Raw genomic sequence first — 112,831 nt, forward strand, 5'->3', positions numbered from 1 at the left:
CCGCTGCGCGCTCCACGGCGGCGGGGTCGCCCGCCAGCGCTCCGACGCTTCCGAGGACGGAATGCGCGTCGAGGAGGACGGCCTCGCCCGCGCCGGACTCCTCGGCCGCCGCGAGCGCGGCCTCGGCCTCTGCGCGCGCCTCGGCGAGGTGTCCCGCCGCCAGCAGGAGCCGGGCGTGCGTGGCCAACCAGAGGGTGAGGCCCTCGGCGCGGCCGGGCCGGCGCGCCGCCGCGACGCCCTCCGCCGCCTCGCGCAGCCCGTCCTCGACCCTGCCGGTGATGCCCCGCAGCGATGCCCGCCAGACGCCCGGCGCGAACAGCGCGGAGTCCGGCGCCGCGGCGACGGCCTCGACGGCCTCCGTGGCGAGGCGGTCGGCCGCGGTGAAGTCCAGTTTGAGGGCCCGGAGCAGGGAGTCGGTGGTGCGGAGCAGCGCCAGGGCCGCGTCGCTTCCGGCCCGCGAGGCGGTCTCCGCCGAGGGCGCGAGCAGCCGCTCGGCGGCCGGGACGTCGCCGGTCAGCCCTGCGGTGAGGCACCGCAGGGCCGACAGCGGAGCGCGCAGGGCGTCCGGCACGCCGTCCAGGTCCGTTCCCGTCCGGCTGTGCCGCAGCGCCTCGGCGTACGACCCCTGCATCGCCGCCATCGCCGCGCCCAGCCGGACCCGCGCCTCGACGGCCGGGGGCAGCGGCCCGTTCAGGACCGTCTCGGCGAGGCGCCGTCCCTCGCCGCCCCGGCCGATGCGCGCGAGCAGCGGGAGCGCGTCCGCGACGGCGACGGCACGTTCCGCCGAGCCCGCCGGAGCGAGCGCGACGGCCTGCCGGGCGACCGGCACGGCCGCGTCGGGTGCGGCCGGAGCCAGTTCGGCCAGGGCCCGGCGCAGCAGCGCGGCGGCGTCGCGGTCGCCGGGCTCGGCGGTCTCGGCCATGGCGAGGGCGACCTGGCCGATGGGCGCGCCCCAGGCCAGGCTCAGCTCGGCGGCCCGCGCCCGCAGTTCCCGGCGCCGCGGCGCGGGGACCGACATCCGGATGGTCTCGCGGACGAGGTCGTGCCGGAAGGCGAGGGGGTCCGTCGGGCGGACGAGGTCGGCGTCGACGGCCTCCTGGAGCGCCGCGACGACCTCGGCGATGGTGTGTCCGCCGAGGTCGGCGAGCCGGCCGGCCTCCAGGTCGCGGCCGAGCACGGACGCGACCCGGAGCACCTCCCGCGCGAGCGGCGACAGATGCCCCAGGAGGTGCTGCGCGGAGCCGTAGGAGTGGACGGGCGAGTGCCGCCCCGTCAGGCGCGCGACGGCGCCCGTCCGGGTGATGGCGCCCTCGTCGCGGAGCCCCCGGACGATCCCGGTCACCAGGTCGGGCCGGCCCCCGGCCTGCCGGAGCAGACCGAGGAGGTCCTCGTCCGGTTCGGCGCCGAGCAGGTCGCGGGCGATCCCGGCGACGGCGTCGTCCGGCAGCGGGCCGAGGCGCATCGTGCGGGCACCGGCGTCGGCCAGCCCGGCGAGGGCGGCCCGCACGTCGGGATCGGGCGACCCCGTGCGGACGGCGACCAGCCAGAGGATCGCGTCGGAGGACAGCCGGGTGGAGAGGGTGCGCAGTGCCGAGAGCGTCCCGGCGTCGCACCACTGGAGATCGTCGAGGGTGATGAGCAGGGGTCTGTCGCGCGCCTCCCGCCTCAACCGGTCCTGCACCGTCTGGAACAGCCAGAACCGCTGGTCGGCGGATTCGGGCAGCGTCCGGAGGAGATCCGCGTCGACGACGGGCCGCCCGCCGGAGGCCGGCGTCCGCCCCAGCGCGCCGAACGGGACGCTCTGCCGGCCGCGCTCGCCCGTCCCGCCGAGAACGCGGATCGGGGAGGTCTTCGCGACGGTTCGCGCCTCCTCCAGGAGGCGGCTCTTGCCGGCTCCCGGGGGCCCTTCGACGAGGAGGATCCCGCCGCGTCCCTCGCGCAGCCGCGAGATCCGGCCGGTGAGGAGGGTGACCTCGGCGTCACGCCCGTGCAGCGATCCGCGCAGCGATCCCGCCTCGGCCGCGCGGCCGGGGAGCGGGCGGTCGCCGATCCTCCCGGGCGGCGGTGCCGGAACGCTCTTCGCGTCCCCGCACCGCCTCCTCACCTTCTCCTCGACCGCCATGACCCCTCCGTTCGCGCTGCCTGCGGACGGTTTCCGTCGACATGGCACACTCTCGCCGGGCAGGGGCCGGGGTCGCATCAGGGAGATGCCCGGGCAGGTCCCCGGGCGCCCCTGGGCACCCGGCCTAGGGTGCTCGAAGGCCCGGGTCAGCCGGTCTCGTGCGCCAGCATCCGGCGGGCCAGCTCCACCCGGGAGTTGATGCCCCACTTGGTGAAGACGTTCCGCAGGTGCGTGTTGACCGTGTGGCGGGACAGGAACAGCTGCTCGGCGACCTGTCTGTTGGTGGCGCCCTGCGCCACCAGGCGGGCCACCTTGACCTCCGCCGCCGTCAGCCCCCAGCGCCCCTCTTCCGCGCCGTCGCGGGACGGGCGCGCCGGACGCACGCCGAGCACGCGCAGCCGCCTGCGCGCCCGGGCCGCCTCGCGAGCGGCGCCCGACTCCTCGTACAGGTCGAGCGCGGTGTTCAGGAGATCCCGCGCGGCGGGGTCGCCGTACCGGCCGAGGGCGCGGCCCGCGTCCTCGGCCGCCGAAGCCCGGACCAGCGGCCGTTCCGCGTCCTCGAACAGCTTCACCGCGTGCAGGAGCAGGTCGGGGTCGTCGTCGACGAGCCCGCGCGCCTGGACGGCGATGCCCCGCAGGAGGGGGGACCCGGGATCGAGATCCGCGGCGCGGTCAGCGGCGGTGGCCGCGGCACCGGTCAGTTCGGCGCGCAGCGCCAGGCGCACGAGCACGACGTGGTCGGCGGGGTCGGGCGGAGCGCCGGGCGCCGGGCCCGAGGCGTCCGCCCCTCCCCAGGCGGCCTCGACCAGCCCGGCGAGGCGAGCGGTCTCGCCCAGGGCGTCGGCCGCCAGCGCGGCCAGCCAGGCGCCGGTGCGCCGCACCACCGGCGCGTCGGCGCCCATCATCCGCGCACCGTCGGCGGCGCAGCGGGCGATGCCCTCCCGGTCGCCCAGCCGCACCGCCGCCCGGCCGTGCGCGTACCGGGCCGTGGTGTCGGCGAAGTCGCCCGAGGCGAGATCGCCGGCGGCGGCCAGGGCTGCGCCGGCCTCGGCGCGGGCGTCGGCGGGACGTCCCGCGTCGAGCAGGATCCGCGCGCTCGCCATCGACCACAGGACCGCCGCGGCCGCGTCCCCGGTCCGCCGGGCCGCGCGGACGCGCTCCCCGGCCTCCCGCAGCGCCGCCCCGGTCCGTCCCGACGCGGTGAGGAGGAACGCACGCCCGAAGGACTCCGGCGCCCAGGCGGGACGCGGCGTCCCCGCGCGGACGGCGGCGGAGTCGGCCCGGTCCTGGAGCGCGGAGGCGAGGCCCAGGTCCAGCCGGGACAACGCGTCCCTGGACCGCGCGGCGAGCAGCATGGCCTCGGCCGCGTCGTCGTCGGCGGACGGCCCGGCCGCGGCGATGGCGTGCGCGGCGTCCCCCATCTGGGAGAGGTGCAGCGCCTCGGCCGCCGACAGCCGGGCGCGCAGCCCGTCCGGCAGGCCCGGCACCGCCAGGCCGGTCCGGCAGTGGCGGACCGCCTCGGCGGCGGAGGAGTGGCTCACGAGGCGCGCCGCCCGCAACCGCAGCCGGGCCTCGGCCTCCGGTGCGAGGCAGCCCGCGAGCGCGGTGCCGGCCAGGGCCCCGGCCTCGGCGAACCGGCCGTTCCCGGCGAGCAGCTCGGCCGTCTCGCCGACGATCTCGGGGGTGTCCGGTCCGGACGGCCCGGCGAGCTCCAGCGCCCTGCGGCTCAACGCCACCGCCTCCGAGGGCGCGGTGCCGGCCAGCCCCGCCGCGGCCTCCCGCAGCAGGTTCACGGCCCGGCGGTCGCCGGGCGACGCGCTCTCGGCGAGCACGGCGGCGACGTCCTCCGCACTCCCGCCCCCGGCCAGGCGGACGTCGACCGCCCGGCGCCGCAGGCAGCGGCGCAACGCGGCGGGGAGGGTCTCGGAGATCGCCTGCCGGATCAGGTCGTGCCGGAAGCCGAGGAGGCCGCCCGTCTCGTCGAGCATCCCCGCCCGGACCGCCTCGGCCGCCATCGCCGCGGCCTCTCCGGCGGGAGCCCCGGCGAGCGCGGCCAGCTCCGCGACGGTGAAGGGCTCGTCGAGCACCGAGGCGACGCGCAAGTCCTGCCGCGAGCGCGGCGGCAACCGGTCGAGCCGGCGCCGGACCAGGGCGTGGAACCGGCGCGGGATCGCCTCTCCGGCCGTCGAGGCGACGCCGCCCCGAACCGTGACGCGCCCGTCCTCCCGCAGCCCCTGGAGCAGCTCGACGATCAGCTGCGGCATGCCCTGCGCACGCCGCGCCGCCGCCATCACGGTGCCGTCGGGCTCGCCCCCCAGCAGGTCGGCGGCCAGCGCGGTGACCGCGCGGTCGGCCAGCGGGCCGAGGACGATCCGATGCCCGCCGCTCTCCTGTATCCGCTCCAGCGACGGGTCCGTCCCGTCCCCGGAGCGCGGCCCCACCGCCAGCACCCACAGGACCAGGGATCCCGCTCGGCCGTCCAGAAGCTCTGCCAGCGCATGGAGCGTCACCGGATCGCACCACTGGACGTCGTCGAGGCAGACGACCAGCGGCCCCCGCGCCGCCCTGCGCGCCAGGCCGTCCGTGACCTCCCGCAGCGTCCGGGACCGCAGGCCGTCCGCGTGCACGGCTGCGGCGTCCGGCAGCGATGCCGGGCCCGTGCCCAGCGCGTCCAGCAGCGGCCCGAGGGGGACCGGGAGTCCACCCGGCACGCCCGCGCCGTGCCGGCAGGGCAGGCCCGCGGCGAGTGCCCGCGTCCGGGCCACCGCGAGCAGCCGTGTCCTCCCCGAGCCCGGCGGGCCCTCGACCACCAGCACGCCGCCTTCTCCCGCGGCCAGCGCGGCGAACCGCTCCAGCAGCAGCGCCACCTCGGGCTCGCGGCCGCGCAGCGGAAGACCGCCGGCCGCGACGGCCGGCGGTGCGGCCGCGCGCCTCGCGCCGCCGCACCGCCTCCGTGCCATCTCCTCGACCGCCATGACCCCTCCGTTCGGCCCGCCGCCACTTCGGCACACTCTCGCCGGGGAGGGGTTGCGGTCGCCTCAGGGAGTCCCCCAGTCGGGTTCCCTAGGCGGGGCCGGTCGGCCCCCTGGGGGCCGCGTCGTCCGCCCCGGCCGCGCCGGGGCGGACGACCGTCATGGCCGGGGCACTCGCAGGTGGCGCCGTTCGGCCAGTTCCTCCTCGCCGACGAGCGTCAGGATGGGCGTGCCGGGCGGCGCGAACATGGTCACCACGAGCTGCGACCGAGCGTCCGCGAGGTTGTTGGCGCCCTGGATGTGGATCACGTCGCCGCCCGGTTCGAACAGGGCGTCACCGGCCTTGAGCACCCGGGGCGGCTCCCCCTCCAGCTCGAAGAGGATCTCGCCCTCGGTCACGTAGCCGAAGATCGGCCCCGGGTGCCGGTGGGGCGGCGCGCCCGGGGAGCCGGGCGGCAGCGTGACCCGGATGGTCCTCGCCTCGGCGCCGTCCGGGATCCGGTCCGCAGCCCCGGCCAGCGTCGTGATCACCTCGACGCCGGGCGGCAGGTTCGCGTTCTCACCGCTCATTCATTCCTCCTCACAGAGACTCTCTGCAGGGAGACCGAGCGGCCACCTCGTCTGTGACGCCCCGGGAACGACTTTTTCCGGGGCATCGGGCTACACGTCCGGGCTGACGAGGCCCGTCCGGTAGGCGATGACGACGAGCTGCGCGCGGTCGCGCGCGCCGAGCTTCGTCATCGCGCGGCTGACATGGGTACGGGCGGTGGCCGGGCTCATGAACAGCTCGGCGGCGATCTCGGTGTTGCTCAGGCCCCGTCCCACCAGGGCCACCACCTCCCGCTCGCGTGCGGTGAGCACCGAGAGCCGGCCGTCCGCGGCCGCGGCCGCGGTCCGCCGCGCGGTGAACTGGCCGATCAGGCGCCTGGTGATGCGGGGTGCGAGCAGGGCCTCGCCCGCGGCGATGACCCGGACGGCGTGCAGGAGCTCGGCCGGTCCGGCGTCCTTGAGCATGAAGCCGCTGGCCCCGGCCTGCAGCGCGTCGAAGACGTGGTCGTCGGTGTCGTAGGTGGTGAGGATGAGGATCCGGACGTTCTCCAGCCCCCGCGTGGCGGTGATCCGGGTGGTGGCCTGGATGCCGTCCAGCCCGGGCATGCGGATGTCCATCAGGACGACGTCGGGGCGGGTGGCGCGGGCCCGCTCGACGGCGTCGTCGCCGCTGGTCGCCTCGCCGACCACGGTGATGTCGTCCTCGAGGTCGAGCAGCACCTTGAACCCCGACCGGACGAGTCCCTCGTCGTCGGCGATCAGCACCTTGATCGGCGCCGTGTCCGGCGGCGACGCGGACGCGGCGTTCACGCGCGGGACCCGGACGGTGCGAACGGCAGCCGGGCCGTGACCTCGAACCCCCCGGCGGGGGTGGGCCTGGCGTCGAGGTCTCCGCCGAGCAGCCGGCAGCGTTCGCGCATGCCCGCGATGCCCCGGCCCGGGCCGGACGGGGATCCGCGGCCGTCGCGGGACGGCCCGTCCGCCCCGGGGCCTCCGGACGCGGCGCGGCGGCCCTCGTCGGTCACGCGGATCTCCAGGAGGTCGATGCCCGAGCTCAGCGCGACCGTCACCCGGGTCGGGCCGGCGTGCCGGATCACGTTGGTGATCGCCTCCTGCAGGATCCGGTAGGCGGCGCCGCCCACCGCGCTCGGCAGCGGGGCCGCGGGCGGAGCGGCGTCGAGCGTGACCTCCAGCCCGGCCTCGCGCGCCTTGGCGGTGAGCTCGCCGATCTGGTCCAGGCCGGCGGGCGGGACGCGCCCGTCGCCGTCGTCGCGCAGGACGCCGAGGATGGCGCGCATCTCCCGCAGCGCGCGGGAACTGGTCTGCTCGATGGCCTGCAGCGCCTGGCGCGCCTGCTCGGGCCGCTTGTCCAGGACGTGCGCGGTGACCCCGGACTGCACGTTGATGATCGCGATGGCGTGCGCGACGGTGTCGTGGACCTCGCGCGCGATCCGGAGCCGTTCGGCGTCGACCCGCGCGCGTGCCTCCTCCTCGCGGGTCCGTTCGGCCAGTTCCGCGCGTGCCTGGGCCTCGGCGGCGATGACGCGCCGGGACCGGACGGACTCGCCCAGGGCCGCGCTCATCACCGAGGCGCCGATGCGGAAGAACACCCAGCCGATGGCGGCGTGCGGCTTGATGTCGGCGGCCGCGGGGAGCCAGCCGGCGGCCAGGACCGCGGTGCCCGCTCCGGCGATCATCAGGGAGCGGCGCCCGTCGCCGTAGGCGGTCAGCGAGTACAGGGAGACGAACAGCGCGAGCCATCCGGGGCCGTCCGGGAGGTCCAGGCCGTAGTAGACCAGGCTGGTCAGTGCGGTGACGGCGAACACGGCGGCCGGCCACCGGCGGCGCCCGGCGACGGCCAGGCCGCTGACCACCAGCAGCGCGAGGCCGAGGCCGGTGAGCTCGGTGAGCGGACGCGCCGCGCCGTCGGCGGCGACGCGGGCGAGCGTGCCCTGCACCTGCATCACGGTGACGAAGAGCGCGAGCAGCACGTCCTGCGCCACCACACGCAGCGGGAACGACCCGGCGCGCTGGTTCATGCCGCGATCCTATAGTTCGCGTGCGCGGACAAACCTCCGTCCAGAGGCCCATCTCGCTACGTCGACGGACGTAGCGGACCACTCCCGCCTTACAGCCGATCGAGCAACGGCCGCCGCCACCGGCGGAAGCCGCGGCGGACGCCTCGATCCGGGCCCGGGCCGCATCGCGCCTCCCCTCGAACGTTGACACGGCGCCATCTCATACATCTAAAGTACTAGGGGACTAGATGTTTGGAGGAAGTGTGATCGACTTCTACCTGGACTCCGGTTCGGGTCTACCGCCCTACCAGCAGCTCGTCCGGCAGGTGCGGCACGCACTCCGGCTCGGCCTGCTGAAGGAGGGCGACCGCCTTCCCACGGTCAAGGAGGTGGTGGCGCAGCTGGCGATCAACCCCAACACGGTGCTGAAGGCCTACCGGGAACTGGAGCACGAGGAACTGGTGGCCGCCCGTCCCGGCGTGGGCACGTTCGTGACGGCGACGCTCGCGAACACAACGCTGGCGGCGCACGGTCCGCTGCGCACGGAGCTGCGGCGCTGGCTGGCCAAGGCCCGCCGCGCCGGCCTGGACGACGAGAGCATCGAGGCCCTGTTCGCCACCACCTTCCGGGCCACCGGACATGAGGAGATCGCGTGACCACCGCGCTGCGCGCCCGCGCGCTCGGCAGGAGCTACGGCCGCCGCTGGGCGCTGAGGGACTGCACTCTGGACATCCCCGCCGGGCACGTCGTCGGGCTCGTCGGTCCCAACGGCGCAGGCAAGAGCACGTTGCTGAACCTGGCCGCCGGAACGCTCGCCCCGACCGCGGGCACGATCGAGGTGTGCGGCGGCCGGCCCGGTGACGGTCCCGGACAGCTCGCCAAGGTCGGCTTCGTCGCCCAGGACACCCCCGTCTACGCGGGGCTGAGCGTCGAGGAACACCTGCGGCTGGGGGCCCGCCTCAACCCGGCATGGGACGGCGCTCTGGCCCGGGAACGGATCGCGCGGCTCGGCCTGGACGGCGCCCAACGGGCCGGGCGGATGTCGGGCGGCCAGCGCGCCCAGCTCGCACTCACCCTCGGCATCGCCAAACGACCCGAACTGCTGATCCTGGACGAACCGGTCGCCGCGCTCGACCCGCTCGCCCGCCGCGACTTCCTGCAGAGCCTCATGGAAGCGGTCGCCGAACACGACCTCGGCGTCGTGCTGTCCTCCCACCTGGTGTCCGACCTGGAGCGGTCCTGCGACTACCTGATCGTGCTGGTCGACTCCCGGGTCCAGGTGGCGGGCGAGGTGGACGAACTCCTGGCCGCCCACCATCGGCTCACCGGGCCCCGCCGCGACCCCGCCCGGCTGCCGGCCGGCCAGCACGTCGTCTCCGCCCGCCACACCGACCGCCAGACGACCCTCATCGTCCGCACCGAAGACCCGATCCACGACCCCGCCTGGAGCGTCAGCGGGCTCGACCTGGAAGACCTCGTCCTGGCCTACATGGATCCCCAAGGGGAGACGGGCCCCCGGCCGACTCTGGAGGTTCGGCGATGATCTGGCTCACCCTGCGCCAGTTCCGTACCCAGGCCGCGACGGGCTTCGCCGCCATCGCCGTCCTGGCGGCCGTCCTGGCCGCCACCGGGCCCGGCCTTTCCGGCGACTACGCCTCCGGAAAGGCCGCCTGCTCGGCCACCGGCGACTGCTCGACGTTCACCGGCCGGTTCTTCGACGACCACCAGGCGGTCTTCCTCGCGCTCATCGCCCTCGTGCTGATCCTCCCCGCCCTGATCGGACTGTTCTGGGGAGCACCGCTGATCGGCCGCGAACTGGAGAACGGCACGCACCGGCTGGTGTGGAACCAGACCATCACCCGCACACGCTGGCTCGCCGTCAAACTCGCGCTCATCGGCCTGGCCACGACGGCGGCGGCCGGCCTCGGCAGCCTGGCGGTCACCTGGTGGTCGGGGCCCATCGACGAGAGCGCGGCCGACGAACTGCCGCGGCTGTCGCCGCTGGTGTTCGGTGCCCGCGGCGTCGTTCCCGTCGGCTATGCCGCCTTCGCCTTCGTCCTCGGCGTGGTCGTCGGCATGCTCGTGCGGCGCAGCGTTCCCGCGATGGCCGCCACGCTCGCGATCTTCGCCGCCGTGCAGATCGCCGTGCCGCTCCTGATCCGGCCGCATCTGCTGCCGCCCACCCGCGTCACCACCCCCATCACCGGCGCGAACCTGAAATCCCTCATGGCCGACGGCGCGGGCGGTCCGATCCAGCTCCGGCTCAAGGCCCCCGAGGCGGGTGCGTGGATCCTGTCCCAGCACACCATCGACGCCTCCGGCCGCATCACCGACGACATCAAGGTGTCACTGGCCTCCGGCCCCTGCGCACCGGCCCAGGGCGCACCGACGAAACAGGCGTGCATGGCCGAGATCAACCGGCTCGGCTACCGGCAGCGGATGTCCTACCAGCCACCGGGCCGCTTCTGGCCCCTCCAGTGGAGCGAGGCAGGACTCTACGTCCTCCTCACCCTCGGCCTCACCGGCCTCTGCCTGCACCGGATCCGCCGCCTCTCCTGACCTGAGCCGGATGGTCGCCCGTACGAGGCCGGCCGTGCGCGGCCGTCCGGCCGTGCACGGCCGTGAGCACCCTCACACCGCCCGCCCTCACCAATTGACCCTGGTGAGCGGGTTGAGGTCGCGGCAATCTCGACAATCCGTACTTCCGCATTGAGGTGTTGTGACAGCCTAGACACGGGCTGTGCCCATGCGAGAGTACGCATTCATCAATGTCGTGATCTGCCGTCGACGCACCGAGGATGCCGATGCCCGATTTCCCTCAATCCACCGCCGGTGCCGAGCGCCGTGACGTCCGGCGATCCGGCAGGTCAGCGGTCCATGGTATGCACCGGCAGAGCAGAATGCGCGCCCTTCACCTGTCCATTTCCATGCTCCCCGCGGTGGTGATGGGGTTTCTCGGGCTCGCCGCTGTGGCGGTCCTCTACGACGGCGCCGTCATGAGCCAGGGGAAGCGGCTGGAGCTGGTCGCGGCGGCCGTGGGGGCCGTGATCACCCTCGCGGCCGCCTTCGTGGTGGCGGACGCGGTGACCCGCCAGATGCAGCGGCAGCGCGCCGAGTCGGCCCTCCGCGATCAGGAGTACATGCAGCGGCGGCTCGGCGAGCTCGGCTTCCTCGTCGCCCAGGGGCGGCAGGACCTGCAGCGGCTGGCCGAGCGGCTCCGCGCCGGTGGGACGGCTTCCCTGAGCGGCGAGGACTTCCCGCCGCCCGCCGGCGCCGACCCCTACCTGCAGCTCGTGCACGAGGTGCGGAAGGCGCAGAGCGCGGCCTGGAACGCCGTCGTCGGCGCCGCGAGCCACGAAGCCGCGAACGGAAGCCATCAGCGGGTCGCGGTCTTCGTCAACCTGGCACGGCGGCTGCAGTCGCTGTCGCATCGGGCCATCCAGGGCCTCGACGAGCTGGAGAACCAGGTGGAGGATCCCGACCTCCTCAAGGGGCTGTTCAGAGTCGACCACCTCAGCACCCGCATGCGCCGCCAGGCCGAGAGCCTCGCGGTGATCGGCGGTGCCGCGTCGCGGCGCCGGTGGACCAAGCCGGTCACGGTGTACGAGGTGCTGCGCTCGGCCATCGCCGAGGTGGAGCACTACAACCGGGTCAAGGTGGTGCCGCCGGTCGAGGGAAGCCTGAACGGCGGCGCGGTCGCGGACGTCATCCATCTGCTGGCGGAGCTCGTCGAGAACGCCACCAAGTTCTCCCCGCCGCAGACGCAGGTGCTCATCCGCTTCGAGAGGGTCGCCGCCGGCATGGCCATCGAGGTGGAGGACCGCGGCCTGGGCATCCCGCAGGAAGACCAGCGGCGGCTGAACGAGCTGCTCGCCGACCCCGAGCGGGCCGACACCGAGGAACTTCTGAAGGACGGGCGGATCGGGCTCCTGGTGGTCGCCGCGCTCGCTCACCGTCACAAGGTCCGCGTCCAGCTCCGGGGCAATGTCTACGGTGGTACGCAGGCCATCGTCGTGGTTCCGAACGAACTGGACGGCGGGGAGGCGGAGGAGTCCGAGGCAGGGCGCCAGGCGGAACCGGTGGCCGCCGCCGCCGCACCAGCGGCCGCGAGCCTCTCGAACCCGCTACCGGCGCGTGCTTCCGGCTCCGGCCAGGGCGTCCAGTCCCAGTCGGGCCCGCCGCTGGATGGGCGCGATGCTCTCGGCGCCCCCATGCCGCCCCAGCCGCCCTCCGCGGCCGAGGGTTCCCGGCACCGGCCCCCGTCCCAGCCTGCGTCCGCCCCGCCGGCGGCCGCGCAGGACCCCCGAACCACGCAGGACCCGCGAACCACGCAGGACCTGCGAACCACGCAGGACCCCCGAACCACGCAGGACCCCCTGACCGCGCAGGACCCCCTGACCACGCAGGACCCCCTGACCACGCACGACCCCCTGACCGCAGCGGCCTTTCCGGGCGGTGCCGGTGAGCGGCCGCCATTGCCGCAGCGCCAGGCCCAGGCCAGCCTGGCACCCGAACTGCTCAATGCGCCCGCACCCCAGCAGGATGATCAAGAAGTCGAATACAATACCGGTTTCATGGCGGCATTCAAGAAGGGCATGCGCAGTGCCGAGGAGAACGACGGTCCTGCCGAAGATCCCGACCGTGCGAACTGACGAGAATCACCCATGACAAGGAGTATCCGTTGAGTGGCGTCTCCCCGAACCAGGTTCAAGATCTCGCTTGGCTGTTGCGAGGGCTGGGCGAGGAGGTTCCGGTGATTCGCGGCAGCGTGCTGCTGTCGTCCGACGGCATGATGAAGGCCGCCGACGGCTTCGACCGCGCCAGCGCCGAACAGCTTGCCGCGCTCGCGTCCGGGCTTTTCTCCATAGCGCGCAGCGCCGGAACGAAGTTCGACGACAGCAATGAGGTGCGGCAGGTCGTCGCGGAACTCAAATCCAGCCAGTTGTACATTTCCTGGGCAGGTTACAATTCAGTGCTCGCGGTACTGGCGGAGGAGACGGCCGACCCGGCCGTCGTCGGTTTCGAGATGGCCCGGCTGATCAAGGCCGTCCGGCCGTTCCTGCACACCGCGGCACGGCCGGCGGCCGTGCCGAGCGACCGGAACCGCGCGTTTTGACAGCCGGAGAGGACGAGGTCTGGGTCGACGACGACGCAGGGCTGCTGGTGCGGCCGTACGCGGTGACCTCCGGCCGCACCCATCCGACCGTCGACCTGGAGCTGCTGTCCTTGGTGGTGGCGGTCGGCAGGCATCCGGGCGCGATGGACCCGGAGCACGCCAAAGCGCTCGAGCTGTGCCGCACGCCGACCTCGGTCGCCGAGGTCGCCGCGCATCTGCGGCTTCCCGTGGTGGTCACCAAGGTCCTCATCTCCGATCTGGTGGACAGCCGCGCGATGATCGCGCACGCGCCGCGAACCGCGGCCGATCCCACCGACCGAGCCCTTTTGGAGAAGCTGCTCGATGGCCTACAACGAATCTGAGGTGCTCCCCACCCAGGTCAAGATCCTCATAGCCGGCGGTTTCGGCGTGGGGAAGACGACGTTCGTCGGTGCGGTGAGCGAGATCGAGCCGCTGAGCACCGAGGAACTCATCACCTCGGCCAGCGTCGGCATCGACGACCTCGACGGGGTGGAGCACAAGACCACCACCACCGTGGCGCTCGACTTCGGCCGCATCACCATCGGGCGGCACGGGATCGTCCTCTACCTGTTCGGGACGCCCGGGCAGCGGCGGTTCTGGTTCATGTGGGACGAACTGTGCGCCGGCGCGCTGGGCGCCGTGGTGCTCGCCGACACCCGCCGCCTGGAGGACTGCTTCGAGGCCGTCGACTTCTTCGAGAGCCGGGGAGTCCGGTTCCTCGTCGCGATCAACGAGTTCGACAACGCGTTCCGCTACGGATCCGACGAAGTACGTGCCGCTCTCAAACTCGACCCCCGCGTGCCGATCGTGCCGTGCGACGCGCGGGACCGCGACTCCGCCGTCTCGGCGCTGCGGGCCCTGATCCAGCATCTTCTCACGGCCGCCCCTTCCGTCTTCATTTAACAGAACCGCAGTACAAGAAGAACGCCCGAGTCCGCACCGCAATCGCCTTGTCTTTTCGGATCCGGATCCAGTGAATCCTCGCCTTATCTTCGCACTCGGCCATATGGAGGTCCCGTGACGTACCCGCCCAATGACCAGGCACACGAACTTTCGGCCCGACCCTTGATGCCGCCCGATCACGAAGCGTCCCGGCGAGCGGCGCGCCTGCGAGAACTCGGCTTGGGGCAGTCACGGGAGCGCGAATTCGATGAGTTCGCCCGCAGGGTCGCGCTGGACGCACAGGAGCTCGTAGGACTTCCCGTCACACCGGTGGCCTTCGTGAACCTCGTCGGCGACGATCAGTTCATCTGCGGCGTTCACACGTCACCGGCCGACGCCGAGATCGTGGGCGGCGTCCTCGATGCGAGAGTGCCCCTCGACGCGGGCTACTGCCCGCATGTCGTCGTCCGGCGCAAGGCCCTGATCCTGGACGACGTCCTCGACTACCCGCGTTTCGCCGGCAACCCGATCGTCGACAAGCTCATGGTCCGCAGCTACGCCGGAGCTCCGCTGACCGACCGCACGGGCACGGTTCTCGGCACGATCTGCGTCGTGGACAGCGAACCGCGCCCGTGGGGCAAGGCCGGACTGGATCTCATGAAGCGCCGGGCGGCCGACCTCGTCGACCTGATCCACCGCCGCGAGGGCCTGTCGCGTTAGCCGACGGGTCCAGTGGGAGGCCCGGGGAAACGGACCGTGGCCCATTCCGGCACCGCGCTCCGGGCCTCCTCGGCGACGGGCCCGGTCAAGGGCTCAGGCCCACCAAGGAAGGCTCCTGGACGCGCCGGGGGCGGCACCGGCGGGTGAGCGGCGGCGACCGCAGGGGCCGGATCCCGCGACCCGGGCTCGTCCGCGCCCCCGGGTCGCGAGCCCCGATGCCCGCCTGCCGTGCCGTAGGTGTCGAGTATCCCGGTGGCCAGCAGGCGGAATTCCGCGGCGACACCGGCGATGTCGCTCCTGAGGAACTCGATGGCGGGCTCGACCCTCCCCGGATCGGCGCCGGTCTCGGCGGCCCACTTCAGGACCTGGGTGGTCGCGAACAGGTAGCCGATGGCGCGGCCGGCGAGGACCTGCTGCGCCTGGCCCAGGCGCTGGTCGAGGAAGCTCAGGTCCATCTTGAGCGTCGCGACCGCGGGCGCTGTCAGCGGCCACTCGGCCAGGAGTTCACTCAGGGACCGGCCGGACCGCCGGGTCAGGCAGTACGCGGTGAGCTGCTGGCTGAGCATGTCGTTGTTGCCGTCGAAGATGTTGAAGACCCGCGTGTCCAGGAAAGCCTGACCGGCGATGTTGGTGGGCGATCCGCAGCGATATCCCTCGGCGCCGGTCAGCTGCTGGTAATGCTGGGCCGAGCTGATCATCCGCTCGGTGGCGACGGTCTTGAGAGCCTGCACCGCCGGAAACGCCGGAGTCATGTCGGCCTTGACGTCCAGCATCGTCTGCAGGTAATGGCTGAGCGCCTCGCAGATGGTGGCGGAGGTGTCGATGGCCGCGAGCCTGTAGTTGACGAACCCGATCTTGGACTGCGGCTTCCGCCCGATCTGGCGACCGTCCACGTACGTGTGCGCCTCGCGGCTGATACGGCGCAGGAACCCCGCCCCCGCCGCCGCCAGCAGCGCCCGCGACGCCAGGAAGACGTCCACCGAGTCGAGGCCCGCCTCCTCGGCGTCGATCCGCCGGTGCCGGGGAACGATCACATCGATGTCGTTGACGCCGTAGTCCAGCAGCTTCAGCCCGAGCGCCTCGTACAGCTCGACGGTGCGGAAGCCCTCGCTGCGCTCGACGACGAAGTAGCCGTACTCGCGACGCTGTGCGTTCTTGGCAAGGACCAGCCACCAGTGTGCGGAGGAGCTGAGAGCCTGCCAGTGCTTGCGGCCACGGATCCGGTAGCCCCCCTCGACCTCCTCGAAGGTGGTCGTCATGGCCGACAGGGCGGAGCCGGCGCCCGGCTCGGTCGCCGCGAGCCCGGCCATCACCGGGGCGTCGCCGGCGAACAGCGGCAGCATCTCCCGCTTGACCCCTTCACCGGCCCACTTCACGACCGGGAGGAGCGCCAGCGCCGTGTTGACGATCACATAGACGCCCAGCGCCAGGTTCCACTCGGAGGCCGTCTCGACGATCCGGCACATCTCGACGCTGCTGTCGCGGCCTCCGTACTGCCTGGGCAGAGTCGGAAGCCGGACCCCGGCCCTCACCAGGAGCGCCCAACACTCAGGGGGAAGTTTCTGCTGCGGGAAGGTCGCGGAGTCGAACTTGGATGCGACCGCGTCGAAGCCGGCGATGAAATCGTCTGTCGACAGGGACAGCAAATGATTCGTCGGTGATAGATCATCCGTCATGGTGTCCGCTCTCACGGGTCGGCCTGCCAGGGGCAAGGGGGGAAGCTGCCAGGTTCCGGCGATCAAGGGCACGCTGATGTTCGTTTCATCCGCAACAGCAGGCTATGGACCACCTTCCGAATCATCCGGGTCTTGGGCATATGTCATGGTTATTCGGCCGATCAACGAGTGCAAGGAACATAATTCTTACCGCAGTGGACGTGTCAATCACTCGCCCCCCGCGTGACCTGCACGAACTCGCGGATCGGCAGGGCCTGTCCTCCTCCGGCTGCGACCATGACCACAACGCGATCGAAAGGTGCGCGTCCGGCCCGGATGTGGAGGGACGCCCGCGCAGGAATGCCAAGGCATCTCACCATCGACGGATCACGCACGCGAACCGACCGCGATGCTGATCAAGGTTACACGGGTTCGCCCGGCTCGCCGGATGGCACCCTGATTCCCTTCGAGAATGAGCGAATTCCGACCTGAGTTCGCTGGTCACAGGCCGTTTGCGTCCCGTGCGGCGTGAGCGTCTGCGTACCATGCCAAGGTCCGCGGCCCTTCTCTTCCGCGGACTCGGGAGCGCCATTGGTCCATGAGCCGGGCGCCTTTTACGCCGCCTACGCATGCCGCGAGATGCTCCAGGTCGGTGGCCAGGAAGTCGACCACCCCTTTTCCGTACCTCGTCGGCCTGGTCATCGCGTTCGATCGCGCGGCGTCCGGGGACCTGCACCGGCCGGCCGTTGCGGCGCAGCAGCGGCGCCCCCCGGCCGGGTGTGGCCGATTCCGAACAGACGGCGGATCACCTCAGCGACCCGCTCAAGCGTCCACCGCCGATCCTCGGCCCAGCCGTGGGCGGCCGGACCACGCGCCGATACCGGAACTCGTTTTACGCGCCGGCTCGCCAGCAGCCAAACGGCGAGCGTGCCGCCACCCCGGCACGCATAGCCGCAGCTCACCTAACCGAATGCGCTGCCGTACTAGAGATCGGCGGAATCGCCCACCGGAATACGGGCGTAGTCGGTCTCCTCCTCGAGCCACTCGTCGAAGTACTCGAGGCCGATCGTGCTGAGCTGGATGTCGTGGATCGGGAACGCCCGTGCCGGCCGGACGCCGCGGACGAAGGTGATGGCATCGCCGATCTTCACCCAAGGGCCGGATGCCGGGACCAGTAGGGTGTCGACCTCGTCGGTGGGGACGAAGAAGGAGTCTCCCGGGTGGTAGAGGCCGTCCACGATGAACCCGAGGTTCGGGCAGCCGGGCAGTCCGTCGATGACCTCGGCGTGAACGCCGCCCACGGCCTTCACGGTGAAGCCGGCGGCGGTGAAGGTCTCGCCGGCGGCGACCGGGACCGCCCCCGGGCCGAGCTCGGCGGCCAGCGCCGCATGGGTGTGGACGGTCAGTGCCGGGTTGCTCGCCTGAGCGGCCTTGAGCGTTTCGACGTCGATGTGGTCGGGGTGCTCGTGGGAGACGAGCACGTCCGTGGCTTCGGACAGCGCCGCCTCCGCGTCGGAGAAGGTACCCGGGTCGATCACCAGCACCCGGTCGCCGTCCTGGACGCGCACACAAGCGTGCCCGAAATTCGTCAATTTCACCGGATCACCATATCGGCCGACCCGAAAAGCACCGCTTGCTCGGAGGGAAAGCGGTCTCCCGGTCCAGGCCGTCGCCGCGAACTCCCGTCCCGGATCCGTGGCCTGCGCGGAGCGGGCTGGGCGAGCGGATCTTCAGACGGCCAGGGACGGCCAGGGACGGCCAGGGACGCCGCGGTGCCCTAGATAGCCGGGCGGGCAATGGATCGGAAGGCATGCTGGGCGTCAGTCATCCTGCCCGTGTCGAGGGGTGTCTCAGCACGACAGCGGCCGCCAGGCGGACGGTTGCGGATGGCCGCCGGGCACGCCGCCTGCTGCATGCCCGAAGGGTATGAGCAGAACCAGATACTCCAGGAGATCGCCGTCGCCTCAGCCACGGCAGATATATGAGTCGCCCGAACGCTGGGCGGCGTCGCCGGGGGCGAGCGCCCAGGCTGTGTGTACCCCCTACCGGATTCGAACCGGCGCTACCGCCTTGAAAGGGCGGCGTCCTAGGCCGCTAGACGAAGGGGGCCCGGTGGTGGCAGAGATGGTTGCCACTCGACCCGGTCAAGTGTAGAGGACGGGGCGGGGCGGCGCGCAAACGGTTAGCCGCGTTCGCGGGTGGGGGACGGCGACGACGTGGGCGACGAGGTGGGGGACGGGCTGCGGGACGGCCAGTCGGACGGGAACCTCGACGGGAACGGGGAGGTCGGGGACGCGGGCGGGGCGGTGGCCGGGGGCTGCGGCCTGATGGCGCGGTTCGGGTCGGGTTCGAGGTGGCGCTCGATCTTGGCGGAGGTGAGGCCGAGGCCGCCGAGCTGCAGGTCGTCCCAGCCCTGGAGGCGGTGCGAGGCGCGGTTGAAGTAGAGGACGGACAGCTCGATGGGGGTCGGCTGCTCGTGTTCGAGGCCGCGCAGCCCGGCGCCGCCGGTGGAGCCCTGGACGAACAGGCGGGTGCCGGTGGGGAGCAGCTTCGTCTCGCGGGCGTGCAGGTGGCCGGAGAGGATCAGGGGGGTGAGGCCCGAGAACGCCTCGCCTTCGGCGGGGTCGTGGGTGAGGACGACGTCCGGCGTGGTGCCGGACCTGCGGAGCCGGTCGGCGAGGACCTGACCCTCGGCGCGGACCTGGTCGGCGCCGACGAAGTCGTCGCGGGTGCTCTTGTCCGGGGTGAAGCGGGGGTCGCCGACGCCGTAGAGGCGCAGGCCGCCGACCTCGCGGGTCTGGTCGTCGAGGACGATCGCGTTCTTCTGCCTGGCGACGGCCCGCTGGCTGCCCTTGGAGTCGTGGTTGCCGCGGATGTAGACGTACGGGATCTTCAGGTCGGAGATCGAGTCGGCGAACTTGTCCTCGGGCTTGCTGCCGTGGTCCATGAGGTCGCCGGTGTCGATGATGAAGGTGGCGTGGAACTGGGTGCTGACGGACTTGACGACGTTCCACGCGGTGGGGTTCAGGTGGATGTCGGAGACGTCCACGACGCGGATGGTGGACGGGTCCGGCTCGTAGGTCGGGAGCGTCGAGGTCGCGGCGTAGAGCTTGGAGGCGTTGCCGACGAGGCGGGCGAGGTTGGCGCGGTAGGTGGAGAAGCGGGTGAAGACGCTCTGGGCGTCGCCGACGACCTGCGGGGCGTTGGCGAGCAGGCCGGTGTAGCGGGGCTCGGCGATGGAGTCGGGGTTGAACGTCGTCCAGGCGAGCAGGGCGACGGCGACCACGCCAGCGGCGGACGCGCCGAGGGCGGCGACGGCGCGCCGCCAGGACCGGAACAGGATCAGCGCGGCGAGGAACGCGAAGACCAGGGCGAGCACGACCGCGCGGATCAGCAGGACGGTCACGCCGTGCCGGATCTGGTCGGCGATCTGGTCGGTGACGCGGTCGAGCTGCGAGTCGTCCTCGATGAGCTTCTGCGCCTGGTCGGGCCGGACGTCGGTGAGGTGGGCCTCGACGGAGACGGGGCCGGCGTGGGTGTCGAGGTGGACGGCGCCGAGCGGCGGCAGTTCGAGGGTGGTGCCGCCGTGCAGGGAGGGGTGCAGGACGAGCTGGACGTTCGCGGGGCCGACGGGCGTGACGGTGCGGCCGCCGACGAGGAGCCCGACGTAGCCGCCGGCCAGGCCGATGGCGATGGTGAGGGCGACGCGGGCCCAGCGGCTGCGGGCGGCGCGGGGCAGGCGGGCGGCGAGGGCGGCGATCCGGGCGGCGAGGTCGGTGATCCGGGCGGCGAGGGCGGTCCGGAACGGCAACGATCCTCCTTCTGTCGAGCAGAATGGCACTGTGATCGAGATGTCGCGGGAGGCGTTCGAGGACCTGGTCGGCGAGGCCCTCGACACCATCCCGGCCGAGCTGGCGGCCCAGATGCGCAACGTCGTCGTCGTGGTCGAGGATGACGCACCCGAGCGCGGCCTGCTGGGCCTTTACCAAGGCGTACCCCTCACGGAGCGCGGCGACTGGTACGGGGCCGTCCTGCCCGATCACATCTCCATCTACCGCCGGGAGATCCTGCGGATCTGCGACTCCGAGGAGGACGTCGTGGAAGAGGTGCGGATCACGGTGATTCACGAGATCGCGCATCATTTCGGGATCGATGACCGTCGGCTCCACGACCTGGGGTACTGACGTTCGGCGGCGACAGGTTTCAATATTTGGGCACGGTAGGTCACATAACTGCCACGCAGCGTGAGTTAATAGGAGGGTCGTCCACCCCTGGACGAGCCAACTGGAGCGTGCGTGGCGGGAAGGCAGACGGGCCGGCATCGGCGCCCGGCGGAGGAGCAGGCCACCTACCGCGAGGTGTTCGCGGTAGGTGAGTTCCGTGCCCTCTGGCTGGCGCAGGCGCTGTCGTTCGTCGGGGACCAGCTGGCGCAGGTCGCGCTGGCCGTGCTGGTGTACCACCGCACGGACTCGGCGCTGCTGACGGCCGTCACCTACGCGCTGACGTACCTGCCGCCGATCGTGGGCGGTCCCGTGCTGTCGGGGCTGGCCGACCTGTTCCCGCGCCGCACCGTGATGATCGTCTGCGATGTGCTGCGGGCGTGCCTGATGGCGCTGATGGCGCTGGTCGAGACGCCGTTCGCGGGGCTGTGCCTGCTGGTGTTCGCGACCGTGCTGCTGGGCGCCCCGTTCACCGCCGCGCGCGCGGCGGTGCTGCCGGACGTGCTGGAGGGCGACCGGTACGTGGCGGGGTCCGCGATCAACAACATGACCCATCAGGCCACGCAGATGCTCGGGTCCCTGGCCGGAGGCGCGATCGTGCTGGCGGTCGGGTCCCGGGAGGCGCTCGCCATCGACGCGCTGACGTTCGGCCTGTCCGCGGTGATCCTGGTGGGCGGGCTGCGGCCGCGCGCCGCGCCGAAGGAGCGGGAGCGGGAGTCGCTCGGCCTGCTGCGCGGGACGCGGGACGGGGCGCGGCTCGTGTTCGGCGACCCGGTGCTGCGGTCGCTGGTGCTGTTCGCGTGGCTGTGCGCGTTCTACATCGTCCCGGAGGGGCTGGCGGCGCCGTACGCGGCGACGTTCGGCGGCAGCGCGGTGACGGTGGGGCTGCTGATGTCGGCGATGCCGACCGGAATGGTGTTGGGGGCGTTCCTGTTCAGCCGGTTCGTCCGCCCGACGAACCGGCTGCGGCTCATGGGATGGATGTCGATGGCCGCGTGCCTGCCGCTGGTCGGCGCCGGCGTCCACCCGCCGCTGTGGGGCGTCGTGGCGCTGTGGGCGCTGTCCGGGATGGGCAGCGCGTACCAGCTAGCGGCGAACGCGGCGTTCGTCGCGGCGGTGCCGCCGTCCGGCCGCGGCCAGGCGTTCGGCCTCGCCCAGTCCGGCATCCTCGCCGGGCAGGGCCTCGGCATCCTCGCCGCCGGTGCCGTGACGCAGGTCCTCGGCCCGCAGACGGTGGTGGCGCTCGCGGGCGTCCTCGGGCTGTCGGTCGCCGCGATGCTGTCGCTGTCCTGGAACCAGATCCGCGGCGGCGTGATCTCCGGCATGTCCGAGCCGGCCGACTCCGTGGAGGTGGCCGCGTCCCACGACGAGGACCTCCCCGGCATCCGCCGCTCCGCACCCGCCCCCTGACGCTCAGGCGGCCCCTGAGGCCCGGTCGCCCCTGGTGCTCAGGCGTGCGTGCGGTTCTTGTTGACGGCGTCCTTGGTGCGCTGGACGGCGTCCTGGACGTTCGGGTTGTCCTGCGCCTTCTTGAACAGGTCCTCGGCGATGGACGTCGTGGCGCCCTCGTCGGGGATCAGCAGCCAGGCGATCACGTAGAGGGCCACGCCCGCGCCGCCGAAGACGGTGAAGACGGCGAGGACGAGCCGGACGATGTTGGCGTCGACGCCGAGGAACTCGGCGGCGCCCGAGCAGACGCCCGCGAGCATGCGCCCGTCGCGGGTGCGGCGGAGCCGCCGTTCGGTGGTGCCCTTGTTCATGTCCATGCTTCGATGATGCCCATCCTGGCGGCGACGCGACATCCGGAACCGCCCTGATTCGTCCCTGAGTCCACCCCTGGCGTCCCGGATGCCGTCGCGCTCACGCGAGGGTGCTCCGGTGCCCCGCCGCATCCTCCCGGTCGCCGGCCGTCGAGGCGAGGAGAGTCAGGGTGTGCAGCGCGAGTTGATCGCGAATGCGGTCGATCGAGTTCTGCCAGTGCTGCTGGAACCTGACCTTCTTGTCGAGATCCGTCCATAGCGGCATGAGCGAGTGATCCGCCCGGACGCCCGGCATCCACAGGTGCAGGAGGTGGTCGACCGCCGGCCGGATCCGGTCGATCACCTGGGAGTGCGGTCCCTCGCCGAGACGGCCGCGCGAGATCATCTCGGTCACCGTGGTCAGCGGCCAGTCGTGCAGCGCCACGTCCTCGCACCATCCGGCGACCGCGGCCCGGTCGGGGGACCGCAGCGTGAGCCGGACCAGCCGGTCCGTCCCGTCACCGACGGTGAACTCGACGCGTTCGCCGCCGCCGGCCGCCGCCGGTTCCAGCACCCAGCGCAGGGTCGTGCGGGCGGCGCGGAACGGCGGCCGGCGGTCGAACCGGCCGGACCGCTGCACCGTGTCCAGGAGCTGGTCGCAGACGGACCCGAGGTCGATCCCCCGGGGGGCCGCGGCCGGGGCGAGGAAGCCCGCGGCCGCGTCGGCCCAGTCGGCCTTCCCGATCGTCTCGACCGAACCGGGCCGCGAGAGGTAGTGCGACCACGGCTGCCGGTGCTCGCCCGAGCCGCCGGCGGCGTGGGTGAACGCCGCCCCCTGGAGCACCCGGCCGCCGGTGATCGACGCCCGCGCCAGCACCGTGCCGACGGCCCGCACCCCGCGCCCGGACCGGGTCGCCAGCTCGCAGTCGACGCCGGTCACGACGTCGGTGAGACCGCGTGCGGGACGGGGCGCTCGAAGGTGCGCACCCGCTCACCGGGGAGGATCGCCAGCGCCGCGCGGACATCGGCACGGGTCGCCGCGGCGGAGTTGAGCAGCAGCCCGGTGCGGACCACGCCCATCACGATCCCGCCCGGGGCGGGGGCGGCGCGCATCTCGATGGATTCGGCGGAGCCGCGGTCGGTGATCTGCCGCAGCACCTCCTCGTCGATGGCCACCTGCCCGAGGATGGTGCGGACCGCCTCCTCGACCGGCAGGAAGCGGGGATCGAGCACGGACATGGTCCGGTAGGCGCTGAACGGCCGGGCGGCCGGGTTCGGCTGGAGGATCGGCGGCATCTCATCCCAGTCGGCGGGCAGGTCTCCCTCCCAGGTCACCGGGGTGGCGACCGCCGCGCCGTCGTACCGGAGAAGGCCCAGCCGGAGCAGCTGCCAGACCGCGGCCAGGAACGCGCACGACCAGAGCCTGCGGCCGCCGGGCCGCTCGCTCCAGAGCTCCACGTCCACGAAGATCGAGTGCTGCCGGGCGGTGTTCTCGCGCGGCGGCCGCCACGGCGCGGGCCTGCGCATGGCCTCGTCGGCGGAGGCGGCCGCCGAGCGCTCGCCGTTGCACAACCAGCCCACCTCCTGCAGCGGCGGACGGGAGCCGTCGGTGCCCGGCAGCGGGTCCGGCACGAGCCGCCGTTCGACGATCTCGGCCGGCGGCACCTCTCCGGCGACGGCGCACCCGGACTCGCGCGCCAGGTAGTCGATGCGCAGGGCGCAGCCGGCGGCGGCGGCCGTCAGCTCACCGATCACCTCCGCGGGGTCACCGAAGCGGGTGAAGTAGTCGTCGATGAGGAAGCAGGTGCTGATCCGGGGGCGGCGGCCGGGGTGGCGCCGCTCGTACGCCGACCGCAGCGCATCGGCCCAGGGCCGTACCCGCTCGAACTGGTCGCGGAGGTAGGCCGGACCGCGCTCGAAGTCCTCGGCGTAGAGGTGCCCGAGCTCGATCGACACGTGCGACAGCGGCACCCCGGCGAGCCGTCGCTCCGCGTCGAGCTCGGTGAACGTCGTGGTCAGCCCCTCGGGCTCCGCGCCGGCCGAGGGCGCGGCCGCCCCTGCGGCCGCCCCTGCGAGCGTCATGCGGGGCGCCGTCACGGCCGCTCCCACGCGGTCGGGTCCACCAGCTTCTGCGCGAGCCGATCGAACGCCTCGGTCGTCTCGGCGTTGGCGATCCGCCCGGCCCGGACGTCCTGGTCGGAGATCAGCTGCTCGCGCATCTGCAGCGCCGGTTCGAGCGGAACGCTGGCCAGGACGGTCGTGCGGTCGAGCCGGTTGCGGCGCGCCAGCTCCTCCAGGGCGCGGTGGTGGTCGTGCAGCCACGCCGCGTGCGCCGGCGGGAACCCGGCCGGTTCCGCGGATTCGGGGTCGACCATCCCGGTCCGGACGAACCGGATCGACCCGGCGAGCTCGTCCTCCCGGTGGCCGCGCTCGACTCCTCCCCGGATCAGGCCGCGGTCGCCGTAGACGAGGCCGGCCGCCGCCAGGATGTTCTGCCGGGTCCAGCGGTGGAAGACCAGCCAGCGCGTCTCGAGCGGGCGGAGTTCGGGCTGGGCGGTCGCCGTGAGGACCATCTCCGCGGCGTGCGAACGCCCCGCGGACAGGTCGATCAGGCACAGGTCGAACTCCTCCTGCAACCGGATGAGGAGCTTGGTGCACCGCTCCAGGGCATCGCGGGTCAGAGCGAACTCGCCGCCGCCGCGGTCACCGGGGAGCAGCACCAGCCGGCCCGCGCCCGGCGGACGCGCCCCAGGCCCTCCTGGTCGGAGTCGCGCCAGACGTCGATGCGGTCCGGCTCGGCGATCCTGCCCTGGAGGAAGGAGTGCAGGCTGCCGCCGTCGATGCCGCGGGCGGCCCGCTCGACGCCGAAGACCGCGCCCGCCGTGGGCGATCCGAAGTCGAAGTCGAGATAGCAGACGTCGCTGCCGCGCAGGGACCGGCGGTAGGCGACGTTGCCGCCGGTCACCGAGCGCCCCGTGCCCCCCTTGTCGGAGGTCGCGATGACGAGCACGTCAGGCCGCCCTCCCGGCATCGCGGCGAGCCGGCGAGAGCGGGCCCCGCTCGACGGTGGCACGGCCCGCCGCGCACGGGACCCGCGGCGGTCGCCGCCGAGGCTCGATCTTCATCGGTGCCCTTCCCCCCTTGCCGTCGTGCCCCGGACGAGGAGCATGCCGCTGTAGCCCTCGCGGAGCGGCTTCCCGTCTATGTCGATCCGGTCGATGTCGATCTCCTCGATCAGGCCGGCCTACTACTTCGCCGCCTGGCGCGACGACGGCACCGACCAGACCCTCCACGACCTGCTGCGCCGCCAGGTCCGCGAGGCCGTCGGCCGTGCCGAGGACCCCACCGCCACCAGCATGGACACCCGGACCGTGCACTCCGCCGCCGGCGTCCCCGCCGCCACCACCGGACTGGACGCCGGCAGGAGCTCCCGCGGCCGCAAGCGCGGGATCGCCTCCGACGCGCTCGGGCTGGTGATCGCGGTGACGGTGACCGCCGCGAGCGTGCACGACAACGCCATCGGCATCGATCTGCTGGACAAGGTCGCCATCGACAACCCCTCGGTCACCACCGCGTGGGTGGACGCCGGGTTCAAGAACGCCGTCGCCGACCACGGCACCGCGCTGGGCATCGAGGTGCAGACCGTGCACCGCGACCCCGACGTCCGGGGGTTCGCGCCGATCCCCAAGCGGTGGATCGCCGAGCAGGTCTTCGGCACCCTGATGTGGCACCGGCGCCTGGTCCGCGACTACGAACGCTCGCCGGCCACCGCCGAGTCCCGCGTCTACCGGGCGATGACGGCCAACATGACCCGCCGCCTCACCCGCACCGCCACACCCACCTGGCGGCCCGCGGCCGCCGCCCCGGCGGCGTGATGAGCCCGGTCCGGCCGCCCCCGCGTCCCGAGCGAACTGCCGGCCTACCTGGAGCAATGCGAGCACGACGCGCGGGCCGAAATCGACCGGCTACAGGCGGCCATCACCGAGATGACCGAGCAACTCGACCACGCCCGGCAACACGGGGACCGGCTCGCCCTCACCCGCCGGACCCTGCAGGAGATCACCGGAACCGAACCCGACGACACCACCGGGCACATCGACACGCTCCCGCCCGCCTACCGCGACATCCTGGCCGTCTTCATCCGCACCACCGGCGCGCTACGGGCCGAAGACCTGCGCCAGGCCCTGCACACCGGCACCGAACCCCGGCACGTCGAAGCCATGCGCGCCGAACTCAAGCGCCTGGTCGGACGCGACATCCTCACCGAACCCGAACCCGGCTCATTCGCCATCAATCCAGACAAGCCCTAACGAAGCTCCCTCTCAGGTGGTGTTGCCACCAAACGCTCGCGCCGGACAGTCCTAGTAGGTTCCTGAACGTACAGGACCAGAAAGCCGTTGTGTGCCCCGTGCCAGATGCCCCTGTGTCCCGACAAAGGCAGCGGAAAATATGGCTTAGGACGTCCGGTTTCGTGGCTGTGAATTTGCTGGAAGTAACACAATGCAACGAGAAAGGCACCACGTGACCACAGATATCGAAATGCAGGCCGACGCCCTTCTGACTAGCGGCCGAACCGCGGTTCGCAACGGAACCCATGGCGAGTACTCTAAAGAGCACTTGGCGATGCTCGCGCACTCCCTGACCTTTCGACCGCAGGTGAAATATTCGCCGCTGAATCGGGTGCGTTCTGAGAAGAGCGATCATATACTCCGCGAACGCTGTGAAGGTGTACTCGAACGGCTTGAATCCTACGCCGCAGAATATAGGAATCGCCTGGAACTCCAATCGATGGTGGTCCGGCATGTTCTTCATGCCCTGGGGGAAGACGACTACGAGGAACTCGCCAAGCTGGGAATCGACATTTCCTATGCCTGGTTGGATGACATTCTCAGGACGGCGACCAGTGGGGCATCCGTCATCGGTATCGAAACTGTTGGACCTTACGCCGCCAATCATCTTACCGCCGACGGGTTGGACATCCGGGCAGAGCGGCTTCCCGCGGATGAACAGATCGGGCTACTACTCGCTGGAATCTTTCGTGACGTCTTCGCGGATTGCGAAAATGTCCGCTGCGTCGCCCTCATTGACGATCTGACAAGTTATATCCCTGGCCGGGAACTTACCCAGGAGGAGCGCGATCGCTACGTGGTCGCGATAGCTGACATCTTCCGAGATTTCGGTGCGATCAAACCGGATGATCGTCCGGGTAAGAACTACATCTTCATCCGGGAAAGCGAGCTGCCGCCTGCGGTAGACGAGTTGGTGCAGCGGCTGAGGCAGAGTCGTGCGGGAGACGTCGATACGTTGCCCAATGGCGATGTGATCTTCTATCCATCTGAGAGTTTCATCGAAAGACTTGCACTTCTCTCTAACAACCGGAGACGAGAATTCCGCCGTCGAGGCGTCCTGGTCAAGCGACAGGGACGGCCCACCTGTCACGCCATGGAGGCCGCCAGCCACTTCCACCCGGCCAGCCGGGAGATGCAACACGTTATGATGCTGGACCGGTATTTCCAAAGCCAGCAGGATAAGACATACGCACTGGTGCGGGCGATGGAGATCGTTACTCAAGACCGATATCACAATCTGTTCTACGACAGTGAGCGACTCTCGCCCGAAGTTATCGTGTATGTCATCTGTGAATTGTTGGCCGAGCAGGCACGCCGACTCTTGGTATCTCACGACCGGGAGAGCAGTTGGGAACAGTTCGATTCGGATGAATACGTCACCCGCAATTATGGAACTCGTATTCTTCCAGAAGATCGCACTATCATCAATATCGTCACGGACCAGCTGGCCCAGCTGAATATTCCGTTCAAGGATGCGAAGCTGGTGGCAGATATCGGATCAGGCCCAAATCTGTATCCGGCGATGATCCTCGCACCTTACCTGACTGACGACGGGGCGATTGACCTGATCGAGTACAGCTCGTCGAATCGCTCGTATGTGCAGGCCACGATCGCGCAAACTCCAGAGGAGAGGAGTGGGGGGATATGGAATAAGTTCGAGGAGTTGATGATCGGTACCGCGGGTGACCAATATTTGGGCTGCCTTGAGCGAGTATGTGAACTTGGGAACTCCATGCTCGGCTCTGTGTTCGCCCTGCCCAAGAGTCGCTATGATATCGTGAGCTCATATTTTGTCACGGAATCCATAACCAGTTCCCGGCAAGAATTCTGGCTAGCGACCCGAAACTTGGCCACAACTGTCCGGCCGGGCGGGATAATCATCGCCGCTCACATGGTGGGTTCGCGAGGATACCAAGCTGGCGAGGGGACTCATTATCCCGCTGTAGAACTCTCCGTGGAGGAGATTGTTCAGGCGTACCGGGACGCCGGCCTGACATTCAGCCTCTCTGTCGTCGAACAGACGATGCTCAAAGCTCGAGACGGGTACCAGAAGATGATGGTGGTCATAGCCCAGCACGGAAACAACAAGTAATCCGTGAGCCTCAGTTATCGGTGGGGTGGCCCGCAAAGTGCTTGCAATGTCGCGGCGACCAGCTGCCGGCAATTGGAGCGGTCTCGTGGCGTGGTCGAGGGCCGCGAGCAGATGGATCTTGCGGCCTGCCGCCTTGGCCGCGCCGCCGGGTAGCCCCGGCACGTTGCCGTGCCGGGCCCCTCAGAACCGTGCGTGCCACTTGTCACGGCACACGGCTCAAGCAAGCCCCGATGGGCGGGTGGAACGTTTTCCTTGCGTGCGGAGTGTGGGCGCTGGGTCAGCGGTGTTCGGCGGAAGGTGTCGGTGCCGTCTCAGTGCCCAGTAGGTGGTGAGGTCGGGGTCGTCGGGTGACGCTGCCCCATCCACCATCTGGTGCCTCTTGATCGGCGTCCAGGCCAGCTTGGTCATGTAGGCGCCGGTTTCCCGGTCTCCGAAGACCCAGCGGTCGTTCCTGGCCGGATGGAACTTGCCGAGGTAGCGTTCGGTGATCCATGCCGGCGACTTGTTCTTGTGCCGATGCTTGGCCCACCTCGTCAACGTCCACCACAGGGTGTGGTCGATGGAGGCGAACGTCTGCTTGGACCCCGCTGTCCGGTGGTAGGCCGCCCAGCCGCGCAGGACCGGGTTGAGTTTCCCGATCACCGCAGGCGCGTTCGCTCCGTAAAGTCGGCATCCACGATCCAGGCCCGCTTGGGTCGCTTGCCCTTGCAGACCCCGAAGATCGCTTCGGTCGCATCATGGCACCCGCGGCCGGGCCGGAAGCCGTAGCCGCGCGGCTCGGGCTCCAGCGCGTTGAGGACCACCGCCTGGCAGGCGCGGTCCCACCCGAACAAGAAGGTCATCGGTGTCAGTTTCGCATGCCCGCGCGGTCCCGTCTCTGCTGGATGGCCTGGAGGGCCTGACCGATCCGCGCAGGACCCGGGGATGCTGGAAGCGTGAGAACTCCCATGATCCCGAACAGAAGGTCATCTTCGTTCCGGCGCGTGCTCGGTGAAATCGACGTTTCGTGTTCGCCGTGTCGCTCACGATCACGGGCGGCGGGCGGCGCCGTGGTGATCGGTACGGGCCGCCGCTCTCGCTTGAACTCGCGCATCGATGTCCCTTCGTTTCTCCCGGGATCCGCGAGGATCACGACCGGGGTTCGGAAATGCTTTCCGGGCGGCACGGCTCGGGAGCCACCAGAGGACTGTCCGTCGCGACCGCCCGTCGGCAAGGCGAAGTCGTCGCGCGTGCCGGCGAGTTCCATGGAACGAGGTGGTGGCCGCCCCCGCCCTTCTGCGGACAATTCGGAACATCAAGAGATGTCGCCCACAGGTGAGCGGCCGTTCGAGGTCTCCCTGCCGGAGAAGTGAGGAGCCACCATGGTGCCGGTCGCCTTGCTGGTCGTGATCGCCGCTTTCGTGTCGGCGGCCGGCTATTTCGTGGTACGGCTGCTCCTGAACGCGCGCCGTCGCCGGACCTTCCGGCGATTGCGGCTCGGCTTCGCGTCCGGCTGGGAGGTCCGCAGGCTGCTGAGCGCGCGGACCGTTCAGAGTAAGGCGGGCCTTGTCCGCCCGTCTTTCGCGAACCGGCCCAGGCGCGAGGTGAGGCCCGAGGACGTCGGCTTCTGCATCGGACGGGACATCAGGTCCCGCCGGAAGCTGTACGCGTCCGCCGACGAGTCGGTCGTCGTCGTCGCCGCCCCGCGGCAGGGCAAGGACGTGCACTTCGTCACGCCGTTCACCATCGACGCCCCGGGCCCGGTCATCGTCACGTCCACCCGGCGGGAGACGTTCGTCAACACCGCCATGGTGCGGGCGCAGCACGGCCGGGTGTACGTGTTCGACCCCTACGACTGGACGGGGTGGCCGCACCGGGTGCGCTGGCACTACCTGGAGGGATGCGAGGACGCGAACGTGGTCGGGATCAGATCCGGCGCGCTCGTCTGGGCCTGCGGCTTCAGGATGGAGAAGGAGGGGGGCCGGGTGGTCGCCGGAGTGACCACCATCGTCCGCTGCCTGCTGCACGCGGGCGCGGTCGGCGGTCTCACCATCCGGGAGGTGGTGCGCTGGGCCTACGAGGCCAACGCCGACGAGGCGGTGGACATCCTGCGCGAGGCCGAAAGCGAAGGCAGGGGCGCACCGGGTTATGCGGCGCAGCTGGAGTTCAACAGGCGGGACGAGCGTCTCTGGTCCGGCGTGATGCAGGTCATGAGCTGCTTCTCGATCCCGCGGGTCCTCGACGATCTCTCGCCGCCTCCCGGTGAGAGGTTGGACTTCAACGAGTTCCTCAAGGGCCGCAACACCATGTACTTCATCACCAAGCAGCACAACGAGCACGGGAGCATCGCGCCGGTCGTCGCCGACATGGTCGAGGAGTTCTTCGCGCTGGCCCGGCGTGCGGCGAGGATCCAGTCGACCGGCCGCCTCGACCCGCCCCTGACCTTCGAGCTGAACCAGGTGACGGACATCTGCCCGCTGCCCGAGCTGCCCACGTACGTGGGGGACTCCGGCGGCTACGGCATCGGCGTGCACACCTACCTGACCTCGATGGCGGACGCGCGCGCCGAATGGGGACCGCGGGCCGCCGAGCTGTGGGACAACTCCACGTTCCGTGTCATCGCCGGTGGTGGCGGCAGCGCCGCGGATCTCGCCGAGCTCTCCGAGCTGGTGGGCGGGCAAGGAGGGAGGCCGGCACTGCACCCCGAGGAGATCCGGACCCTGTCCTTCGGGCGAGCCGCCCTCGTCGCGGGCACGGCCCGTCCCGTCGAGATGTGGCTCACCCCGTGGTGGAAGCGGGCGGACCGGGACGACATCCTCGCGGGCAGGCACGCGGTCGAGGAGATGATCCGGAGACGCGCCGCGGACCGGTGGCCGGCCGCCCGCACCGCTCCCATCGCGATCACGCCGGACGAGGAGGACCCGACGCCCGTCTGGTGACCCGGCGGCGCCGGCGGGCGCGGCGCCCCGACCGGGTGCCTGCGTTCACTTCTCGGTTGAGCGCCGCTTAAAGTCGGTGTGAAGGGTTAATGACTGGACGTCCCCGGCCGGGCCTCGGCAGACTCGTCGCCCCAGGTAGCGGGACGTAACGGCAGGACGAGCAGAGGGAGCGGCATGAGGATCGGGATCGTCGGGGCCACCGGCCAGGTCGGGGGCGTGATGCGCCGCATGCTGGCGGAACGCGGATTCCCCGTGGACGAGCTGCGGCTGTTCGCCTCGGCCCGTTCGGCCGGGCGGAAGCTGCCCTGGGGCGACACCGAGATCACCGTCGAGGACGCGGCGGCCGCCGACTACGCGGGCCTCGACATCGTGCTGTTCTCCGCGGGGAAGGGCTCGTCGAAGGAGCTGGCGCCGAAGGTCGCCGCGGCGGGCGCGGTCGTGATCGACAACTCGTCCGCCTGGCGGATGGACCCGGACGTCCCGCTGGTGGTGGCCGAGGTCAACCCGCACGCGGCGACGGACCGCCCGAAGGGGATCATCGCGAACCCGAACTGCACGACGATGGCGGCGATGCCGGTGCTGCGGCCGCTGCACGCCGAGGCGGGGCTGGCCGCGCTGGTCGTCTCGACCTACCAGGCGGTGTCGGGCAGCGGCCTCGCGGGCGTGTCGGAGCTGCACGAGCAGGCGCGCAAGGTCGTCGAGAACGCCGACCGGCTCACCCACGACGGCTCGGCGGTGGAGTTCCCCGACCCGCAGGTGTACGTGCGGCCGATCGCGTTCAACGTGCTGCCGATGGCCGGCTCGATCGTGGACGACGGGCTCGCCGAGACCGACGAGGAGCAGAAGCTCCGCAACGAGAGCCGCAAGATCCTGGAGATCCCGGACCTGAAGGTGTCGGGGACCTGCGTGCGGGTGCCGGTGTTCACCGGGCACTCGCTGCAGATCAACGCGCGGTTCGAGCGTCCGATCGGGCCGGAGCGGGCCAGCGAGCTGCTGTCCGGCGCGCCCGGCGTGGTGCTGGCGGACGTGCCGACGCCGCTGCAGGCCGCCGGGCAGGACCCGACCTACGTCGGCCGGATCCGCCGCGACGAGACCGTGGAGAACGGGCTGGCGCTGTTCTGCTCAGGCGACAACCTGCGCAAGGGCGCCGCGCTGAACGCCGTCCAGATCGCGGAGCTGGTCGCCGCAGAGTAGCCACAAATCCCGCATTCCGGGCAAACTGAACCGATCACGTGGCGGCCCCGTCTGATGGGCCGGCACGTGATCGGTTCTTGGGGGAGTCCGGATGAGGCGTTCGGCGATCGTGACGGCGGGAACGGCGGCGGGGGCGCTGCTGCTGGCCGGCTGCGGGGGCGGCGGTGGCGGCGGGGACGTCAAGGGCGCCGGGACGGCCGAGGTGTCGGCGCCCGCGATCGGCGCGACCAGCACCCCGAACCTCGGCGGTGGCGGCGGCCGGCCGCCCGCGCCGCGCAGGCCCGGCGCGCAGAACCGGCCGGCGACCCTCGGCCCCCTCGGCTACGGGCCGCTCCGGCTCGGGATGACGGCCCGGCAGCTGCGCGGCAGCGGCCTGCTCATCGGGAAGGTGCGCGCGGGCGCGACCGGCTGCTCCGGGTACGACCTGCGGACGCACCGCACGCCGAAGGGCTCGGCCGGCGTCTACTACTCCCCGCGCCTCGGCATCGCGACGATCTTCGCGGTCGGGGGCATGCGTACCCCGCAGGGCATCGGCGTCGGCTCCACGCTGGCGCAGGTCCAGCACGCCTACCCGAGGGTGGCGCGCGGCGTGAACGGCTCGTCCGCCCCCGTCCCCGGCAACCCGAAGGCCGTCTACAGCCTGCTGCTGTCGGGCGGCCGCGTCACGTCCCTCGCGCTGGACCTCGCCGGCCAGGACTGCCACAACTGACCGGCGTCCCCGGCCGCGCGGGACGGGCGGCTAGCCCGCGCGGCGGCCCCTGACCTCCAGGGAGTCGAGGAGCGCCGCGGTGGAGCGGGCGATCTCCTCCACGGCGCGGTCGAACGCCTCGGCGTTGTGGGCCGCGGGGGCGCGGAACCCGGAGATCTTGCGGACGTACTGGAGCGCGGCCGCCCGGACGTCCTCGTCGGTCACGTCCTCGCTGAACGGCGGGCGGAGCGTCTTGATACTGCGGCACATGCGTCCATTGTGACCCGCGCCACCGACAGAACCGCACCCCTGACGGCACGGGACGGCGCCCGGCGGCCCGGGGGGCTTTCGGGGCCCCGGCGCCCAGCAGAGGTGGGGCGCCGGGGCCCGGCGGGGGGCGGGTCCGCGGGGCGGCGGCGCGCGGGACGGGCCGAGATCCCGTCCCGCGCGCCCGCCGGCGGCCGGCCCGGCGCGGCCGGGCGGCCACCGGATGCGGCGGCGCGGATACGGCCGGGCGGGGACGGCCGCATCCGCGAGCGTCCGTCGTCGAAGGCGTCGCGCGGGGGTGTGCGGACGTTCTCGGTGGACTGCCCAAAGGTTCGCCGGACGGGTGGCCGGTGTCAACGAATCCATGGGCCACTGGATTTTCAATCCCGGTCAACGGCCCCTCTGAAAACACTGAAAAGCCCGCCCGACCAGCACGAACGGCGTGCCCCCCGGTGGGGTGGGCACGCCGTTCGTGCTGGTCGGGACGTCAGGGCGCGATGCGCCGGCAGAGCCAGGCGAGCGCGAGCGGGTAGCGGTAGTCGATGCCGCCGTGGCCCGCGTCGAACAGCTCGAAGTGGATCGCGTCCGAGGACACCCCGGCGTCCAGCAGCGCGCGGTGGAACGCCTCGGCGCCGATGTCCAGGAACCATTCGTCGCGGGTGCCGCCGTCGATCCAGATCGCCCGCTGGGAGCGCATCGCGGCGGCGTGGCCGGGCACCATCCGGACGGGGTCCCAGGCGAGCCAGCGGTCCCAGACGTCCGGGCGCAGGACGCCCGTCACCGGGTCGAACGGCAGCTCCGGCGTGCCGTCGGGCAGGGCGGAGTAGCAGACGGCCATGCCGAGGACGTTCAGCAGCTCCATGTCCTCGGGCTTGGTGAACGAGACCCGCGCGTTGAAGTCGTCCCACCAGCGCATGATGTCGCCGCCGTACTTGCGCAGGTGGCGCACGCACTTGGGGAACTCGGGCAGGTAGCAGTACTCGAACAGGGCGTCCCCGGCGTGGGTGGCGAGCGCGCCGAACAGGTCCGGGCGCAGCATCGGCGTGATCATCGCGCCGTAGCCGCCGCTGGACTTGCCGCTGATCGCCCGGTGCTCCGGCGCGTCGAGGGTCCGGTAGCGGGCGTCCACCCACGGGACGACCTCGTCGCAGATGTACGAGTGGTACCTGCCGGTGCCGGGGGAGTCGACGTACTGGCTGCCGCCGTGCGCCGTCCACGCGTCGACGAACACCACGATCGCGGGCGGGGCCTCGCCGGAGGCGAACACGGCGTCGGCGGTCTCGGGGAACGGCTGCCGGTACGGCATCCGGTTCCGCCAGATCCCGACGTGCCCGGTGAACCCGGTGATCACGTACACGGACGGGTAGCGGCGGTCCGGCTCGTCGTCGTAGCCCGGCGGGACGTACACCAGCAGCGGGCGTTCGTGCGGGTCCTTCAGCGGGTTGCCGCGCAGCAGCTCGCTGCTGACGACGTGCTCCTCAAGGCGTCCGGCGAAGTCGGCGGACCACGGCAGCATGCGCACTCCCTCGTGTCACGGGCCACTCGATCATCCCGACGCTAACCCAGGCCCTAGGGTCGCGGATACCGTCCGGTCATGTGCCGGACCGGCCGGACGGGGCATGTGTCACGAAAGGCGTCCCGATCCGGTCCCCATGATGATCGATCGTGACGGAAGGAGAGACAGATGCCGGAGAACGCCGCCCGGTTGCGCGACCTGCACCGCCCCGGCGATCCGCTGCTGCTGCCGAACGTGTGGGACGCGGCGAGCGCCGAGATCGTCCAGGAGGCGGGGTTCCCCGCCCTCGCCACCGCGAGCGCGGCGATCTGCGCGATGCTGGGCTACCCCGACCACGAGGGCGCGCCGGCGGACGAGATGTTCGCCGCGGCCGGGCGGGTGATCCGGGCCGCGTCCGTCCCGGTGACGGTGGACGCCGAGGCCGGGTACGGGCTGCCGCCGGAGGAGCTGGTGGAGCGCCTGCTCGCGATCGGCGCCGCGGGCTGCAACCTGGAGGACACCTACGCCGGGAAGCTGGCCGAGCCGGAGAAGCAGGCCGAGTACCTGGCCGCGGTCCGCGCCGCGGCGGGCGACGCCCTGGTGATCAACGCGCGGGCCGACACGTTCGTCGGCGGGGTCGCGGACCCGGTGGACGCCGCGATCGCCCGCGGGCGGCTCTACATCGAGGCGGGCGCGGACTGCGTCTACCCGATCACCGCGCCGCCGGACACGGTGAGGGCGCTGGTCGAGGGCATTCCGGGGCCGGTGAACGTGAACGTCTTCCCGGGAGGGTCGCTCGCCGAGGTGGCGGAGGCCGGGGCCGCGCGCGTGTCGTTCGGGCCGGTGCCGTACATGCGGGCGCTGGACGCGCTCAAGGAGTTCTCGGGGCGCGTGCTGCGGAAGGAGGATCCGTACGCCTGACCGGGCGGGGGCGTCCGGTTCGCCGGGCGCCCTTGCAAGTGCTTGCTTACAGATGGCACAGTGATACGGAATTCGCTTCTCTGTACCAGGAGTGAGGGCCGGATGACCGCGACCGCCACGTCCACGGAGCGTCCCCCGACGATAGTCCTCGACGCGATATCCGGCATGGCCCTGTCCGCCGCCGCCGCGAACGTCGTCATGCAGCTGTCGCGCCTGCCGGTCGGGCACGGCGTCGCCGAGAGCACCGTGGAGAGCGGCCGCGTCGACAAGCACCCGGTCAAGCGCGGGCGCACCACCCTCAGCTACATCGCCGTCGCGATGCTCGGCGACGAGGACGAGCGCCTCGCCATGCGCCGCGAGGTCAACCGCGCCCACAAGCACGTCCGCGCGAAGGAGCCCGTCCCGTACAACGCCTTCGACCGCGACCTCCAGCTCTGGGTCGCCGCGTGCCTCTACTGGGGCACCGAGATGATCTACACGATGCTCTACGGCGACCCGGGCCCCGAGCAGCTCGACGCGCTGTACCGGCACGGCGCCCGCTTCGGCACCACCCTCCAGATGACCGAGGACATGTGGCCCGCCGACCGCGCCGCCTTCGAGGAGTACTGGACGGAGTCCCTCGGGCGGATCGAGATGGACGACGTCACCCGCGGCTACCTCCGCGACCTCACCGACCTGCGGTTCCTGCCCGCCCCCGTGCACTGGACGCTCGGCCGGCTGCACCGCTTCCTCACCCTCGGGTTCCTGCCGGCCCCCTTCCGCGACGAGCTCGGCTACCCCTGGACGCCGCGCGACCAGGCCCGCTTCGACCGCTTCGCCCGGCTGATGGCGGCCACGAACCGCGCCATGCCCCGGCCCCTCCGCGCGTTCCCCTTCAACGTCTACCTGTGGGACGTCCGCCGCCGCATCCGGAGGAACCGCCCGATCGTCTGACGCCCGGCCCGCGGCCGCGTCACGTCCAGGTGCGGTCGAGGAAGTCCGCGACGAGCGGGGCGATCTCCGGCAGGTGGTCCTCGAGCGCGAAGTGCCCGGTGTCGAGGACGTGGAGCTCGGCGTCCGGGAGATCGCGCAGGTAGGCCCGCGCGCCGGGCTCGGTGAAGAAGGGGTCGCCGCGGCCCCAGACGATCAGCGCCGGCGGGGTGTGCTCGCGCAGCCACGCCTGCCAGGCGCCGTAGCGCTCCACGTTCGCGTGGTAGTCGAACGCCAGCGCGACCTGGGCCTCCTTGCGTCCGGGCAGGTCGAGGAAGTGCTGGTCGAGCGTCCAGCCGTCGGGCGCGATCGCCTCGGCGTCGGCGACGCCCGCCTCGTACTGGCCGCGCGTCCCCTCCGGCGTCAGCAGGGCGCGGATCGTCTCCTCGGCGCCGTCCCGGCCGGGACGCAGCGCGATGAAGTCGCGCGCCGCGTCCGACAGGCCCTCGGCGTAGGCGTTGCCGTTCTGGACGATCAGGCCCGCGATCCACTCCGGGCGGCGCTCGGCGAGCCGGAAGCCGACCGGCGCGCCGAAGTCGAAGACGTACATGGCGAACCGGGACAGCCCGAGCCGCTCGACGAAGCCCTCGGTGACGTCGGCGAGCCGGTCGAAGGAGTACGCGAAGCCGTCCGGGACCCGGGTGTGCCCGAAGCCGGGGTAGTCGGGGGCGATCAGCCGGTACCGGGCGCCGAGGACGTCGATCAGCCGCCGGAACTGGTGCGACGCGGACGGGAACCCGTGCAGGAGCAGCAGCACGGGCGCGTCGGCGCGCTCGGGCACCGACTCCCGGTAGAAGACGCGGACGCCGTCGACGTCCAGGAACCGGTGAACCGTCCGCGCGACCGTGGGAACCGCCATGTCTAACGCCTCTCTCCGCTGAAGATGCGTTAGTTATAGCCCGGGGCGACCTAACGCGTCAATCACGGGATGTAGCATTAGCCTCATGAGCGACGTCGTCCCGCTGACCGGCGAACCCCTCGCCCTCGACCTCGTCAACACCCGCACCGCGGCCGGCGACCTGCTCGCCACCCCCGATGACCTGCGCGCTTGGCTGGACCTCGAAGCCGCCCGGCTCCCGGACGCCGACTCTCTTGACATACACGATGTACGTGCCGTGCATGCCGTACGTGAGCACGTCGCCAACGCCGTCGAACGCGCCCGCCACGGCGAGCGCCCCGCCGCCGCCGACCTGGCCGCGCTCAACGACGCCCAGCGCGCCGCACCCGCCATCACCGAGCTGACCTGGGACGGCTCGGCCGTCACGGCCGCGCGCCGCCGGACCGGCCCGCCCGGCACGCGGCTCGCCGGGTGGCTCGCCGAGGCCGCCGCCGGCCTCCTCGCGGACCCGTCCGTCACGAAGATCCGGCAGTGCGAGGCCGACGACTGCGTCCTGCTGTTCCTGCCCGCCCACCCGCGCCGCCGCTGGTGCTCCGCCGCCCGCTGCGGCAACCGCGTCCGCGTCGCCCGCCACTACCAGCGCCACAAGCCCGCCTGACGGGCCCCGCGTCAGCGGTGGGTCAGGACGTTGATCACGCGTCCGTCGGGGTCGCGGACGAAGAACCGCCGCACGCCCCACTCCTCGTCCTGCAGCGGATGCACGATCTCCGCGCCCCGCGCCCGCATGGCCTCGTACGCCGCGTCGACGTCGTCCACCTCCACGCTGATGTCCGGATTGACCGGCGCCGTCTTGTCCGCGGACATGAAGCTGATCTGCGCCCCGGGGACCTCCAGGGACGCGAGCGTCATGATCCACCCGTGGTCCATGACCTCCTCGAACCCGAGCAGGCCGTAGAACGCGCGGTTCTCCCCGGCGGCTTCGGAGTGGACGTTGGGCACGACGCGGCGAACGGACATGTGAGCGGCTCCTCGAAGTTCGGTCTGTGCCTCGACGCTATGCGCCCGGGCCGCGCGGGTCTTGGACGAATGGGAGGCGGCGTCAGCCGTACCGTCGGCGGCGGACAGCGTACGCCGCTGTCACCGCGGCCAGGAGCGGCCCCCAGGCGACCAGCGGCAGATAGCACGCGTAGAGGATGGCGGCCTTCGCGCCGTGCGGCATCTCCGGATCGGTGTCCGCGAAACCGAAGACGAGCGGCGTCCACAGGCAGACCAGCGCGACCGAGCCGAGCGACGCCGGGACGATCGCGGCGAGCGGGCGGATCCGCCGGCCGCGCAGGAACGGCACCCAGCGCGGCCAGACCTCGCCCCACGGCCGGACGAGCCCGAGGCCGAGGAACGCGATCGCCTCGGACAGCGCCGTCAGCGCGATCACGTACGGCAGCACGAACCAGGGCCCGTTCGCCGGGTCCTGCGACCCGGTGAAGCCCGCAGGCAGGCCGAGCCCGAACAGGATCCGCCAGATCCCGGACGGGAGCGCGCACCACATCGTCGCCTGCGCCGCCCGGTCCGCCCAGCGCGGCACCGGCCCCCGCGTCCCGGCGCCGGTCATCGGACGGCCCCGAGCGCGTGCGCGGCCGGCTCACCGGACCCGGTGGCCAGCATCGCCCCCGCGATGAGGGCGACGAGCACCGCGATCACCGCGGCCTTGATCGTGAACTTCCGGGACACCGCTTCCTCCTGTCTGGCGATGCCCCCACGCTCCCGCCCGCACCGTCCCGCCCGCCTCCCCCGCGCGGGCCATCCCCATCCCCCGCGAGACATAAGGTGCGGTGCGCGCTAGGCGTCGACCTGATCGGGTTACGTGCGCGCACGTCTGGGACCTGGCCTACGGCGGCCTCCATGCCTACGCGTTCGCCCCACCCCTGCTTCACGGCCCTGGTCGTCCTGGACCCGCTTGTGGCCGTACTGGTCGCCCGCGCGCGCCCTGCGGGCGTCACGCTCGCAGCCGCGGTGATGGCGGCCGACGCCACCGCCAACTGGATCGCCGACTGGCCGCTCCTGCGCGACGACCCGACCTGGCTCTGGGTTCGTCATCACCACGACGCTCCCGCTCCACCGAGCCCTCGCCTGACGGGCCGGATGTCCATGCGGGCCGATGATGGGGACATGCCTCCCAGCTCCCGCGCCGAGTCGTTCGACAGGGCCGCCGCTCAGTACGCGGCCAGCCGCCCTTCCTACCCGCCCCTGCTCTTCGACGCCGTCGAGGAACTCGCGAACCGCCGCCTGGCCGGTGCCCGGGTCGCCGACGTCGGTGCGGGCACCGGGATCGCCACCGCGCTGTTGCGCGGCAGGGACGCCCGCGTCATCGCCGTCGAACCCGGTGAGGCCATGGCCGCCGAGTGCCGCAGGGCCCTCCCGGACGTGCCGGTCGTACGCGGCGACGGCAACGCCCTCCCGCTGGCCGACGACTCACAGGACCTCATCACCTACGCGCAGTCCTGGCAGTGGACCGACCCGGCCCGCTCCGTCCCCGAGGCACTGCGCGTCCTGCGCGGAGACGGCGCAATGGCGATCTGGTGGAACACCACGGCCTTCGATGTGCCGTGGATCCGTGCGCAGCACGAGCGCATCGCGCGGCACTGCGGGACAAAACCGATGCCGCCCGTCCGCCCAGACGACGGCGAGGCCACCCGGCAGGCGGGCCTAACGGGCCTACGCGTCGCACGCCGTCAGCTGCGCTGGACCCGCGTGGTCTCCCTCGACACACACCTTGCCAACATCACCAGCCGCTCAGCCTTCCTGGTCCTCAGCGAGCCCCGCCGACGTGCCTTCGTCACCGACGAACGCCGTCGGCTGCACGAGGCACACCCGGACGACACGATCGAGGAGGCCTACCTCGTCGACCTGCTGGTGGCCACCCGTCCATAGCCCTGCGGCCTAGGGCCTGTTTTGCGGATCTGGATCTTTGGGTTGTGGCTGGATGGTGGCCATGGTGCGGCGACACGAGTTGACCGATGCGGCCTGGGCGCGGATCGAGCCGTTGCTGCCGGTCGCGTCCGGGCCTGGTGGGCGGTGGCGTGACCACCGGCAGGTGATCAATGGGATCTTGTGGAAGATCCGGACCGGCGCGGACTGGCGGGACGTGCCCGAACGCTATGGGCCGTGGCAGACGCTCTACCAGCGGTTCCGCCGCTGGAGTAGGGACGGGACCTGGGACCGGCTATTGGCCCACGTCCAGGTGCACGACGATGCGGTCGGGGTGGTGGACTGGTCGGTGGTGTGCGTGGACTCCACCATCGTGCGGGCCCACCAGCACGCCGCCGGCGCCCCCAAAAAGGGGAACAGCCGGGGACGAACCCGGCATCACAGCAGGCGCTCGGGCGGTCCCGCGGCGGATTGACCAGCAAGATCCACCTGGCCTGCGACGGCCGTGGCCTGCCGCTGGCGTTCACCGTGACCGCCGGCAACATCAACGACTGCACCCGGCTGATCGAGGTCGTCGAAGCCATCGCGATCCGGCGCGCCGGGCCGGGCCGTCCGCGGACCCGGCCCGGGCACCTGATCGCCGACAAGGGCTACTCCACTCGCATCATCCGCGACTATCTGCGACGCCGGCGCATCCCGCACACCATCCCCGAACGCAGCGATCAGGTGGCCGCCCGGGCACGGCGGGGCCATCGCCGCTGCGGATTCGACCGTGACCGCTACCGGCGCCGCAACGTCGTCGAACGCTGCTTCAACCAGCTCAAACGCTTCCGCGGCCTGGCCACCCGCTACGAGAAGCTCGCCGCCCACTACCGCGCCGTCGTCACCATCGCCAGCCTCGTCCTCTGGCTCAACCACGATCCACAAAACAGGCCCTAGCGCAGGGCCATGGACGGGTGTGGCTTATGCGGCCCAGTCGAGGGCGGGGTCGTCGGGTGGGCCGATGCTGCCCGGTGGCCCGGCCCCCCTCGTGCCTCGCGCGTCGGCTGGTGGGAGTAGCCGGTAGACGTATCGCCCGTCTCGATCCTTGGTGATCTGGATCTGGCCGGGGTTGGTGTGTTTGAACCGGTTGTGCCATCCGCAGGCGAGTGCGAGTTGATCGATGTCGGTGGGCGATCGTCCGAGTGCCCAGCCGTGGACGTGGTCGACCTCGCACAGTGTCCCGGGGACCTCGCAGCCCCGCACCGCGCAGGAGGGGTAGAGCGTCTCCAGGACTTGCCGCTGTGCTGCGGAGGCGAACCGTTCCCGATGTCCGAGGTAGAGCGGGGTGTTTCCGCGCCCAAGGAGCAGGGGCGATACCCCGGCGGCCAGGGCGATGCGGCGGGCTTGGGCGGCGGGGATGGGGGTGCCGTCGGTGAGGCGGGCCGGGGCGTTGCCTCCGGTGAGGGTGTCCAGGTCGCAGATCACGGTGACCTTGGAAGCCTTGTGCCCGCCGGACAGGACGCTGGACAGTGCCGCTGCGGTGCGTTCGGGAAGGTCGCGGCGGTCATCAGGCCCGGCCGGCTTGGCCAGCGGAGCGAGCGTGCCGTCCCAGATCGCGGCGTCTTCGGGGTTCAGCCAACCTTTGACGTACCGGCCGCCGTCGAGCGAGCGGGTGGTGGTGAGCCACGATTCGTCGTAGCCGCGTTTGGTGTCCTGGTCGGGGGCGTCTTCGGTGTCGTCGCGGTCGGCGATGAGGTCACGGATGCGGCGCCCGAACGCGGCGACCTTCCCGGCGGAGAACCCCTGGTCGATGAAACCGAGCAGGGTCGCCTCCGCCTCGGCGCAGTCGTGGTCGTCCAGGCGCGAGACCGAGTCGGCGACCGTGACGGCGTAACCGTAGGACAGCTCCCCGGCTGCGAGTTGCTCGGCCACCTGCGGGAGGCGACGCCGCTGCCGGGCAAGGGTGAGGCGCTCCTTCACCCGGTTGTCGCGCATGCCGAGCCGGGATCGCAGCCATGCTTGGGTGGAGGGATATCCCCACCGGGCCTGTTCTTTGGTGGCGTCGACTCGGCCGATGAAAGCGGCGAGGGCGCTTTCCTGCTTATCGGAGGCGGCCACGAGGGTTTCGGTGAGTTCCAGGCAGGCGGCAGCTGATTCGGGGGCTTCTCGCGAGGCGAGTTCAGTGGCGATGGTTGAGAGCGCGTTCACCAGTTCCATGGTGGACGCGGCCTCAAGCTCGACCGTCACTGATTGCATACGTAAATGGTACCCTGTGTGACCAGCATTTATGGCTGTTCACGGCACATTCCGTTCGGTATTTTTCGGCGGGAAAGGCAAGCGGGCTCTTTGGCGCACCCCCGGAGGGCTTGGTTCCTGACGGAAGGGGGTGGTGGGGTGGCGCGGCCCGGGGCGGGGCAGGCGGAGCCTGCCCCTAACGCTGCCTCAGGGGCCGCAGAGGCTCCAAAGTCAAGGGTGGACGAAGTCCATCGCGAAGCGACGCCGAAGGCGCCCTTGACTTTGGAGGGGCGGCCCCGTACGCCAGCGCCACCCCACCACCCGAACACCCCTTACAGCAATCTAGGATGATCTATTCTGCTTTCGATCGAAGACCCCTGCCGAGGTGGCGAAAGCCCTTGTGGGGGATAACTCGTAGACTCGTCACTTCAACACTCGGAGTGCCACCACATCCGTCCGGGACCGGACTCTCATTGCGCCCAGCGCTCTTCTGATTCGGCCAGCTGATGCCTGTCCGGACGTGACTGATCTCCCCAATTCATATAACGACGGCCGCGACGGTCACGACGGCCAGGGGGCTTCCGGGGCGCCCGGACGGTAGGTGGCGCCCCGGAGGTGCGGTCAACGGCGTGCGGTGATGCGGGTGGGGAGGGACACGAAGCCGCGGTCGTTGGAGGAGTGCACCCGCTCGGCGCCCGACTCGTCGATCTCGTAGTCGGCGACGACGGCGGTGACCTCCTGCAAGGCGATGCGGGCTTCCAGGCGCCCGAGGTTCGCGCCGAGGCAGTGGTGCCGGCCGTTGCCGAAGGCGAGCGACGCGCCCGTGTCGCGGTCGAGGTCGAAGCGGTCCGGGTCCGGGAAGACGGACGGGTCGCGGTTAGCGGCGCCGGTGAGGAGGAGCACCTTCGCGTCGGCGGGGATCGTGACGCCGTGCAGCGTGATGTCCTCGGTGGCGGTGCGGGCGAGGACCTGCGAGGTCGGCTCCCAGCGGAGGGTCTCCTCGATCCAGTCGTCGATGCGGCCGCCGAGGGCCCTGGCGCGCTCCTCGGGGTGCAGCCAGGCGGCGTGCCACGCGTTGCCGAGCGTCAGCATCGTGGTCTCGATGCCCGCGCCGACGAGCAGGATCAGCACGCCGACGATCTCCTCGGGGGTGAGGCGGTCGTCGCCGTCCGCGGCGTCGAGCAGGCCCGACAGCAGGTCGCCGCGGCGCTCCTTGGACCGCTCGATCGTCAGGTCGGTGTAGTAGCCGACGAGGGCGCCGATGGCCTGCAGGGCCTCGGGCGGCAGGTCGTCGCCCTCCTCGCCGCGGTACATGATCGCCATGCCGAGGTCGCGGACCATGCCGCGGTCGGCCTCCGGGACGCCGACCAGTTCGGAGATGACGTCGGTCGGGAAGCGGCCGGCGAAGTCGGTCATCAGGTCGAAGGTGTCGCCGTCGAGGTGCGGCAGGACGCACTCGCGGGCGATCTCGCGGATGCGGGGCTCCAGCTCCTGGACGCGGCGCTGGGTGAAGGCGCGCGACACCAGGCCGCGCATCCGGGTGTGCTTGGGCGGGTCCATGGCGACGAACGAGAAGAACTTCTCCGCCTCCGGCCCCCAGAACGCCGGTTCGATGCGCAGGCCGTTCCGGCTGGAGAACCGCGCTGAGTCGCGGAGTGCGGACAGAACGTCGCCGTGCCGGGACAGCGCCCAGAAGTCGTCCGTTTCGCTGCGATAGACCGGTGACTTTTCGCGCAGTTCCGCGTACACCGGGTAGGGGTTTTCCTGAATCGCGAAGTCGAACGGGCTGTAGAAAAGATCCACCATGTGCCTTCCCGGGTAGGCGATGCGCGTGGACCGATCCTGCCACGCATAATGGTGTCCTGCCATTTCACTTCCGTCGCGGTTTCGCGGCGGGCGACGAAGCGAGGCCGCGTGGACGCTGAGCAGGTTCCGCCGGGGATCGATCCGACGAAGGCGCACCCCTCGCGCAGGTACAACTACTGGCTCGGCGGCAAGGACAATTTCGCGGTCGACCGGGAATCGGCGGAGATGGTGGCGTCGGCGTTTCCGACGGTCGGCCTCGCGGCCCGGGAGAATCGTGCCTTCATGCGCCGGGTGGTCGGTCATCTGGCGGGCGAGGCGGGGATCGGGCAGTTCCTGGACATCGGCACCGGGCTGCCGTCCGCGGGCAACGTGCACGAGATCGCGCAGGGCATCGACCCGGCGGCGCGGATCGTCTACGTGGACAACGACCCGATCGTCCTGGTGCACGCCCGCGCGCTGCTGACGAGCGAGCCGCAGGGGCGGACCGCCTACATCGACGCCGACCTGCGCGAACCGGAGAAGATCCTCGCCAACCGCGACCTGCGGCGGACCCTGGACCTGTCCCGGCCGGTCGCGCTGATGCTGGTGGCGACGATGCACTTCATCACCGATGACCACGACCCGTACGGGATCGTCCGGACGCTGCTCGGCGCGCTGCCGTCCGGCAGCCATCTGGTGATGACGCACGCCACCGGCGACTACCTGACGCCCGAGGAGTACGCCGCGAACGTGGAGGCGAACGAGCGGAGCGGGGTGCCGTTCCGGCTGCGCAGCCACGACGAGTTCGCGCGCTTCTTCGATGGCCTGGAGTTGCTGCCGCCGGGCGTCGGGTCTGTGGTGGAGTGGCGTCCGGAGGAGCCGGTGGAGGACCGGCCGGCGGTCGATGACGTGTCGATGCTGTGCGCGGTCGCCCGCGTGCCCTGATCGGCCGCTTGCGTGCCCCGAGCCGTCGCCCGCGTGCCCTGATCGGCCGTTCGCGTGCCCTGATCGGTCGTTCGCGTGCCCTGAGCCGTGGCCCGTGTGCCGTGCCCTGATCAGCCGTCGAGGACGGACCGGATCGTGTACCGGGCGTTGGCCGAGATGATCGGGTTCGTGCAGCGGTAGTACGGCAGCTGGATCACGGCCATGGAGAGCGCCCGGCCGCGTCCGCGCAGCCAGGTCGCGTCGTCGGCGTCCACCGCGTCGCGGAAGGCGGCCCGCGCATCCGCCGGCAGGAGGTTCCAGGCGGGGATCAGATCGCAGGCGGGGTCGCCGATGCCGCAGGTGGCGAAGTCGAGGACGCCGGAGAGGCGTCCGGCGCCGTCCACCAGCAGGTTGCCCGGCATGAGGTCGGAGTGCAGCCAGCGGGGCGCCCCGGCCCAGCCGGGCGCCCGGAGCGATTCGTCCCAGGACGCCAGGATCGCGGCGGCGTCGAAGGGCTCGTCGGTGCGGCGCAGTTCGGCGACCGCCGCGCGCGTCGCCGCGTCGACGGAGGCCAGCGGGCCGCTGCGGTACGCGGGCGGGCCGCCGGGGACGCCGATCTCGCGGAAGGCGAGGACGAAGGCGGCGAGGTCGCGGGCGAGTTCCGGGCCCGCCCTGCCTTCGGCCGGGGTGGCGCCGTCGAGCCACCGGTGCACCGCCCACGGCCATGGGAAGCCTTCGGCGGGGCCGCCCGTCCCGGCGACGGCCGGGATCGCGACGGGTAGGCCCGGCGCGAGTTCCGGGAGCCACCGCGTCTCGTGGTCCAGTGCCCGCACCCCGCCCGCCGTCAGCGGCAGCCGGACGGACAGCGCGGAGCCGAGCCGGTAGACGGCGTTGACGGTCCCGCCGGACGCGACCCGCTCGACGGGCAGCCCGGACCACTCCGGGAACCGGCCGCGCACGAGCCGCCGGACGAGGCCGGCGTCGGTGTCGATTTCGCCGGCGTGCATCTTCGCCATCGCGCCAGCAGACCCGACGCCGGGCCGGGAGGTCAACCGGGATCAGGTGAGGGGCAGGACGCGGCGGGCCTCGGCGTGGGCGTGGTCGTGGATCTCGAGGGCGGCGGCGAGCGCGGCGTCCAGCTCCTCCAGGGTGCGTTCGACCAGGTCGAGGGCGTCGCGGGCGCGTTGCAGGCCGGACGACTCGACGAGGGAGCCGCGGGCGATGCCGTCCAGCAGGGCGCGGTCGGCGTCGCGGTAGCGGGCGAGCGCGGGCATCAGCCGGTCCGCGTCGGCCCGCAGGGCGGTGAACCCGTCGGCGGCGGCGGCCAGCTCGGCGGTCCGGGACTCCACGGCGGCGCGCTCCTCGGCGAGGCGGTGCCGCGCGGCGGCGAGGTCGGCGTCCGCGGCGGCCGCCTCCTCGACGGCCTCCCGGACCCGCTCGTCCAGCCGGTCGAGCTGCGCGCGGGTGAGGCGGAGCAGGCCGGTGGCGGACGCGTCGAGCGCGTCCTCGGCGTCGCGCGCCGCGTTCAGCTCCGGCCGGCGATCGTCGAAGGCGTCGCGCTGCGCCCGGAGCGCGTCGAGGTCGGCGCGCAGGCCGTCGAGGCGGTGGAGTTCGGCGAGCTCGGCGCGGACGGCGGCGTGCTCCCCGGCGGTCGCCCTCATCGCCTCGACGGCGGGGCGCAGCTCGGCGAGGCGGCGGCGGTCGGCGGCGAGGTCCGCGCGCATCCGGGCGAGCTCGGCGGTGGTCTCCTCGAAGTGCGCGACGAGGTCGCGGCCGAGGTCGCCGCCGCGGGCGAGGGCGGGCAGCGTCTCCAGCAGCTCCGGCAGGTCGTGCAGCGCCTCGTCCAGCCCGGACACGAACCGGAACGCGGCGAGGTCGTCGCCCGGCGGGACGGCGCGGGCCTCCGCGAGGGCGGCGGCCAGCGCGGCCTTCAGAGCGGCGAGCGCGTCGGCGGGCGCGTCGGTCATCGGGCGGGCCTCTCCAGGGGGACGGGCACCGGGTCGGCGTCCGGCGCGACGGGGAACAGGGCGATGACGGGGCCGCGGGTCGCGGCGCGCAGCCCGAGCCGGTACGCGCCGGGCGCGAGCCCGGGGGCGCGGCACGGCGCGGGCCGGCCGTCGACCTCGACCGGCAGCGTCCCGGCGTCGTCGAGCATCAGCGACGGGGCGCCGAGCGCCGGCTCGCGGCGGTGGCACAGCAGCAGGTCGCGGCCGTTGAGGGCGGCGAACCGGCCGGGCCGTCCGGGGACGCCGATCTCGGCTCCGGCGGGCAGCCCGTCCCGGATCCGGTGGATCGGCAGCCGGACGTCGGGGAGCGGCGCCTCCCGGAACACCCCGTCCGCGAACAGCGCGGCGCCCTCCACGGCGGCGTGCGGGCCGAGCGGTGCGGCGTCCGCGAGCGCGTTCGAGAGCGCGTCGGCGACCGGCGGGAACCCGGCGAAGCCGCCGGTCAGCACCGGCCGCGCGGACGCGGCGGACCAGCGGCCGGCGAGGGCGGCGAGCCGCGCGCCGACCGGCTCGAACGCCTCCAGCAGCGCGCCCGCGGTGATCTCCAGGTCGCCGGCGCGGACCGCGAGCGCGTTCCGGAACAGCGCCTTCTCCCGGGCGGTCGCGAGGACGGCGGCGAGCCGTTCGGCGCCGCGCGCGGCGGACGCCGCGAACTCCCGGCCGCGTCCGGGCGCGACGGCCTCGGCGAACGCGTCGCCGCCCGCGGCCGCGTCGAAGGCGGCGTCCACGAGCCGGACGGACTCGCCGGACACCTCGCACAGCCCGAACCCGGTGCCGGACGCGCCCGCGTCGCAGACCAGGTAGCGGCCCGGACCGGTCCGGGCGGCGGCGTGCGCGGCGACGGCGGCGAACCGGCCGATCAGCGTCGCGGGCCCCACCGGCAGGACGGTCGCGTGCAGCAGTTCCTGCCGGGCCAGGCCGGCGCCGTGGTCGCGCCAGTGGTCGGGGACCACGCAGGTGACGGGGCGGCCCGTCCCGGCCGCGCGGGTGAGCACCCCGGCGATCGCCTCGGGCGGCGGCGTCGCGAGCACGGTGAGACCGGCGGCGGTCCGGATCCGGGTGGTGGCCGTCCCGACGTCGACGGCGGCGGTCACGACCGGCCGCCGCCGCCCCGCCCCCACCGGGCGGGCTTGGACGCTTTGAGCAGCGACTGCGCCTTCTCCGCGTTGTGCCTGAGGTGCTCGCGGGTGTTCTCGTCGATCAGCAGCTCGCCGTCCTGGTCGGCGGCGGCGGTGATCTCGATGATCCGGTGCCAGAAGCCGATCTCGGCCACCGCGACCGTCGCGGCCTGGGTGCGCAGCGACGGCCCGACGCCCGGGTACCGGGTGATCGCGCGGGCGAGGTCCAGGGCGCGGTTCGCGGCGTCCGGCTCCTCCATCTCGGTGAGGGCGAGCCGGACCTCGCCGATGATGTCCACGACGGTGCCGGCGGTGATGTTCGGCAGCCCGGTCAGCAGCGTCTCGGCGATCTGGACGGCGGGCACGCCCCGGGCCATCTCCTGGGCGCACAGCGCGGCGATGTGCCCGGCCGGCGCGTTCTGCGGAAGGTTCGTCAGCACGGTCATGAAGGAGTCCTTCGCGAGTTCCGGGAAGAGCTGCTCGGCCTCGTGCCGGCAGACCTGGTATTCCGCGGTGACGCCGAGCGACGGGACGCTCGCGCGGGCGGCGAGCATCGCCTTCGCGACGGGCAGCGCCTCGGCGGGCGGCCCGGCCATCAGCTCGCGGGCGAGCATGAGGACGGGCCCGGTGCCGCCGGCGGCGGCCCAGCCGCCCGCGCGCAGCCAGGCGGTCAGCGTCTCGCGGCGCCGGTCCGTGCGGCCCTGCGGCATGGGCCGCGCCCACACCGACCGGAACCCCTCCCAGTAGGCGGGGTGGTCGGCGGTGGCGGTGCCGGTCACGTGGTGCGGGGGAGCGGCGAGCCACAGCAGCAGCCCGTCCAGCATGCCGAGGGACGCCGGGTCGGACGAGGCGGCCCGCGTCAGCCGGCTCTTCAGCAGCAGCGCGTCGCCCGCCGGGATCCGGTCCAGCGACGCCAGCCAGTCCGCGAGGCCGTCCAGGACGAGGGGGAGGCGGCGCGCCTCGGCGGCGAGGGCGAGGACGTCGCCGACGCAGGCGGGGTCGTGCCCGGCGAGCCCGGCGAGCTGGTCCCCGCGGACGGGGGTCAGCGGGGAGAACAGCAGGTTGCGGAACAGGCCGAGCAGCGACGCGGGCAGATGGTGGGTGAGGCACTCGTACCAGGCTTGGAGCGGGGCCGGCTCGCCGCGCCCGACCGCGGTCATCAGCGCGCACACCACCCGCGGGGACCGGGCCAGCTCGCCGAGCGTCAGCGGCCACCGCGGGCCCGCGGGGGTGATTGCCGCGGGGCCGATCGCCTCGCGGACGACCAGCGCGGCGGCCTCGGCTCCGACCTCGTCGAGGCCGCGTTTGGGTGCGGTGACCAGCGCGGCGAGCAGCTCGTCGGCGCGCCCGAGGTCATGGGCGAGCTGGAAGTACGGCAGTGCCAGCGCCGCGCGCGCGCCGGCCGGGACGTCGTCGCCGGTCCAGACCAGCCCGCGGACCGCCGCGCACAGCTCGCGGAACGGCGTCACGGTCGTGCTCGCGACCTCCGCCCAGCGTTCGCGCAGGAGCGGGATGTCTTCGGGTGCGTGTTCGCGGATCAGTGCGGTGAGGATTTTGCGGGCGCCTGCGTCGCCGAGTTCGCGGTGTCGTCCGGTGGCGAGCAGGTCGCGGACGTCGGCGGGGTCGTGGGTTCCGCGTTCGACGGCCTGCAGGACGGTGGCGGGCCAGTCCAGCCCGCCCAGGACCCGCACCACGGTGGCGGGGTCGGTGTCGGCGAGCGGTGCGGTGGCCTGCGCCAGATGCGCGATGACCTCGGCGTGCGAGCGTCCCCGGTCCCCGAACAGGTCCGCGAGCATCTCGGCGTAGGCGCGGCCCGGTGTGTCGCGTTCGGGCAGCCGTGGTGTGCGCCAGTCCAGCTCGGTGGTCCGGTCACGGACCTGCCGGGCGAACGCCAGGGACACGTTGCGGTTGCCGCTCTGGTCCCAGGTCGCGGCGCTGAACCGGGTCCGCCACCCGTACGGCAGCAGCGCCGCGACGGTGTCCAGGAACGCCAGCCGGTCCAGCACACCCAACTCCGGGGCGGCGGTGATGGTGACCGGCCCGTCGATCAGCAGGGACGCGGCGGCGGCGACCCGCTGCACCCCGAACCGCTGCAACGCCCGCGCCGGGACCTCCGGATCCAGCGCCGCCACCCCCAACTCCACCCCGTCCGCCGGGAACGGCGGCGTCAACCCCGCCAACGCCTCATACAGACCCGTATAGGACACCGGCACCGCACGCAGCGCCTCATACGGCACGCACAGGTAGCGGGTCTCGGCGATCGGACGCCCCGCACCGTCGGCCTCGCCCGTCCAGTCCTCCAACGCCACACCGATACGGGTCCCGTCGTCGCCGCCGCGGACCTCGCTGATCGTCACCCACGGCAACGCCGCCGGCCCCGACCGCCCCGGCGACGGCGTCCCGAGCGCGAAATGCCGCAGGATGTGCGCATAGTCACCCGCCGAGAAGTCCGGCCCCCCACACCCCGTCACCCGGTACTCGTCATAACTACCCGGCGGCTTGCCACGGACCGCCCACCCCGCCCGCAACCTCACCACCTCCCGCGCGGCAGCCTGGTCCATCACGGCTCGCCCACGTTCCCGGCCAGCCACATGACCGGCTCCAGCACGTTGATCGGGGCGACGTCGCCGCGGATCCGGAACCGGTCCTCGCCGGCGAGCCCGTCGCCGCCGTCGGACTGCTCGGCGATGTTCAGGTAGTCCTCCGGCTGGAAGCGGTTCTCCACCGGGTCGCGGTAGAAGCCGATCGCGGACGTCACGAAGTAGCGGGTGCGGGACTCGCCGAAGTGCGAGCGGATGCCGCGGAGCAGCGAGTTCACCGGGTCGTGCGCGTGCGTCCCCCGGTACAGGTCCTGGAAGAACTCCAGCGCGCGCGTCTCGTCGACCCGCGGCATCCCGAAGATGCTCGCGGGCGGCGTCACGTAGCCGAGCCGCACGGCCCGCTCGTACACCTCCGGATGGTCGAACTTGGTGATGCAGACGGCCAGGTGGTGCGGGAGCTTGTGGTCGACGCCGCTGGTCCCGGCCAGCTCGGAGATCTGCAGGACGGTCCGCTGGAAGAACGCGTAGGCGTCGTTCATCTCGCGCTCGCGGGTCGGGTCGAACAGGAACAGCAGCCCGTCGCAGCCCGCCAGGTGCCGGACGAGCCGCTCCTCCGCGTCGCCTCCGCCGCCGTCGCCGGACCCGCCGTCGCCGTCGCCCGCGGAGCTGCTGAACCGCAGCCCCGACGACGGCTCGCGGGCGGCGCGGTCCTCCGGGCGGCTGCTGAACATGCCGCCGGGGGCGTCCATCATGTCCAGCATCACCGTGTACGGGACGGGGCGGCGCCGCTTGAAGCGGAGCCGCCCGGTGTCCGGGCGCACCTTCTTGATCTGCGTGCCGTGCAGCTGCCAGGCCAGGTTCGGCGGCAGCTCCCGGGTCGCCGGGACGAACCGGCGCTCGATCTTCAGCTGCCGGGTGGTGTCGGCGAGGAACTCGGTGGACGCGCGGTTGCAGCCGACGAGCCGGACGTCGTGCCCGCCCTCCTCGGCGGCGATCCGCAGCGCCGCGAGGAACGTGGTCTTCCCGCAGGTCGGCGCGCCCCACAGCCCGATGCGGCGGGGCTGTGGCGGCGCGGGCGGCGGCGGCCCGGCGGGCTCGTCGGGCCGGGCTTCCTGCTCGGGCGGGGTCGGTTCGGTCATGCCGGGCCTTTCACGGGGTCGTGCCTTCCACGGGTCGTGCCTTTCGACGGGGCGGGGATCGCGGAGCAGCAGCTCACGGGACGAGGGCTCACGGGACGAGGGGGAACGGCAGCGGCGGCGACTCGCCGTCGGGCAGGACGCCGAGGACCTTGGCGAGCCCGGCCGCGTCGGCGGAGTCGAGGTCGGTGCGGTGGGCGGCGCCGAGCACCGCCCACTCCGGAGGGTCGCGCCGCCGCGCGTCCTGCGCCGCGACGGCCTGCCCGGGGACTTCCTTCGGGGCGGGCGCGTCGGTCACCGCGATGAGCCGCACGCCGGACGCCTCCAGCTGCGCGACGGACTGCCGCCAGTTCAGCCGGTGCGGGCACGGCTCGACGGGCCGGAGCACGTCGCCGTGGCCGCTGCCGGGATGCGGGGGGCGGCCCGCGACGGTGAGCAGGATCCGGGCGCGGCCGTCGCGGGGGCCGTTTAGCAGCGCGGCGGCCCGGTCGAGGGAGTCCTCCAGCGGCGCCGCGCGCGCGCCGAACGGCCCGGACGGCGGGAACGGCAGGTCCGCGAGCGTGCGGGCGGCGTCGTCGGGCCGCTGCAGCGGCCCGCCAGACACCACGTCCCGGTTCTTGTGCTTCGGGTCGATCGGATGGTCCAGGTGGCCGACGACGGCGACGCGGGCGGTGCCGCCGAGCTCGTCGCCGAGCAGTTCGAGCAGGTCCGCGACGAGGTCGCGGCGGCGGCGGGCGGTCTCCGCGCGGCCGCCGAGCTCCAGCACACAGACCAGCTCGGTCGCGAACGCGGCGGCGGGCAGCCGCCGCGGGACGCGGCGCAGCAGCTCCGGCCAGGTGGCGGCGGTGTCGTCCACGCCGTCCGGTTCCAGGAACCGGAGCCGGCCCGGGCCGTCGAGCGCCACCCGGACCAGCCCGGCCGCGCCCCGCGGCATCCGCGCCGACACGATCCGGACCGGCTCCGGCGGGTCGTCCCACGTCACGACGGCGAGTGCCGTCTCCTGGTCGGAGCCGCCCGGCGCGCGGCGCACCCGCACCTCCGCCTCGTCGCCCGCCCGCGCCCCGGCCGGGAACAGCGGCAGCCGCACGACCTCGGCGGCGCCGTCGCCGGGCCGGGACCGCAGCGCCGCCAGCCCGTACGGGCTGGCGATCGGCCGGTCCGCGACGACGCGCTCCAGCAGCGCCGCCGCGTCCGGTTCGCCCGCCGCGATGCGGACGTCCGGCAGCAGGTCGGTGAACGCCCGCACGACCGCGTCCGGGAACGGCATGCCGGGCAGCCCCGACAGCACGGCCGTGTCGACGGACGTGCAGTACCGCCGCACGAGGTCGCCGGCCGCGCCGCCGATCGTCGCGTCCGCCCATGCCGGGTCGATGCCGGACGGCCCGCCCGCGAGCTGGAACCGGCGGTGCGCCGGGTCCGACGGCAGCCCCGGCAGCAGTGCCGACCACGGCACCGAGGCCAGCTCCCGGAACCCGAGCGGGCCCGCCGCCGGGACGCCGCCCGTCACGAACAGCCGCACACCGGCGTCCTCCACGGCGACGACGACGAGGGGGCGCTGCGGGCCGAGAGCGTCCAGCACCGCCGCCAGTGGCGGCCGCGCCGCCTCGCGCCGCGCGGCGACCTCCCGCCGCGCCTGCTGCCACTGCGCCTCCGCCGGCCTGCCCCGCAGGTGGGCGGCGTACGGGAGCCAGTCGTCGCCGGCGCGCGCCGCGGCCCGCAGGTCGAACTCCAGCCGCGCCGCCGACAGCGCCGCCTCCGCGGCCGCCCGGTCGGCGCGGCCGGGACGCCACGGCCCGGCGAGCGTCCACCCGCACACCGCGCACCGCACGTCCCCCCGGCCCGCCGCCGCGTCGACCGCGGCCGCGTCGAACGGCACCGTGCAGAGCGGGCAGCGGCCGTCAGCCGAGTTCATCGGGCACATCCTCCGGCAGCAGCAGGTTCAGCATCCGCGCGTCGGCGTCCGGGCGGTCCACCACCCGCTCGGCGAGCCGCGCCTCCATCCGCTCCAGCAGCCGGCGGACGGTCCGGCCGTTGCCGAACCCGGGCCGCCGCGCCGCGTCCGCGAGCCACGCCCGCGCCGCCGGGAGCGTCGCCGGGTCCAGCTCGTAGGCCTGCCGCTCCGCCATGGACCGCAGGATCTCCAGCAGGTCGTCGACCGCGTAGGCGGGGAACTCGATCGTCTCGCCGAACCGGGAGCCGAGACCGTCGTTGGCCGCCAGGAACCGGCGCATCGGCTCCGGATAGCCCGCCGCGATCACCGCGAGGCGGCCGCGGTGCCGCTCCATCTCCTCGACGAGCGTGTCGATCGCCTCCTGCCCGAAGTCGTTGTCGCCCCCCGCCGTGAGCGCGTACGCCTCGTCGATGAACAGCACCCCGCCGAGCGCGCGCTCCACGGCCCGCCGGGTCAGCGGCGCGGTCTGCCCGACGTAGGACGCGACCAGCCGCGACCGTCCCGTCTCGACGACGTGCCCGCGCTCCAGCAGCCCCATCTCCCTGAAGATCCGGCCGAAGTGCCGCGCCACCGTCGTCTTCCCGGTGCCGGGCGGGCCGATGAACAGCAGGTTCGGCGCGACGACCTCGCCGCGGCCGCGCATCCGCCGCAGCCGCAGCCGCTTCACCAGCACGTCCGCGCTCCGCTTCACCGGCCCCAGCCCGACCATCGCGTTCAGCTCGCCGAGCAGCTCCGCGGTGTCGCGCGGCGCGGGACGCGCGTCGAGCCGCAGCCGCTCCGGCAGGTCGCGCGGCTCCAGCGGCAGGTCCCGGTCGTCCTTCACGCGCCGCGCCCACCGCGCCGCCGTCTCCTGCGTCACGTCCCGGACGGCGCGGGCGTTGCCGAACCCGCGGTCGCGGGTGCGGTGCAGCTCCGCGACCGCCTCGCCGAGCGCCGTCTCGAACCCCTCGCCCCACGCCATCCCCATCGGACGCAGCTGCCGCGCCGCGATCTCCGCCAGCTCGGCCGGCCCGTGGTCGGGGAACGCGATGACGTTCTCGTGCGGGAACCGGCTGCGCAGGCCCGGGTTGCTGTCGAGGAACTCCTGCATCTCGTCCGGGTAGCCCGCGACGATCACCACCAGCTCGGCGCGGTCGTCCTCCATCCGGGCGAGCAGCTCGGTGATCGCCTCCCGGCCGAACCCGTCCGCCTGGTCGCTCAGCTCGTACGCCTCGTCGACGAACAGCACCCCGCCGAGCGCCCCGTCGATCACCTCGCGGGTCCTCGTCGCCGTCTGCCCGACGAACCCCGCGACCAGGTCGCTCGCCCGCACCGACCGGACCCGGCCGTGACGCAGGATGCCGAGCTCCCGGTACAGGTCGCCGACGATCCGCGCGACCGTCGTCTTGCCCGTGCCCGGGTTGCCGGTGAAGACGAGGTGGTGCGACACCGGCTCCGCGCCCGCCGGCGGCCGGTACCGCAGGCCCTCCAGGTGCCGCTTCACCGGTTCCAGGCCGACCAGCTCGTCCAGCCGCCGCATCACGTCGCCGTCCGCGACGGGCGCGGCGATCCAGCCGTACCGGTGCAGCGGCTCCTGCCCGAGCGGCGTGCCCTCCGCCGCCATCCGCCGGCCGAGGCGCCGCTCCCACGTCTCCAGCGGGACGTCCTGCGCCGCCATCGCCCGGACCGTTCCCTCCAGCCTCGTCCAGTCCGCGATCCGCAGGTTCCGGGCGATCCGCAGCCGGTGCACCAGCCGCGCCAGCTCCGCCTCGCCGGGCGGGCGCAGCAGCCCCGGGCGCGCCGGGCGCCGCTCCTCCGCCTGCACCACCCGCACCAGTCCCGGCAGGTCGCGGCTGCCCTCCGCGAACGCGCGGACCTCCGCGAGCGACGCCCCGCCGAACACCAGCACGCAGATGTTCCGGCTGCCCGGCCGGAACTCCAGCCACCGCTCCAGCGCCGCCGCGAACGGCGCCCGCGCCTCCTGCCAGCGCTCCAGCACCTCCAGCTGCTCGACGACGACGGCCGTCGGCGTCGACTCGTCCAGCATCAGGCTGCGCAGCATCCGCACCGCGAACGCCCCGGACATCGCGCGGCTCTCCGCCCGCGCCGGCGCGGCGGGCGCGGGCCGCAGCCTGCGGCGGCCGAGCGGGCCGCTGAATCCCGGGCGCATCACCGACGCGCCGCCCTCCGGCCGCTCCGCCGCCTCGGGGTCGGCGGGCAGGCGCCGCGACGCCGCGTCCCGGACGGTCAGCGTCGCGTCCAGCGAGAAGAACACGACCCGCTCGTAACCGGCGTCGTGCAGCGCCTCCCATACCGCGCTGCCGAGATCGTGCTGCCGGTACAGGCCGTCCACGAACGCGTCCTTGACGCCCGGCCCGTACAGCGGCAGCACGGACTCGCCCTCGCGCGCCGCGTCGCGCAGCGCCAGCAGCCGCTCGGGCACCGCACCGGCCGGTTCAGCGCTCATGAGCCCCTCGGCCGCGCACCTCGTCCTGCCTCGCCACCGGCCGGGACGCCGCCGCCGACGCCACCGGCCGGGACGCCGCCGCCGACGCCACCGGACGGGGCGCCGCCGCCGGACGGGCCAGCCGGTCGAAGTCGCGCAGCGCCGGATCGGGCTCGCCGCCCTCCTCCGCCGGGTCGCCGGCGTCCAGGCCCTCCGCGCGCAGCGCCCGGCTCACCGCCGCCGACCGCTCCCGGCGCGCCGCGTCGTCCGGGTCGTCCTCGTACGACAGGATCCGCAGCGTGAACCCGGAGCCGTCGCCGTCCGGCGCCACCTCCACCACGACCTCGCCGCCGTCCGCGCGGTGCCGCAGCCGGCTGAAGAACGCCCGCCGCTCGTCCCCGGCCGCGTAGGTGTTGCCGGACCAGGCGAACCCCTGCCCCTCCAGCACCGCCACCACCTGCTCGGCGACGTTCACCCGCAGCTGCGACGCGACGATCCGCTCCGCGGCCCGCTCGACCAGCGCGTCCAGCCGCCCCTCGTGCTCCGGCGCCGTCTCGGTGATCAGCGCGCGCAGCTCGGCGGCGTCCAGCGGGCAGTCCGGGTCGGCGACCAGGTCCACCTGCCGGGCGACCGCGTCGCGCAGCGCGGCCAGCCCGCCGTCCGTCCAGTGGTCGACGTCCAGCACGGTGCCCGGGTCGGCCTCCGCGATCGGACGCTCCGCGTTGTCCTCGATCGTCGCCGCGACCGTCCGCAGCGCCGCGAGCGCCTCCGCGCGGAGCGCCTCCCACTCCAGCGCGAGCCGCTCGACGTCCGCGCGCAGCTCGCTCAGGTCGAGGTAGAGGTCCTGCACCTGGCTCAGCGAGTACCCGGCCGCGTGCGCCTCCAGGTTGCCCCGCGCCACGTCCAGCCGGGCCGCCAGCCGCTCCAGCCGGCCCGGCGCGAACCGGTCGTGCGGCAGCGTGTCGCGGATCGCGTCGTGCATCGTCCGCGCGTCGCCGAACAGCCGCCGCGCCGCTGCCGCCGCCGCGTCGCTCTCGCCGCGCAGCGCGCCGACCCGCGCGTCCACCGCCGCGAGCCCGGCGCGCCGCTCCGCCCGCTCCCGGGCGATCTCCGCGGCGAGCCGTTCGCCCTGTTCCGCCACCTCCCGGCGGCCCTCGGCCAGCCGCTCGCCGTGCTCGCGCAGCCGCCGGCCGGTCTCGTCCTCCAGCCTCCTGGCCTGCTCGCTCAGCCCGGCGAGGGCGCGGTCCGTGCCGTCCTGCCGGGCCGCGGCCTCCCGCCGGGCGCGCTCGACGTCCCCGCGCGCGGCCCGCTCCACCTGACGCAGCAGGCGCGGCATGTCCCGCCGCACCTTCGCCAGGTCGCGGGCGGACGCCTGCGCGTCCCGCCACGCCGCCGCGTCCACCGAGATCACCTTCGCGCCGCTCATCGGGTCTCCTCGCCGCTCGTGCCCTCGCGTACCGTGCCGGTGACGATGCCGCCTCCGCCCGCGGAGGCGTCGCGCGCGCGGGCGAACCCCTCGGACAGCGCGCGGGGCGGCACGCCGACCAGCAGCGCCTCCCCGCCGCGGACCCGCACCTCCGCGCGGCGCGGGCCGCCCGCCAGCTCCTCCGCCGCGCCGGCGAGCCGGTCCGTCAGGTGGTGGACGCGCTGGTTGGCGCTGCCGCGCAGGCCCCGGTCGTCGTTGCGGGACCGCACGTACCGGCCGTCGATCAGCACGTCCACCTCGGCGAGCAGCGCCTCCGCGTCCGCCCGGCCGGCGAGCTCGGCCCGCCGGAACCCGGTGAAGCAGATGACCGACAGGTCACGGCGGGCGCGGGCCGCCCGCACCAGGTCCGCCAGCCCGCCCGCCTGCGCCATCGGCTCCCCGCCGGACAGCGTGAGGCCGGTGACGTCCGGGTCGGCCAGCAGTTCGTCCGCCAGCGCGTCCGGCGCGACCCGGCGGGCCTCCCGGAACGGGATCCAGTCCGGGGCGAGGCAGCCCCGGCAGCGGAACGGGCAGCCCTGCACCCAGACCACCGAGCGCAGCCCCGGCCCGAGCGCCCGCGTCCCGACGCACGTCTCCGCCACGTTGATCACCGGCGCCGGTCCTGCCACCAGTTCGTCAGCGGCCCGAAGAGCCGGTCCCTGCGCGACTGCCGCGTGGCGTCCCGCACATGCCCCTCGTAGCCGGACGGCCCGAACCGCGACGGCCGCGGCGGGACCCCGGCCCCGCCGCCGAACCCGACCGGGCTCGCGCCGCCGTAGGGGGCCGCGTTGCGGTTCGGGCTCTCGCCGAAGGGCATCGGGTCGCCGCCCGCGCCCGGAGCGCCCCCGGGCCGGTCGGCGCCGAACGGCATCGCCGCGCCGTACGGTGCGGGGCCGCCGCTCCCGCCGCCCGGCGCGCCGGCGCCGTACTGCGGGTCGCCCGGCCGGCCGTTCATCAACCGGACGTTCGACGGACCGCCGAAGCCGCCGCCGCCCGACGGCGCCGGCCGGCCCGCCGGGAACCCGCCGTTCCCGGGCGGCACCGGCGGATCGAACGCGATCCCTCCGGGGTTCGCGGGCGCCACCGGCGCGCCGAACGCGGAGCCGCCGGGCGTCCCGGACGCCATCGGGGCGCCGTAGCCCGGCTCCGTCCGCACGTACCGGTCGAGGTCGGCGGGGATCCGCGCCATCTCGCGGCGCTTCCACTCCTCCAGCGCCGCCTCGCCGACCTCGCCCTCCGCCATCGCCGTCCGCTGCGCGAGGCTCTCCAGCATCGCGCGGCGCGCGTCGTACACCAGGCCCGCGTACTTGACGTCGTCGGCGGCGCGGACCCGCGCCACGTCCGCGTCGCGCCGCGCGAGGTGCGCGCCGGTCTCCCGGTTCTCCCGCTCGTGCGCGGCGACGAGGTCGTCGTACACGGTCGGCGGCCCGAGGATCTGCATCATCTTCACCAGCACCGGCAGCAGCTCGATCGCGATGAACATCAGCGTGACGAACAGGTGCGCGGTGCCGATCGTGCCGTTCTTCTGCGACAGCCGGTTGAGGGCCTCCAGCCGCAGCGCCATCCCGTCGGACTTGCGGGTGTCGGCCGCGTGCTGCTCCTGCAGCGCGGACTGCTGCTTCTTCAGCCGCGTCAGCTCCGCGTTCACGCCTTCGGCGCCGCCCTGCCCGTTCAGCTCGTTCTGCGCGTCCTGGACGCCCTTGGTCTTCAGCTGCGCCATGTAGTTCTTGAGCTGGGTGTCGGCGGTGTCGAAGTCGCGCTTGGTGTCGTTGTAGTCCTGGATGCGCTTGCGGGCCTCGGGGCCGAGGCCGGCGCGGCCCGTCCCGCACTTGCCGAGCTGCTCGCAGGTCAGCTTCTCGCGCCGCTGCTCGAGCTGCTTCTGCAGCTCGTCGCGCTTGTCCTGGAGCTGCTTGAGGGTGGGGTCGGCGTCCGGCGTGGCGGGCAGGCCGCCCGCGGTGACCTGCGCCTCCAGCTGCTGCTTGCGCTTCTCCAGCCAGTCGATGCGCTTGCCGACCTGGTCGTCGGCGGTCTGCGCCTGGTACTTCGACTCCGCCTCGGCGTGCAGGACGTTGACCTCCTGCGAGATCTCCGGCGCGAAGATCTGCAGGACGATCGGCATCGACAGCACGAAGCCGAACAGCAGCGCGAGCGCCAGCCGGGGCAGCGCGAGGAACACCACGCCCCACTTGCTGGTCGTCCGGGTCATGGAGGCGACCAGCCAGCGGTCCAGCGACAGGATGCCGAGGAACCAGCCCGCCGTCAGCAGGACGATCACCGGCCACGGCGCCTTCAGCGCGATGTGCAGCGCCGCGGCCATCGACGCCCCGGCCAGCGCCGCCGTGAAGATCACGACGCTGCCGAGGCCCTGGAAGCGCGACTTGTCGGTGGGGCTCTGCCGGAGGATGGCCCGGTTGACGCCGGACGCCCACAGCAGCGGGGAGAACCGCTCCCCGCCGCCGCGGGGCGCGGGCGGCGGGAGCGGCGTGCTCGCTTCGGTCATGTGCTCGGCCCTCACTGGACGTTCGGTCGGGGGGACGGGCCCGGTCGGGGAGAGGGGCCCGCTCGAAGGAACAGGGGGGATCCGGTCGGCGGTGGGAGGGGGGTTCGGCCTCAGCAGCGCGCGCAGCCGGCCGGGCGCGCGCCGCCGGAGCACGTCGGCGCGCAGCGGTTCGGCGCGCTCGTCGACGTCCTCGACGGGGCCGTCCGGTGCCCGGACGTCGGCGCGGGCGCGCGGCGTCAGGACGCGGGGGCGCGGCACGGCCGCCCGCGCGCCCGGCCCGTCCGAACGTTCCGGTATCGGCACCCCCATATCGGGCACCCCCGGCGGCGGGACCTCTCCCGGCGGGCCGTGCGCGCCCCCGGACGGGGGGCGCGGGTGCCCGCCCGGCTCGTCCTCCCACGCCATTCGCACCTCCGCCGTGGCGTTCGGGTCACCGGTCCGCCGGTCATCCACCGGACGGCAGCGCGGGCCGCGATGCCACCGGCTCTCAGTTGTGACGCATCCCTTACCGAGAGGGTTCGTCAAATACTGGCAGTTGTCTCGAGAAGCTTGTGAGTCCCTTGACACAGATGGGAAAAGTGGCCGCAATTGGCCGCAGATGGCCGGTTTTACGCTTGCGGAGGGCGTCCACGGGAGTGCCGGGGGCCGTTGCGGCCGGGGGCGGGCGGGGCGTCGAATGGACGTATGACCAGGTTCCTGCGGATCGAGGACGACGTCGCCCGGACGCGCGCGCGCTTGACAATGAGTGAGTACTCACTCAAGCTGGGAATGAGTGCACACTCAGTCAGGGAGGTCCCGATGTACCCCGAGCTCAACGGCAAGGTCGTCGTCATCACCGGCGGATCGCGCGGCATCGGCGCGCAGACCGCCCGCGCGTTCGCCGAGGAGGGCGCCCGGGTCGCGGTGGTCGGCCGGGACGCGGACGCCCTCGCCCGGGTCGCCAAGGAGACCGGCGGCATCGGCGTCGTCGCCGACGTGACGAGCCTCGCCGCCGTCGAGGACGCGCGCCGCCGCGTCGAGGCGGACCTCGGACCCGCCGACGTCCTCTGCGCCTTCGCCGGCGGCGGCATCGCCCGTCCCGGCCCGACCGCCGCCATGACCGAGGAGGAATGGCACTCGGTCGTCGACGGCAACCTCACCGCGACGTTCCTCACCCTGAAGAGCTTCCTGCCCGGCATGCAGGAGCGCGGCGCCGGCTCGATCGTCACGATGTCGTCCTCGGCGGGGCGGATGCCGTCGAACCTGCCGAGCGCCGGCGGCCGCGACATGGGCAACCCGTGGGGCGCGCCGGTCGCCTACGAGGCCGCGAAGGCCGGGATCCAGGCGCTGACCAGGCACGTCGCCGCCGAGGTCGGCGGGCAGGGCGTCCGCGTCAACTGCGTCGCGCCCGCCGCGATCCGGACCGAGCGCACCGAGCGGCACATGCCGCCGGAGGTCCAGGACCTCGTCGCCGCCGCGCACCCGCTCGGCCGCATGGGCGAGACCCGCGACGTCGCGTCCGCCGCCCTGTTCCTCGCCTCGGCGCAGTCGTCCTGGCTCACCGGCCTGACCCTCGACATCGCCGGCGGCAAGATCATGCTCTGAACCGCCGAAGGCGCCGCGCGCGGTGCGCGGCGCCCTGGGCGGGCATGGCGGGCGGGCTCAGTCGTCGTCCTGGCCGCCGCGGTCGTCGTGGTCGTCGTGCTGGTGCTTCCCGTCGGCGTGCTTGCCCTCGTGCTCGCCGCCGTCCCTCTTGCCGTCGTCCTCCTTTCCGCCGTGGTCGTCGTGCTCGGACTCGTTCCGGGTGACCGTGCCGCCGGCCCCGTCGACGAGCAGTTCGTGCCGGGCGCCGTCCTTCCCGGTGATCTCGACCTCCCAGGCGGGCTTGGCGCCCTCGTTCTCCGGCTCCACCGAGGTGACGGCGCCGGGGACGGTCCTCAGCGCGGTCGCGGCGGCCTGCTGCGCGGTGACCTTCGTGTTCTTCAGGCCTTGTGCCTCGGCGGCGTCGGAGCCGGAGCCGCGGCCGGCCCGGTCGGCGGTCACCTTCGCGGTCGCGGTGCCGACCGTGACCTCGCGCCACGTGCCGTCGGCGGCCAGGACCTCGATCTCCCAGGCGCCGCCGTCGAGGTCGGCCTCGCCGACGGTGCCGGGCACCGCCTTCAGCGCCGCCGCCATCGCCTGGCCGGCGGTGACGGCGGGGGCCTTCGCCGGACGGTCGCCGTGGCCGTGGCCGTGGCCGTGCCCGTCGTCGTGGCCGGCGGCCAGGGCGGTGCCGGCCGTCCCGGCGGCCACGGCCGCGACGGCGACGCCGGCGACCAGCAGGCGCCGGCCGGTCAGGAACTTGCGCAGGTCGGGCTTCATCGTTCTCCCCGTCGGAGGGACTCGCGGACGTCCACCACCCTGCGGGAGCGAGCCTGAAGGGACGCTGAAGCTTCCTGAAGATCCCTTCAGGTGCGTTCTGTCAGGGTGGGGGCATGAAGCTGCTGGTGGTCGAGGACGAGCGGCGGCTCGCCCGGTCCCTGGCCGGCGGGCTGGCGGCCGAGGGGTTCGCCGTGGACGTCGCGCACGACGGCGTCACCGGGCTGCACCAGGCGACCGAGGGCGACTACGACCTGGTCGTCCTGGACGTCATGCTGCCCGGCCTGAACGGCTACCGGGTCTGCGCCGAGCTGCGCGCCGCCGGCTCCGAGGTGCCGATCCTGATGCTGACCGCCAAGGACGGCGAGTACGACGAGGCGGAGGGCCTGGACACCGGCGCCGACGACTACCTGACCAAGCCGTTCTCCTACGTGGTGCTGCTGGCCCGGACCCGCGCGCTGCTGCGCCGCCGGACGCGCGGCGGCGCCCCGGAGATCGTGCTCGGCGACCTGCGGGTGGACCCCGCGTCCCGGACGGTCCGGCGCGGCGGCGCGGAGGTCGGGCTGACCGCGAAGGAGTTCGCCGTGCTGGAGCACCTGGCCGTCAACGCGGGCCGGGTGGTGCCGAAGACGGAGATCATCGAGAACGTGTGGGACTTCGCCTACGGCGGCGACCCCAACATCGTCGAGGTCTACGTCAGCGCGCTGCGCCGCAAGCTGGACGCGCCGCTCGGCCGGCGGTCGATCACGACGGTGCGGGGCGCGGGCTACCGGCTGAGCCCCGACGGCGGCTGACGTGCCGCGGGGGAGGAGGCGGCCGTTCGCGTCCGTGCGCTCGCGGGCGGCGCTGGCCGCGACGGCGGTGGTCGCGGTCGCGCTGGTCGCGGCCGGGCTGACCGTGCTGCTCACGCTCCGGGGCAGCCTGACCCGGCAGTCCGACCTCCAGGCGGAGATCATCGCGCGGGAGGTCGCGGCGCAGGTCGCGCTGGGGACGCCGGTCACGCGGCTCGACCTGCCCGACTCCGAGGACCATCCGGTGCAGGTCGTGGACGAGCGCGGCCGGGTCGTCGCCGTCACGAAGGACCTGGAAGCGATCAGCGGCACCGGGTCGTCGTCCGTGACGCCGACCGCGACGTCCGCGACGTCCACGGGCGGGGACGATGACGACGGCCGCGACGACCACGGCGGCCGCGGTGAGCGGCCGGGGCGCGGCGAGGTCTCCACGGACGTCGACTACGGCGGCGGCCGCGCGACCGTCGACCACGGCACGGCCGACTACCGGTTCGCGGCGGTCGCGGCGACCTCGCCGTCGGGCGGGACCGTCGTCGTCCACGCGGGGGCGCGGCTCGCCACGCAGGCCGTCGGGTCGGTGACCCGCGCGATGCTGCTGGGGCTGCCGCTCCTGCTGCTCGTGGTCGGGGCGGTGACGTGGCTGGTGACGCGGCGGGCGCTGCGTCCGGTGGAGGCGATCCGGGCGGAGATGGCGGCGATCACCTCGGCCGGCGACCTGGCGCGGCGGGTGCCGGTGCCGGGGTCGCGCGACGAGGTGGCGGGGCTGGCGGAGACGACCAACCAGACGCTCGCCGCGCTGGAGCGGTCGGTGGAGCGGCAGCGGCGGTTCGTCGCGGACGCCTCGCACGAGCTGCGCAGCCCCCTCGCTTCGCTGCGCACCCAGCTGGAGGTCGCGGCCGCGCACCCGCGGCTGCTGGACGTGGACGGCGCGGTCCAGGACGTCGTCCGGCTCCAGGATCTGGCCGCCGGGCTGCTGCTCCTCGCCCGGCTGGACGCGGGGGAGCGGCCCCGCCACGACCGGGTCGACCTCGGGGCGCTGGTCCGCGAGGAGGCGGCGCACCGCGCCGCGACCGGCCGGGTCCCCGTCGAGGTGACGGGGACCGGCGCGTTCGAGGTGCTCGGCAGCGCCGCGCAGCTCGGACGGGTGCTGGTCAACCTGCTCGACAACGCGCAGCGGCACGCGGCGTCGTCGGTCGGCGCCGCGCTGTCCGCGGGCGGCGGGCGGGTGACGCTGCGGGTGACCGACGACGGCCCCGGCGTCCCGCCCGCCGACCGGGAGCGGATCTTCGAGCGGTTCGTCCGGCTCGACGACGCGCGCGCCCGCGACGAGGGCGGCGCGGGCCTCGGCCTCGCCATCGCCCGGGGCGTCGCCCGCGCGCACGGCGGCGACCTGACCGCGGGCGGCGCCCCCGGCGGCGGCGCGGTGTTCGAGCTGTGGCTGCCCGCGGCCGGATGACGGTTGTCCGGCCGGTGGCGGCTCCGGCTGGACGACGCTTCAGCTAGACGACGATGTTCAGCGCGAGGACGAACACCAGGCCGCAGACCGAGATCACCGTCTCCATCAGCGACCACGACTTGATCGTCTGCCCGACGCTCAGCCCGAAGTACTCCTTGACCAGCCAGAACCCGGCGTCGTTGACGTGCGAGAAGAACAGCGAGCCGCTGCCGACGGCGAGGACCAGCAGCGAGGTGTCGCCGGTGCTCAGCCCGGTGACGAGCGGGGCGAGGATGCCGGACGCGGTGACGGTCGCGACGGTCGCCGACCCGGTCGCGAGCCGGATCAGCACGGCGACGAGCCAGCCGAGGACGAGCACGGACACCCCGCTGCCGTCCACCCAGTCCGCGATGGTCTTGCCGATGCCGGTGTCGACGAGCGTCTGCTTGAAGCCGCCGCCCGCCGCGACGATCAGCAGCACGCCGGCGATCGGCGGCAGCGACCGCTCGAGCGTCGTGGTGATCGTCCGGCGGTCCATGCCGGCGCCGCGGCCGAGCGTGAACATCGCGACGACCACCGCGATGAGCAGCGCGATCAGGGGCGTGCCGAGGTTGTCGAGGACGGTGTAGGGCTCGGTGCCCTCGTCGAGGACGATGTCGGCGAACGCCTTGAGCAGCATCAGCACGACCGGCAGCAGCACGGTCGCCAGCGTGATCGAGAACGAGGGGCGGCGCTTGCCCTCCTCCTCGGCGTCCCCCTCGCCGGTGGTGAACAGCTCGGGCGGCTGGACGTCCACCCAGCGCGCGGCGAACCGGGCGAGCAGCGGCCCGGCGAGCGCGACGGTCGGCACGGCGACGAGCACGCCGAGGCCGAGCGTGACGCCGAGGTCGGCGTGCAGCGCGTCGATCGCGACGAGCGGCCCCGGGTGCGGCGGGACGAGCCCGTGCATGGCCGACAGCCCGGCCAGCGCCGGAATGCCGACCGCGATGATCGACTGCCCGGAGCGGCGCGCCACCAGGTAGATCACCGGCATCAGCAGCACGAGGCCGATCTCGAAGAACATCGGCAGCCCGATCAGCGCGCCGACCAGCGCCATCGCCCAGGGCAGCGCGCGCCGCCCGGACCGTCCGACGATGGTGTCGACGATCTGGTCGGCGCCGCCGGAGTCGGCGAGCAGCTTGCCGAACATCGCGCCGAGGGCGATCAGCGCGCCCACGCCGGACGCGGTGTCGCCGAAGCCCTTGCCGAAGCTCTTCACGGTGTCGGCCATCGGCAGCCCCGCGATGGCCCCGACCAGCAGCGAGCCGAGGGTGAGGCTGAGGAACGGGTGCACCTTCAGCCAGGTGATCAGTACGACGATCAGGGCGATGCCGGCGAGCGCCGCGGGCACCAGCCGCCCGCTGGACGCGTGCGGCGCGCTCAACTCGGCCGCGGAGAGCACGATCGAGTGCATGTGCGGTCATCCTCCTCGGTGGCGGGCTGGGGGATCCCGGGGGGTGGGGGCGCCACCTCGGCCGAGTGCACCTCATTAACCAGCCGTTATCAAGAGCTCAAGTGAAAAAAACATACCTTTGACATCCGGGTGTGCCTGCATCGACGCAATCGTGTGATGATTGACGCCATGGTGCGAGACAGCCCGGCCGGGTTGCACGGCAGCGTCGTCGACCGGCTCGGCGTGCAGATCACCTCGGGGGACGTCCCGGAGGGCGAGGTGCTGCGGATCGAGCAGCTGGAGGCCCGGTTCGGGGTCTCCCGCTCGGTGATCCGCGAGGCGATCCGGGTGCTGGAGTCGATGGGGATGGTGACCAGCCGGCGCCGCGTCGGCATCACGGTCGCGCCCCGCGGCTGCTGGAACCTGTTCGACCCGCAGATCATCGGCTGGCGCCTGGAGGGCCCCGGCCGCGACGAGCAGCTCCGCGAGCTCGGCGAGCTGCGGCGCGGGCTGGAACCGGTCGCGGCGCACCTCGCGGCGCTGCGCGCGACGCCCGCCCAGTGCGGCGCGCTGACCGGCGCCGTCATGCAGATGGCGGTGCACGGCAAGTCCGGCGACCTGGAGGCCTACCTCCAGGCGGACGTGCAGTTCCACCGGACGCTGCTGGAGGCGTCCGGCAACGAGATGATGGGCGCGCTCAGCGGGGTCGTCGCGGCCGTCCTCGCGGGCCGCACCCACCACCACCTGATGCCCGCGCACCCGGAGCCGGCCGCGATCCGCTGGCACGCCGAGGTGGCCCAGGCCGTCCAGGCGGGCGACGCCGCGGCCGCCGAGCGCGCGATGCGCGACATCGTCGACGAGGCGACGCGCGCCATGCTCGACCCCTCCGACGCCGGACCGGCGGCCCCGCCGTCGATACTGGGATCATGACTCTTCCGCTGAGCCCGGACGAACTGCTGACCACCACCCGTACGGTGCGCAAGCGCCTCGACCTGGCCCGTCCCGTGCCGATGGACCTCGTCCGCGAGTGCCTGGAGGTCGCCCTCCAGGCGCCGAGCGGCAGCAACCGGCAGGGCTGGCACTGGATCGTCGTCACCGACACCGAGAAGCGGAAGGCGATCGGCGAGTACTACCGGCGCTCGTTCGCCGCGTACGCGGCGTCGGGCGGCACGGCCGCCGGGCAGTTCGCGGACGACCCGGACCGCGCCGAGGTGCAGCGCCGGGTCGGTGACAGCGCCTCCTACCTGGCCGAGCGCATGGGGGACGTGCCGGTGCTGGTGATCCCGTGCCTGCGGCTGCACGGCGGGAAGCTCCCGGACGGCAACCAGGCGGGGCTGTGGGGGTCGCTGCTCCCGGCCGTGTGGAACTACGCGCTCGCGGCGCGGGCGCGCGGTCTCGGCACCGCGTGGACGACGCTGCACCTGGCGTACGAGCAGGAGGTCGCGGACGTCCTCGGCCTCCCGGCGGACGTGCGGCAGGGCGCGCTCGTCCCCACCGCGTACTACACGGGCGAGACGTTCAAGCCGGCGCCGCGCGTCCCGCTGGACGAGGTGCTGCACGTCGACGAGTGGTGATCGGGCGCCACCGTTCGATCGGGTGCGACCGCGCGGGGCGGCCACCGGCGATCCCCCTCGGCCCGCCGGAGGGCCCGCCCCCCGCTCAGCGGTCGCGCCTGCGGAGGTCGGCCAAGATCGCCTCGGAGATCGCGATGGCGGCCCTCTCGGGATCGGCGGCCGGGCAGAACGGCTGGAACCAGCGGGCGACCGGGTGGCCCGCGCGGTCGCGGCGGGGCCGCTGCCAGTGCCAGTAGAGGTCGTCCCCGTCTGCGGGCCCGCCGGACGGTCCGCCGGGGGGCGGCAGCAGCCAGACGGTGCGCCCGACGTACGGCTCGACCTGCACGCACTGCGCCGAGACCGCCATCGGCGAGGAGCCGCTCTCCCACGGTCCGGACGCGCGCAGGCCGAGGGCGTGGAGGCGGGACATGAGGCGGCGCGCGCACTCCTCCGCGTCGGCGGGGCCGGCGTCCGCGCGCCCGCCCGCGCGGCCGGCGGGATGCGGGTGGGGGGGCTCGGCGATGGCGAGGCTCGTCATGGCGGGCTCCCGGGAGCGGTGGCGGTGTCTGACAGCCAGGTCGGGCGACGCTGACTCCCTGCGAAAGACGGTCCTACGCGTGCGGAGCCGTGTCAAGCGCTTCATGTCAATTTACATGACGTGGATCACGGAATGATCATCGGCAAATGCGCAATGATCGCACCCGGCGAACGCTGCATTATGCGGGTTGCACGGTGTGAGGCGGCGGTGTAGACACGGAGCATGACTCCCGGGGACGACGGGCCGGTGCTCTCGGGATGGCTGCTCGGCAACGCCCTCGCCGATGCGCGCAAGGCGTCCGGCGAATCGGTGGCGTCCATCGCACGCGATCTCGGAGTGCATCCGCAGACCGTGAGACGGTGGGAGAACGCCGAGGTCACCCCCAGTGTTCTCGTCCTGCGCGGGCTCTGCACGCATTACGGAGTTCCGCCCGACAAACGGGACGAGCTAGAAGAATTGCGTGAACGGGCGAGCCGGCCGGGCTGGTGGAACGGCAGCGGCGACTGGCCCGACGCCACCGCCGAACTGCTCGGCATGGAGATGGCGGCCGTCCGAATTCGTGCGTGGGACCTGACCGCTATTCCGGGACTCTTGCAGACGCCCGAGTACGCCCGGCAGGTCATCCAGGCCGTCGACCCCAGCGTCTCGCCCACCCGCGTCGACTCCGGCGTCGAGCTGCGGATGGGACGGCAGGCCGAGGTGTTCGGCGCCACCGTCCGCGAGGCCGTCTTCATGATCGACGAGAACGCGCTGGCGCGGATGCCCGGCGGCCCGGCGCTGCGCCGCGCGCAGATCGCCCGGCTGCTGGTGCCGCCGCCCGCCGTGACCATCCAGGTGATGCCGTTCAGCGCCGGGCCGCACCCGGCGCTCGGCTCCTTCATGGCGTTCGACTTCGACTCGGAGGTCATCAGCGCGGGGGTCTTCGTCGAGGGCTCGGTGACCGGGCGCAGCCGGGTCGAGACCGGCGCCGCCGTCGCCCGCTACGAGCAGGTCTGGGCCTGGCTCCAGGCGAAGGCGCTGACCGCGAAACAGACGACCGAGTTCCTCGAGAAGATGATGGAAGGGATAGCCCCGCAATGAGGAATCATGATCTGATTACCCCCGGAACCTGGCGGAAATCGTCGCGGTCGAATGCCGCGCAGGACGCCTGCGTGGAGATCGGCGGCGGCGACCGGGTCATCGGAGTCCGCGACACCAAGGACCGCGACGGCGGAACGCTGGTGTTCGGCAGCGAGACATGGCGCGCATTCGCCGCGCAGGTGAAGGCGGGCCGCTTCGACCTGTGAGCGACTGAAGGCGGGCGAAGGGCACCCGGCGAACCCCGCCGGGGCGCCCTTCTCCCCTTTCCCCCGACCTCTGCCCAAGGAAGACGATGGACACCTACCCCCACCCCAAGGGCGCTTTGAAGAGCGGCCCGGGTGTCGCTTCGGCGGGACGCATTTACGATTACTTCCTCAACGGCCGGCACCACACCCCCGCGGACGAGGAGGCCGCCCGCAAACTCCAGGAGAAGGTCCCGGAACTGCACTACATGGCGCAGGCCAACCGGATATTCCTGCAGCGCGCGGCGGCCGTCATGGCGCGGGCCGGCATCGACCAGTACATCGACCTCGGCTCCGGCATCCCGACGGCCTGGAACACCCACGAGGTCGTCCAGGTCGTCCACCCGGAGGCGCGGGTCGTCTACGTCGACAACGACCCCGTCGTCCTGGACATGTCCCGGGACATGCTGCGCCGCGGCGGCGAGAAGAACGTCGTCTACGTCGACGCCGACATCGCCGACCCCGACTCCGTCATCGCCGACCCCGAGGTGCGGCGGCTCATCGACTTCTCCCGGCCCGTCGGCTACCTGCACGTCGCCATCTGGCACTTCGTGAACCCCGAGCGGGACCCGTGGTCGCTGCTGCGCCGCTACCTCGACGCGGTGCCGTCCGGAAGCTACCTCGCGCTGTCGCACGTCACGGCGGACGGGCAGCGCCCCGACAAGATCGAGCGGTTCAACGAGGTCTACCGGAACGTCACGGCCCGGCTGAACTTCCGCACGTTCGAGGAGATCGACCGGTTCTTCGACGGCTGGGAGTACCTCCCGCCGCACGAGGACGCCCCGGCGGGGCTGTCCTACGTCGACATCTGGGGCAGCAAGAACCCCGCCGAGGCCGACCCGTCGCACACCTGGATCCCCGCCGGAGTGGCCCGCAAGCCCTGACCCGCGGGCCCTCTGGCACGCTCCGCTCGGCGGCCGGGCCGGCGCGCCGCGGCGGTTCGGGGCGCTCGATGGCGCCCGCCGCATTCGGCCGGCCCCGGCGCGGGCCGTCCGTGCCGGTGTACGAGCACGTCAGGGCCAGGTGGACATAAGGTGAACGCGTGTCGGACTCATCGCCGCGCCGGCTGCCCAGAGGGCGCTCGGCGCTGTCCCCCGAGGAAGTGGAACGCATCCAGCGGTCGCGGCTGTGCGCCGCGATGGCCGAGGTGATGGCCGAGAAGGGGTACGTCGCCACCTCGGTGGCGGACGTGCTCCAGCGGTCCGGGGTGTCGCGGCAGAGCTTCTACCAGGTGTTCGACAGCAAGCTCGACTGCTTCATGGCCGCCTTCGACGTCGCGCGGGACCTGCTGGTGCAGCACCTGCTGGAGATGATCGGCGCGGCGGAGGAGGGCCGTCCCGCGGCGGACGGCGCGGCGGACGGGGCGGGCGCGGCCGGCGACCCGATGGACCGTTTCGAGCAGGGCTTCACCGCCTACCTCGAGGCGCTCGCCATCGAGCTGCCCTACACCCGTCTGTTCCTGATCGAGGTGTACGCCGCCGGGCCCGAGGCGATCCGGCGGCGGGCGGACCTGCAGAACATGATCACCGACGTGCTCGCCGACATGCTGGGCGCGCGCGACGAGGCGGGCCGCTTCACCTGCCGGATGATCGTCGCCGCGACCAGCACGCTGGTGACGAACGCGGTCGCCGACAACGACCTGGCGGCGCTGCGCGCGGTCGGCCCGCCGCTCGTGCGGAACGTCCGCACGCTCTGGGAGGCCGGGGCGTTCGGGCACCACCCGGTCCCGGACGCGCCCTCCTGACCGGACGCGCCCTCCTGACCGGACGCGCCCTCCTGACCGGACGCGCCGTCCCGGCGGGGGTCAGCGGCGCGATTCCGCCATGCCGGGCCGTCCGGCGCCGCTGCGGACGCCTCGCGGGACCGACAGGGCGAGGAGCGCGCCGAGCGTGTACGCGGCGCCCGCGACGAGCATGGCGGTGCGCAGCCCCTCGGTGAAGCGCGCCGCGCCTCCCGCGACGAACGCGCCGAGCAGCGCGATGCCGACGGCGCCGCCGACCTGCCGCGCGGCGTTGAGCGTCCCGGACGCGATCCCGGTGCGTCCCGGCGGCGCGCCCTCCACGACGGCCGCGGTCGCGGCGGGCATCGTGAACGAGATGCCGAACCCGGTCGCCGCCATCGGCGCCACGAGCACCGCGTACGGGATCGAGCGGGTCGCGGCGGTGAGGGCGAGGAACCCCGCGGCGCCGGCCGCCATGCCCGCGACCATCGGGAGGCGCGGCCCGCCGCGTGCGGTCACCCGCCCGCCGAGCCACGACCCGAACGCGATGAGCCCGGTCTGCGGCAGCAGCGCCAGGCCCGTCTCCAGCGGCGAGTAGCCGCGGACCTCCTGGAAGTAGAGGGTCAGCACGAACAGCTGCCCGTAGAAGCCGAGGTTCATCAGCCCGCCGACGGCCGTCGCCGCGGTCAGCTCGCGGTTCCGGAACAGCGACGGCGGCAGCATCGGCGCCCGCACCCGCGCCTCGGTGACGGCGAACACCGCGGTCGCCGCGGCGAACAGCGCGAACCCGCCGACGACGAGCGGATCGCCCCAGCCGGACCGGCCCGCCCGCACCATCGCCGCGGTGAGCGAGAGCAGCGCGACGGCGCCGGTCACCTGACCCGGCACGTCCAGCCGGTCGCCGGCGCGCCCGGCGGCCCCGGCGGTCCCGGCGCGGACCCAGTGCGCCGTCAGCAGCGTCCCGGCCAGCCCGACCGGGACGTTGACGAAGAAGATCCAGCGCCAGCCGAGCGCGGCCGTCAGCACCCCGCCGAGCAGCGGCCCCGCCCCGGACGCGAACCCGCCGACCATGGCCCAGACGCCGATCGCGCGGGCCCGGGCGCGCCGGTCCCCGTAGCTGCCCTGCAGCAGCGCGAGTGACGACGGCACCAGCAGCGCGGCGCCGACGCCCTGCACGACGCGCGCGCCGACGAGCACGTCCAGCCCGGTCGCGAACCCGCACGCCGCGGACGCCAGGACGAACAGCGCGAGGCCCGACTGGAAGACGCGCAGGCCGCCGAACCGGTCGCCCAGCCAGCCCGCCGACAGCAGCAGCCCGGCGAACACCACCGTGTACCCGTCGACGACCCACTGCAGGCCGGACACCGACGCGCCGAACTCGCGGCCGAGGCGGGGCAGCGCGACGTTGACGATCGTCGCGTCCACGATCACCATGAACCAGCCGAAGCTGATCGCGATCAGCGGGCGCCACGGGAAGCCGGTCTCGCCGCCGCTCATGCCCCGTCCCTCCGTGGGTCGCCGTCCGCGCTTGTGTTGCCGCCCGCGCCGCCGCCAAACGGGACCGGCCGCGCCGGTGCTCGTGCCTCCCGGTCCGCCGGGGTCGGCCGTCGCCGCCCGCCGGGCTCAGCCGTCGCCGGGCGATTCGAGGGCGCGCTCCAGCTCGTCGGTGTGCAGCAGCTCGCGGTCGACGTGGCCGGTGCGGTAGGCGGCGCGCCCGACCAGGTGCGCCGCGACCGGGACGGTGACGATCTGCAGCAGCGCGACCAGCACCAGCGAGGTGAGCACCTCGATGGTCGGGAACCGGACGCCGACGCCGGCCAGCACCAGCAGCAGCCCGACGGCCTGCGACTTCGTCGCCGCGTGCATCCGGGTGAACAGGTCGGGCAGCCGCAGCAGGCCGAGCCCGGCGCTGAGCGAGGCGCCCGCGCCGAGCAGCAGGAACGCCGCGGTGAGCGCCGTCCTCACGCGTCCGCCCCCCGGTCCGTCCCGTCCGGCGGCGGGGCGCGGTGGGTGAGGAACCGGGCGACCGCGACCGAGCCGACGAAGGCGAGCAGCGACAGGGCCAGCAGCGTCGGCATCACCCAGGTGTCGCCGTCGGCGACCGCGGACGCCCCCAGCCCCGCCATGATCACGGCGAGCAGGACGTCCAGCGCCATCGCCCGGTCGAGCATCGACGGGCCCCGGACGATCCGGACGAGCGTGCACGCGGCGGCGAGGGACAGCACCGCCGCCACCGCGACGAGCACGGCGGTCATGACCCGTCCTCGGCGAGGGCGCGCAGGTCGTCGCGGGTGCCGAAGGCCCGGACGGTCCGGCGTTCGAGCGCCTGCACGTCCCGCCGGGCCTTCTCCACGGCCGCGTCGTCGGCGGCGCCGAGGACGTGCAGGAACAGCGTCGCGTCGGAGTGCCGGACGTCCAGCACCAGCGTGCCGGGCGTCGCCGACAGCGAGATCGCCATGATGGTGAGGATGAGGTCGGAGCGGGTGCGCAGCGGGACCGCGATGACCGAGTTGCGCTTGGCCCGGCCGCGCCCGCCCGCCGCCTGCCACGCCAGCGGCCCGGCGCTGTGCAGCAGGTCGGCGGCCGCGCGCAGCACGAACACGGCGAGCCCGGCGGGTCTCAGCCGCAGCTGCGGGCCGACCGGCGGGAGCGGGAACGCCAGTTGCAGCAGCGCGGCGAGGACCAGCCCGGACAGCAGGTTCGCGACGGTCGGCCGGTCCCACAGCAGCATCCACACGAGCGTCAGCCAGACGACCGCGGACAGCCGGATCGCGCGGTGGCGTCCGACCGGGACGGTGAACCTTCTCAAGTGGCGCCTCCCGACGGGAACACGGCGTGCGTGTAGGTCTGCGGGTTCAGCAGCTCGGCGGCGGCGCGCTCGCACAGCGCGTACAGCGGGCCGCCCGCGGCGGTGTAGGCGAGGCTGAGGACGACGAGCGCGGCGCTCCCGGCGACCATCGCGGCGGGCAGCCGCGCAGCGCGCGCGCCTTGCGGGAAGTCGTCCGGCGGGGCGCTCCAGAACGCCTGGTTCCACACCTTCACCAGCGAGTACAGGGTGAGCAGGCTCGTCACCACGGCGCCCGCGACGAGGACGTCCACCAGCGGCCCGCCCTGCGCGAGGCCCGCCCGCAGCAGCCCGAGCTTGCCGAGGAACCCCGACAGCGGCGGGATCCCGCCGAGGTTCATCGCCGGGACGAAGAACAGCACGCCGACCAGCGGCGCGGTGCGCGCGAGCCCGCCGAGCCGGGCCAGCGACGTCGTGCCGCCGCGCCGGTCGATCAGCCCGGCGACCAGGAACAGGGTCGTCTGGATCGTGATGTGGTGCAGGACGTAGAAGACGGTCGCGGCGAGTCCCGCCGCCGAGTCCAGCGCCACCCCGAAGACCATGTAGCCGATATGGCTCACCAGCGTGAACGACAGCAGCCGCCGCACGTCGATCTGCACCATCGCGCCGAGCACCCCGGCGAGCATGCTCAGCAGCGCCGCGGCCAGCAGCACCCGGCGCAGGTGGCCGCCCGGGAACAGCAGCGTCTCGGCCCGGATCACCCCGTACACGCCGATCTTGGTGAGCAGGCCGGCGAACACGGCGCTGACCGGGGTCGGCGCGGACGGGTAGGAGTCGGGCAGCCACATCGACAGCGGGAACACCGCCGCCTTCACCGCGAACGCGGTCAGCAGCGTCACCTCGGCGATCCGGGCGACCGGGCCGGGCAGCTCGGCGATCCGCCAGGACAGCTGCGCCATGTCGACGGTGCCCGTCGCCGCGTACAGCACGGCGATGGCGACGAGGAACAGCATCGACGACAGCAGGGCGACGATGATGTAGGTCGTCCCGGCGCGGACGCGGGCCATGGTGCCGCCGAGCGTCACCAGCACGTAGCTGGCCATCAGCATCATCTCGAACCCGACGAACATGTTGAACAGGTCGCCGGCGAGGAACGCGTCGCAGACCCCGGCGGTCAGCAGCAGGTAGGACGGGTGGAACACCGACAGCGGCGTCTCCCGGTGGCGTTCGGCGACGTCCTGCCCGAACGCGTACACCAGCACGCACAGGGTGACGGCGGACGACACGGCGAGCATCACCGCCGACAGCCGGTCCGCGACCAGCGTGATGCCGACCGGCGCGGGCCAGCCGCCGAGCCGCACGGCCTGCGGGCCGTACCGGTCGGCGCGGACCAGCAGCGCGACCGCGACGCCGAGCACCGCGGCGAGCGCGGCGATGCTGATCGCGCGTTTCAGCAGCGGGCGCCGCGGCCCGATGAGGATCTTGACGCCGGCGGCGAGGACGGGCAGCAGCACCGGCAGCGGGACGAGCGCGTTCACCGGCCGTCCCGCCCCGGCCGGTGCTCGCGGCGGCCATTGCGGCGGCCATTGCGGCGGGTGCCGCGCGGGACGTCGCGGGGGACGCCGCCGGGGAAGTCGCTGTCGGGCTCCTCGCGGGCGCCGAGCTCGGACGGGTCGGCGACGGCGCGCCGCTCGCGCTCGGCGCGCAGCCCGACGTCGTCCTCGCTCTCCCGGCGCACGCGCAGGTCCTCGATGTCGTCGCGGACGTCGTCGTCGCCGCTGAGCCGCCCGTCGCGGTAGGCGATGGCCAGCACGAACGACGCCGACGCCAGCGAGATCACGATCGCGGTGAGGATCATCGCCTGCGGCAGCGGGTCGCTGAGCGCGCGGTGCGGGCCGCCGTGCGGGCCGCGGCCGGTGAGGATCGGTGCGGCGCCGGCCGGGCCGCCCGACGTGAGGATCAGCAGGTTCACCCCGTTGCTGAGCACCAGCACCCCGACGACCAGCCGGGACAGGCTGCGCTCCAGCAGCAGCACGACGCCGGCGGCGACGAGCGTCCCGCCGGTCGCGGCGAGCACCAGCGACGGGCTCATCAGCCGGCCCCCTCGCCGGTGCGGCGCGCCCCGCTCCGCCGGTCGGCCTCGGCCTGCCGGTCGACCTCGGCGCCGAGCACGGTCAGCACGGTGAGGACGAGCCCGATGACGATCAGGTAGACGCCGATCTCGAACAGCAGCGACGTGGCCAGGTGGACGTGGCCGAGCAGCGGCAGGTGCGCGTCCACGGACGCGCTCTCCAGCACCGTGCCGCCCCAGGCCAGGCCGCCGAGCGCGGTCCCGGACACGGTGACCGCGCCCGCGCCGAGCAGCGCGCCCGGCGGAACGGGCGCCGCCTCCCGCAATTCGAACGGGCCGCCCGCGAGGTAGCGGACGGCGAGCGCGAGCCCCGCGACGATGCCGCCCGCGAACCCGCCGCCGGGCGCGGAGTGCGCGGTGAACAGCAGGAACAGCGAGTACAGCAGCACGGTGTGGAAGATCGTCCGGGCGACGACCTCGAACACGATGGAGCGCCGTTCGGCGGCGAGCGTGGATCCGGCCGCGAGCCAGCCGGCGGGCGGGGCCTCGTCCAGCGCGGTGATCTCCTCGACGCCCCACACGCCGGCGCCGGAGCCGGGCGGGGGCGGCGCCGACACCGGCCGCCGCGCGAAGACCATGCTGGTCACGCCGAGGGCGGCGAGCGCGATGACGACGCTCTCGCCGAAGGTGTCCCAGGCGCGCAGGTCGACCAGCGTCAGCGCGACGATGTTGCCGCCGCCGGCCTCCCGGGCGGCGCCGGGGTAGGCGACGGAGACGGGCACGGCGTGGCGGGCCCGCGCCGCGAGCAGCGTGACGGCGGTCGCGGTGAGCCCGGCCAGCGCACCGACCGCCAGGTGGACGGTGCGCTGCGCGGGGGAGCGCGTCGAGAACCGGGCGGGCAGCCGCCGCAGCACCAGCACGAAGACGATCAGGCTCGCGGTCTCGACGAGGAACTGGGTGAGCGCCAGGTCGGGCGCGCCCTGCAGGACGAACAGCGTGGCGACCCCGAACCCGGACGCGCCGGACAGCACGACGGTCTGGCCCCGGTCGCGCGCCCGGATCGCGGCGGCCGCCGCGATGACGGTGAGCAGCGCGACGAGCGCCTGCGCGGGGGAGTCCCAGATCCGTTCGCCGAGCGGGTCCGGCCACGGCAGGCCCGTCACGACGGCGCCGCCCGCCAGGCCGACCGCGACGAGCAGGATGATCAGCAGGTAGTCGGGCAGCGACCCGCGCTGCACGGTCCCGGTGAGCTGCAGCGCGAACGTGCTGAGCCCGTGCATGAACCGCAGGTAGACCTGCTCCGGCTCGAAGAACTGCGGGACGCGCGCGATGCTGCGTCCCAGCGCGAACAGCGCGGCGCCCACCGCCAGCGACACCGCGGTGAGCAGCAGCGGCACGCCGAACCCGTGCCACGCCGACAGGTGGTAGCCGCCGTGCCGCGTCACCGGGAACGGCGCGGCCTCCCGGCCGATCGGCGCGTCCAGCCGCGCGGCGAGGAGCCCGACGACGACGCCCGCCGCCGCGAGCAGCACCACCGGCGCGAGCAGCAGGACCCCGGGACGGTGCACTTCGCGCGGCGCGACGCCCTCCTTGCGCGCGAACGCGCCCCACAGGAACCGCAGGCTGTACGCGGCGGTCAGCGCGGACCCCACCGCGAGCAGGACGAGCAGTCCGGTGCCGCCGCCGAGGAACGCCTCGTACGCGGCCTCCTTCCCGGCGAACCCGAGCGTCGCCGGGACGCCCGCCATCGACGCCGCCGCCGCGATCGCCGCCCCGGACAGCACCGGCGTCTCGCGCCCGAGCCCGGACAGCTTCCGCAGGTCGCGCGTCCCGGTCGAGTGGTCGACCACCCCGACCGCGAGGAACAGCGCCGACTTGAACAGGGCGTGCGCGAGCAGGATCGTGAACCCCGCCAGCGCCGCGACCCGGTTCCCGGCGCCGACCAGCACGATCATGAAGCCGAGCTGGCTGACGGTCCCGTAGGCGAGCAGCAGCTTCAGGTCGTGCTCGCGCAGGGCCCGCCATCCGGCCAGCAGCATCGTCGCGATCCCGCAGCCCAGCACGACCGGCCGCCACCCGGCCGTCCCGGCGAACGCGGGCGCGAGCCGCGCCACGAGGAACACGCCCGCCTTCACCATCGCGGCGGCGTGCAGGAACGCGCTGACCGGCGTCGGCGCGGCCATCGCCCCCGGCAGCCACAGCCCGAACGGGACGATCGCCGACTTCGACAGCGCGCCGACGAGGATCAGCGCGACCGCCGCCGTCGCGGTGCCCCCGCCGGGCGGCGCCGCGACGATCGCCGACAGCCGGTCGGTGCCCGCCGCCTGCCCGAGCAGGAGGAGCCCGACCAGCATCGCCAGCCCGCCGAACGTGGTGATGACGATCGCCTGCGTCGCCGCGCGCCGCGCGATGCCGCGCTCCGCGTCGTACCCGATGAGCAGGTACGACAGGACGGTCGTCAGCTCCCAGAACACGTACAGCAGGACGAGGTCGTCGGCCAGGACCAGCCCGAGCATCGCGGCGCCGAACCCGACCAGCTCCCCGGCGAACGCGCCGAGCTTCGGCTCGGCGCCGGTGAAGTAGCGGCCGCAGTACAGCACGATCAGGGCGCCGACTCCGCCGATGATGACCATCATCATCCAGGTCAGCGGGTCGGAGCGCAGGAACAGGTGCAGGCCGAGGCCGGGGATCCACGACCACGACTCGGTGCGCGGCGCGCCGCCGCGCAGCCACGGCCACGCCGCCCATCCGGCGGCCGCGGCGAGCACCGCCGCCAGCGGCGGGAACGCGCCCCGCCCGAGGGCCCGCACGAGCACCGGCGCCGCCGCCGCGGCCGCGCAGTACGCGGCGAGCAACAGCAGCAATGAAGCCCCAGCAGGAGTGGACGGCGAACCGGCGGTCACGCATGGTGATCGGATCGTGCTGGACCGTCACACTAGTGCTCCGGGAAGGCGCCGCCACGCTCTCCGGCCCGCGGACACGATTGCTTTACCCGCACGTGCCGCCGGGGCCGCCGGGGCCGTCGGGTCGGGTGGCCGGGGTCAGGTGCCGGGGTCAGGTGCCGGGGTCGGGTAACGGCCCGGCGCCCGGCCCGGAGCCCGCGGAGGACAGCGGGACGCGCGCCGCGAACGGGACGCTCACCAGGGCGAACGCGGCGGCCAGCCCGAACGCCGTCAGCCAGCCCGCGCGCCCGGAGCCCACGAGGATGAGGACGGCCGCGCTCGCCTGGCCGCCGAGCCCGCCGCCGACCCGCCGGACGGTGCTGTTCACCGAGGTCGAGACGCCCGCGTGCTCCCGGTCCGCCGTCACGTTGACGAGCGTGCCGCCGGCGCTGATCGTCAGCCCGGCACCGCAGCCGATCACGAACACCGCCGCGAGGAACGCCGGGCGCGAGGCCCCGCCGACCAGCCCGCACGCCGCCGTCCCCGCCGCGAGCGCGGCCATCCCCGCGGCCAGCGGCCGGCGCGGGGTCCCGCCCTTCTGCAGCGTCCGCGCCGCGGGACCGCCGAGGATCTGCCCCAGCGCCAGCGGCAGCAGGTACAGCCCGACCGCGGAGGTGCCCGCGCCGAACCCCTCACGGCCGTTCCCGACGAACTGCGGCACCAGGTAGAACGTCCCGAACAGGGCGTAGCCGATCGCGACCGTGACCCCGTTCGTCCACACCTGCGCCGGGGACCGGAGCGTCCGCAGGTCGATCAGCGGCTCGGCCACCCGGTTCTCGCGGCGGAACCAGAGCGCGCCCGCCGCGAGCCCCGCCGCGATCAGCCCGCCCGGCACCGCCCACTCCGCCCCCTTCGACCGCGGCAGCAGCGTCAGGCCGACCAGCACCAGCGCGAGGACGGCGCTGAGCAGCAGCGCGCCCGGCACGTCCAGCGCCCCGCCCGACGGACCGGGCCTCGACGGCACCCACCGCACCACCATCGGCAGGGCGAGCGCCACCACGGCGGCGCCGGCCGCGAACACCAGGTGCCACGAGACCGCCTCGGTCAGCGCACCGGCCGTCGCGAAGCCCAGCGCCGTCCCGATCCCGAACGCGCCGGTCAGCACCCCGGTGGCCGCTCCGACCCGGCCGCGCGGGAACTCCTCGCGGACGATCGACAGCGACAGCGGGAACACCGCGCCGCCGATGCCCTGCACCGCCCGCGCCGCGATCAGCACGACCGGCGCCGGCGCGGCGGCCGCCGCGACCGATCCGGCGAGGAAGAACCCGAGGCCGACCAGCAGCATCGCGCGGCGCCCGCGCCGGTCGGCGAGCCGTCCGAGCACGGGCGTCGCGACCGTCGCGACCAGCAGGTAGCCGCTGAGCAGCCACGCGCCCCACGCCTGCGAGATCCCGACCTCCCGCTCGATCACCGGGATCACCGGGACGACCGCGGTCTGCTGGTAGGCGAACGCGACGTCCGCGAGCGCGAGCGCGGCGAGCGCCCGGCGGTGCGCGCCCCGGCTCCGCGCGGCGTCCGGGCTTCGCGCTGCGTCCGGGCGCGGCGAGGTGGCCCGGCGACCCGTTCCGAGACGTCCCATCCCCGGATACCTGCCCGCCGGTCCCCGGCCAAACGGCGGGCGGGTGCCCGCCCGCGCGCCGTGTCAGGCGGTTTCCGCGTCGAGCGCCCGGCCGCCGGCGGGGGAGCCGAGCGCGTCGTGGCGGCTGTGCGTGCGGTCGGCGCGCTGCTCGGCGACCATCCGCCGGATCAGCGCGGCGCGGCGGCGCTGCCCGGCCCGCTCGCTGAGCCGCGTCGCGCCCGGGACCAGCCGCCGGACGGTCTCCAGCGCGAAGACGCCCGCGGCGGTGCCGAGCACGGCGGCCCGGGAGGCGCGGCTGTCGGGCGCGCCGAGATGGTCGGCGTTGCGCCTGCCGAGGACGATGCGGCTGTAGGAGAACAGGTAGTTCGTCAGGACGCGCCGCGCGGTGGCCGAGTCCTTCAGGGCGGGCGGGAGCAGCAGCGGCGCGGCGGCGTCCATCAGCGCCCGGCCCAGCCGCCGCGAATCGTCGTCCGGCCTGAACTCGGTGGCGGACTCCAGCCAGAGCAGCCGCCACGCGTCCGCCTCGCTCGCCGGGACCAGGTCCGGATGGACGCCCATCAGGTGCCCGACGTACCGCCACAGGTGGAGCGCGGCGGCCCGGTCGGCGGCGGAGAACCGCAGCCCGAGCGCGCGCGAGCCGAGCAGCATGACCAGCGAGAACAGCAGCAGCGTGCCGGTCAGCTGCACCTGGTTGATCGGCGCGTCCCAGGCGTCCGCGTCCCAGTCCGCGCGCCGCGCCATCGCGGCGCGGACCTGCGCGTGCATGATCCGGACCCGCAGCGTCTGCGTGAAGCCGGCGTCGAAGCGCCCGAGCCCGCCCGGCGTGGTGACGTCCACCCACCAGCTCGCGGTCTCCGCCAGCCGCCGGGGCGCCATCGAGTCGAGCTCCCCGGTCCGCAGCAGGGTCTTGTTCGCGCGGGACGCCAGGTAGCCGCCGTACAGCGAGGCGCACGGCATCACCACGGCGAGCCCGAGCAGCCCGGTGCGGCCGATCACCCCGGCGCCGCGCCGGACCAGGTCGGGGTCCAGCCAGTACGGGACGGTGTCGACCGCCGCGAAGAACTCCACCAGCTCGGGCGGCGGGTCGTCCAGCGTGCCGATGCCGTGCCGGAGGGCCTGCTCGAACAGGCGGCGGCCGGTGCCGCCGGGCAGCCGGGAGAACATCTCCGCCACCGCGTCGGCGAGCGGGTCGCCCGCCTCGGCGTACGAGCGGAACGCCGCGAGCTGCGCCGGCGTCGCCCGGATGTCACCCGGAGCGAACAGCCGCAGCGTCAGTGTCCACGGGCGCCGGGTCATCCATTTCGGGTGCGGCAGGCGTTCCTCGGTCATGTCGTCCTTTCGGTCGTGGGGCCGCCGGACGCGACGTCCGGCAGCAGCCGCCAGGCGTGCAGCGCCATGAGGTAATCCAGGGCGTGCGCGGGGTCGTACAGGTCGGGGCCGAACAGCGGTTCCACCGCCCGGATCCGGTTCCGGACGGTCTGCGGGTGCGCGTGGAGCCGGGCGGCGGTGATGCTGCCGTTGAAGCCGCACTCGAAGTAGGCGAGCAGCGTCTCCACCATCCGCGGACGCTGCGCGGGGCGGAGCCGCCGCAGCGGCGCGAGCCTGCGCTCGGCGAGGCGCCGTGTCAGCTCCGGGTCCTGGACGAGCAGCAGCGTGGGGATGTGCTCGCCGACGTGCACCGGGGCGCCGCCGTCGAGCATGCCGGACGGCAGCAGCTCGAGCCCGCGGCGGGCCAGCCGCAGCGACAGCGCGGCCCGGCCGATCTCGACGGGCGGGCCGACGACGGCGGGGTGGTCGCCGAGCATCGTCTCCAGCACGGCGCGGCGTCCGGGCCCGGCCGGGTCGGGGAAGACCAGGCAGGGGACGTCGCGGTGCAGCCCGGACAGCACGTTCGGCGGCAGGAACCTCGGCGGCGCGGTGGGGCGGCGCCGGGCGTCGACGGCGATCGCGGCGACCGTCCGGGGGAGCGTCCAGCCCGCGCGGGCGGCGGCGTCCCGCAGCTCGTGCGGGGCGCAGCCGGGGCCGAGGAGCAGGTCGGCGAGGCGGCGGTGCTCCGGCCCGGCGGCTCCGGCGCGGCGGGCGCCGGCGGACCGGTGCCCGTCCGCGGCCGCTCGCTGCACCTGGTCGGCGCAGGTGAGGCCGAGCCGGACGAGCGTCCCGCCGAGCCGCGGCGTGACCCCGGCGCCGAGCCGGAACACCTGCTCGGCGAGCCGCCCGGCGACCACGCCGGTGGCGACGGTCAGCGCGGCCCGCAGGTCCTCCGGGGAGCGTCCGGCGCACGCCTCCGCCTCGCCGAGCCGCCGGAACGCGTCGAGGACCGCGGGCGCCGGTTCGGCCGGTTCGGCGCGCGGGTCGAGGAAGCCGGAGAGCGCCGCGGCGATGGCCGTGTACAGCGGATCGGGATCGCCGGGCCCCTCGCCCCACTCGTAGGCGAGGACCCTTCCGCGGGCCGCGCCGGCCGCCTGCTCCGCGATCTCCGGGATCGTGCGGCGCAGGCGCCAGAGCGTCCGCGCGTCCGGGACGCGGGCGGGCGGGACGCGGTGCGGCGAGGTCGCGGGTGCGGTCATCGGGCGGTCGGTGCGCGGTGCAGCCGGGCGGGGGACGGCCGGCGCTCGTGGTGGGGGACGGCGGCGATCCCCAGGACCGACAGCGCCAGCGCCACCGCGAGCTCGGTGGACGCGCCGTCCGGCCACGGCTCCCGGAAGAGCAGGGTGCCGACGAGCAGCAGGTACGTCTTGGCGGTCGCGGTGGCGACCAGCCCGACGACGACCAGCCGGCAGCGCTGGAGGGCGATCTGGAGCTGGCCGAGCGCGAGCGGCGCGGTGACGGCGAACAGGGCCGGGTAGGCGTAGGCGACCGGCGTGAGCGGGTGCCCGAGCCGGGCGGCGGCGCCCTTGAGCATCAGCTCGGCGGTGCCGGTGAGCAGCCCGACGTCGATGGCGAGCGCGACGCCGGTCAGCGGGCGGGCGTGCGCGCCCTTGCGCTTGAGGTCGGCGGCGAGGAACGCGGCGCACGGGACCAGCAGCGACAGCGCCGCGACGGACCCGAGCAGCCACGGCGGGACGGCGGCGCCCGCCCCGGGGCCCGCGCCGGCGCCGGGCGCCCCGGCGGCCGAGGTGAGCACCGTCGCGCCGCCGGCCGCCTCCGGGGGCGCGATGCGCGGGCCGCCGGCCGCCGCGTCCGCGAACAGCGCGGTCGCGGCGGCGAGGACCACCACGCAGCCCCATTCGCGGAGCGTGAGCCGCTCGCCCATGACCGGGACGGCCAGCACGATCAGCAGGCCGACCCCGGCGAGGAACATCGGCTGCGCCGCCACCAGGGTGAGGCCGGTCAGCGACGCGGCCTGGACGCACGCGCCCACCGCGACGACGGTGCCGCCGGCGAGCCACGTCCGGTCGGTGAGCAGCGTGCGGGCGAGGTGGACGGGGCGGTCTCCGGCGAGCGGCGGCATGCCGGAGGCCGCGATCTTGAGGAAGGTGAGGCCGGTGAAGTAGATGCCGGTGGAGAGGACGGCGAGGGCCTGGTACTGCGCTTGCATGGCAGAGCCTTCCGTGCCGCCCGCGGCCCGGCCGGTCGGCGCGCTGGACCGGGCCGCGGGCGGCGGCTCAGGGGGTGGGGAACCGGTGGACCTCGGGGGTCACGGCCGGGCCGTCACGGCTTGGCCGGGTCGTAGAGGTCGAAGGCGTTCGGCTGGCCGGCCTTGTAGCGCCGGTCATCGTCGTCGTAGAAGCCCTGGAACTCCTTGGGCAGGTACAGGTTGAAGATCTTGGCGGGCGTGCCGCCGGCGCCGGAGGCGTCCAGGATCGCGTTGGCGGCCTTGCGGCCGGCGGTGTTCGCGCCCTCCATCGTGGCGAGGTTGATGTCGGCGCGGACGTAGTCGGAGGCGAGGAACAGGTTCGGCAGCGCGGTGGCCGCCTCGGGCCGGTAGTTCCACGAGCCCGGCTTGTTGATCATCAGCGGCTCGTCGTTGGCGACCTGCGAGGTGCCGTTGCCGGTGATGGCGGGGTCGATGAAGTACGAGTGGATGTTGGCGTCGTTGAGCACGACCGGGCCCCACGGGATCGCCCGGCGCAGCTGCTCCTTGACCTCGTTGAAGATCTGGTCGGACGTGCACTCGCGGGCGGTCTTGCCGTAGAGGACGCCCTGGGTGTCCCAGGACGACAGGTCGATCGACAGGCAGTCGTTGACCTCGCCGTTGCCGTAGGTGGTGCCGAACTTCTTCTTCCAGAACTGGGCCTGGCTGATGGAGGTGAGCGCCCACGGCTGCCCGGCGTAGGCGACGTGCCCCTTGGCCAGGTCGATCGGCTGGCGCAGGTAGATCATGATCCCGTTCATCCAGTCGGTGGTGATCTGCGCCAGGTTCTTCAGGTTCGGGTCGGCGGCCAGGATCTGGTCGTTGAGCAGCGGGACGGCGCGCTCGACCGGGACCGCCAGGACGTAGTAGTCGGCGTCCACGGCGGTGGTGCCGCCGCTGCCGGTGACCTGCGCGCCGCTGATCTGCTTGTCGGTGACGTCGAGCCGGGTGAGGGTCGCGTCGGACTGGAACGTGACGCCGAGCGACTTGAGGTAGGCCACCCACGGGTCGATGAGCGCCTCGTTGGTGGGGGCGTTGAGCAGCCGGTCGGGGGCCTTGTAGCCGCCGAGGCCGAGGGTGCTGTAGACCCAGGCCTCGGCCATCAGGCCCATGGTGTGCGCGTTGGCCTTGGTCGGCTTGGCGGCGACGAGGGTGCCGGTGAACATCTGCACCAGCAGCTCGTTGTAGGGCTTGTCCATCTTCTCGGCGTGCACCATCTCCGAGAAGCTCATGTTCTCCCACTGGTTGTACCTGCGCAGCGGGCCGCTGGTGACGAACGCGATCATCTTCTGCAGGAAGTAGCCGACCTCCCACAGCTGGACCTTGCCGGCGACGTTGAGGGCGGTGGACAGGAACGCCAGCAGCGAGTCCGGGCTGAGCGTGCCCTCGATGCTGCCGCGGGCGGGCAGCACCATCTTGGTGCCGCCGTAGAACGCGGCGACCTCGGTCCCGGCGACGAGGTTGTCGAACGCCTTGCCGCCGCCGGGCAGGGGGATCCGGCTCATCGTGTCGGGCAGGTTCTGGTAGAAGCCGGGGAAGAACCGGAACCCGTGCTCGGCCGGCAGGTCCTGGCGCCCCCCGCTCCCGGTGTTGGGAACGGGCATGCTGCGGCACTTGCCGCCCCATGCCTTCCGCTCGTAGATCGTGACGTCGAACCCGCGCTCGGCGAGCTCGTGGGCGGTGGACAGCCCGCCCATCCCGCCGCCGAAGATCGCCACGCGGCGGCCGGACTGGGCGGCGCGCCCGATCCGGGGGGCGCGTCTCGCGGCGGGGGCCGCGGCCTGCGCGCGGCCGGTGCCGAGGACGCCGGCGGCGGCGACCGCGCCGGCCGCGGCGAGCGCTCCGGTGACGAACTGGCGGCGGCCGACGCCCTCCTTCTGCTGCTCGCTTGCGGACGGCCCGGTCTGCGATGGAGTCGTGTCCTCCACGGCGCACTCCTTGGGGGGTGGTGTGCTAACCGACACTTGTGTCGGTTACGTGATGGTGCCCCACTATGCGGAAGCCGCCGCGGGGACGTCAACCCCCTGCGGCGGCTTCTCCTCGCCTGACCGGCCGGTCAGTCCGAATGGCCCAGCCCCGTCCACAGCAGCCGCATCGCGCCCTCGACCAGCAGCGACCTCGGCATGTCCGGGTGCCGCTCCCACCACTGCGCCACCCCGTCGAGCCCGGTGATGATGAGCTCCACCATCGCCTCGGCGATCGGCTCGCCGGGGTCGATCCCGACCGTCTCCCGCATGTCGTTGCCGAGCAGCGCCGCCACCGCGTGCGTGCGCGACTCGCGGATGCCCTGCCGGACGGTCTGGATCTCCGGGTCGTCCTCGTCCGTCCGGTCGAACAGCAGCTTGCGGGCCTGCGGCTTGGACTGCGCGAAGCTGAAGTAGGCGTCGATGGTCGAGCGCATCCGGTCCTCGGGCGGCCCCGAGCCGGTGATGCGGGCGCCGACGTGCTCCACCAGCGCCGCGTTCTGCTCCTGCATGACCGCGAGCAGCAGCACCCGCTTGGACGGGAAGTGGTCGTACATCACCGTCCGCGCCACCCCGGCCTCCGACGCGATCTCGCCCAGCGACGTCGCGTGGTAGCCCTTGCCGGCGAAGAGCTTCAGCGCCGCCTCGGTGATGAGCGCCCTGCGGGCCGGTCCGCGCATGCGCGATTTCGGGGCGGATTCCGCCATGGTCTTGACTCCCTCGTCGGTTGCGTTCACTCTAACCGACACAAGTGTCGGTAAATCCGGGGCGACGGCGGCGTGCCGCCGGACGCCGCGACAGCAGGGAGCCGCGCATGTCGGGCACACGACCGTCGATCGCCATCGTGGGAAGCGGGTTCAGCGGGATCGGCCTCGCCATCGGCCTCCGCCGCGCCGGCTTCACCGACATCACGATCTTCGAGAAGGCCGCCGGCCTCGGCGGCGTCTGGCGCGACAACACCTACCCCGGCGCCGCCTGCGACGCCCCGTCCCACCTGTACTCCTACTCCTTCGAGCCCAAGCCCGACTGGACGCGCCGGTTCGCCGAGCAGCCCGAGATCCTCGGCTACCTCCGGCACTGCGCCGAGAAGTACGGGCTCATGCCGCACTTCCGGTTCGGCACCGAGATCACGCAGGCCGAGTACCGGCCCGCCGACGGCCGGTGGCGCGTCCACGTCCGCGACGGCGGCTTCCACGACTTCGACCTCCTCGTCGCCGCCTGCGGCCAGCTCGGCAACCCCGCCGTCCCGAGGCTGCCCGGCCTCGGCTCCTTCACCGGAACGGTCTTCCACTCGGCCCGCTGGGACCACCGGCACGACCTCGAGGGCGGGCGCGTCGCCGTCGTCGGCAACGGCGCCAGCGCCATCCAGTTCGTCCCGCTCATCGCGCCCGCCGCCGCCGACCTCACCGTCTTCCAGCTCGAAACGCACTGGATCAGCCGCAAGCCCGACCGCGTCTACCCGCGCTGGCGGCACGCCCTCAACCGGCGCGTCCCCGCCGTGCAGAAGCTGTCCCGGCTCGGCATCTTCCTGTGGTTCGAGCTCCTGCTCAACCCCGCCCTGATCGCCCCGCGCGGCCGCCCCGCCCTGTCCCTGCACATCCGCGCCCTGTGCCGGTTCGCGCTCCGCTCGGTCCGCGACCCGCGCCTGCGCGACCGGCTGACGCCCCGCTACGAGCCCGGCTGCAAGCGCATCCTCACCTCCAGCGAGTACTACGAGACCCTCAACCGGCCGAACGTCCACGTCGTCGACGAGCCGATCACCGAGATCCTCCCCGACGGCGTCCGTACCCGGGACGGCCGCCGCCACCGCGCCGACACCATCATCTGGGCCACCGGCTTCCGCTCCCAGGACTTCGTCGCCCCCATGCGCGTCATCGGCCTGCACGGGCAGGAGCTCAACGCCGCCTGGAAGGACGGCGCCCGCGCCCACCTCGGCCTCGCCGTCAACGGCTTCCCCAACTTCTTCCTCATGTACGGGCCGAACACCAACGTCGGCTCCGGCTCCATCGTCCACATGCTCGAGAGCCAGGCCGCCTACATCGTCCAGGCCGCCCGCCTCCTCGCCGGCGGCGTCACCTCCCTGGAGGTCCGCGCCGACGTCCTCGACGCCTTCGACGCCGACGCGCAGAGCCGGCTGGCCACGTCCGTCTGGAACCAGGGCGGCTGCGACAGCTGGTACCTCGACGCCGAGCACCGCAACACCAACAACTGGCCCGGGTCCATGACCGGCTACCGCCGCCGCACCCGCCGCCTCGACCCGTCCGACTACCACCTCGAACACTGACGGAGGGACGCCCCATGGCCGGCCTCGGCACCACCGAGATCCTCATCATCCTCGCCGTCGTCCTGCTCCTGTTCGGCTCGGCGAAGCTCCCGCAGCTGGCGCGCTCGCTCGGCCGCTCGGCCCGCATCCTCAAGACCGAGACCAAGGGCCTCTACGAGGACGACGCACCGCAGACCCCGCCCGCACCGCCGGCCCAGCTCCCGCCCGGCCCCCGCGAGCAGGCCGCCCTCCTCCGCCAGGAGGCCGCCCGCCTGGAACGCGAAGCACAGCGGACCCGGGACGTCTGAGTAGGTACCCCCACCCCGACATGAGTAGGAGGGCGCTGACCCCCGGCCGCCCGCCCCGGCGATAGTGCTTCTCGGAGCCGACCGACGAGCATCAGGAGGACGCCGTGACGACGCAGCCGGGCTGCGGGACCGCGAAGGACGCCGTGCACCCGATCACGCCGTTCCTCCTGTTCGCCGTCACCTTCGCGACCCTGGTGATGGGCCTGTTCAACCTGTACGCCTCCGCGATGACGGCCGCCGGCCCCGACTCCTGCGGCGAGGTCAGCTGCCACGGCGACGGGACGCTCGCCACCGTCTTCCTCGTGGCCGCCGCCCTGGGCCCGGTCCTGTCACTGGCCGCGTGGTTCTTCATGCGCCCGTCCCGCGCGGCGATCCGCTACAGCCTCGTCGCCGCGGCCCTGACCGTCCCCCTCCTGACCGACCTCGCCCTGCTCTCCTGACCCCCTTCCGCCGGGGTGCGGCGAGCGTGAGGCCCGCGAGGACCGGCGGGAGAGGGCGGCACCGGTGGAGGCGGCGCACACGCAGCCGATCGCGAGCCACCGCGTCCAGGCGAGGTGCTCGCCGAGCAGGACGAGGCCGGCGACGGCGCCGGCGGCGGGCTCCAGGCTGACCATGACGGCGACCGTCCGCTCGGGCAGGCGGCGCAGCGCGGCCTGGTCGAGCGACCACGGCAGGACGGCCGACAGCACGGCGAGGCCGAGGCCCGCGGCGAGGACGCCCGGGTCCGCGAGGCCGTCGCCGGCCGCCGGGGCGAGCGGCAGGACGAGCGCCGCCCCGGCCACGACTCCCCAGGTCAGCGCCGATCCGGGACGGGCGCCCGCGCGCTTGTTCAGCACGAGGTACCCCGCCATGCAGGCGCCCGACGCCACCGCGAGGACGACACCGGACGGAGGAAGCGGCGCGCCGCCCGGGGCGTCCATCAGGAACACGCCGGCCCCGGCGAGCGCCGCCCACAGCAGGTCGGCGGGCCGCCGCGCCTCGACCAGTGCGAGCGTGAGCGGGCCGAGGAACTGGAACGCGGACGCGACGCCGACCGGAAGCCGCTGCATCGCCGGATAGATCAGGTGCATGCCGGCGATCGCCGCGCCCAGCGCGGCCGCGAGCCCGGCCGAGCCGCGCGGGAGCGGCGGGCGCCGGACGAGCAGGAGGACGGCCGCCGCGAACCCGAGCCGCAGGACGACGACGCCCGCGGTCCCCGCGGCCGCGAACATGCCCTTCCCGAGGGCCTGCCCGGCCTGGATCGAGACGACGCTGCCGAGGATCAGCAGCGGCGCGGGGACGGCGGCCCGTTCCGCGCCTCCTGCCCGGGCGGTCATGCGGCCAGTCTGCGATCGGCGGATCATGCGGGTCCATCGAAGGATTCCGCGCGGAACCATGTTGAATAGCCGAATGATCGACCGCCGGTTGCAGACCCTGCGCCTGCTGCGCGAGCGCGGCACCGTCACCGCCGCCGCCGAGGCGCTGCACCTGACGCCGTCCACGGTGTCCCAGCAGCTCAGGCAGCTCGCCAGCGACCTCGGTGTGGAGCTGCTGGAGCCGCAGGGCCGCCGGGTGCGGCTCACCCCGGCCGCGCACACCGTGCTGCGGCACGCCGACCTCCTCTCCGCGCAGTGGGAGCGGGCCCGCGCCGACCTCGCCGAGCACCGGTCCGGGACGTCCGGCCAGGTGCGGTTCTGCAGCGTGTCCAGCGCGCTGGCCGCGCTCGTCGCCCCCGCCGCGGCCCTGCTGCGCGCCGAGCACCCGGGCCTGACGGTCCACATGGCGGAGAAGGACAGCGAGGACGCGGCGCATCTGCTGCTGTCGCACCGCGCCGACATCGCGGTCGTGATCCCGAGCGAGCAGGTCCCCGGCCCGGACGACGCCCGGTTCACCCGCACCGTCCTGCTGGACGAGCCGCAGGACCTGCTCGTCCCGGCCGGGCACCCGCTCGCGTCCGCCGGGACGGCCCGGCTCGCCGACGCGGCGGGGGAGGCGTGGATCGGCTGCCCGGACCGGCCCGACCAGCACCACCTGCTGCTCGCCGCCTGCGCCGCCGCCGGGTACGTCCCGCGCGTCGCGCACGAGGCGAACGAGTGGTTCGCGGTGTCGTCGCTGGTCGCGCGCGGCTTCGGGGTCGCGCTGGTGCCCCGGCTGGCCCCGCTGCCGCCGGAGGACCGAACGGTCCGGGTCCCGCTGCGCGGCGGCGCGGTGCCGAAGCGCCGCCTCATCGCCTGCGTCCGGCGCGGCGGCGAGCAGGCGCCGCCGATCGCGCGCAGCCTGGACGCGCTGCGCCGGGTCATCGACCGGCGCGACACGATCGGAAATTCCCGGCAATAGCGACAAAAGTTAAATAAGGGCTTTTGATAGCCATAAGGGTTATATAACTGGAACGCGTTGATCGGCGACTCTGCGTATGCCACTCTTTCCCGGTGCCCCTTCCGGCAGGGGGCCGCCGGCCGGAGTTCCGAGCGCCCGCGGTCCGCTGCCGCGTCGCCCGGTGCTGAGGCTTAGGTGAAGAAGGCTGCTGTGACGAAACGCCGGATGACCTGCGGCGCGCACCTTCCCACGGCGGCTCTGGGAGCGCGCCGGTGAGGTGGCCGAAGCGCACCCGGCAGGCCGTCCCGCCCCCGCAGGCCGTCCCGCCGCCGCATCCGGGGCCGATGGCGGTCCCGCAGGCGCCGATGGCCGCGCCGCCGCAAGCGCAACCGCAGCCTCAAAGGCCGCCGCAACCGCAACCGCAGAGACCCGCGCAGCCGCAGCCGCAGCAGCAGAGGCCGACGCAGCCGCAGCCGCAGGTCCCGCCGGCCGCGCAGCCGCAGGCACCGATGGCCGCGCAGCCGCAGCAGCGGCCGCATGTGCCGATGCCGGGTTCGGTCCCGATGTCCGTTGGAACGGTCGATCCGGACGTGTGGCCGGAATTGTGCGAACGTTTCTGTCTGCAGTTCCTCGTGCTCGCGGAGAAGATGCGCCCCGCCATGGACCTGCTGGAACGCCAGGAGGAGGACCCGGACCGGCTCGAGGCCCTCTACGAGATCGACCACGGCGTGACGCGCATGCGGCGGGCCGCGCGCGACCTGCGGGTCCTCGCCGGCCGGGACGCCGAGGAGGCGTCCGGGGCCGACACGTCGCTGCTGGACGTGGTCCGGATGGCCGAGTCGTCCATCGAGCAGTACCGGCACGTCTCGATCCTGCGCGTGGTGGAACTCGCCGTCCCCGCGTACGCGGCGGAGGACCTGGCGTCCCTCGTCGCGGCGCTGCTGGACAACGCGACCCGCTACTCGCCCTCGCGGGTGACCGTGAGCGCGCACCTGCTCGGCGACGGCGCCGTGATGCTCCGCATCGAGGACTCCGGCATCGGCATGTCGCCCTCGCAGCTGGAGGGCCTGAACAAGGCGCTGGCCGGGCCGGTGCCGCCGATCACGGACGAGACGTCGCGGCAGACGGGCTTCCCCGTGGTGCACCGGCTCGCCCGCCGGCACGGCATCGGCGTGCGGCTCGCCGGGCGGACCGGCGGCACGGTCGCGATGGTGACCATCCCGCCGTCGATGCTCTGCGAGATCCCGCCGGACGAGCCGCACACGGTCGGCACCGGCGAGATGCCTCCGGCGATGGCGCATCTGGCGATGGCGCGCCGCGGCGAGCGCCCCGCGGGGGCTCCGGCCGGAGCACCGGCGGAGCGCCCGGCGGCCGTGGAACGTCCGGCCTTCGCGGAACGTCCGGCCAGGCCCGCGGCGGCGTCTCCGGCGGGGCGCCCGGCGCCCGTCCGCGCGGCGGGCGGCGAGCCCGACCTCGGCGGCCTGCCGCGCCGGGAGCGGGCGAGCCTGCGCCCCGTCGCGGCACCGCCACCGGACCCGCCGCCCGCCGCGGACGCCGCGCCCGGGTCGTCCTTCGCCGACGACCTGGCCGCCTTCACCGCGGGCACGCACCTGCCCGACGCCGCCGCCGACGCCGCGGAGGCGCCCGCCGACGCCGCGCGGACCGAGGCGCCCGACGCCCCCGAGGCTCCGAAAGCCGCGCACGACCTGGAGGAAGGACGGCAGTGAGCATCGCCTCCACGGGCCCCAGCGGCCCCCAGGACTTCGGGTGGCTGCTGCGGCAGTTCGCCTCGTCCACCCCCGGCGTGACGTTCGCGCTGATCGTCTCGTCCGACGGGCTGGCGCTCGTCGAGTCGGGCCCGATGCCGTCGGAGTTCGTCGACCCGATGGCCGCGCTGACCAGCGGGATGATCAGCCTGGGCAACAACATCGCCAAGCACGTCGGGGCCGGCGGCTGCGACCAGGTGATGCTGAAGTTCGCGTCCGGGCACCTGCTGTTCATGGGGATCGGGCAGCTCGCCGGGCTGGTCGTGCTGGTCGGCGAGGGCGCGAACCTCGGCGCGGTCGCCCACGAGATGACGAAGTTCGTGCACGGCGCCGGGCACGTGCTGACCCCGCAGATGCGCGACGACCTGCGCCGCATGACCGAACAGGCGATGCCGTGACCGGCGCCGCGGGCGCCGCGCCCCGGCCGGTGCGTCCGGCGGGTCCGGTCCGTCCGGGCCTGCGGGGAGGAGGGACATGACGGCCAATCCGTGGGTGCGGCCGTACGTGCTGACCGGCGGGCGGACCCGGGGCAGGCGGCACCTGTTCGTGCACACCGTGGTGTCCGGCGCGGGCTACGACGCGGCGTTCGCCGAGCGGCTGCTGCCGGAGGCGCGGGCGCTGTACGAGCGGGCGCACGCCGCCGCCGAGTCCGTCGCCGAACTGTCCGCGCACTGCGGGGTGTCGCTCGGGGTCACCCGCGTCCTGCTCGCCGACCTGGCCGCGGGCGACCGGATCGTGATCGCCGCGGAGGGCGCCTCGCCGTACGACCCGCACGTCCTGGAGAGAGTGATCGATGGTCTACGCGAGCTCGCCTGACCCGGCGCAGGGGCCGGAGGACGGGCGCCGGTCGCCGGGCGCGCGTCCGGCGGCGCCCCGCACCTCGGTCAAGATCGTCGTCGCGGGCGGGTTCGGCGTCGGCAAGACCACGCTGGTGGAGGCGATCTCGGAGATCCCGGCGGTGAACACCGAGGCGTGGATGACGCAGGCGGCCCGGACCGTCGACCCGCTCGCCGACGCAGGCGGCAAGACCACCACGACGGTGGCGATGGACTTCGGCCGCGTCACCCTGGCCTCCGACCTGGTGCTGTACCTGTTCGGGACGCCGGGCCAGCCGCGGTTCTGGCCGATGTGGGACGACCTGTGCCGCGGCGCGAGCGGCGCGCTGGTCCTGGTCGACACGCGGAGGCTGGACGTGTCGTTCCCGGCCGTCAACTACTTCGAGAACGACTCCGACGTGCCGTTCGTCGTGGCGGTGAACCTGTTCGACGGGCGGCAGACGCACGCGCTGGAGCAGGTCGCCGAGGCGCTCCGGCTGGACCCGGGCGTCCCGGTCGTCGCCTGCGACGCCCGCGACCGCGGCTCGGTCGTCGCGACGCTGACGGCGGCGCTCGGCCACACCCTCGACCGGACCGCGGGACGCGGGACCGCCGCGGCCCGCTGACCCGGGCCCCGGCTCCGCCCGCGCCCGAGCCTCCGGGCCGGACGGGGCGGGCCGCCCCGCACCCATGACGCCCCGCACAAGGAGGAAGCGTTGCGAAGGATCCTGATCGTCGGAGCGGGGCAGGCCGGCCTGCAGCTGGCCCTGAGCCTCCAGTCGGCGGGCTACGAGGTCACCGTCATGTCGGCGCGGACGCCGGACGAGATCCGCACCGGCCGGATCATGTCGACGCAGTGCGTGTTCTGGCCCCAGCTGCGGATCGAGCGCGACCACGGGCTGAACCTGTGGGAGGACCGGGCGCCGAAGATCGTTGCGCAGCGGGTCACGGTGGCGGCCCCGCCCGGGTCCCGCGCGTTCCAGACCCTCGGCCGCTGGGACGACTACGCGCAGTCGGTGGACCAGCGGGTCAAGATGGCGGGCTGGCTGGAGCTGTTCGAGGAGCGCGGCGGCAACGTCGTCTACCACAGCGTGATGACGTCCGACCTGGAAGGGCTCTCCGCCCTGTACGACCTGACCCTCATCGCGGCGGGCAAGGGCGAGCTGGTGGACCTGTTCGACCGCGACGCGAGCCGGTCGCCGTATGACCGTCCGCAGCGCAAGCTGTCGTGCATCTACCTGCACGGGATGACGCCGTGGCCGGACCATCCCGAGCCGCACGTCCGGATCACCGCGACGCCCGGGGTCGGGGAGCTGTTCTTCATGCCCGGCTACACCAACACCGGGCCCTGCGACATCCTGCTCTGGGAGGCCGTCCCCGGCGGCCCGTTCGACGTGTGGGACGACCGGCCGGACCCCGCCGGGCACCTCGCCCGCACGCTCGACATGATGCGGCAGTACGCGCCGTGGGAGTACGAGCGGACCGTCGACGCCGAGCCCACCGACGCCCGCTGCACGCTGTACGGGGGGTACGCGCCGGTGGTGCGGCGTCCGGTGGGGCGGCTGTCGGAGTCCGCGCTCGTCCTCGGGATGGGCGACGTGGTGGTGGCGAACGACCCGGTGACGGGCCAGGGCGCCAACAACGCCGCGCGCTGCGCCGAGATCTACTTCCAGGAGATCCTGCGCAACGCCGACCGCCCGTTCGACGCGGCCTGGATGCAGCGGACGTTCGACGCCTACTGGGAGTACGCCAAGCACCCGACGGCCTACACCAACATGATGCTGGGGCCGCTGCCCGAGCACGTCCAGAAGGTGCTGGCGATCGCGGCGCAGAACGAGGCGGTCGCGTACCGGTTCGCCTACGGCTACGCCAACCCGAGCGATTTCTCGAACTGGCTGCTCGACCCCGTGAAGACCGAGGAGTACCTGGCGACCGTCACCGGCTGACGTCCCGCACCTCGGAGAAGGCCGGTCGTCAAAGGCACCGTGGAGGCCGTCCGTCCCCCGGGGCGGGCGGCCTTCCGCGTGCCGCAGTGCGCTGGATCACCATCCACCGTGTTGCATGATCATGCATTGGCGTGCATACTTCTACTCATGTCCAAGGTGCTCACCTCACTGCCTGTCGGCCAGCGCGTCGGGATCGCCTTCTCCGGCGGCCTCGACACCTCGGTAGCGGTCGCGTGGATGCGCGAGAAGGGCGCCGTGCCCTGCACCTATACCGCCGACATCGGCCAGTACGACGAGCCCGACATCGCCTCGGTGCCGGGCCGCGCCACCGCCTACGGGGCGGAGGTCGCCCGGCTGGTCGACTGCCGGGAGGCCCTGGTGGAGGAGGGGCTCGCGGCGCTGGCGTGCGGAGCGTTCCACATCCGCTCGGCCGGCCGCGCCTACTTCAACACCACCCCCCTCGGCCGCGCCGTCACCGGCACCCTGCTGGTCCGCGCGATGCTCGAGGACGACGTGCAGATCTGGGGCGACGGCTCCACCTACAAGGGCAACGACATCGAGCGGTTCTACCGCTACGGCCTGCTCGCCAACCCGTCCCTGCGGATCTACAAGCCGTGGCTGGACGCCGACTTCGTCGGCGAGCTCGGCGGCCGGACGGAGATGTCGCAGTGGCTGCTCGAACGCGGCCTGCCCTACCGCGACAGCACCGAGAAGGCGTACTCCACCGACGCCAACATCTGGGGCGCGACCCACGAGGCCAAGGCCCTGGAGCACCTCGACGCGGGCATCGAGATCGTCGACCCGATCATGGGCGTCCGGTTCTGGGACCCCGAGGTCGAGATCCTCACCGAGGACGTCACCGTCGGCTTCGAGCAGGGCCGCCCCGTGACGATCAACGGCAAGGAGTTCGCCACCGCCGTCGACCTGGTGCTGGAGGCCAACGCCATCGGCGGCCGGCACGGCATGGGCATGTCCGACCAGATCGAGAACCGGGTCATCGAGGCCAAGAGCCGCGGCATCTACGAGGCGCCCGGCATGGCGCTGCTGCACGCCGCGTACGAGCGGCTCGTCAACGCCATCCACAACGAGGACACCCTCGCCACGTACCAGAGCGAGGGCCGCCGCCTCGGCCGGCTGATGTACGAGGGCCGCTGGCTGGACCCGCAGGCCCTGATGCTCCGCGAGTCGCTGCAGCGCTGGGTCGGCACCGCCGTCACCGGCGAGGTGACGCTGCGGCTGCGGCGCGGCGAGGACTACTCGATCCTCGACACGTCCGGCCCGTCGTTCAGCTACCACCCGGACAAGCTGTCCATGGAGCGGACCGAGGACTCCGCCTTCGGGCCCGTCGACCGCATCGGCCAGCTCACCATGCGGAACCTCGACATCGCCGACTCCCGCGCCCGCCTGGAGCAGTACGCGGGCCTCGGCATGGTCGGGGACGCCCACCCGGCGCTGATCGGCGCCGCGCAGGCCGCCTCGACGGGACTGATCGGCGCGATGCCCGCCGGCGGCGCCCAGGCGATCGCCTCGCGCGGCGAGACGACCACCGGCGAGGAGCTCCTCGACGCCGCCGCCATGGAGTCCGGGACCGACTAACCCACCGAGACGTGGCGTGTCGCCCTCATCCGGCGCGGGACAAGGGCGACACGCCGCATGCCGACGTCAGGACCGCGCCTTGGCGGTCTTGCGGGTGTTGGCCTTCTCGATGGCCTTGACGAGCTGCTTCTTGCTCATCGTGGAGCGGCCCGAGACGTCCAGCCGCTTGGCGACGTCGTACAGGTGCTGCTTCGACGCGTTGGCGTCCACCCCGCCCGCGGTCTTCCGGGAGGTCCTGACGCCGCCCGCGGCCTGCCGGTCGGACGGGCCCTTCGCGCCCCGGGGCTTCGGCGCCCAGTGGTCGCCGATCTTCTCGTGCGTGTGCTTGAGCGCGGAGTAGGCGACGCGGTAGGCCCGCTGCCCGCTCCCGTACTCCTTGGCGGCCGAGTCGTGCGCCTCCGCGAACGTGCGCTGCGCCTTGGCGTCCGAACGCTGGATGGTGCTGGGCAGCTCGCCCTTCTTGACCCGGCCGGTCCTGGTCGTCATAGGCATGGTGCTGTCCTCCATACGCATATCGCGTCCTTACGCACGGCGTACCCACCCGTCCCGGACATCCACATCCGCGTCCGAATCCGCCGGCGGCCGTCCCGGCGGAGGCGGGGGTCGATCTGGGGGCGGGGGCGTGTCAGGATGGGCGCGAGTCCGGAGACGCCGTCAGGGCGCTTCGAGATGAGCAACGGGAGCCGTCGTCATGACGCGTATTTCGCATGCCCGCACGCAGGAGGCCGCAGAGCGCCGCACGTCCCTCTACGGGGGTGAGTCCTCCCGCCGGATCACCGTGCGGGACATCGCCGCCGCGAAGGAGAGCGGCGAGAGATGGCCGATGCTCACCGCCTACGACGCGATGACGGCGTCCGTCTTCGACCAGGCCGGGATCCCGGTGGTCCTGGTCGGCGACACGATGGGCGCCTGCCACCTCGGCTACGACTCGACCGTCCCCGTCACGCTGGAGGAGATCCTCGTCCTGTCCGCGGCCGTCGTCCGCGGCACCGAGCGGGCGCTGATCGTCGGCGACCTGCCGTTCGGCACCTACCAGGCGGGCCCGGAGCAGGCCCTCCGCAGCGCGACGCGGCTGGTCAAGGAGACCGGGGTCGGCGCGGTCAAGCTGGAGGGCGGGGAGCGCAGCGCCCGCCAGATCGACATGATGGTGGCGGCCGGGATCCCGATCATGGGCCACCTCGGGCTGACGCCGCAGTCGGTGAACGCGTTCGGCGGCTACCGGGTGCAGGGACGCGGCGAGACGGCGGCGCGGCAACTCGTCCGGGACGCCCGCGCCGTGCAGGACGCGGGGGCGTTCGCGGTCGTCCTCGAGGCGGTGCCGGAGGAGGTCGCCACCGAGATCACCGCCGCGCTGGACATCCCGACCGTCGGCATCGGCGCGGGCCCGAACTGCGACGCGCAGGTCCTCGTCTGGACGGACGCGATGGGCCTCACGCCGGGACGGCTGCCCCGCTTCGTCAAGAAGTACTCGGGCCTCCGCGACACGCTGGACGAGGCCGCTCGCACCTTCGCGGAGGAGGTCGTGAGCGGCGTCTTCCCGGCGGCCGAGCACGCCTACCACTGACGGGCGCCCGTTCCGGGGCGGCCGGGCCGCCCGGCCACCCCGGACGAAATGGGGGGTCTTGCGGTGAAATGCCGGACAATGGCGATGATCGCCGAGAGTTCGGCTGGAAAGGGGTGCGCGATGGAGGGCTCAGCCGAGGTCCCGCCGGCGGCCGGGGTGGACATGACCACGCCGAGCGTGGCGCGCATGTACGACTACTTCCTCGGGGGCAAGGACAACTACGAGTGCGACCGCCTCGCGGCGCAGGAGGTCGTCCGGGCGCTGCCCACGGTGGAGGGCGTCGCGCGGGCGAACCGGGCGTTCCTGCAGCGGGCGGTGCGGTTCGTCGCCGAGGCCGGGATCGACCAGTTCCTCGACCTCGGCACGGGGCTGCCGACGCAGGGCAACGTGCACGAGGTCGCCCGCGCGGCGCGGCCCGGCGCGCGGGTCGCCTACGTCGACAACGACCCGCTGGTGGCGGTGCACGCGCGGGCGCTGGTCGACGCCGACGACCGGACCGCCGTCGTCCAGGCGGACCTGCGGGAGCCCGACGAGGTGCTGGACGATCCGCAGGTGCGCGCGCTGATCGACTTCGGGCGGCCGGTGTGCGTGCTGTTCGTCGCGGTCCTGCACTTCGTCCCGGACGAGCGGGACCCGGCGGGGATCGTCCGGCGGTTCGCCGAGGCGGTGCCGCCCGGCAGCCACGTGATCCTGTCGCACGCGGCGGTGGAGGAGCGGCGCAACGTGAACGTCGGGGCGACCTACCGTTCGCAGTCGGCCAACGCGGCCCTCGTCGCCCGGACGCGCGAGCAGGTGGCGGGGCTGCTGGACGGCCTGACGATCCTGGAGCCCGGCGTCGTCCCGCTGCACGAGTGGCGCCCGGCCGGCGGCGAGTACGTCACCGGCGCGGGCTGGACGGCCGTCGCCCGCAAGGACCGCTAGCCGCCCGAGCGCAGGAGGGCGGCGGCCCCGGACAGCGCCTCCCGCGTGTCCTCCACGGTGGTGTACCGGCCGTCCTCGTCCAGCCAGCCGTAGGTCGAGCGCCGGATGCGGCTCTCGGCGACGACGAGCCGCCGCCCGGACCGTTCGAGGGCCGGACGCGCCGCGGCGGCCGCGGCGAGGACGTCGCCGCACTGCGCGAGCAGGTCCCGGACGTCGGCCGCTGAGCGGTCCCGGTCCATGTAGACGCCGCCCCAGCCCGTCTGGGCGAAGATCGCGACCGGCCCCCAGACGAGGTGGTAGTTGACGCAGTACGAGTTCACCCCGTGGCCCGCGTGGCACACGGCCATGTAGTCGCCGACGCGGCGGCTCATCGCCTCGGTGACGTGGTCCAGGAACATGTACATCGCCATCGGGTCGATCCTGCGGGTGGCGTACAGCCAGTCGCCCCGTCGCCGCACGCGGGGCTCCAGGTCGGGCGGGACGGGCGGCGCGGACAGCCCCGCGCCCGCGAACACCTGACGCATCTCATTGGCTCCGTCCACGGGCGGAGCCTATCCCCGGAAACCCGGCCGATCCGGCGATCCGGGCGCATCGCCCCGGGTGCCGGGAGGAGCGGCGGTGCTCGGACCGCCGCCACCTCGCGAAGGCCCGCTAGCGCTCCGACTCCAGGCGCGGCAGCTGGCCGCTCGGGCCGGAGACGAACGGGGCCATGCTCATGGTGTCGGCGCCCTGGCCGCCGAACCGGCCGGGGCCGATGCTCACGTCCCCCGTGGGGCCGGACGACACCTGCTGGAGGCTCGCCGACAGGTCCGCCTCCACGCCGCCGGGGAGCTTGAGGCGGACCAGCAGCGGCAGCACGAACCCCAGCGCCACCAGGCCGACCAGCACCGGGGTGAGCGTGGCGAGGACCGTCGAGCTGATCCGGTTCGACAGGAAGAACCCGATCCACAGGGCGGCCAGCAGCGACGTCGCGATGGTCATGAGGATCGCGCTGCCCGCGGCCCCGCCCCGGGCGGTCCGCACGCTCTCCTCGGCGAGCAGCAGTAGCCGGCGCCCCTCCACGTGCCCCGCGTCGCGCCGGACGCATTCCTTGAGGTACCGGACGGCGCGGCGGCGGTAGAACGGACGGGTCCGCACCTCCGCGCCCGCCGCGGCGGTCTTGTACGTGGCGACCCCCGCGACGAAGTAGGCCTCCGCCTCCCCCGAGGCCCGCTCGATGGCCTCCTGGGCGGTGGTCACCGCCTCCCGGTACAGCTCGGGACGCTGCGTCGCGTCGCCCCGCTCCACCAGGAGCCGGGCGAGGGCCAGCAGCAGTTTCGGGCGCGACGGACCGTCCCCGGCGCGCTCCACCGCGTCCCGCAGCACGCGCTCGGCGGCGAGCAGGTCCCCCGGCGACCGGGCCAGGCCGATCGCCAGCCCGATCGCGGCGGGGCCGCTCGCCGGGCTGAGCGTCAGCGCCTGCCGGAAGTGCCGGACGGCCTGCCGGGCCCGCGCGTCGGCCTCCGCCTCGTCCGACTCGCACTGGAGGCACAGGTTGCCGTACTCGATGTGCGCCTGCGCGTCGTAAGCGTCCCGCCGCAGGGCCCTGCCGAGCATCTCCTCCGCCTCCTCGAAGCGCCCCAGATGGACGTAGAGGGAGGCCAGGTCGACGTAACCGCCGTCGTACGGGTCGAGGTCGATCGTCCGCTTCAGGTGGTGTTCGGCGGCCGCGTACTCCTCGCGCCGGTAGTAGAGCACGCCCAGGCACGTGTGGGCCATCAGGTGCCCCGGGCGCCGCTGCAGGAGGTCCAGGCAGAGCCGCTCGGCCTCGTCCCAGCGCGCCCGGTCGGCCTGGCCGAGGAGCGTCCAGGCCAGCCCCACCTGCCAGTCGCCGGGGCCCGCGCCGGCCTCGCCCGCGGTGCGGAAGTGCCGCTCCGCCGCCGTGTGGTCGTCGTCGGTGAACGCCGCCCAGCCGAGGCCGGCGCACGCCTCGGCCCGCCGGCCGGGGCTCGCGGCCTCGTCGCGCAGGCGCGCGAACACCCGGCGCGCCTCCGCCGAGCGGCCCTGGTCGCGGTGGATCCAGCCGAGCTCCATGCGCAGCGAGGCGTTGCGCGGGTAGCGCTCGGCGGCGGCCGCGACCATCCGCTCGGCTTCGGAGAAGCGCCGCAGTGACCGCAGCGTGGACGATTTCGCGATGACGGCGACGTTGAAGAGGGGCAGCAGCTCCAGCGCGCGGTCGAAGTCCTCCAGCGCCTCGGCGTACTCGTTCCGGTCGTCGAGGACCCTGCCCCGCGCGATGACCAGGGTGGCGTTCCCCGGCATGCGCGCCAGGGCCTCGTTCGCGGCCGCCTCCGCCTCGTTCGGCTTCTGCTGGAACCGCAGGACCCTGATCCGCTTCTCGTGGGCCTCGGCGTGGAACGGGTCCACGCCGATGGCCTGCTCGGCCGCCGTGAGCGCCTCGCCGTACCGCCCGAGGTCCTCGTACGCGTCCGCCAGCTCCACCCAGGTGTGGGCGTAGTTCGGACGGAACGCGGCCTCCGCCCGGAGCAGGGAGATCGCCTCTTCGTGGCGGTCCAGCCTGCACAGCGCGGCCGCACGTCCGTAGCAGGCGCCGCGGGTGGGCTCCGTGGCCGCTGCCCGTTCGAATTCGGCCAGGGCGTCCTCGTACCTGCCCCGGTCATAGAGCGACCAGGCCAGGTGCTGGCGGAGCCGCGCCTTTCCCGGGTGGAGCGGCATCGCGTCCTGGACCGTCCGGACCGCCTCGTCCTGCCGGTCGAGGTCGTCGAGAAGGTCGGCGTGCTGCAACAGGAACGTCACGGATCGGGGAGAGGACTCCAGCAGGCACTGCGATTCGCCGAGCGCGTCCTCGTAGCGTCCGAGCCACCGGTGGAGATGGAGCAGTGCTTGGAGGATGTCGGGGTCCCGGGGAAAGCGGTGCAGGGCGTCCCGCAGCACGCTCTCCGCTTCCGCATGGCGGCCCCGGTCCGAATGGACCTGCGCGAGTTCGAGGTGATGCCGCACGATGTCCGGCCGCCGTCGCACCGCGTCGAGCGCGAGCGCCTCCGCCTCCTCGAACCGCCTCGCCTGCCGGAGGGACGAGATGCGCAGGTCGGTGATGATCCCGACGTCGTCCCGTTCCGCCGCGGTCAGTTCGTCGAAGGCCGCGTCATGGCGGTCCTGCGCCGTCAGGACGGCGGCGAGCGCCTGGAGCAGCTGCACATTGCCGGGCCTCTTCCGCAGGGCGTCGCGCAGGAACGACTCCGCCTCGCGGTACCGGTTGAGCCAGAGCAGGGCATAGCCGACGTCGACCTGGTAGTACGGGTCGACGGGATCCAGGCCGACCGCTTCGCGGAACTCCTGGAGCGCCTGCTCGTCCATGTCCCGGGACACATGGAGATAGCCGCACTCGCGGCGCAGGGCGGGGTCGTCGGGGAAGCGGGAGATCGCCTGCTCCGCGGCTTCCGCGGCCTCGTCGAACCGGGCCGACCGGCGCAGGCAGTCGACGATCGACACGTGCGCCCAGACCTCGGTGGGATCGAGTTCGAGCGTGCGGCGGAAGTCGGCCAGTGCCTCCGGATACCGTTCCTGGTCCCGGTACAGCCTTCCGCGCTCCAGGAGATTGCCCGCCGAGGGAACGCTTTCGAGCGCGGCCCGGGACGCCTCCTCCGCCTCCGGGTAGCGGCGCAGGCGCCGCAACTCGGTCACCCGCCAGCTCAGCGCGAATTCGTCGAGCGGGTCCGCCTCCAGGGCCCTCTCGAACTGCTCCAGCGCCTCGGCGTGCCGCTCCTGCTCGTCCAGGAGAAGGCCCCATTCGTCGCGGAGCCGGGGCGCGGAGGGCACGAGCGCGACCGCCGCGGCGATGGCGGCCTCCGCCTCCGGGAAGCGGCGCAGGCTCCGCAGGGCGGTGGCGCGGGCGTCCAGGGCACCCGCGTGCCGGGGGTGGAGGGCCAGGGCGCGTTCCGCCATGGCGAGGGTCTTCTCGTACTGCCGGAGCAGGAGATAGTGCCAGGCGAGCCCCGCGAGGAGGTTCGCGGACCGGGGATGCGCGCCGATGGCCCGCTCGACGGCCTCCTCGGCCTCCTCGTAGCGGCGGAGCTTGCGGAGGACGTCGATGCGCTGCTCCAGCGCGTCGGGGCAGTTGCCCTGGAGGCGCAGTGCCGCGTCGGCGTCGTCCAGCGCGTCCGGAAGGCGCCCGTCGTCCTCGGCGAGGTAGCTCCGGTGGACGAGCACGTTCGCCGACCGCGGCAGGAGCCGGGCGGCCTCGTCGGCGGCCGACCGCGCGTCGTCGTACCGGCCCGCGCGGCGCAGCACCCGGACCCGCTCGCACAGCGACACCCTCTCGTCGGGTTGCGCGGACAGGACCTTCTCGTAGCAGGCGAGGGCGGCGTCGAAGCGGTGCCGCTTCCGGTAGATGTCGGCGACGCTCTCGTTGATGCCGGGCGACTCGGGGTGGCGGGCCAGGGCGGTCTCCGAGACGCGCTCCGCCTCGTCGTACCGTCCCAGCCCGGCCAGGACCTCGATCTTCCACTCCAGCGCGTTCTCGTCCTCCGGGCACCGGTCCAGGACGTGATCGAGCCGCGCCAGCGCCTCGTCGGGATACTTCAGCGTGTTCAGCAGCCGGGCCAGCGCCACCCCGATCGTCGCGCTGTGCGGGAAGCGCGCCAGGCCGTCCTCGGCGGTCCCGCGCGCCTCGTCGAAGCGGCACAGCCCTTCCAGCGCGGCCACCTGCCAGCCGATCGCCTCCTCCGAGCCGGGGTCGAGCGCCGCCGCCTCGGCGAACCGGGCCAGCGCGGCGGCGAGGTCGTCCCGGTCGAACTCCAGCCGCCCCCAGGCCAGCTCGACCGCCGCCCTGTCCGCCCTGTCCGCCCCGTCGGCCGCGGCGGCCAGTTCGGCCTCGGCCGCCTCGTAGTCGCAGCGCCGGCGCAGCCGGTCGGCGTTCGCCAGATGCACCTGCTCGTCGGCCACTGCCACGCACCCGCCCTCGCCTCGCGATCCCCGGCAGTCCGGATGGTAGACAAGATGTGCCGGCTTGTTGGCCCCCTCCGATGATCTCGCGTCCGCCGGCGGTGGCCGCGAAGGCGGCCGGTCCGTTCTCTCAGGTTCTCCTCGTAGCCTGAACCGGACATCCATGCACACCGGCAGGAGACACATGAGCCCGCATCCCGCCGCCGCACCCGCGCCGCCGCCGGGCGCGGGCGAGACCGCGCAGGAACCGGAGCCGGGCGGGGGCCCGCCCGTGTCGCGGGCCGCCGTCGTGAAGCTGCTGGTCCTCGGCGCGGTCCTGCTCGGCGTGGGCGTCCTCGTGGCGATCGCCGGGGGCGCGCTGTGGGGCGACGTCAGCGCGTGGGTCGACTCGCTCGGCTGGTGGGGGCCGCTCGTGTTCGCGGTCTGCTACGCCCTGGCGGTGACGGCGCTGGTGCCCGGATCGGTGCTGAACGCGTCCGCCGGGGCGCTGTTCGGCGTCGCCGTCGGCGTGGGGTCGGTCCTGGTCGGCGCCACCGTGGGCGCCGCGATCTCGTTCGCGCTGGCGAGGGCCCTCGGACGTCCCGCCGTGGCCCGGTACGCCGGGTCCGGGCGGCTCGCCCGCCTCGACGCCTACCTGTCGCGCCGCGCGTTCGAGTCGGTGCTGGTGCTGCGGATGGTCGGGCTGTTCCCGTTCGGGGTGGTGAACTACGGCGCGGGCGTCGCGGGCGTCCGGTTCGCGCCCTACCTCGCGGGCACCTTCGCCGGGATCATCCCGGGGACGCTCGTCTACACCGGGCTCGGCAGGGCGCTGCGCGAGCCCGGATCCCCCATGGTGTGGATCGCGCCGGTCGGGCTGGTCGCGCTCAGCGCGTTCAGCTGGTGGCTGTCGCGGTACGTCCGTTCTCGCGGCGAGCGCGCCGAGGCGGGCGCCGTGCCCGCCCTCGCCGAGGCCGACGACTAGGCGCTTGACCTTGACACCGGTGTGAGGCCCTAGCGTCACGGCCGTCGAAGGGAGACGAGATGCCGGGAGCAGTGGTCATCGGAGCCGGGCCGGGGATCGGCGCGGCCGTCGCGCGGCGGTTCGCCCGCGAGGGGATGCCGATCGCCCTCATCGGACGCAACCCCGGGAAGCTGGCCGAGATCGAGGAGGCGACCGCGCCCGTCCTCCGGCTGGCCGCCGACGCCGCCGACGAGACGGCGCTGCGCGGCGCGCTCGACGCCGCGGCGGCCGAGTTCGGCGTCCCGGACGCCGTGGTCTACAACGCGGCGCTCGTCCGGCCGGACCGGATCGGCGAGCTGTCCGCCCGCGAGCACCTGGACGCCTGGGCGGTCAACGTCGGCGGGGCGCTGACGGCCGCCGCCCGCGTCGCGCCGGACATGGCGCGGCGCGGGAGCGGGACGTTCATCGTCACCGGCGGGATGCCGGAGCCGAAGCCCGGGTACGCCAGCCTCTCGCTCGGCAAGGCCGGGGTGCGGACGCTGGTGGCCCTGCTCGACCAGGAGTACGGGCCGTCCGGCGTCCACGCGGCGACCGTGACCGTGGACGGTCCCGTCGCCGCGGGGACCTTCTTCGACCCCGACCGCATCGCCGAGCACTACTGGCGCCTGCACGTCCAGCCGCGCGGCGAGTGGCAGCGGGAGATCGTCCACACCCCCGGCTAGGTCACCAGGGGAGGCGGCCCTCGGCGTCGAAGTAGCCGCCGGTCGGCCCGTCCGGCGCGACCCGCGCCATCCGGACGATGATCTCGGCGCCCTCCTCGACGGTCTGCGTGCCGGTGCGGCCGTTCAGGTCCGTCGCGGTGAACCCGGGCTCGACCGCGTTGATCCGCATCTCCGGGAACGCCTTCGCGAACTGCACGGTGACCATGTTGACCGCGGCCTTGGACGCCGGGTACGCGACGCCCGGGTAGGCGTACGCGGGCGTGCCCGGGTCGGTGACCTTCGCCAGCGAGGCGAGCCCGCTGGACACGTTCACGATGACCGGCGCCTCCGACCGGCGCAGCAGCGGCAGGAACGCGTGCGTGACGCGCACCACCCCGAACACGTTCGTCTCGAAGGACGTCCGCATCATGTCGGCGGTGACCTCGGCGGCGCCGGGCACGGCGTTGCCGGGCAGCCGGGCCTCGATCCCGGCGTTGTTGACCAGGACGTCGAGGCCGCCGTCGGCCTCGATCGTCTTCGCGGCGGCCTCGACGGACGCGTCGTCGGTGACGTCGAGGACGACCAGCCGCGCGCCCAGTTCGGCGGCGGCGCGGCGGCCGCGCTCGGCGTCCCGGCTGCCGATGTAGACGGTGTGGCCCGCGGCGATGAGCCGCCGAGCGGTCTCGTGGCCCAGGCCCTTGTTCGCTCCGGTGATCAGTGTTGTCGTCATGTCTCCAGGTTGCGGCGGGACGGGGCGGTCAGCCAGCCGTCCCTTCTTCCTGGGAACGGCGGTACCAGGCAGGATCCCGGTGCGGGCGGGCAGACTGGGGGCATGGCACCGGGGAAGTTCGGCAGGACGCTGCACCGCTGGCGCGACCGGGTCCCGCCGGAGGCGGCGGGGCTGCCCGCGGGCGGGCACCGGCGCACCGCCGGGCTGCGCCGCGAGGAGTTGGCCCAGCTCGCCGGGATCTCCGTCGACTACGTCACCCGGCTGGAGCAGGGCCGCGCGTCCAACCCGTCGCCGCAGGTCGTCGAGGCGCTGGCCCGCGCGCTGCGGCTGTCCGGGGACGAGCGCGAGCACCTGTTCCACCTCGCCGGGCTGGTGCCCCCCGGCCCGGACGCGGTGCCCGCCTACATCACCCCGAGCGTCCAGCGGCTCCTGGACCGGCTGTCCGGGACGCCCGTCGCGGTCTACGACGCGGCGTGGACGCTGCTGCTCGCCAACCCGATGTACACGGCGCTCATGGGGGACACGTCCGGCTGGCGGGGGATCGAGCGGAACGGCGTGTGGCGGAACTTCCTCGGGCCGGAGAACCGCGTCCGGTACACGCCGGAGGAGCGGCGCGAGTTCCTGGCGGCGCTGGCCGGGGACCTGCGCGACGCCGCCGGCCGCTACCACGCCGACCGGGGGCTCCAGCACCTGATCGCGGAACTGCACGCCAGGAGCGAGGTGTTCGCGGAGCTGTGGGACGCCGGGACGGTCGGCCGGCACGAGGCGTCCCGCAAGATCATCGACCATCCGCGGGTGGGCGCGCTCACGCTGGACTGCGACGTGCTGACGGTGCGCGGCCCCGACCTGCGCCTCATGATCTACACGGCGGAGCCCGGCACCGAGGACGCGGACCGGCTGGCGCTCCTCGCGGTCCTCGGCACCCAGTCCCTCACGGGCTAGCCGGGACCCGCGCAGGCGGCGCAGAGGCGGGCCGGAGTCGTTCCGGGGGCCGGAGTCCCTCCGCGGGCCGGAGGGCGTCCGTCACGGGCCGGCCAGCTCCGGGCCTTTGTCCGTGTCGGCCCTGGCGACACCGCTCGCCTGCCGCTCCAGGCCGGCCGTCGCGGCGCCGGCGGCCGCACCGGCCTTGGAGCCGACGGCCGCGCTCGTCGCCGGTTCGCCGGGCACGGGGGCCTCTCCGTCCGGCTCGCCCGCCGCTTCCGCGACGTCGACCACGTCCGCGGGGGCGGGGGCGAGGGCGGGCGCGGGGTCGGGGCGGTTGCGCTTGATCAGCTGGCCGGCCGCGTAGGTCGTCCCGTTGCCGGCCCAGACCAGGCCGGTCCCGAAGAGGGCCGCCATGGACACCGCCACGCCCGCGATCACGTCCAGCACGTAGTGGTTGGCGGTGATCACGACGACGATCGCGGTGACGACCGGGTGCAGCACGGCGAGCCAGCGCACGCGGTGGCGGGGCAGCAGCGCCATGATGACCACCGCGACCCACACCGCCCATCCCATGTGCAGGGACGGCATGGCGGCGAACTGGTCGGCCTCCACGCCGCCGGGGCTGTGGACGGTCCCGAAGCCCGCCATGGCCACCGAGTCGACGAACCCCTCGTGCGGCAGCAGCCGGGGCGGCATCACCGGCAGGACGAAGAACACGACCAGCCCGGCGAGGTTGGTCAGGACGAGGGCGTTGCGCGCGGGCCGGTAGACGCCGGGCCCGGCGAGGTAGCACAGCAGCAGGATGCCCATCGTGAAGCCGGTGTGCATGTGCTGGTAGATCCAGACGGCGACCTCGGACAGATCGTGATGCCGCGTCAACCAGTGGTTCGTCCGGAGTTCAAGATCGAGGCCGAGGTGCTTCTCTATGCTCAGGACGTCCCGGCCATGGGAGAGCGCCGGCCCGTACCGCGTGTCGGCCAGCGAGCGGATGTAGCCGTAGACCTGGAGCAGCACGAAGACGATCGCCAGCTCGCCGATCAGCCATGGCCGCTTGCGGCGCGGCCGGCGGACGTCGGTGTCATGGCCGGTGCGGCGCCCCTCGGGGCGCAGGAGTAGCGCGCGGACGGCTCAGCCCTCTTTTCCCCACGACGGCCCGGCGGGACCCTGCGCGAGCCGCTCAACGGCCGACCGTACATCCCTTACGCCCCCTGTGGCACACCGGGGGGCGATCTTGTACTTGGCTGCGGCCTTCTCTCCGGCCGGTCACCTGGCGGCCGGGGACCCGTGAACGGGCGCCCAAGCCCAGGTCAAACAGGGTAAAGCAGGTTCTGGCGGGCACGGTACGGCCGGTGCCGGCCGCCACCCGCCCCGGCCGTGGGATCAAAGCCGTTCAACGGTCGGTCGGCGACACGCTCGCCGAGTCCTCGTCGCGCAGGGCGGCGACGCCCGCGGCAGCCGCCGGAGCGCGGCGCGGGCCGCCGTGCCGGGGATTTTTAGAACGTGTTCTTGTCTTGGGCGGGCGGACCGGTCAGGCTGTCTCGCATGGACCTGGAAGCGCTGGAAGAGATCCGCCGGCTCAAGCACCGCTACCTGCGCTGCGTCGACCTCAAGCAGTGGGACGAGTTCGCCGGGCTGTTCACCCCCGGCGCCGTCGCCGAGTACGACACGCCCGTCCTCCGCAAGACCCTGCGCCTGGAGGGACGGGACGCGATCGTCGAGTACATGCGCGGCAACCTCGGCGACGACAAGATCAGCGCGCACACCGCGGGGGCCCCGGAGATCGACATCGACGGCGACCGGGCGACCGGCGTCTGGTCCCTCGACGACACGATCATCATTCCGGAGCACCGGCTGCTCATCCGGGGCGCCGCGTTCTACCACGACGTCTACCGGCGCGGCGAGGGCGGCCACTGGCTGGTGGAGAGGACCGGGCACACGCGGACGTACGAGTACATGGTGTCGCTCGACGACGTTCCGAGCCTGAAGTTCACCACGCCGGTGCCCGGCTCCCGGTGATCGGGACCCGTTCGTTGACCCGGACGTAGAACGCGTTCTACCGTCCGGTCCCGATACGCGCGAGCAGCGCACCCGCGCACGCGCCGATCCCGCGTCCCCAGGAGAGCCCGGTGGCCACCGACGCTACAGACCGTTCCGACGCCGCGACGCGCCCGTTCGCCGACGCGATCGTCGAGGCCGAGCAGATCATCCGCAACGCGCCGTTCGTCAGGACCGACCAGGACCTCGCCGAGGGCCTGGACTACCTCGCCGGCAGCATCAAGGCGTCGCTGCACATGGTCGGCGCCTACCAGCACGACCACCCGTACTTCGCCTCGTCCACCGGCCCGTACACCAAGCTGGGCCTGGACAACCCGGACACGCTGTACTTCCACGCCTACCTCAGGGACGACGCCGAGTACGTCGTCACCGGGCGCCGCGGCACCACCGCCGACCTGAGCTTCCAGATCATGAACGGCGACTACTCGCCGACGCAGTCGCCGGACAGCCTCACCGCGTTCGACGACCGGAGGCTGACGATCGCCGCGGACGGGACGTTCCGGCTGCGGTTCGGCCCGCCGAAGGACGGCGAGGGGGACGACTACGTCGCGCTCGCGCCCGGCTCGGCGATGCTGATCGTCCGGGAGGTGTTCGGCGACTGGGAGAACGAGCGGCCCGGCGAGATCCGCATCCACCGCGCCGACACCCTCGGGACGTCCCCGGAGCCCGTCCCGTCCGACCGGATGGCGCGGCGGTACGCGGTGGCCGGGAAGATGCTGGTGTCCAGGATCAAGACCTTCCTGGCGTTCCCGGAGTGGCACTACCTGAAGCTCCCGGTCAACACGCTGACCGAGCCGCGCGCGACGCCCGGCGGGCTCGCGACGCAGTTCTCGTCCGTCGGGCACTACGACCTGGCCGACGACGAGGTCATGGTCATCACCGCGCCCGCCGCCGACCCGTCGGTGGCGCCGTACATGGGCTTCCAGCTCGGCAGCATGTGGTACATCTCGCTCGACTACATCAACCACCAGACGAGCCTCACCCGCGACCAGGCGCGCGTGGACCCGGACGGGAAGATCCGCTACGTGGTCAGCGAGCGCGACCCCGGCCTCGCCAACTGGATCGAGCGGACCGGCCACAGCCGCGGCTACCTGCAGTTCCGCTGGCAGCGGCTCACCCGCGACCTCACCCCCGCCGACGGCCCCACCGCCGAGATCGTCAAGTTCGACGAGCTGCCGCGCGTGCTGCCGCACTACGAGGGCCAGCGCGTCACCCCCGGGGAGTGGAAGGAACGGATCGCGGCCCGCCAGGTCGCCGTGGCGCGGAGGATGCTCGGCTGATGGCTTCGGAACTGCTCAAGGACAAGGTCGTCGTCGTGTCCGGCGTCGGCCCCGGCCTCGGCCGCGGCCTCGCGCTCCAGTGCGCCAAGGCCGGCGCCGACATCGTGCTCGCGGCGCGCAACGAGGCCCGGCTCGCGGAGGTCGCGAAGGAGGTCGAGGACCTCGGCCGCCGCGCCGTCACCGTCCCGACCGACATCAACGACGCCGCGGCCTGCGAACGGCTCGCCGAGACGGCCGTCGCGTCGTTCGGGCGGGTCGACGGCCTCGTCAACAACGCGTTCGCGACGCCGCCGCTGCGCGACCTGATGAAGGTCGACATCGACGCGGTGCGCGCCGGGTTCGAGACGAACGTGCTCGCCGCGCTGCGCCTGACGAAGCTGCTCGTCCCCGCCCTGGAGGAGCGCGGAGGCTCCGTCGTGATGATCAACTCGGCGGTGCTGCGGCACTCGCGGCGCACCTTCGGCGCCTACAAGATGGCGAAGGCCGCGCTGCTGGCGATGACGCAGAACCTCTCCACCGAGCTCGGGCCGCGCGGCGTCCGCGTCAACACGATCGCGCCCGGATACATCTGGGCCGACAACCTCCAGTGGTACTTCAACCACCTCGCCGAGAAGCGCGGCGTCCCGATGCAGCAGGTGTACGACGAGAACGCCGCCACCACCGACCTGCGCAGGCTCCCGGAGCCGGACGAGGTCGCCGACGCCGTCGTGTTCATGCTGTCGCCGCTGGCGCGCGCGGTCACCGGGCAGTGCCTGGACGTCAACTCCGGCGAGTGGCACCACTAGGAAGGCGCCCTGTTGAGGAAGGCACAGCGATGAGCGCAGGCCGCGACAGCGTGGGGTCCGTCGAGGACCTCCACGCCTCCGCGAGCAGGGTCACCGGCATGACGGAGTTCGGTGACGACGACTACCTCGGCGGGCTGGAGGTCCTGCTCGGCTCGCTGGCGAAGGACGCCGGGCTCACCCCGGCCGGGAACAAGGCGCAGCGCGCGATGCTGCGCGGC

The 112,831-nt window shown here is 73.5% G+C and carries 104 protein-coding genes, 1 tRNA gene and 1 pseudogene (2 of these 106 cut by a window edge); 50 read left to right on the forward strand and 56 right to left on the reverse strand.

Annotation, left to right across the window (positions count from 1 at the left end; translation table 11 throughout):
- From J4557_RS15755 to J4557_RS15775, 5 genes are all read right to left on the reverse strand, one after another.
- Window positions 1-2,122: the 5' portion of a helix-turn-helix transcriptional regulator gene (locus tag J4557_RS15755; protein WP_208267275.1), read on the reverse strand. Its footprint begins 773 nt before the window's first position; the window shows 2,122 of its 2,895 coding nt (coding positions 1-2,122); its start codon is at window positions 2,120-2,122; its stop codon lies beyond the left edge, outside the window.
- 146 nt (window positions 2,123-2,268) lie between these two features.
- Window positions 2,269-5,097 carry an ATP-binding protein gene (locus J4557_RS15760; RefSeq protein ID WP_208267276.1) on the reverse strand — a complete coding sequence of 943 codons (2,829 nt, stop codon included), beginning with the start codon at window positions 5,095-5,097 and terminating at the stop codon, window positions 2,269-2,271.
- Between the two features lie 156 nt (window positions 5,098-5,253).
- Window positions 5,254-5,664 carry a cupin domain-containing protein gene (locus J4557_RS15765; RefSeq protein ID WP_208267277.1) on the reverse strand — a complete coding sequence of 137 codons (411 nt, stop codon included), beginning with the start codon at window positions 5,662-5,664 and terminating at the stop codon, window positions 5,254-5,256.
- Window positions 5,665-5,754: 90 nt separating this feature from the next.
- Complete coding sequence (locus J4557_RS15770; RefSeq protein ID WP_208267278.1) at window positions 5,755-6,453, reverse strand: response regulator transcription factor; 699 nt, start codon at window positions 6,451-6,453, stop codon at window positions 5,755-5,757.
- A complete protein-coding gene (locus J4557_RS15775; protein ID WP_208267279.1) occupies window positions 6,450-7,682 on the reverse strand; it encodes a sensor histidine kinase in 1,233 nt (410 codons plus the stop codon). Before J4557_RS15775 ends, J4557_RS15770 begins: the two co-directional genes overlap by 4 nt.
- 242 nt (window positions 7,683-7,924) lie before the next feature.
- Here J4557_RS15775 and J4557_RS15780 point away from each other — a divergent pair, with 242 nt between their 5' ends.
- The 8 genes from J4557_RS15780 to J4557_RS15815 all read left to right on the forward strand — a co-directional run bounded on the left by J4557_RS15780 (window position 7,925) and on the right by J4557_RS15815 (window position 14,400).
- Window positions 7,925-8,317, forward strand: a complete 393-nt coding sequence (locus tag J4557_RS15780) for a GntR family transcriptional regulator (protein ID WP_208267280.1) — start codon at window positions 7,925-7,927, stop codon at window positions 8,315-8,317.
- On the forward strand, window positions 8,314-9,204 hold the full coding sequence (locus J4557_RS15785; RefSeq protein WP_208267281.1) for an ABC transporter ATP-binding protein: 891 nt from the start codon (window positions 8,314-8,316) through the stop codon (window positions 9,202-9,204). Before J4557_RS15780 ends, J4557_RS15785 begins: the two co-directional genes overlap by 4 nt.
- On the forward strand, window positions 9,201-10,220 hold the full coding sequence (locus J4557_RS15790; RefSeq protein ID WP_208267282.1) for an ABC-2 membrane transporter-related protein: 1,020 nt from the start codon (window positions 9,201-9,203) through the stop codon (window positions 10,218-10,220). Before J4557_RS15785 ends, J4557_RS15790 begins: the two co-directional genes overlap by 4 nt.
- A 341-nt stretch (window positions 10,221-10,561) precedes the next feature.
- Window positions 10,562-12,313, forward strand: coding sequence for a sensor histidine kinase (locus J4557_RS15795; RefSeq protein ID WP_243775819.1), 1,752 nt, complete (start codon window positions 10,562-10,564; stop codon window positions 12,311-12,313).
- Window positions 12,314-12,342: 29 nt separating this feature from the next.
- Entirely contained in the window at window positions 12,343-12,777 is a 435-nt protein-coding gene (locus J4557_RS15800) for a roadblock/LC7 domain-containing protein (protein WP_208267284.1), read from the forward strand.
- On the forward strand, window positions 12,774-13,139 hold the full coding sequence (locus tag J4557_RS15805) for a DUF742 domain-containing protein (RefSeq protein ID WP_208267285.1): 366 nt from the start codon (window positions 12,774-12,776) through the stop codon (window positions 13,137-13,139). Before J4557_RS15800 ends, J4557_RS15805 begins: the two co-directional genes overlap by 4 nt.
- On the forward strand, window positions 13,120-13,701 hold the full coding sequence (locus J4557_RS15810) for a GTP-binding protein (RefSeq protein ID WP_208267286.1): 582 nt from the start codon (window positions 13,120-13,122) through the stop codon (window positions 13,699-13,701). Before J4557_RS15805 ends, J4557_RS15810 begins: the two co-directional genes overlap by 20 nt.
- 114 nt (window positions 13,702-13,815) lie before the next feature.
- Window positions 13,816-14,400 (forward strand): GAF domain-containing protein, encoded by a 585-nt coding sequence (locus J4557_RS15815; RefSeq protein WP_307799845.1) that lies wholly within the window; start codon window positions 13,816-13,818, stop codon window positions 14,398-14,400.
- Here J4557_RS15815 and J4557_RS15820 read toward each other — a convergent pair.
- The 4 genes from J4557_RS15820 to J4557_RS15835 all read right to left on the reverse strand — a co-directional run bounded on the left by J4557_RS15820 (window position 14,397) and on the right by J4557_RS15835 (window position 19,866).
- Window positions 14,397-16,076: an acyl-CoA dehydrogenase family protein gene (locus J4557_RS15820; protein WP_243775820.1), complete on the reverse strand. Its 1,680-nt coding sequence runs from the start codon at window positions 16,074-16,076 to the stop codon at window positions 14,397-14,399. The two genes, J4557_RS15815 and J4557_RS15820, sit on opposite strands and share 4 nt — an antisense overlap.
- 962 nt (window positions 16,077-17,038) lie before the next feature.
- Window positions 17,039-17,653, reverse strand: coding sequence for an MBL fold metallo-hydrolase (locus J4557_RS15825; RefSeq protein ID WP_208267288.1), 615 nt, complete (start codon window positions 17,651-17,653; stop codon window positions 17,039-17,041).
- Window positions 17,654-18,091: 438 nt separating this feature from the next.
- Window positions 18,092-18,164 (reverse strand) — tRNA-Glu (locus J4557_RS15830).
- A 73-nt stretch (window positions 18,165-18,237) separates the two neighbouring features.
- Window positions 18,238-19,866, reverse strand: a complete 1,629-nt coding sequence (locus J4557_RS15835; protein ID WP_243775821.1) for a metallophosphoesterase family protein — start codon at window positions 19,864-19,866, stop codon at window positions 18,238-18,240.
- A gap of 31 nt (window positions 19,867-19,897) precedes the next feature.
- Here J4557_RS15835 and J4557_RS15840 point away from each other — a divergent pair, with 31 nt between their 5' ends.
- Together J4557_RS15840 and J4557_RS15845 are read left to right on the forward strand one after the other, a co-directional pair.
- Entirely contained in the window at window positions 19,898-20,239 is a 342-nt protein-coding gene (locus tag J4557_RS15840) for a metallopeptidase family protein (protein ID WP_208267290.1), read from the forward strand.
- 111 nt (window positions 20,240-20,350) lie between these two features.
- A complete protein-coding gene (locus J4557_RS15845; RefSeq protein ID WP_208267291.1) occupies window positions 20,351-21,685 on the forward strand; it encodes an MFS transporter in 1,335 nt (444 codons plus the stop codon).
- Window positions 21,686-21,723: 38 nt separating this feature from the next.
- Here the strand turns inward: J4557_RS15845 and J4557_RS15850 are convergent, their stop codons facing one another.
- From J4557_RS15850 to J4557_RS15870, 5 genes are all read right to left on the reverse strand, one after another.
- Entirely contained in the window at window positions 21,724-22,041 is a 318-nt protein-coding gene (locus J4557_RS15850) for a PspC domain-containing protein (RefSeq protein WP_243775822.1), read from the reverse strand.
- A gap of 94 nt (window positions 22,042-22,135) precedes the next feature.
- A complete protein-coding gene (locus tag J4557_RS15855; protein WP_208267292.1) occupies window positions 22,136-22,954 on the reverse strand; it encodes an SCO2521 family protein in 819 nt (272 codons plus the stop codon).
- A complete protein-coding gene (locus J4557_RS15860; RefSeq protein ID WP_208267293.1) occupies window positions 22,951-24,111 on the reverse strand; it encodes an SCO2522 family protein in 1,161 nt (386 codons plus the stop codon). The genes J4557_RS15855 and J4557_RS15860 overlap by 4 nt, the downstream gene beginning before the upstream one ends.
- Window positions 24,108-24,734: an SCO2523 family variant P-loop protein gene (locus tag J4557_RS15865; RefSeq protein WP_208267294.1), complete on the reverse strand. Its 627-nt coding sequence runs from the start codon at window positions 24,732-24,734 to the stop codon at window positions 24,108-24,110. The genes J4557_RS15860 and J4557_RS15865 overlap by 4 nt, the downstream gene beginning before the upstream one ends.
- Window positions 24,692-25,024, reverse strand: a complete 333-nt coding sequence (locus J4557_RS15870; RefSeq protein WP_208267295.1) for a hypothetical protein — start codon at window positions 25,022-25,024, stop codon at window positions 24,692-24,694. Before J4557_RS15870 ends, J4557_RS15865 begins: the two co-directional genes overlap by 43 nt.
- Before the next feature lie 208 nt (window positions 25,025-25,232).
- Between J4557_RS15870 and J4557_RS15875 the strand changes: the two genes are divergently transcribed.
- From J4557_RS15875 to J4557_RS51665, 3 genes are all read left to right on the forward strand, one after another.
- Window positions 25,233-25,889 carry a transposase gene (locus tag J4557_RS15875; protein WP_208267296.1) on the forward strand — a complete coding sequence of 219 codons (657 nt, stop codon included), beginning with the start codon at window positions 25,233-25,235 and terminating at the stop codon, window positions 25,887-25,889.
- A gap of 111 nt (window positions 25,890-26,000) precedes the next feature.
- A complete protein-coding gene (locus J4557_RS15880; protein ID WP_208267297.1) occupies window positions 26,001-26,324 on the forward strand; it encodes a hypothetical protein in 324 nt (107 codons plus the stop codon).
- Between the two features lie 211 nt (window positions 26,325-26,535).
- The gene (locus J4557_RS51665; RefSeq protein ID WP_208267298.1) at window positions 26,536-28,455 is read left to right on the forward strand and encodes a class I SAM-dependent methyltransferase; all 1,920 of its coding nucleotides are present in this window, start codon (window positions 26,536-26,538) and stop codon (window positions 28,453-28,455) included.
- Between the two features lie 216 nt (window positions 28,456-28,671).
- Here J4557_RS51665 and J4557_RS15890 read toward each other — a convergent pair whose 3' ends face one another.
- Both J4557_RS15890 and J4557_RS15895 read right to left on the reverse strand, forming a co-directional pair.
- Complete coding sequence (locus tag J4557_RS15890) at window positions 28,672-29,097, reverse strand: group II intron maturase-specific domain-containing protein (protein WP_208267299.1); 426 nt, start codon at window positions 29,095-29,097, stop codon at window positions 28,672-28,674.
- Window positions 29,094-29,297 (reverse strand): RNA-dependent RNA polymerase family protein, encoded by a 204-nt coding sequence (locus J4557_RS15895; RefSeq protein WP_208267300.1) that lies wholly within the window; start codon window positions 29,295-29,297, stop codon window positions 29,094-29,096. Before J4557_RS15895 ends, J4557_RS15890 begins: the two co-directional genes overlap by 4 nt.
- A gap of 519 nt (window positions 29,298-29,816) precedes the next feature.
- On the opposite strand from J4557_RS15895, the gene J4557_RS15900 reads away from it, so the two are divergent.
- The 3 genes from J4557_RS15900 (at window position 29,817) to J4557_RS15910 (ending at window position 33,276) form a co-directional block, all read left to right on the forward strand.
- Window positions 29,817-31,373 carry a type IV secretory system conjugative DNA transfer family protein gene (locus J4557_RS15900; protein ID WP_208267301.1) on the forward strand — a complete coding sequence of 519 codons (1,557 nt, stop codon included), beginning with the start codon at window positions 29,817-29,819 and terminating at the stop codon, window positions 31,371-31,373.
- A 174-nt stretch (window positions 31,374-31,547) separates the two neighbouring features.
- Window positions 31,548-32,567: an aspartate-semialdehyde dehydrogenase gene (locus tag J4557_RS15905; RefSeq protein WP_208267302.1), complete on the forward strand. Its 1,020-nt coding sequence runs from the start codon at window positions 31,548-31,550 to the stop codon at window positions 32,565-32,567.
- A gap of 91 nt (window positions 32,568-32,658) precedes the next feature.
- Window positions 32,659-33,276 (forward strand): hypothetical protein, encoded by a 618-nt coding sequence (locus tag J4557_RS15910; RefSeq protein ID WP_208267303.1) that lies wholly within the window; start codon window positions 32,659-32,661, stop codon window positions 33,274-33,276.
- Between the two features lie 30 nt (window positions 33,277-33,306).
- On the opposite strand, the gene J4557_RS15915 is transcribed toward J4557_RS15910, so the two are convergent.
- The gene (locus tag J4557_RS15915; protein ID WP_208267304.1) at window positions 33,307-33,525 is read right to left on the reverse strand and encodes a DUF2277 domain-containing protein; all 219 of its coding nucleotides are present in this window, start codon (window positions 33,523-33,525) and stop codon (window positions 33,307-33,309) included.
- A 484-nt stretch (window positions 33,526-34,009) separates the two neighbouring features.
- The gene (locus tag J4557_RS15920; protein ID WP_208267305.1) at window positions 34,010-35,038 is read right to left on the reverse strand and encodes an alpha/beta hydrolase; all 1,029 of its coding nucleotides are present in this window, start codon (window positions 35,036-35,038) and stop codon (window positions 34,010-34,012) included.
- A gap of 168 nt (window positions 35,039-35,206) precedes the next feature.
- Between J4557_RS15920 and J4557_RS15925 the strand changes: the two genes are divergently transcribed.
- Together J4557_RS15925 and J4557_RS15930 are read left to right on the forward strand one after the other, a co-directional pair.
- A complete protein-coding gene (locus J4557_RS15925; protein WP_208267306.1) occupies window positions 35,207-35,938 on the forward strand; it encodes an isocitrate lyase/PEP mutase family protein in 732 nt (243 codons plus the stop codon).
- Window positions 35,939-36,040: 102 nt separating this feature from the next.
- Window positions 36,041-36,871 (forward strand): oxygenase MpaB family protein, encoded by an 831-nt coding sequence (locus J4557_RS15930; RefSeq protein WP_208267307.1) that lies wholly within the window; start codon window positions 36,041-36,043, stop codon window positions 36,869-36,871.
- Window positions 36,872-36,890: 19 nt separating this feature from the next.
- Here the strand turns inward: J4557_RS15930 and J4557_RS15935 are convergent, their stop codons facing one another.
- On the reverse strand, window positions 36,891-37,766 hold the full coding sequence (locus J4557_RS15935; protein ID WP_208267308.1) for an alpha/beta fold hydrolase: 876 nt from the start codon (window positions 37,764-37,766) through the stop codon (window positions 36,891-36,893).
- Between the two features lie 85 nt (window positions 37,767-37,851).
- On the opposite strand from J4557_RS15935, the gene J4557_RS15940 reads away from it, so the two are divergent.
- A complete protein-coding gene (locus tag J4557_RS15940; protein ID WP_208267309.1) occupies window positions 37,852-38,403 on the forward strand; it encodes a CGNR zinc finger domain-containing protein in 552 nt (183 codons plus the stop codon).
- Between the two features lie 11 nt (window positions 38,404-38,414).
- Here J4557_RS15940 and J4557_RS15945 read toward each other — a convergent pair whose 3' ends face one another.
- From J4557_RS15945 to J4557_RS50910, 3 genes are all read right to left on the reverse strand, one after another.
- A complete protein-coding gene (locus tag J4557_RS15945; RefSeq protein WP_208267310.1) occupies window positions 38,415-38,762 on the reverse strand; it encodes a VOC family protein in 348 nt (115 codons plus the stop codon).
- Between the two features lie 82 nt (window positions 38,763-38,844).
- Window positions 38,845-39,354 carry a hypothetical protein gene (locus tag J4557_RS15950; RefSeq protein WP_243775823.1) on the reverse strand — a complete coding sequence of 170 codons (510 nt, stop codon included), beginning with the start codon at window positions 39,352-39,354 and terminating at the stop codon, window positions 38,845-38,847.
- Window positions 39,351-39,473: a hypothetical protein gene (locus tag J4557_RS50910; protein ID WP_277820000.1), complete on the reverse strand. Its 123-nt coding sequence runs from the start codon at window positions 39,471-39,473 to the stop codon at window positions 39,351-39,353. The genes J4557_RS15950 and J4557_RS50910 overlap by 4 nt, the downstream gene beginning before the upstream one ends.
- 171 nt (window positions 39,474-39,644) lie before the next feature.
- Here J4557_RS50910 and J4557_RS15955 point away from each other — a divergent pair, with 171 nt between their 5' ends.
- Window positions 39,645-40,673 carry a class I SAM-dependent methyltransferase gene (locus J4557_RS15955; protein WP_208267311.1) on the forward strand — a complete coding sequence of 343 codons (1,029 nt, stop codon included), beginning with the start codon at window positions 39,645-39,647 and terminating at the stop codon, window positions 40,671-40,673.
- Between the two features lie 61 nt (window positions 40,674-40,734).
- Window positions 40,735-41,609, forward strand: a pseudogene (locus J4557_RS15960) (IS5 family transposase).
- Between the two features lie 24 nt (window positions 41,610-41,633).
- On the opposite strand, the gene J4557_RS15965 reads toward J4557_RS15960, so the two are convergent.
- The gene (locus J4557_RS15965; protein ID WP_208267312.1) at window positions 41,634-42,908 is read right to left on the reverse strand and encodes an HNH endonuclease signature motif containing protein; all 1,275 of its coding nucleotides are present in this window, start codon (window positions 42,906-42,908) and stop codon (window positions 41,634-41,636) included.
- Window positions 42,909-43,508: 600 nt separating this feature from the next.
- Entirely contained in the window at window positions 43,509-44,693 is a 1,185-nt protein-coding gene (locus tag J4557_RS15970; protein ID WP_243775824.1) for a cytochrome P450, read from the reverse strand.
- Between the two features lie 108 nt (window positions 44,694-44,801).
- Between J4557_RS15970 and J4557_RS15975 the strand changes: the two genes are divergently transcribed.
- Window positions 44,802-45,617: an SAM-dependent methyltransferase gene (locus J4557_RS15975; protein ID WP_208267313.1), complete on the forward strand. Its 816-nt coding sequence runs from the start codon at window positions 44,802-44,804 to the stop codon at window positions 45,615-45,617.
- A gap of 110 nt (window positions 45,618-45,727) precedes the next feature.
- On the opposite strand, the gene J4557_RS15980 is transcribed toward J4557_RS15975, so the two are convergent.
- The 10 genes from J4557_RS15980 to J4557_RS16025 form a co-directional block, all read right to left on the reverse strand.
- Complete coding sequence (locus J4557_RS15980; RefSeq protein WP_208267314.1) at window positions 45,728-46,612, reverse strand: aminoglycoside phosphotransferase family protein; 885 nt, start codon at window positions 46,610-46,612, stop codon at window positions 45,728-45,730.
- A 42-nt stretch (window positions 46,613-46,654) separates the two neighbouring features.
- On the reverse strand, window positions 46,655-47,563 hold the full coding sequence (locus J4557_RS15985; RefSeq protein WP_208267315.1) for a coiled-coil domain-containing protein: 909 nt from the start codon (window positions 47,561-47,563) through the stop codon (window positions 46,655-46,657).
- A complete protein-coding gene (locus J4557_RS15990) occupies window positions 47,560-48,696 on the reverse strand; it encodes a hypothetical protein (RefSeq protein ID WP_208267316.1) in 1,137 nt (378 codons plus the stop codon). Before J4557_RS15990 ends, J4557_RS15985 begins: the two co-directional genes overlap by 4 nt.
- Complete coding sequence (locus J4557_RS15995) at window positions 48,693-51,281, reverse strand: hypothetical protein (protein ID WP_208267317.1); 2,589 nt, start codon at window positions 51,279-51,281, stop codon at window positions 48,693-48,695. The genes J4557_RS15990 and J4557_RS15995 overlap by 4 nt, the downstream gene beginning before the upstream one ends.
- Window positions 51,281-52,399: a DnaA/Hda family protein gene (locus J4557_RS16000; protein ID WP_208267318.1), complete on the reverse strand. Its 1,119-nt coding sequence runs from the start codon at window positions 52,397-52,399 to the stop codon at window positions 51,281-51,283. The genes J4557_RS15995 and J4557_RS16000 overlap by 1 nt, the downstream gene beginning before the upstream one ends.
- 88 nt (window positions 52,400-52,487) lie before the next feature.
- On the reverse strand, window positions 52,488-54,308 hold the full coding sequence (locus J4557_RS16005) for a hypothetical protein (protein ID WP_208267319.1): 1,821 nt from the start codon (window positions 54,306-54,308) through the stop codon (window positions 52,488-52,490).
- On the reverse strand, window positions 54,295-56,793 hold the full coding sequence (locus tag J4557_RS50915) for an AAA family ATPase (RefSeq protein WP_208267320.1): 2,499 nt from the start codon (window positions 56,791-56,793) through the stop codon (window positions 54,295-54,297). Before J4557_RS50915 ends, J4557_RS16005 begins: the two co-directional genes overlap by 14 nt.
- On the reverse strand, window positions 56,783-58,198 hold the full coding sequence (locus tag J4557_RS16015; protein ID WP_208267321.1) for a hypothetical protein: 1,416 nt from the start codon (window positions 58,196-58,198) through the stop codon (window positions 56,783-56,785). The genes J4557_RS50915 and J4557_RS16015 overlap by 11 nt, the downstream gene beginning before the upstream one ends.
- Window positions 58,195-58,848, reverse strand: a complete 654-nt coding sequence (locus J4557_RS16020) for a 4Fe-4S single cluster domain-containing protein (RefSeq protein WP_208267322.1) — start codon at window positions 58,846-58,848, stop codon at window positions 58,195-58,197. Before J4557_RS16020 ends, J4557_RS16015 begins: the two co-directional genes overlap by 4 nt.
- On the reverse strand, window positions 58,845-61,142 hold the full coding sequence (locus J4557_RS16025; RefSeq protein ID WP_208267323.1) for a DUF4407 domain-containing protein: 2,298 nt from the start codon (window positions 61,140-61,142) through the stop codon (window positions 58,845-58,847). Before J4557_RS16025 ends, J4557_RS16020 begins: the two co-directional genes overlap by 4 nt.
- A gap of 393 nt (window positions 61,143-61,535) precedes the next feature.
- Here J4557_RS16025 and J4557_RS16030 point away from each other — a divergent pair, with 393 nt between their 5' ends.
- A complete protein-coding gene (locus tag J4557_RS16030; protein ID WP_243775826.1) occupies window positions 61,536-62,321 on the forward strand; it encodes an SDR family NAD(P)-dependent oxidoreductase in 786 nt (261 codons plus the stop codon).
- Between the two features lie 57 nt (window positions 62,322-62,378).
- Here the strand turns inward: J4557_RS16030 and J4557_RS16035 are convergent, their stop codons facing one another.
- Window positions 62,379-63,077 (reverse strand): PepSY domain-containing protein, encoded by a 699-nt coding sequence (locus tag J4557_RS16035; RefSeq protein ID WP_208267325.1) that lies wholly within the window; start codon window positions 63,075-63,077, stop codon window positions 62,379-62,381.
- Window positions 63,078-63,190: 113 nt separating this feature from the next.
- On the opposite strand from J4557_RS16035, the gene J4557_RS16040 reads away from it, so the two are divergent.
- A complete protein-coding gene (locus J4557_RS16040; RefSeq protein ID WP_208267326.1) occupies window positions 63,191-63,868 on the forward strand; it encodes a response regulator transcription factor in 678 nt (225 codons plus the stop codon).
- 34 nt (window positions 63,869-63,902) lie between these two features.
- Window positions 63,903-65,321 carry a sensor histidine kinase gene (locus J4557_RS16045; protein WP_307799851.1) on the forward strand — a complete coding sequence of 473 codons (1,419 nt, stop codon included), beginning with the start codon at window positions 63,903-63,905 and terminating at the stop codon, window positions 65,319-65,321.
- 43 nt (window positions 65,322-65,364) lie between these two features.
- On the opposite strand, the gene J4557_RS16050 is transcribed toward J4557_RS16045, so the two are convergent.
- A complete protein-coding gene (locus tag J4557_RS16050; protein WP_208267328.1) occupies window positions 65,365-66,753 on the reverse strand; it encodes a GntP family permease in 1,389 nt (462 codons plus the stop codon).
- A 168-nt stretch (window positions 66,754-66,921) separates the two neighbouring features.
- Between J4557_RS16050 and J4557_RS16055 the strand changes: the two genes are divergently transcribed.
- Window positions 66,922-67,662 carry a FadR/GntR family transcriptional regulator gene (locus J4557_RS16055; RefSeq protein ID WP_208267329.1) on the forward strand — a complete coding sequence of 247 codons (741 nt, stop codon included), beginning with the start codon at window positions 66,922-66,924 and terminating at the stop codon, window positions 67,660-67,662.
- Window positions 67,659-68,306, forward strand: a complete 648-nt coding sequence (locus J4557_RS16060; protein ID WP_208267330.1) for a nitroreductase family protein — start codon at window positions 67,659-67,661, stop codon at window positions 68,304-68,306. The genes J4557_RS16055 and J4557_RS16060 overlap by 4 nt, the downstream gene beginning before the upstream one ends.
- A gap of 85 nt (window positions 68,307-68,391) precedes the next feature.
- Here the strand turns inward: J4557_RS16060 and J4557_RS16065 are convergent, their stop codons facing one another.
- Window positions 68,392-68,823, reverse strand: coding sequence for a hypothetical protein (locus J4557_RS16065; protein ID WP_208267331.1), 432 nt, complete (start codon window positions 68,821-68,823; stop codon window positions 68,392-68,394).
- A gap of 222 nt (window positions 68,824-69,045) precedes the next feature.
- Here J4557_RS16065 and J4557_RS16070 point away from each other — a divergent pair, with 222 nt between their 5' ends.
- The 4 genes from J4557_RS16070 (at window position 69,046) to J4557_RS16085 (ending at window position 71,889) form a co-directional block, all read left to right on the forward strand.
- Entirely contained in the window at window positions 69,046-69,903 is an 858-nt protein-coding gene (locus tag J4557_RS16070; protein ID WP_208267332.1) for a helix-turn-helix domain-containing protein, read from the forward strand.
- Entirely contained in the window at window positions 69,900-70,109 is a 210-nt protein-coding gene (locus J4557_RS16075; RefSeq protein ID WP_208267333.1) for a DUF397 domain-containing protein, read from the forward strand. The genes J4557_RS16070 and J4557_RS16075 overlap by 4 nt, the downstream gene beginning before the upstream one ends.
- Window positions 70,110-70,195: 86 nt before the next feature.
- Window positions 70,196-71,029, forward strand: a complete 834-nt coding sequence (locus J4557_RS16080) for an SAM-dependent methyltransferase (protein WP_208267334.1) — start codon at window positions 70,196-70,198, stop codon at window positions 71,027-71,029.
- Window positions 71,030-71,187: 158 nt separating this feature from the next.
- The gene (locus tag J4557_RS16085; protein ID WP_307799854.1) at window positions 71,188-71,889 is read left to right on the forward strand and encodes a TetR/AcrR family transcriptional regulator; all 702 of its coding nucleotides are present in this window, start codon (window positions 71,188-71,190) and stop codon (window positions 71,887-71,889) included.
- 60 nt (window positions 71,890-71,949) lie between these two features.
- On the opposite strand, the gene J4557_RS16090 is transcribed toward J4557_RS16085, so the two are convergent.
- The 13 genes from J4557_RS16090 to J4557_RS16150 form a co-directional block, all read right to left on the reverse strand.
- The gene (locus J4557_RS16090; RefSeq protein WP_208267335.1) at window positions 71,950-73,362 is read right to left on the reverse strand and encodes an MFS transporter; all 1,413 of its coding nucleotides are present in this window, start codon (window positions 73,360-73,362) and stop codon (window positions 71,950-71,952) included.
- A 126-nt stretch (window positions 73,363-73,488) separates the two neighbouring features.
- Window positions 73,489-73,830, reverse strand: coding sequence for a monovalent cation/H(+) antiporter subunit G (gene mnhG, locus J4557_RS16095; protein WP_208267336.1), 342 nt, complete (start codon window positions 73,828-73,830; stop codon window positions 73,489-73,491).
- The gene (locus J4557_RS16100) at window positions 73,827-74,120 is read right to left on the reverse strand and encodes an MrpF/PhaF family protein (protein WP_208267337.1); all 294 of its coding nucleotides are present in this window, start codon (window positions 74,118-74,120) and stop codon (window positions 73,827-73,829) included. The genes mnhG and J4557_RS16100 overlap by 4 nt, the downstream gene beginning before the upstream one ends.
- Window positions 74,117-74,674, reverse strand: a complete 558-nt coding sequence (locus J4557_RS16105) for a Na+/H+ antiporter subunit E (RefSeq protein WP_208267338.1) — start codon at window positions 74,672-74,674, stop codon at window positions 74,117-74,119. The genes J4557_RS16100 and J4557_RS16105 overlap by 4 nt, the downstream gene beginning before the upstream one ends.
- Window positions 74,671-76,188: a Na+/H+ antiporter subunit D gene (locus tag J4557_RS16110; protein WP_208267339.1), complete on the reverse strand. Its 1,518-nt coding sequence runs from the start codon at window positions 76,186-76,188 to the stop codon at window positions 74,671-74,673. Before J4557_RS16110 ends, J4557_RS16105 begins: the two co-directional genes overlap by 4 nt.
- Entirely contained in the window at window positions 76,185-76,742 is a 558-nt protein-coding gene (locus tag J4557_RS16115) for a Na(+)/H(+) antiporter subunit C (protein WP_208267340.1), read from the reverse strand. Before J4557_RS16115 ends, J4557_RS16110 begins: the two co-directional genes overlap by 4 nt.
- The gene (locus J4557_RS16120) at window positions 76,742-79,585 is read right to left on the reverse strand and encodes a Na+/H+ antiporter subunit A (RefSeq protein WP_208267341.1); all 2,844 of its coding nucleotides are present in this window, start codon (window positions 79,583-79,585) and stop codon (window positions 76,742-76,744) included. Before J4557_RS16120 ends, J4557_RS16115 begins: the two co-directional genes overlap by 1 nt.
- 190 nt (window positions 79,586-79,775) lie before the next feature.
- Window positions 79,776-81,242 carry an MFS transporter gene (locus tag J4557_RS16125; RefSeq protein ID WP_208267342.1) on the reverse strand — a complete coding sequence of 489 codons (1,467 nt, stop codon included), beginning with the start codon at window positions 81,240-81,242 and terminating at the stop codon, window positions 79,776-79,778.
- Between the two features lie 63 nt (window positions 81,243-81,305).
- A complete protein-coding gene (locus J4557_RS16130) occupies window positions 81,306-82,571 on the reverse strand; it encodes an oxygenase MpaB family protein (RefSeq protein ID WP_208267343.1) in 1,266 nt (421 codons plus the stop codon).
- Complete coding sequence (locus J4557_RS16135; protein WP_208267344.1) at window positions 82,568-83,809, reverse strand: PucR family transcriptional regulator; 1,242 nt, start codon at window positions 83,807-83,809, stop codon at window positions 82,568-82,570. Before J4557_RS16135 ends, J4557_RS16130 begins: the two co-directional genes overlap by 4 nt.
- The gene (locus J4557_RS16140; RefSeq protein WP_208267345.1) at window positions 83,806-84,780 is read right to left on the reverse strand and encodes a hypothetical protein; all 975 of its coding nucleotides are present in this window, start codon (window positions 84,778-84,780) and stop codon (window positions 83,806-83,808) included. Before J4557_RS16140 ends, J4557_RS16135 begins: the two co-directional genes overlap by 4 nt.
- A 113-nt stretch (window positions 84,781-84,893) precedes the next feature.
- Window positions 84,894-86,744 (reverse strand): hydroxysqualene dehydroxylase, encoded by a 1,851-nt coding sequence (locus tag J4557_RS16145; protein WP_208267346.1) that lies wholly within the window; start codon window positions 86,742-86,744, stop codon window positions 84,894-84,896.
- Window positions 86,745-86,872: 128 nt separating this feature from the next.
- Window positions 86,873-87,487 (reverse strand): TetR/AcrR family transcriptional regulator, encoded by a 615-nt coding sequence (locus J4557_RS16150; protein WP_208267347.1) that lies wholly within the window; start codon window positions 87,485-87,487, stop codon window positions 86,873-86,875.
- A 107-nt stretch (window positions 87,488-87,594) separates the two neighbouring features.
- Here J4557_RS16150 and J4557_RS16155 point away from each other — a divergent pair, with 107 nt between their 5' ends.
- From J4557_RS16155 to J4557_RS16165, 3 genes are all read left to right on the forward strand, one after another.
- Complete coding sequence (locus J4557_RS16155) at window positions 87,595-89,064, forward strand: flavin-containing monooxygenase (RefSeq protein WP_208267348.1); 1,470 nt, start codon at window positions 87,595-87,597, stop codon at window positions 89,062-89,064.
- Between the two features lie 14 nt (window positions 89,065-89,078).
- Window positions 89,079-89,351 carry a Sec-independent protein translocase subunit TatA gene (gene tatA, locus J4557_RS16160; protein ID WP_208267349.1) on the forward strand — a complete coding sequence of 91 codons (273 nt, stop codon included), beginning with the start codon at window positions 89,079-89,081 and terminating at the stop codon, window positions 89,349-89,351.
- Window positions 89,352-89,455: 104 nt separating this feature from the next.
- On the forward strand, window positions 89,456-89,791 hold the full coding sequence (locus J4557_RS16165; protein ID WP_208267350.1) for a hypothetical protein: 336 nt from the start codon (window positions 89,456-89,458) through the stop codon (window positions 89,789-89,791).
- Here the strand turns inward: J4557_RS16165 and J4557_RS16170 are convergent.
- On the reverse strand, window positions 89,681-90,667 hold the full coding sequence (locus J4557_RS16170) for an EamA family transporter (RefSeq protein WP_208267351.1): 987 nt from the start codon (window positions 90,665-90,667) through the stop codon (window positions 89,681-89,683). The two genes, J4557_RS16165 and J4557_RS16170, sit on opposite strands and share 111 nt — an antisense overlap.
- A 73-nt stretch (window positions 90,668-90,740) precedes the next feature.
- On the opposite strand from J4557_RS16170, the gene J4557_RS16175 reads away from it, so the two are divergent.
- The 7 genes from J4557_RS16175 (at window position 90,741) to argG (ending at window position 97,769) form a co-directional block, all read left to right on the forward strand.
- Complete coding sequence (locus J4557_RS16175; protein ID WP_208267352.1) at window positions 90,741-91,667, forward strand: LysR family transcriptional regulator; 927 nt, start codon at window positions 90,741-90,743, stop codon at window positions 91,665-91,667.
- 542 nt (window positions 91,668-92,209) lie between these two features.
- Window positions 92,210-93,373, forward strand: coding sequence for a sensor histidine kinase (locus tag J4557_RS16180; RefSeq protein ID WP_208267353.1), 1,164 nt, complete (start codon window positions 92,210-92,212; stop codon window positions 93,371-93,373).
- Complete coding sequence (locus J4557_RS16185) at window positions 93,370-93,810, forward strand: roadblock/LC7 domain-containing protein (RefSeq protein WP_208267354.1); 441 nt, start codon at window positions 93,370-93,372, stop codon at window positions 93,808-93,810. The genes J4557_RS16180 and J4557_RS16185 overlap by 4 nt, the downstream gene beginning before the upstream one ends.
- Window positions 93,811-93,886: 76 nt before the next feature.
- On the forward strand, window positions 93,887-94,228 hold the full coding sequence (locus J4557_RS16190) for a DUF742 domain-containing protein (RefSeq protein WP_151543152.1): 342 nt from the start codon (window positions 93,887-93,889) through the stop codon (window positions 94,226-94,228).
- Window positions 94,206-94,853 (forward strand): GTP-binding protein, encoded by a 648-nt coding sequence (locus J4557_RS16195; protein ID WP_208267355.1) that lies wholly within the window; start codon window positions 94,206-94,208, stop codon window positions 94,851-94,853. The genes J4557_RS16190 and J4557_RS16195 overlap by 23 nt, the downstream gene beginning before the upstream one ends.
- A 90-nt stretch (window positions 94,854-94,943) precedes the next feature.
- Window positions 94,944-96,173, forward strand: a complete 1,230-nt coding sequence (locus tag J4557_RS16200; protein WP_208267356.1) for a styrene monooxygenase/indole monooxygenase family protein — start codon at window positions 94,944-94,946, stop codon at window positions 96,171-96,173.
- 147 nt (window positions 96,174-96,320) lie between these two features.
- Window positions 96,321-97,769 carry an argininosuccinate synthase gene (argG, locus tag J4557_RS16205; RefSeq protein WP_173098221.1) on the forward strand — a complete coding sequence of 483 codons (1,449 nt, stop codon included), beginning with the start codon at window positions 96,321-96,323 and terminating at the stop codon, window positions 97,767-97,769.
- A gap of 66 nt (window positions 97,770-97,835) precedes the next feature.
- Here argG and J4557_RS16210 read toward each other — a convergent pair whose 3' ends face one another.
- The gene (locus J4557_RS16210; protein ID WP_208267357.1) at window positions 97,836-98,261 is read right to left on the reverse strand and encodes a ChaB family protein; all 426 of its coding nucleotides are present in this window, start codon (window positions 98,259-98,261) and stop codon (window positions 97,836-97,838) included.
- Between the two features lie 199 nt (window positions 98,262-98,460).
- Between J4557_RS16210 and panB the strand changes: the two genes are divergently transcribed.
- The gene (panB, locus tag J4557_RS16215; RefSeq protein ID WP_208267358.1) at window positions 98,461-99,333 is read left to right on the forward strand and encodes a 3-methyl-2-oxobutanoate hydroxymethyltransferase; all 873 of its coding nucleotides are present in this window, start codon (window positions 98,461-98,463) and stop codon (window positions 99,331-99,333) included.
- 120 nt (window positions 99,334-99,453) lie between these two features.
- Window positions 99,454-100,254, forward strand: coding sequence for an SAM-dependent methyltransferase (locus J4557_RS16220; RefSeq protein ID WP_208267359.1), 801 nt, complete (start codon window positions 99,454-99,456; stop codon window positions 100,252-100,254).
- Here the strand turns inward: J4557_RS16220 and J4557_RS16225 are convergent.
- Together J4557_RS16225 and J4557_RS16230 are read right to left on the reverse strand one after the other, a co-directional pair.
- Window positions 100,251-100,796: a hypothetical protein gene (locus J4557_RS16225; protein WP_208267360.1), complete on the reverse strand. Its 546-nt coding sequence runs from the start codon at window positions 100,794-100,796 to the stop codon at window positions 100,251-100,253. The two genes, J4557_RS16220 and J4557_RS16225, sit on opposite strands and share 4 nt — an antisense overlap.
- 109 nt (window positions 100,797-100,905) lie before the next feature.
- Entirely contained in the window at window positions 100,906-105,204 is a 4,299-nt protein-coding gene (locus tag J4557_RS16230) for a tetratricopeptide repeat protein (protein WP_208267361.1), read from the reverse strand.
- 178 nt (window positions 105,205-105,382) lie between these two features.
- Here J4557_RS16230 and J4557_RS16235 point away from each other — a divergent pair, with 178 nt between their 5' ends.
- The gene (locus tag J4557_RS16235; RefSeq protein WP_208267362.1) at window positions 105,383-106,159 is read left to right on the forward strand and encodes a TVP38/TMEM64 family protein; all 777 of its coding nucleotides are present in this window, start codon (window positions 105,383-105,385) and stop codon (window positions 106,157-106,159) included.
- 59 nt (window positions 106,160-106,218) lie between these two features.
- A complete protein-coding gene (locus tag J4557_RS16240) occupies window positions 106,219-106,860 on the forward strand; it encodes an SDR family NAD(P)-dependent oxidoreductase (RefSeq protein ID WP_208267363.1) in 642 nt (213 codons plus the stop codon).
- A gap of 1 nt (window position 106,861) precedes the next feature.
- On the opposite strand, the gene J4557_RS16245 is transcribed toward J4557_RS16240, so the two are convergent.
- Entirely contained in the window at window positions 106,862-107,569 is a 708-nt protein-coding gene (locus J4557_RS16245; RefSeq protein ID WP_208267364.1) for an SDR family NAD(P)-dependent oxidoreductase, read from the reverse strand.
- A gap of 102 nt (window positions 107,570-107,671) precedes the next feature.
- On the opposite strand from J4557_RS16245, the gene J4557_RS16250 reads away from it, so the two are divergent.
- Window positions 107,672-108,511: a helix-turn-helix transcriptional regulator gene (locus tag J4557_RS16250; protein WP_208267365.1), complete on the forward strand. Its 840-nt coding sequence runs from the start codon at window positions 107,672-107,674 to the stop codon at window positions 108,509-108,511.
- Between the two features lie 81 nt (window positions 108,512-108,592).
- Here J4557_RS16250 and J4557_RS16255 read toward each other — a convergent pair whose 3' ends face one another.
- Window positions 108,593-109,507, reverse strand: a complete 915-nt coding sequence (locus J4557_RS16255) for a phosphatase PAP2 family protein (protein WP_208267366.1) — start codon at window positions 109,505-109,507, stop codon at window positions 108,593-108,595.
- A gap of 528 nt (window positions 109,508-110,035) precedes the next feature.
- On the opposite strand from J4557_RS16255, the gene J4557_RS16260 reads away from it, so the two are divergent.
- The 4 genes from J4557_RS16260 to J4557_RS16275 form a co-directional block, all read left to right on the forward strand.
- The gene (locus J4557_RS16260) at window positions 110,036-110,509 is read left to right on the forward strand and encodes a nuclear transport factor 2 family protein (protein WP_208267367.1); all 474 of its coding nucleotides are present in this window, start codon (window positions 110,036-110,038) and stop codon (window positions 110,507-110,509) included.
- Between the two features lie 110 nt (window positions 110,510-110,619).
- A complete protein-coding gene (locus J4557_RS16265) occupies window positions 110,620-111,828 on the forward strand; it encodes a hypothetical protein (protein ID WP_208267368.1) in 1,209 nt (402 codons plus the stop codon).
- Window positions 111,828-112,613, forward strand: a complete 786-nt coding sequence (locus J4557_RS16270) for an SDR family oxidoreductase (protein WP_208267369.1) — start codon at window positions 111,828-111,830, stop codon at window positions 112,611-112,613. Before J4557_RS16265 ends, J4557_RS16270 begins: the two co-directional genes overlap by 1 nt.
- Before the next feature lie 29 nt (window positions 112,614-112,642).
- Window positions 112,643-112,831: the beginning of a sulfotransferase family protein gene (locus J4557_RS16275; protein ID WP_208267370.1), read on the forward strand. 972 nt of this gene lie beyond the right edge of the window; 189 of the gene's 1,161 nt are visible here — the first part of the coding sequence; it begins with the start codon at window positions 112,643-112,645; its stop codon lies beyond the right edge, outside the window.

This window comes from Actinomadura nitritigenes (assembly GCF_017573545.1).
Taxonomy (GTDB): domain Bacteria; phylum Actinomycetota; class Actinomycetes; order Streptosporangiales; family Streptosporangiaceae; genus Spirillospora; species Spirillospora nitritigenes.

Excerpts from the sequence above, each read along its gene's own strand:
- J4557_RS15760 (WP_208267276.1), bottom strand. The coding sequence starts at position 5,097 with ATGGCGGTCGAGGAGATGGCACGGAGGCGGTGCGGCGGCGCGAGGCGC.
- J4557_RS15765 (WP_208267277.1), bottom strand. The coding sequence starts at position 5,664 with ATGAGCGGTGAGAACGCGAACCTGCCGCCCGGCGTCGAGGTGATCACG.
- J4557_RS15775 (WP_208267279.1), bottom strand. The coding sequence starts at position 7,682 with ATGAACCAGCGCGCCGGGTCGTTCCCGCTGCGTGTGGTGGCGCAGGAC.
- J4557_RS15790 (WP_208267282.1), top strand. The coding sequence starts at position 9,201 with ATGATCTGGCTCACCCTGCGCCAGTTCCGTACCCAGGCCGCGACGGGC.
- J4557_RS15795 (WP_243775819.1), top strand. The coding sequence starts at position 10,562 with ATGCGCGCCCTTCACCTGTCCATTTCCATGCTCCCCGCGGTGGTGATG.
- J4557_RS15810 (WP_208267286.1), top strand. The coding sequence starts at position 13,120 with ATGGCCTACAACGAATCTGAGGTGCTCCCCACCCAGGTCAAGATCCTC.
- J4557_RS15820 (WP_243775820.1), bottom strand. The coding sequence starts at position 16,076 with ATGACGGATGATCTATCACCGACGAATCATTTGCTGTCCCTGTCGACA.
- J4557_RS15850 (WP_243775822.1), bottom strand. The coding sequence starts at position 22,041 with ATGGACATGAACAAGGGCACCACCGAACGGCGGCTCCGCCGCACCCGC.
- J4557_RS15875 (WP_208267296.1), top strand. The coding sequence starts at position 25,233 with ATGTCGATCTCCTCGATCAGGCCGGCCTACTACTTCGCCGCCTGGCGC.
- J4557_RS15880 (WP_208267297.1), top strand. The coding sequence starts at position 26,001 with ATGACCGAGCAACTCGACCACGCCCGGCAACACGGGGACCGGCTCGCC.
- J4557_RS15895 (WP_208267300.1), bottom strand. The coding sequence starts at position 29,297 with ATGACCTTCTTGTTCGGGTGGGACCGCGCCTGCCAGGCGGTGGTCCTC.
- J4557_RS15900 (WP_208267301.1), top strand. The coding sequence starts at position 29,817 with ATGGTGCCGGTCGCCTTGCTGGTCGTGATCGCCGCTTTCGTGTCGGCG.
- J4557_RS15905 (WP_208267302.1), top strand. The coding sequence starts at position 31,548 with ATGAGGATCGGGATCGTCGGGGCCACCGGCCAGGTCGGGGGCGTGATG.
- J4557_RS15910 (WP_208267303.1), top strand. The coding sequence starts at position 32,659 with ATGAGGCGTTCGGCGATCGTGACGGCGGGAACGGCGGCGGGGGCGCTG.
- J4557_RS15915 (WP_208267304.1), bottom strand. The coding sequence starts at position 33,525 with ATGTGCCGCAGTATCAAGACGCTCCGCCCGCCGTTCAGCGAGGACGTG.
- J4557_RS15920 (WP_208267305.1), bottom strand. The coding sequence starts at position 35,038 with ATGCTGCCGTGGTCCGCCGACTTCGCCGGACGCCTTGAGGAGCACGTC.
- J4557_RS15925 (WP_208267306.1), top strand. The coding sequence starts at position 35,207 with ATGCCGGAGAACGCCGCCCGGTTGCGCGACCTGCACCGCCCCGGCGAT.
- J4557_RS15930 (WP_208267307.1), top strand. The coding sequence starts at position 36,041 with ATGACCGCGACCGCCACGTCCACGGAGCGTCCCCCGACGATAGTCCTC.
- J4557_RS15935 (WP_208267308.1), bottom strand. The coding sequence starts at position 37,766 with ATGGCGGTTCCCACGGTCGCGCGGACGGTTCACCGGTTCCTGGACGTC.
- J4557_RS15940 (WP_208267309.1), top strand. The coding sequence starts at position 37,852 with ATGAGCGACGTCGTCCCGCTGACCGGCGAACCCCTCGCCCTCGACCTC.
- J4557_RS15945 (WP_208267310.1), bottom strand. The coding sequence starts at position 38,762 with ATGTCCGTTCGCCGCGTCGTGCCCAACGTCCACTCCGAAGCCGCCGGG.
- J4557_RS15950 (WP_243775823.1), bottom strand. The coding sequence starts at position 39,354 with ATGACCGGCGCCGGGACGCGGGGGCCGGTGCCGCGCTGGGCGGACCGG.
- J4557_RS15955 (WP_208267311.1), top strand. The coding sequence starts at position 39,645 with ATGCCTACGCGTTCGCCCCACCCCTGCTTCACGGCCCTGGTCGTCCTG.
- J4557_RS15965 (WP_208267312.1), bottom strand. The coding sequence starts at position 42,908 with ATGCAATCAGTGACGGTCGAGCTTGAGGCCGCGTCCACCATGGAACTG.
- J4557_RS15970 (WP_243775824.1), bottom strand. The coding sequence starts at position 44,693 with ATGGTGGATCTTTTCTACAGCCCGTTCGACTTCGCGATTCAGGAAAAC.
- J4557_RS15980 (WP_208267314.1), bottom strand. The coding sequence starts at position 46,612 with ATGGCGAAGATGCACGCCGGCGAAATCGACACCGACGCCGGCCTCGTC.
- J4557_RS15985 (WP_208267315.1), bottom strand. The coding sequence starts at position 47,563 with ATGACCGACGCGCCCGCCGACGCGCTCGCCGCTCTGAAGGCCGCGCTG.
- J4557_RS15995 (WP_208267317.1), bottom strand. The coding sequence starts at position 51,281 with ATGGACCAGGCTGCCGCGCGGGAGGTGGTGAGGTTGCGGGCGGGGTGG.
- J4557_RS16000 (WP_208267318.1), bottom strand. The coding sequence starts at position 52,399 with ATGACCGAACCGACCCCGCCCGAGCAGGAAGCCCGGCCCGACGAGCCC.
- J4557_RS16005 (WP_208267319.1), bottom strand. The coding sequence starts at position 54,308 with ATGAACTCGGCTGACGGCCGCTGCCCGCTCTGCACGGTGCCGTTCGAC.
- J4557_RS50915 (WP_208267320.1), bottom strand. The coding sequence starts at position 56,793 with ATGAGCGCTGAACCGGCCGGTGCGGTGCCCGAGCGGCTGCTGGCGCTG.
- J4557_RS16015 (WP_208267321.1), bottom strand. The coding sequence starts at position 58,198 with ATGAGCGGCGCGAAGGTGATCTCGGTGGACGCGGCGGCGTGGCGGGAC.
- J4557_RS16025 (WP_208267323.1), bottom strand. The coding sequence starts at position 61,142 with ATGGCGTGGGAGGACGAGCCGGGCGGGCACCCGCGCCCCCCGTCCGGG.
- J4557_RS16030 (WP_243775826.1), top strand. The coding sequence starts at position 61,536 with ATGTACCCCGAGCTCAACGGCAAGGTCGTCGTCATCACCGGCGGATCG.
- J4557_RS16035 (WP_208267325.1), bottom strand. The coding sequence starts at position 63,077 with ATGAAGCCCGACCTGCGCAAGTTCCTGACCGGCCGGCGCCTGCTGGTC.
- J4557_RS16040 (WP_208267326.1), top strand. The coding sequence starts at position 63,191 with ATGAAGCTGCTGGTGGTCGAGGACGAGCGGCGGCTCGCCCGGTCCCTG.
- J4557_RS16050 (WP_208267328.1), bottom strand. The coding sequence starts at position 66,753 with ATGCACTCGATCGTGCTCTCCGCGGCCGAGTTGAGCGCGCCGCACGCG.
- J4557_RS16055 (WP_208267329.1), top strand. The coding sequence starts at position 66,922 with ATGGTGCGAGACAGCCCGGCCGGGTTGCACGGCAGCGTCGTCGACCGG.
- J4557_RS16060 (WP_208267330.1), top strand. The coding sequence starts at position 67,659 with ATGACTCTTCCGCTGAGCCCGGACGAACTGCTGACCACCACCCGTACG.
- J4557_RS16065 (WP_208267331.1), bottom strand. The coding sequence starts at position 68,823 with ATGACGAGCCTCGCCATCGCCGAGCCCCCCCACCCGCATCCCGCCGGC.
- J4557_RS16070 (WP_208267332.1), top strand. The coding sequence starts at position 69,046 with ATGACTCCCGGGGACGACGGGCCGGTGCTCTCGGGATGGCTGCTCGGC.
- J4557_RS16075 (WP_208267333.1), top strand. The coding sequence starts at position 69,900 with ATGAGGAATCATGATCTGATTACCCCCGGAACCTGGCGGAAATCGTCG.
- J4557_RS16080 (WP_208267334.1), top strand. The coding sequence starts at position 70,196 with ATGGACACCTACCCCCACCCCAAGGGCGCTTTGAAGAGCGGCCCGGGT.
- J4557_RS16090 (WP_208267335.1), bottom strand. The coding sequence starts at position 73,362 with ATGAGCGGCGGCGAGACCGGCTTCCCGTGGCGCCCGCTGATCGCGATC.
- J4557_RS16100 (WP_208267337.1), bottom strand. The coding sequence starts at position 74,120 with ATGACCGCCGTGCTCGTCGCGGTGGCGGCGGTGCTGTCCCTCGCCGCC.
- J4557_RS16115 (WP_208267340.1), bottom strand. The coding sequence starts at position 76,742 with ATGAGCCCGTCGCTGGTGCTCGCCGCGACCGGCGGGACGCTCGTCGCC.
- J4557_RS16125 (WP_208267342.1), bottom strand. The coding sequence starts at position 81,242 with ATGGGACGTCTCGGAACGGGTCGCCGGGCCACCTCGCCGCGCCCGGAC.
- J4557_RS16130 (WP_208267343.1), bottom strand. The coding sequence starts at position 82,571 with ATGACCGAGGAACGCCTGCCGCACCCGAAATGGATGACCCGGCGCCCG.
- J4557_RS16135 (WP_208267344.1), bottom strand. The coding sequence starts at position 83,809 with ATGACCGCACCCGCGACCTCGCCGCACCGCGTCCCGCCCGCCCGCGTC.
- J4557_RS16140 (WP_208267345.1), bottom strand. The coding sequence starts at position 84,780 with ATGCAAGCGCAGTACCAGGCCCTCGCCGTCCTCTCCACCGGCATCTAC.
- J4557_RS16150 (WP_208267347.1), bottom strand. The coding sequence starts at position 87,487 with ATGGCGGAATCCGCCCCGAAATCGCGCATGCGCGGACCGGCCCGCAGG.
- J4557_RS16155 (WP_208267348.1), top strand. The coding sequence starts at position 87,595 with ATGTCGGGCACACGACCGTCGATCGCCATCGTGGGAAGCGGGTTCAGC.
- tatA (WP_208267349.1), top strand. The coding sequence starts at position 89,079 with ATGGCCGGCCTCGGCACCACCGAGATCCTCATCATCCTCGCCGTCGTC.
- J4557_RS16170 (WP_208267351.1), bottom strand. The coding sequence starts at position 90,667 with ATGACCGCCCGGGCAGGAGGCGCGGAACGGGCCGCCGTCCCCGCGCCG.
- J4557_RS16175 (WP_208267352.1), top strand. The coding sequence starts at position 90,741 with ATGATCGACCGCCGGTTGCAGACCCTGCGCCTGCTGCGCGAGCGCGGC.
- J4557_RS16180 (WP_208267353.1), top strand. The coding sequence starts at position 92,210 with ATGTCCGTTGGAACGGTCGATCCGGACGTGTGGCCGGAATTGTGCGAA.
- J4557_RS16190 (WP_151543152.1), top strand. The coding sequence starts at position 93,887 with ATGACGGCCAATCCGTGGGTGCGGCCGTACGTGCTGACCGGCGGGCGG.
- J4557_RS16195 (WP_208267355.1), top strand. The coding sequence starts at position 94,206 with ATGGTCTACGCGAGCTCGCCTGACCCGGCGCAGGGGCCGGAGGACGGG.
- argG (WP_173098221.1), top strand. The coding sequence starts at position 96,321 with ATGTCCAAGGTGCTCACCTCACTGCCTGTCGGCCAGCGCGTCGGGATC.
- J4557_RS16210 (WP_208267357.1), bottom strand. The coding sequence starts at position 98,261 with ATGCCTATGACGACCAGGACCGGCCGGGTCAAGAAGGGCGAGCTGCCC.
- panB (WP_208267358.1), top strand. The coding sequence starts at position 98,461 with ATGACGCGTATTTCGCATGCCCGCACGCAGGAGGCCGCAGAGCGCCGC.
- J4557_RS16220 (WP_208267359.1), top strand. The coding sequence starts at position 99,454 with ATGGAGGGCTCAGCCGAGGTCCCGCCGGCGGCCGGGGTGGACATGACC.
- J4557_RS16235 (WP_208267362.1), top strand. The coding sequence starts at position 105,383 with ATGAGCCCGCATCCCGCCGCCGCACCCGCGCCGCCGCCGGGCGCGGGC.
- J4557_RS16240 (WP_208267363.1), top strand. The coding sequence starts at position 106,219 with ATGCCGGGAGCAGTGGTCATCGGAGCCGGGCCGGGGATCGGCGCGGCC.
- J4557_RS16245 (WP_208267364.1), bottom strand. The coding sequence starts at position 107,569 with ATGACGACAACACTGATCACCGGAGCGAACAAGGGCCTGGGCCACGAG.
- J4557_RS16250 (WP_208267365.1), top strand. The coding sequence starts at position 107,672 with ATGGCACCGGGGAAGTTCGGCAGGACGCTGCACCGCTGGCGCGACCGG.
- J4557_RS16260 (WP_208267367.1), top strand. The coding sequence starts at position 110,036 with ATGGACCTGGAAGCGCTGGAAGAGATCCGCCGGCTCAAGCACCGCTAC.
- J4557_RS16270 (WP_208267369.1), top strand. The coding sequence starts at position 111,828 with ATGGCTTCGGAACTGCTCAAGGACAAGGTCGTCGTCGTGTCCGGCGTC.